Source organism: Variovorax sp. W2I14, from assembly GCF_050435205.1.
Taxonomy (GTDB): Bacteria; Pseudomonadota; Gammaproteobacteria; order Burkholderiales; family Burkholderiaceae_C; genus Variovorax; species Variovorax paradoxus_C.
Genome location: NZ_JBNDJX010000001.1, coordinates 4,581,454 through 4,696,796, shown reverse-complemented (window position 1 = coordinate 4,696,796; position 115,343 = coordinate 4,581,454). Strand labels below are relative to the sequence as shown.

91 protein-coding genes (2 of these 91 only partly in view) are annotated in these 115,343 nt (G+C 68.1%); 60 read left to right on the top strand and 31 right to left on the bottom strand.

The annotated features are described in order from the left end of the window. Positions 1 to 2,762, bottom strand: partial view of a type VI secretion system Vgr family protein gene (locus QF040_RS21995; RefSeq protein ID WP_429612808.1) — the 5' portion only. 73 nt of this gene lie to the left of the window's left edge; only the first 2,762 of its 2,835 coding nucleotides appear in the window; it begins with the start codon at positions 2,760 to 2,762; the stop codon falls past the left edge of the window. Between the two features lie 409 nt (positions 2,763 to 3,171). Between QF040_RS21995 and QF040_RS21990 the strand changes: the two genes are divergently transcribed. The 3 genes from QF040_RS21990 to QF040_RS21980 are packed head-to-tail and all read left to right on the top strand — an operon-like array spanning position 3,172 to position 12,500. Continuing rightward, the gene (locus QF040_RS21990) at positions 3,172 to 5,220 is read left to right on the top strand and encodes a CHAT domain-containing protein (protein WP_429612807.1); all 2,049 of its coding nucleotides are present in this window, start codon (positions 3,172 to 3,174) and stop codon (positions 5,218 to 5,220) included. A 3-nt stretch (positions 5,221 to 5,223) separates the two neighbouring features. Then, entirely contained in the window at positions 5,224 to 7,014 is a 1,791-nt protein-coding gene (locus tag QF040_RS21985; protein ID WP_429612806.1) for a ShlB/FhaC/HecB family hemolysin secretion/activation protein, read from the top strand. A 2-nt stretch (positions 7,015 to 7,016) separates the two neighbouring features. After that, a complete protein-coding gene (locus QF040_RS21980; protein ID WP_429612805.1) occupies positions 7,017 to 12,500 on the top strand; it encodes a filamentous hemagglutinin N-terminal domain-containing protein in 5,484 nt (1,827 codons plus the stop codon). Between the two features lie 245 nt (positions 12,501 to 12,745). On the opposite strand, the gene QF040_RS21975 is transcribed toward QF040_RS21980, so the two are convergent. The 3 genes from QF040_RS21975 to QF040_RS21965 all read right to left on the bottom strand — a co-directional run bounded on the left by QF040_RS21975 (position 12,746) and on the right by QF040_RS21965 (position 15,311). Then, on the bottom strand, positions 12,746 to 13,615 hold the full coding sequence (locus QF040_RS21975; protein WP_429612804.1) for an FkbM family methyltransferase: 870 nt from the start codon (positions 13,613 to 13,615) through the stop codon (positions 12,746 to 12,748). A gap of 5 nt (positions 13,616 to 13,620) precedes the next feature. Continuing rightward, positions 13,621 to 14,406, bottom strand: a complete 786-nt coding sequence (locus QF040_RS21970; protein ID WP_429612803.1) for a hypothetical protein — start codon at positions 14,404 to 14,406, stop codon at positions 13,621 to 13,623. A 272-nt stretch (positions 14,407 to 14,678) separates the two neighbouring features. Beyond that, positions 14,679 to 15,311, bottom strand: a complete 633-nt coding sequence (locus QF040_RS21965; RefSeq protein WP_429612802.1) for a cysteine hydrolase family protein — start codon at positions 15,309 to 15,311, stop codon at positions 14,679 to 14,681. Positions 15,312 to 15,405: 94 nt separating this feature from the next. Here QF040_RS21965 and QF040_RS21960 point away from each other — a divergent pair, with 94 nt between their 5' ends. Further along, positions 15,406 to 16,392: a GlxA family transcriptional regulator gene (locus QF040_RS21960; RefSeq protein ID WP_429612801.1), complete on the top strand. Its 987-nt coding sequence runs from the start codon at positions 15,406 to 15,408 to the stop codon at positions 16,390 to 16,392. Between the two features lie 162 nt (positions 16,393 to 16,554). Here QF040_RS21960 and QF040_RS21955 read toward each other — a convergent pair whose 3' ends face one another. Beyond that, complete coding sequence (locus QF040_RS21955; RefSeq protein WP_429612800.1) at positions 16,555 to 18,510, bottom strand: ATP-binding protein; 1,956 nt, start codon at positions 18,508 to 18,510, stop codon at positions 16,555 to 16,557. Then, positions 18,507 to 19,586, bottom strand: coding sequence for an ABC transporter substrate binding protein (locus QF040_RS21950; protein ID WP_429612799.1), 1,080 nt, complete (start codon positions 19,584 to 19,586; stop codon positions 18,507 to 18,509). The genes QF040_RS21955 and QF040_RS21950 overlap by 4 nt, the downstream gene beginning before the upstream one ends. Before the next feature lie 430 nt (positions 19,587 to 20,016). Between QF040_RS21950 and QF040_RS21945 the strand changes: the two genes are divergently transcribed. After that, the gene (locus tag QF040_RS21945; RefSeq protein ID WP_429612798.1) at positions 20,017 to 20,358 is read left to right on the top strand and encodes a hypothetical protein; all 342 of its coding nucleotides are present in this window, start codon (positions 20,017 to 20,019) and stop codon (positions 20,356 to 20,358) included. A 92-nt stretch (positions 20,359 to 20,450) separates the two neighbouring features. Here QF040_RS21945 and QF040_RS21940 read toward each other — a convergent pair whose 3' ends face one another. Together QF040_RS21940 and QF040_RS21935 are read right to left on the bottom strand one after the other, a co-directional pair. Further along, positions 20,451 to 20,906 (bottom strand): DMP19 family protein, encoded by a 456-nt coding sequence (locus QF040_RS21940; RefSeq protein ID WP_429612797.1) that lies wholly within the window; start codon positions 20,904 to 20,906, stop codon positions 20,451 to 20,453. Positions 20,907 to 20,998: 92 nt separating this feature from the next. Further along, a complete protein-coding gene (locus tag QF040_RS21935; protein ID WP_429612796.1) occupies positions 20,999 to 22,891 on the bottom strand; it encodes an ATP-binding protein in 1,893 nt (630 codons plus the stop codon). Positions 22,892 to 23,039: 148 nt separating this feature from the next. Here QF040_RS21935 and phnD (QF040_RS21930) point away from each other — a divergent pair, with 148 nt between their 5' ends. The 33 genes from phnD (QF040_RS21930) to QF040_RS21770 all read left to right on the top strand — a co-directional run bounded on the left by phnD (QF040_RS21930) (position 23,040) and on the right by QF040_RS21770 (position 68,968). Then, positions 23,040 to 24,098, top strand: a complete 1,059-nt coding sequence (gene phnD / locus QF040_RS21930; RefSeq protein ID WP_429612795.1) for a phosphate/phosphite/phosphonate ABC transporter substrate-binding protein — start codon at positions 23,040 to 23,042, stop codon at positions 24,096 to 24,098. A gap of 61 nt (positions 24,099 to 24,159) precedes the next feature. Further along, positions 24,160 to 25,185, top strand: coding sequence for a phosphate/phosphite/phosphonate ABC transporter substrate-binding protein (gene phnD, locus QF040_RS21925; protein WP_429612794.1), 1,026 nt, complete (start codon positions 24,160 to 24,162; stop codon positions 25,183 to 25,185). A 143-nt stretch (positions 25,186 to 25,328) separates the two neighbouring features. After that, entirely contained in the window at positions 25,329 to 26,660 is a 1,332-nt protein-coding gene (gene tssK / locus QF040_RS21920) for a type VI secretion system baseplate subunit TssK (protein ID WP_429612793.1), read from the top strand. Positions 26,661 to 26,801: 141 nt separating this feature from the next. Continuing rightward, a complete protein-coding gene (locus QF040_RS21915; RefSeq protein WP_429612792.1) occupies positions 26,802 to 28,172 on the top strand; it encodes a DotU family type VI secretion system protein in 1,371 nt (456 codons plus the stop codon). Further along, positions 28,169 to 31,768, top strand: a complete 3,600-nt coding sequence (tssM, locus tag QF040_RS21910) for a type VI secretion system membrane subunit TssM (protein ID WP_429612791.1) — start codon at positions 28,169 to 28,171, stop codon at positions 31,766 to 31,768. The genes QF040_RS21915 and tssM overlap by 4 nt, the downstream gene beginning before the upstream one ends. Continuing rightward, positions 31,765 to 32,409, top strand: a complete 645-nt coding sequence (gene tagF, locus QF040_RS21905) for a type VI secretion system-associated protein TagF (RefSeq protein ID WP_429612790.1) — start codon at positions 31,765 to 31,767, stop codon at positions 32,407 to 32,409. The genes tssM and tagF overlap by 4 nt, the downstream gene beginning before the upstream one ends. An 820-nt stretch (positions 32,410 to 33,229) precedes the next feature. Then, positions 33,230 to 35,167: a protein kinase domain-containing protein gene (locus QF040_RS21900; RefSeq protein WP_429612789.1), complete on the top strand. Its 1,938-nt coding sequence runs from the start codon at positions 33,230 to 33,232 to the stop codon at positions 35,165 to 35,167. A 60-nt stretch (positions 35,168 to 35,227) separates the two neighbouring features. After that, positions 35,228 to 36,811, top strand: a complete 1,584-nt coding sequence (gene mltA / locus QF040_RS21895; RefSeq protein WP_429612788.1) for a murein transglycosylase A — start codon at positions 35,228 to 35,230, stop codon at positions 36,809 to 36,811. Positions 36,812 to 36,831: 20 nt separating this feature from the next. Continuing rightward, positions 36,832 to 37,581 (top strand): hypothetical protein, encoded by a 750-nt coding sequence (locus QF040_RS21890; protein ID WP_429612787.1) that lies wholly within the window; start codon positions 36,832 to 36,834, stop codon positions 37,579 to 37,581. A gap of 28 nt (positions 37,582 to 37,609) precedes the next feature. After that, a complete protein-coding gene (locus QF040_RS21885) occupies positions 37,610 to 38,773 on the top strand; it encodes a hypothetical protein (protein WP_429612786.1) in 1,164 nt (387 codons plus the stop codon). Positions 38,774 to 38,913: 140 nt separating this feature from the next. Then, positions 38,914 to 40,872: a caspase family protein gene (locus tag QF040_RS21880; RefSeq protein ID WP_429612785.1), complete on the top strand. Its 1,959-nt coding sequence runs from the start codon at positions 38,914 to 38,916 to the stop codon at positions 40,870 to 40,872. 48 nt (positions 40,873 to 40,920) lie between these two features. Then, the gene (locus QF040_RS21875) at positions 40,921 to 41,478 is read left to right on the top strand and encodes a hypothetical protein (protein WP_429612784.1); all 558 of its coding nucleotides are present in this window, start codon (positions 40,921 to 40,923) and stop codon (positions 41,476 to 41,478) included. A gap of 1 nt (position 41,479) precedes the next feature. Then, on the top strand, positions 41,480 to 42,334 hold the full coding sequence (locus QF040_RS21870) for a type VI secretion system accessory protein TagJ (RefSeq protein ID WP_429612783.1): 855 nt from the start codon (positions 41,480 to 41,482) through the stop codon (positions 42,332 to 42,334). 1 nt (position 42,335) lies between these two features. Next, a complete protein-coding gene (tssE, locus tag QF040_RS21865) occupies positions 42,336 to 42,851 on the top strand; it encodes a type VI secretion system baseplate subunit TssE (RefSeq protein ID WP_429612782.1) in 516 nt (171 codons plus the stop codon). 8 nt (positions 42,852 to 42,859) lie between these two features. Beyond that, entirely contained in the window at positions 42,860 to 44,752 is a 1,893-nt protein-coding gene (tssF, locus tag QF040_RS21860) for a type VI secretion system baseplate subunit TssF (protein ID WP_429612781.1), read from the top strand. Continuing rightward, positions 44,716 to 45,798, top strand: coding sequence for a type VI secretion system baseplate subunit TssG (gene tssG, locus QF040_RS21855; RefSeq protein ID WP_429612780.1), 1,083 nt, complete (start codon positions 44,716 to 44,718; stop codon positions 45,796 to 45,798). Before tssF ends, tssG begins: the two co-directional genes overlap by 37 nt. Further along, positions 45,795 to 47,129 (top strand): tetratricopeptide repeat protein, encoded by a 1,335-nt coding sequence (locus tag QF040_RS21850; RefSeq protein WP_429612779.1) that lies wholly within the window; start codon positions 45,795 to 45,797, stop codon positions 47,127 to 47,129. The genes tssG and QF040_RS21850 overlap by 4 nt, the downstream gene beginning before the upstream one ends. A gap of 69 nt (positions 47,130 to 47,198) precedes the next feature. Then, the gene (gene tssH, locus QF040_RS21845; RefSeq protein WP_429612778.1) at positions 47,199 to 49,979 is read left to right on the top strand and encodes a type VI secretion system ATPase TssH; all 2,781 of its coding nucleotides are present in this window, start codon (positions 47,199 to 47,201) and stop codon (positions 49,977 to 49,979) included. Between the two features lie 51 nt (positions 49,980 to 50,030). After that, positions 50,031 to 52,850, top strand: a complete 2,820-nt coding sequence (locus QF040_RS21840) for a type VI secretion system Vgr family protein (protein ID WP_429612777.1) — start codon at positions 50,031 to 50,033, stop codon at positions 52,848 to 52,850. Between the two features lie 27 nt (positions 52,851 to 52,877). Continuing rightward, positions 52,878 to 55,475, top strand: a complete 2,598-nt coding sequence (locus QF040_RS21835) for a DUF2169 family type VI secretion system accessory protein (protein WP_429612776.1) — start codon at positions 52,878 to 52,880, stop codon at positions 55,473 to 55,475. A 10-nt stretch (positions 55,476 to 55,485) separates the two neighbouring features. After that, positions 55,486 to 56,538 carry a pentapeptide repeat-containing protein gene (locus tag QF040_RS21830; protein WP_429612775.1) on the top strand — a complete coding sequence of 351 codons (1,053 nt, stop codon included), beginning with the start codon at positions 55,486 to 55,488 and terminating at the stop codon, positions 56,536 to 56,538. A 43-nt stretch (positions 56,539 to 56,581) separates the two neighbouring features. Next, the gene (locus tag QF040_RS21825) at positions 56,582 to 57,265 is read left to right on the top strand and encodes a DUF3540 domain-containing protein (protein ID WP_429612774.1); all 684 of its coding nucleotides are present in this window, start codon (positions 56,582 to 56,584) and stop codon (positions 57,263 to 57,265) included. 9 nt (positions 57,266 to 57,274) lie between these two features. Further along, on the top strand, positions 57,275 to 57,670 hold the full coding sequence (locus QF040_RS21820) for a DUF4150 domain-containing protein (RefSeq protein WP_429612773.1): 396 nt from the start codon (positions 57,275 to 57,277) through the stop codon (positions 57,668 to 57,670). Between the two features lie 84 nt (positions 57,671 to 57,754). Further along, positions 57,755 to 60,133 (top strand): type VI secretion system Vgr family protein, encoded by a 2,379-nt coding sequence (locus tag QF040_RS21815; RefSeq protein WP_429612772.1) that lies wholly within the window; start codon positions 57,755 to 57,757, stop codon positions 60,131 to 60,133. A gap of 20 nt (positions 60,134 to 60,153) precedes the next feature. Further along, positions 60,154 to 60,639, top strand: a complete 486-nt coding sequence (locus tag QF040_RS21810; protein ID WP_429612771.1) for a DUF6484 domain-containing protein — start codon at positions 60,154 to 60,156, stop codon at positions 60,637 to 60,639. Between the two features lie 14 nt (positions 60,640 to 60,653). Beyond that, on the top strand, positions 60,654 to 61,766 hold the full coding sequence (locus QF040_RS21805) for a DUF2169 family type VI secretion system accessory protein (protein WP_429612770.1): 1,113 nt from the start codon (positions 60,654 to 60,656) through the stop codon (positions 61,764 to 61,766). After that, a complete protein-coding gene (locus tag QF040_RS21800) occupies positions 61,763 to 62,809 on the top strand; it encodes a hypothetical protein (RefSeq protein ID WP_307646912.1) in 1,047 nt (348 codons plus the stop codon). Before QF040_RS21805 ends, QF040_RS21800 begins: the two co-directional genes overlap by 4 nt. Next, positions 62,806 to 63,801 (top strand): PAAR-like domain-containing protein, encoded by a 996-nt coding sequence (locus QF040_RS21795; protein ID WP_429612769.1) that lies wholly within the window; start codon positions 62,806 to 62,808, stop codon positions 63,799 to 63,801. The genes QF040_RS21800 and QF040_RS21795 overlap by 4 nt, the downstream gene beginning before the upstream one ends. Positions 63,802 to 63,813: 12 nt before the next feature. Continuing rightward, the gene (locus QF040_RS21790) at positions 63,814 to 64,722 is read left to right on the top strand and encodes a hypothetical protein (protein ID WP_307646910.1); all 909 of its coding nucleotides are present in this window, start codon (positions 63,814 to 63,816) and stop codon (positions 64,720 to 64,722) included. 16 nt (positions 64,723 to 64,738) lie between these two features. Further along, on the top strand, positions 64,739 to 66,034 hold the full coding sequence (locus QF040_RS21785; RefSeq protein ID WP_307646909.1) for a TIGR02270 family protein: 1,296 nt from the start codon (positions 64,739 to 64,741) through the stop codon (positions 66,032 to 66,034). Further along, on the top strand, positions 66,031 to 66,207 hold the full coding sequence (locus QF040_RS21780) for a hypothetical protein (RefSeq protein WP_429614739.1): 177 nt from the start codon (positions 66,031 to 66,033) through the stop codon (positions 66,205 to 66,207). The genes QF040_RS21785 and QF040_RS21780 overlap by 4 nt, the downstream gene beginning before the upstream one ends. 122 nt (positions 66,208 to 66,329) lie before the next feature. After that, positions 66,330 to 68,057 (top strand): type VI secretion system-associated FHA domain protein TagH, encoded by a 1,728-nt coding sequence (gene tagH, locus QF040_RS21775; RefSeq protein WP_429612768.1) that lies wholly within the window; start codon positions 66,330 to 66,332, stop codon positions 68,055 to 68,057. Positions 68,058 to 68,143: 86 nt separating this feature from the next. Continuing rightward, positions 68,144 to 68,968 carry a PP2C family protein-serine/threonine phosphatase gene (locus QF040_RS21770; protein ID WP_429612767.1) on the top strand — a complete coding sequence of 275 codons (825 nt, stop codon included), beginning with the start codon at positions 68,144 to 68,146 and terminating at the stop codon, positions 68,966 to 68,968. Between the two features lie 36 nt (positions 68,969 to 69,004). On the opposite strand, the gene QF040_RS21765 is transcribed toward QF040_RS21770, so the two are convergent. The 5 genes from QF040_RS21765 to tssA all read right to left on the bottom strand — a co-directional run bounded on the left by QF040_RS21765 (position 69,005) and on the right by tssA (position 73,467). Beyond that, positions 69,005 to 69,457: a hypothetical protein gene (locus QF040_RS21765; protein WP_429612766.1), complete on the bottom strand. Its 453-nt coding sequence runs from the start codon at positions 69,455 to 69,457 to the stop codon at positions 69,005 to 69,007. A gap of 217 nt (positions 69,458 to 69,674) precedes the next feature. After that, entirely contained in the window at positions 69,675 to 70,157 is a 483-nt protein-coding gene (locus QF040_RS21760; protein WP_429612765.1) for an Hcp family type VI secretion system effector, read from the bottom strand. 137 nt (positions 70,158 to 70,294) lie between these two features. Beyond that, complete coding sequence (gene tssC / locus QF040_RS21755) at positions 70,295 to 71,788, bottom strand: type VI secretion system contractile sheath large subunit (protein ID WP_013539052.1); 1,494 nt, start codon at positions 71,786 to 71,788, stop codon at positions 70,295 to 70,297. Positions 71,789 to 71,844: 56 nt separating this feature from the next. Next, complete coding sequence (gene tssB, locus QF040_RS21750; RefSeq protein WP_013539053.1) at positions 71,845 to 72,360, bottom strand: type VI secretion system contractile sheath small subunit; 516 nt, start codon at positions 72,358 to 72,360, stop codon at positions 71,845 to 71,847. A gap of 78 nt (positions 72,361 to 72,438) precedes the next feature. Beyond that, positions 72,439 to 73,467: a type VI secretion system protein TssA gene (tssA, locus tag QF040_RS21745; protein WP_429612764.1), complete on the bottom strand. Its 1,029-nt coding sequence runs from the start codon at positions 73,465 to 73,467 to the stop codon at positions 72,439 to 72,441. A gap of 71 nt (positions 73,468 to 73,538) precedes the next feature. Here tssA and tssJ point away from each other — a divergent pair, with 71 nt between their 5' ends. Beyond that, the gene (tssJ, locus tag QF040_RS21740; RefSeq protein ID WP_429612763.1) at positions 73,539 to 74,060 is read left to right on the top strand and encodes a type VI secretion system lipoprotein TssJ; all 522 of its coding nucleotides are present in this window, start codon (positions 73,539 to 73,541) and stop codon (positions 74,058 to 74,060) included. A gap of 17 nt (positions 74,061 to 74,077) precedes the next feature. Here tssJ and QF040_RS21735 read toward each other — a convergent pair whose 3' ends face one another. Both QF040_RS21735 and QF040_RS21730 read right to left on the bottom strand, forming a co-directional pair. Then, on the bottom strand, positions 74,078 to 75,229 hold the full coding sequence (locus QF040_RS21735; protein ID WP_429612762.1) for a type VI secretion system protein: 1,152 nt from the start codon (positions 75,227 to 75,229) through the stop codon (positions 74,078 to 74,080). Beyond that, entirely contained in the window at positions 75,226 to 76,551 is a 1,326-nt protein-coding gene (locus QF040_RS21730) for a DotU family type IV/VI secretion system protein (protein ID WP_429612761.1), read from the bottom strand. The genes QF040_RS21735 and QF040_RS21730 overlap by 4 nt, the downstream gene beginning before the upstream one ends. Before the next feature lie 242 nt (positions 76,552 to 76,793). Between QF040_RS21730 and QF040_RS21725 the strand changes: the two genes are divergently transcribed. Beyond that, positions 76,794 to 77,486, top strand: coding sequence for a response regulator (locus tag QF040_RS21725; protein ID WP_429612760.1), 693 nt, complete (start codon positions 76,794 to 76,796; stop codon positions 77,484 to 77,486). 169 nt (positions 77,487 to 77,655) lie between these two features. Here QF040_RS21725 and QF040_RS21720 read toward each other — a convergent pair whose 3' ends face one another. Genes QF040_RS21720 through QF040_RS21690 form a run of 7 tightly spaced genes read right to left on the bottom strand, consistent with a single transcriptional unit; the run spans position 77,656 to position 83,471 of the window. After that, positions 77,656 to 78,969: an MSMEG_0569 family flavin-dependent oxidoreductase gene (locus tag QF040_RS21720; RefSeq protein WP_429612759.1), complete on the bottom strand. Its 1,314-nt coding sequence runs from the start codon at positions 78,967 to 78,969 to the stop codon at positions 77,656 to 77,658. Positions 78,970 to 79,019: 50 nt separating this feature from the next. Next, complete coding sequence (locus QF040_RS21715) at positions 79,020 to 79,304, bottom strand: MSMEG_0570 family nitrogen starvation response protein (protein WP_429612758.1); 285 nt, start codon at positions 79,302 to 79,304, stop codon at positions 79,020 to 79,022. Beyond that, on the bottom strand, positions 79,295 to 80,308 hold the full coding sequence (locus QF040_RS21710) for a sll0787 family AIR synthase-like protein (protein ID WP_429612757.1): 1,014 nt from the start codon (positions 80,306 to 80,308) through the stop codon (positions 79,295 to 79,297). The genes QF040_RS21715 and QF040_RS21710 overlap by 10 nt, the downstream gene beginning before the upstream one ends. Next, positions 80,305 to 80,865 carry an MSMEG_0567/Sll0786 family nitrogen starvation N-acetyltransferase gene (locus QF040_RS21705; protein WP_429612756.1) on the bottom strand — a complete coding sequence of 187 codons (561 nt, stop codon included), beginning with the start codon at positions 80,863 to 80,865 and terminating at the stop codon, positions 80,305 to 80,307. Before QF040_RS21705 ends, QF040_RS21710 begins: the two co-directional genes overlap by 4 nt. A gap of 2 nt (positions 80,866 to 80,867) precedes the next feature. Next, the gene (locus tag QF040_RS21700; RefSeq protein WP_429614682.1) at positions 80,868 to 81,950 is read right to left on the bottom strand and encodes an MSMEG_0568 family radical SAM protein; all 1,083 of its coding nucleotides are present in this window, start codon (positions 81,948 to 81,950) and stop codon (positions 80,868 to 80,870) included. After that, positions 81,913 to 82,974, bottom strand: coding sequence for a Nit6803 family nitrilase (locus QF040_RS21695; RefSeq protein ID WP_429612755.1), 1,062 nt, complete (start codon positions 82,972 to 82,974; stop codon positions 81,913 to 81,915). The genes QF040_RS21700 and QF040_RS21695 overlap by 38 nt, the downstream gene beginning before the upstream one ends. 14 nt (positions 82,975 to 82,988) lie before the next feature. Further along, positions 82,989 to 83,471, bottom strand: coding sequence for an MSMEG_0572/Sll0783 family nitrogen starvation response protein (locus QF040_RS21690; protein WP_013539065.1), 483 nt, complete (start codon positions 83,469 to 83,471; stop codon positions 82,989 to 82,991). 345 nt (positions 83,472 to 83,816) lie between these two features. Between QF040_RS21690 and QF040_RS21685 the strand changes: the two genes are divergently transcribed. After that, positions 83,817 to 85,220 (top strand): PLP-dependent aminotransferase family protein, encoded by a 1,404-nt coding sequence (locus tag QF040_RS21685; protein WP_429612754.1) that lies wholly within the window; start codon positions 83,817 to 83,819, stop codon positions 85,218 to 85,220. On the opposite strand, the gene QF040_RS21680 is transcribed toward QF040_RS21685, so the two are convergent. The 8 genes from QF040_RS21680 to QF040_RS21645 all read right to left on the bottom strand — a co-directional run bounded on the left by QF040_RS21680 (position 85,201) and on the right by QF040_RS21645 (position 94,062). After that, positions 85,201 to 86,442, bottom strand: coding sequence for an NUDIX hydrolase (locus QF040_RS21680; protein WP_429612753.1), 1,242 nt, complete (start codon positions 86,440 to 86,442; stop codon positions 85,201 to 85,203). The two genes, QF040_RS21685 and QF040_RS21680, sit on opposite strands and share 20 nt — an antisense overlap. Positions 86,443 to 86,504: 62 nt before the next feature. After that, the gene (locus tag QF040_RS21675) at positions 86,505 to 87,482 is read right to left on the bottom strand and encodes a Bug family tripartite tricarboxylate transporter substrate binding protein (RefSeq protein WP_429612752.1); all 978 of its coding nucleotides are present in this window, start codon (positions 87,480 to 87,482) and stop codon (positions 86,505 to 86,507) included. Positions 87,483 to 87,622: 140 nt separating this feature from the next. Then, a complete protein-coding gene (locus tag QF040_RS21670; protein WP_013539069.1) occupies positions 87,623 to 88,306 on the bottom strand; it encodes a response regulator transcription factor in 684 nt (227 codons plus the stop codon). Continuing rightward, positions 88,303 to 89,952 carry a sensor histidine kinase gene (locus tag QF040_RS21665; protein ID WP_429612751.1) on the bottom strand — a complete coding sequence of 550 codons (1,650 nt, stop codon included), beginning with the start codon at positions 89,950 to 89,952 and terminating at the stop codon, positions 88,303 to 88,305. Before QF040_RS21665 ends, QF040_RS21670 begins: the two co-directional genes overlap by 4 nt. A 113-nt stretch (positions 89,953 to 90,065) precedes the next feature. Continuing rightward, positions 90,066 to 90,560, bottom strand: coding sequence for an Lrp/AsnC family transcriptional regulator (locus QF040_RS21660; RefSeq protein WP_013539071.1), 495 nt, complete (start codon positions 90,558 to 90,560; stop codon positions 90,066 to 90,068). Positions 90,561 to 90,637: 77 nt separating this feature from the next. Continuing rightward, positions 90,638 to 92,041 carry an aspartate aminotransferase family protein gene (locus tag QF040_RS21655; protein ID WP_429612750.1) on the bottom strand — a complete coding sequence of 468 codons (1,404 nt, stop codon included), beginning with the start codon at positions 92,039 to 92,041 and terminating at the stop codon, positions 90,638 to 90,640. Positions 92,042 to 92,236: 195 nt separating this feature from the next. Then, on the bottom strand, positions 92,237 to 93,172 hold the full coding sequence (locus tag QF040_RS21650) for a 2-hydroxyacid dehydrogenase (protein WP_429612749.1): 936 nt from the start codon (positions 93,170 to 93,172) through the stop codon (positions 92,237 to 92,239). 11 nt (positions 93,173 to 93,183) lie between these two features. Further along, positions 93,184 to 94,062, bottom strand: coding sequence for a GNAT family N-acetyltransferase (locus QF040_RS21645; RefSeq protein WP_429612748.1), 879 nt, complete (start codon positions 94,060 to 94,062; stop codon positions 93,184 to 93,186). 571 nt (positions 94,063 to 94,633) lie between these two features. On the opposite strand from QF040_RS21645, the gene QF040_RS21640 reads away from it, so the two are divergent. From QF040_RS21640 to QF040_RS21550, 19 genes are all read left to right on the top strand, one after another. Beyond that, complete coding sequence (locus QF040_RS21640; RefSeq protein ID WP_306881823.1) at positions 94,634 to 95,299, top strand: haloacid dehalogenase type II; 666 nt, start codon at positions 94,634 to 94,636, stop codon at positions 95,297 to 95,299. A 31-nt stretch (positions 95,300 to 95,330) separates the two neighbouring features. Further along, positions 95,331 to 96,623, top strand: coding sequence for an NAD(P)/FAD-dependent oxidoreductase (locus QF040_RS21635; protein ID WP_429612747.1), 1,293 nt, complete (start codon positions 95,331 to 95,333; stop codon positions 96,621 to 96,623). A gap of 70 nt (positions 96,624 to 96,693) precedes the next feature. Further along, complete coding sequence (locus tag QF040_RS21630; protein WP_429612746.1) at positions 96,694 to 98,316, top strand: ABC transporter substrate-binding protein; 1,623 nt, start codon at positions 96,694 to 96,696, stop codon at positions 98,314 to 98,316. Positions 98,317 to 98,350: 34 nt separating this feature from the next. Beyond that, a complete protein-coding gene (locus QF040_RS21625) occupies positions 98,351 to 99,307 on the top strand; it encodes an ABC transporter permease (RefSeq protein ID WP_429612745.1) in 957 nt (318 codons plus the stop codon). A 10-nt stretch (positions 99,308 to 99,317) separates the two neighbouring features. After that, complete coding sequence (locus QF040_RS21620) at positions 99,318 to 100,232, top strand: ABC transporter permease (protein ID WP_429612744.1); 915 nt, start codon at positions 99,318 to 99,320, stop codon at positions 100,230 to 100,232. Further along, entirely contained in the window at positions 100,232 to 101,890 is a 1,659-nt protein-coding gene (locus QF040_RS21615) for an ABC transporter ATP-binding protein (protein ID WP_429612743.1), read from the top strand. Before QF040_RS21620 ends, QF040_RS21615 begins: the two co-directional genes overlap by 1 nt. An 11-nt stretch (positions 101,891 to 101,901) precedes the next feature. Continuing rightward, a complete protein-coding gene (locus QF040_RS21610) occupies positions 101,902 to 102,990 on the top strand; it encodes a tartrate dehydrogenase (RefSeq protein ID WP_429612742.1) in 1,089 nt (362 codons plus the stop codon). 38 nt (positions 102,991 to 103,028) lie between these two features. Beyond that, a complete protein-coding gene (locus QF040_RS21605) occupies positions 103,029 to 104,507 on the top strand; it encodes an NAD-dependent succinate-semialdehyde dehydrogenase (protein WP_429612741.1) in 1,479 nt (492 codons plus the stop codon). Positions 104,508 to 104,735: 228 nt separating this feature from the next. Then, the gene (locus QF040_RS21600) at positions 104,736 to 105,089 is read left to right on the top strand and encodes a cupin domain-containing protein (RefSeq protein ID WP_429612740.1); all 354 of its coding nucleotides are present in this window, start codon (positions 104,736 to 104,738) and stop codon (positions 105,087 to 105,089) included. Positions 105,090 to 105,122: 33 nt separating this feature from the next. Further along, positions 105,123 to 106,541 carry an aldehyde dehydrogenase family protein gene (locus tag QF040_RS21595; RefSeq protein WP_429612739.1) on the top strand — a complete coding sequence of 473 codons (1,419 nt, stop codon included), beginning with the start codon at positions 105,123 to 105,125 and terminating at the stop codon, positions 106,539 to 106,541. A gap of 95 nt (positions 106,542 to 106,636) precedes the next feature. Next, complete coding sequence (locus QF040_RS21590; protein ID WP_307512394.1) at positions 106,637 to 107,962, top strand: NAD(P)/FAD-dependent oxidoreductase; 1,326 nt, start codon at positions 106,637 to 106,639, stop codon at positions 107,960 to 107,962. 8 nt (positions 107,963 to 107,970) lie between these two features. Next, positions 107,971 to 108,888 (top strand): GNAT family N-acetyltransferase, encoded by a 918-nt coding sequence (locus QF040_RS21585; RefSeq protein ID WP_429612738.1) that lies wholly within the window; start codon positions 107,971 to 107,973, stop codon positions 108,886 to 108,888. Positions 108,889 to 108,938: 50 nt separating this feature from the next. Beyond that, entirely contained in the window at positions 108,939 to 110,216 is a 1,278-nt protein-coding gene (locus QF040_RS21580) for an NAD(P)/FAD-dependent oxidoreductase (RefSeq protein WP_429612737.1), read from the top strand. A 278-nt stretch (positions 110,217 to 110,494) separates the two neighbouring features. Further along, entirely contained in the window at positions 110,495 to 111,160 is a 666-nt protein-coding gene (locus tag QF040_RS21575; RefSeq protein WP_429614681.1) for a haloacid dehalogenase type II, read from the top strand. Then, the gene (locus QF040_RS21570; RefSeq protein ID WP_429612736.1) at positions 111,160 to 112,263 is read left to right on the top strand and encodes a phosphotransferase; all 1,104 of its coding nucleotides are present in this window, start codon (positions 111,160 to 111,162) and stop codon (positions 112,261 to 112,263) included. The genes QF040_RS21575 and QF040_RS21570 overlap by 1 nt, the downstream gene beginning before the upstream one ends. After that, on the top strand, positions 112,260 to 113,618 hold the full coding sequence (locus QF040_RS21565; protein ID WP_429612735.1) for an aspartate aminotransferase family protein: 1,359 nt from the start codon (positions 112,260 to 112,262) through the stop codon (positions 113,616 to 113,618). Before QF040_RS21570 ends, QF040_RS21565 begins: the two co-directional genes overlap by 4 nt. Before the next feature lie 15 nt (positions 113,619 to 113,633). Beyond that, the gene (locus QF040_RS21560; protein WP_013539092.1) at positions 113,634 to 114,134 is read left to right on the top strand and encodes an Lrp/AsnC family transcriptional regulator; all 501 of its coding nucleotides are present in this window, start codon (positions 113,634 to 113,636) and stop codon (positions 114,132 to 114,134) included. A 45-nt stretch (positions 114,135 to 114,179) separates the two neighbouring features. After that, positions 114,180 to 114,356, top strand: coding sequence for a hypothetical protein (locus QF040_RS21555; protein ID WP_429612734.1), 177 nt, complete (start codon positions 114,180 to 114,182; stop codon positions 114,354 to 114,356). 45 nt (positions 114,357 to 114,401) lie between these two features. Further along, positions 114,402 to 115,094 carry a phosphoglycolate phosphatase gene (locus tag QF040_RS21550; RefSeq protein WP_429612733.1) on the top strand — a complete coding sequence of 231 codons (693 nt, stop codon included), beginning with the start codon at positions 114,402 to 114,404 and terminating at the stop codon, positions 115,092 to 115,094. A 10-nt stretch (positions 115,095 to 115,104) separates the two neighbouring features. Here QF040_RS21550 and QF040_RS21545 read toward each other — a convergent pair whose 3' ends face one another. After that, positions 115,105 to 115,343, bottom strand: the 3' end of a protein-coding gene (locus tag QF040_RS21545) for a chalcone isomerase family protein (protein WP_429612732.1). The gene runs 364 nt beyond the window's last position; the window shows 239 of its 603 coding nt (coding positions 365–603); the start codon falls outside the window, past its right edge; the stop codon is at positions 115,105 to 115,107.

Genomic DNA, 115,343 nt, shown 5'->3' with positions numbered 1-115,343 from the left:
CGATAGCCGGAGGCTGCAAGCCTGTCGTCGTTGGATTTCAGCTGTGCCTTGACGGGCAATTCGTATTCGTTGCCATTGGCGAGCCGGACCTTGTAGGAGGTTGTGTCGCTCTGATGGTCTTCAATGAGTACTTGCCCATCGGCGTCGGTGACGCCGTCGGCCACATTCGCGCCGTCCCTGTACAAGGTGTAAGGTTCGAAGCCGAGCGGTCGGCCGTCTTGCGCGTGTGAACGCAGCACAAAACTCAGCGTCCCCTTTTTCTTGAGGTCCAAGCTCGATGTGCCGCTTACCGCCCGGGTCGGTGTGTTCTTCGGACCGACCATGCTGTGCACGGCGGCGTGCTCCACATGCTTTCCAGAGGTGGCATCTTCAATGCCGGCAGCATTCAGGCGAATGGTGCTTCCGCCACCGTTGAGCACGAGTTCCTCCTTGGCGGTGATGGTGATCCTGTTGGCGACCTGGACGATATCGAGCTTGGCCAGGATGTTGATGCTTTCCTTGAGCGCCTTGATGTCGATGTTGCCGCCGAATGCGAACAGTCTCATCCCTGCCTGGTAGGCAAAGAGTCGAACCGCCTGCTTGGCGCTGACCAGAAAGCTCTTGGCTGCTGAGATGCTGGTGTGGCCTCCGCTGGTCAGTGCGTTGTGTTCCGCGCTGGCGATATGGGTCGACTGCGACGTGGTGGTTTCGATGCCTGCGGGGCTCGCCAACACGAGATGCGGCTCGGCCAGTTCGGGGAAGCGGTCTTCGCCTGCCGGTGCGGTGCCCTTGATCGCGTCGTTCTGTGCCTTGAGCGACTGAATGACTTCATCCTGATCGCCCGTGGAATGCGCCTCGGCCTGCAGCGCCGAGCCGGACAAGCCGTCGTGCTGCTCGTGGGCCGCTGTCAGCCGCGCCGCTGTTTCGTCTATGGCCGTGATGTGAGCCCTGGCATTGGCTCGCCCCTCGGTGGTGATCAAAAGACCCTGGGCGGCACGAATGGCGCCATGACCATCGGTGCGCAGTTCCAAGCCTTCGCCTCGATGGTCCTTGCGCCCCGCGTTGTCCTCGATGCGCGTGATGTGCCCCAGGCTCAGTTGGCTGTGCTGGTGGTCGCTCTTGATCTGGACCTGGATTTTCCCCTTCGTGTCGTCCATCGCAATGTGATTGCTGCGCCCCGCCGAGCTGTTGCCCCCGTCGTCGGTCAGCTCCCGGCTCCTGTAGCCCGACAGCGCACTGTGGTGCGGCAACGCCCACGGTGGCTCGTTCGCCTGGTTGTACGCACGCCCCGTGCAGATCGGCAAGTCCGGATCCCCGCCGACAAAGTCGACGATGACCTCCTGGCCGATGCGCGGGACGTGGATGCTGCCCTGTTGGTTGCCCGCTCCGTGCAGGTTCACGCGTATCCAGCAGGAGCTGTGCTGGTCCTCGTTTCCGATGCGGTCCCAGGGAAACTGCACCTTGATGCGGCCCCACTTGTCGGTCCAGATGTTCTGGCCAGGAGGGCCGACCACCCGCGCGGTCTGGGGGCCGTGCGTGAGCGGCTTGGGTCGTGTGGGCACGGGGCGCAACGGCTCGGCCATCGGGTGCGCGGTGAAGTCGACCTCCACTTTCCATTGCTGCTTACGACCGGGAGACGCGTCGCCGATCTGGCTGTCCTGCGCGACGTCTTCGATCAGGAAGCGGGTGTCCAGGAGCAGGTATTCGGTATTGGCTTTCTGGCGCGGGTGCTTGGTCAATTGAAAGGAGCAGCCGGGCACCATGCCGCGCAAATTACCGCTGGCCCGCGCCCTGGCGCCATGGGTTCGCAACGCCTCCATGCGCAAGAGCGCCAACTGGTGGCCTTCGCCATGGGGATCGTTCGCCTCGGCACTGCCGGCCCTGGGTTGTGCATAGTGGCTGCCGGCGGCGCTGCTTTCATGCCACTGGTAGACCTCACCGTCGGCTTGTCCGGTGGAGCGCGGGTCTTTGCGGCTCTGGCCTAGATCGGCCCTGGGGCGCATGTAGTCGTACTCGCGGCTGGCGTACCTGCCGCTGGTCAGGTGGTGGTGCGGAACGAAGCTGCTGACGTATTCGGCATCGACCTTCCAGCCCGGCGCGTGGTACTCGACCTGCTGGTATGCAGCGCTGTCGTTCTTCCGGTAGGCCCCCATGTTGTCGATGAGAACCAGGCGGTGCTTGCCTTCACTGTGCTGGAAGAAGTAGCTGATTCCCCAGGATTGCGTCAGGCGCTCGAAGAATTCAAAATCGCTCTCGTTGAACTGAACCTGGTAATCCCGCGTCGGGTAGGTCTCGATCAGGCGCTTGTCCACGGGAAAGTCGTAGCTGGCAAGCAACTCGTCCAGGATCTGAATCACGGCCTTGTTCTGATAGATCCTGCAGTCGGTGGTGAGGGTGGCCAGGTGCAGCCAGGGACGCAGCGTGAGCTTGTATTGCACATGGCGCCCCTCTTCGCCCCAGACTTCCGCGTCGGTGATGAGCGCGTTGATCTGGCGCACGCCTGCGCCGATGTGGTCGACGGACTGTCCGGCAACGCCGGGAACAAACTGGCCCGCACCGTCGAGTTGGATCGAGCAAGTGATCTCGCGACCGATGAAGCTGTCCAGATCGAAGTCCATCGCGCCGCTGGCGCCAAGGTTCAGGGCATCGGGCGTCTTCAAGAGCAACTCGTACGCGAACAAGCTGTTGAGCCCTTCGTTTCCTGACAGCCGAACCGCTTCCAGCGTCGGCTGTCCGAGCAGGACAGGAATTGCAGGAGACTGAATCGAGAGCGTGCGCTGCATCGCGATCTTTCATGAGGGAAATGAGATCGCGCAGTTTGCGAGAGCGCATCCGCTCACATTGCGAACAATCGTCACCCATCCATGAATCCAGCGCATGCCGCCACATTTGCCGAGCGATATGTGAAGGAGTCGGCAAGTACCTGAAAACAGATACCCGATTGCCCGTAGTCCTTTTGCGCTAGACCGTATTGCGAATAGCCGCGAAAGGTACCCCCTCCTAGACTTTCCCCACGAGGCCTGAACGGCGCGCACTTCCGCGGCGTCGAGCATCTGTTACTGCAACCCAGCAGCAGGTGCACCGGCCGCGTGCGGGGGTCCAATGGCGTGGTTTTCTAGATGGGGATGGGAGCGCCCTGCACGTTGTCGTGCGGGAATCGCAGGCGCGCTCGGTCTGGCCGGCATTCTTCTCTTGGGCTTTGGCCCCCCGGTCTCGGCGCAGCCGAATGCCGAAGCCGCGGCCAGCAAGGCCGAGCAGGCGCGGCTGGCCGATACCGACACCTTGCTGGCACTGACCAGCGAAGGCGCCGTGCTCTACGGGCAGGACGCGGTCAAGCTCTCGGGCTATCAATACTGCAGCCAGGCCGTCGCATTGGCGGAGGCGGGCGAATTCCGCCAGAGCATCCGCGCCGCGAGCAAGGCGCTGCACCTGGCCAACGCCACGCGCGATCCGAACCTCATGGCGATGGCCAACCGCGACCTGGCGATCGTCTACAGCTACTCGGGCCAGCTCGAAAAAGCCGAGGAGTTCGCACGCGAAGCGCTCAAGCATCCGGCGCGCGATCCCAAGCTGGTGGTCGGCCCGGTGCAGAAGGTGATCGGCGACGTGCGCACGCGCCGCGGCGATTTCGCCGGCGCGGTGCTCAGCTACGACGAAGCGCTCGCCAACAGCTCGCCGCGCTATGCGCCGCTGGTGCAGGCCTCGCTGGTCAACGCGCTCATCGAATCGGGTGACGCCGTGCGGGCGCGCGAAGTGCTCGGCACCATGCCGCCGCCCAAGGACGCACCGCTCACCGCGCAACTCGACCGCACGCGCGCCCGCCTGCTGCTGGCCGAGAACAAGCCGGCCGAGGCGCGCGACATGTACCGCGCGCTCACCGCGCGGCAGGTCGGGGCCGATACCGAGTACTACCGCCTCTGGGCCTGGGACGGTGTGGCGCGCAGCGAGATCGCGCTGGGCCAGAAGCAGGCCGCGGCCGAGGCCGTGGGCCAGGCGCTGGGCGGCGTGGACAAGGTGCGCGCCAGGTTCCGCAGCGAAGAATTCAAGATGGGCCTGTTCTCCGACCTGCAGTCGGTGTTCGAGCGCGGCGTGTCGGTCTACAGCGATGCGGGCGATGCGCGCGCGGCCTTCGAGGTCAGCGAGCACAGCCGCTCGCGCGCGCTGCTCGATGCGGTGCGCGGGCGCGCGAAGGTCAGCGAGCAGGCTTCCAACACCGTCGACCTCGCCACGCTGCAGCGCACGCTGGCGGCCGACGAGCGCGTGGTGCAGTTCCATTCGCTGCCCGACCGGCTGGTGGTGTGGGTGGTGAGCCCGAGCGCGATTCAAGAGAAGACGGTGGCCGTGAAGCGCGAGGAGCTCAACGAGCTGGTCGAGACCTTCCGCAACTCCATCGTGCGCGGACGCCGCACCGCCATCACCAACGCCGACAAGCTCGGCGCCGCGCTGCTCGGGCCGCTCGGCCTCGCGCCGGGGCAGCGCCTCGTCATCGTGCCGCACGGCCCGCTGCACTACCTGCCGTTCCAGGCGCTGCGGCTGGACGGCCGCTACGTCATCGAGACGCACCCGGTGTCGGTCGCGCCGTCGATGAGCATCGCGGTGCAGCTCGCGCAGCGCACGCCGCGCGTGAACGCATCGCTCACGGCCTTCGGCAATCCGCGCATCGAGGACAAGTACGACCTGCCCGGCGCCGAGACCGAGGTGAAGCAGCTCGCGCAGCTCTTCCCGCGCAACACCGTGTTCATGGGCGCGGCCGCCACCAAGACGCAGTTCCGCGACGTGGCCGCGCGCTCGCCGCTGATGCACGTGGCCGCGCACGCCGAGGCCGATGCGGTCGATCCGCTGTACTCGCGCATCCTCCTGGCCAACGAAGGCGGCAAGCAGAACTTCCTCGAGGCGCACGAGATCCTGGGCATGCCGATGGACGGCACCGCATTGGTCACGCTCTCGGCCTGCGAATCGGGGCTCGGGCGCATCGCGCAGGGCGACGAGGTTCTTGGCTTCACGCGCTCGTTCCTTTCGGCCGGCAGCTCCAGCCTGATCGCCTCGCTGTGGCCGGTGTCGGACGACGCCACCGCGGTGCTCATGGGCACGCTCTACGGCGAACTCTCCAAGGGCCGCGACCTGCAGAAGGCCATGCAGGCCGGACAACTCGCCGTGCTGAAGGACCCCAAGATGTCTCATCCCTTCTTCTGGGCGCCGTTCAACCTGATCGGCAACTGGCGCTTGACCGTCGGGAGCTGATCCATGCGCAACGCCATGAACAGCAGCAACCGCTCCACCGCCCTCGCTCCACGCAGTGCACTGCGCCCCATCGCCTGGACCACCGGCGCCCTGGTGTCGGCCGTCCTCTTCATGGCGGCGGACCGCGCGCATGCCGAGAAAGTGGCGCAGGCCGAACAGCGAGCCGCACCGGTCAACGGTGCCGGCGATGCTACCGAACTGCTCCCCACCAAAGACCCGTGCGGCACCTGCGACCGTCCGCTCGCGCAAGCGACCGGCACCGTCGCACCGCAAAGCCTGCCCGCACCGCCGCGCCCCGCCGGCACGACGTTCAAGCTCAACGACCTGCGACTGAACGGCGTGAAGGCGCTGACCAACGCAGAGCTGCGGTCGATCACCGCACCCTACATCGGCCGCGACGTCACGCTGGGCGATCTCGAAGGACTCGCGCAGGCGATCACCGCGCGCTACAAGGAGCGCGGCTACTTTCTCGCGCAGGCCATCGTTCCGGTGCAGACGGTGCGCGACGGCATCGTCGAGATCAGCGTGATCGAAGGGCGCCTGGGCAAGGTCGACGTGGTCGTCGCGCCCGATGCGCCGCTCAGCGAGGCGCGCGTGCGCGGCTTCCTCGCGCCGCTGCAGCCCGGCGAAGCGGTCAGCGCGCAAGGCTACGAGCGCGCGATGTTGCTCCTGTCCGACCAACCGGGCGTGAAGGTGTCGTCGGGCCTGCAGGAAGGCACGTCGCCCGGCACCACCGACCTCTCGGTCGAAGTGGCCGCCGCGCCGCGCTGGGCCTTCACGGCCGAAGCCGACAACCACGGCACCAAGGAATCGGGGCGCTACCGCGTCGGCGGCACCGCGCGCTGGCTCAGCCCCTTCGGCATCGGCGACAACCTCGACATGCGCCTGATGGTGTCCGACAGCAACGACCTGCAGTTCGGCCGCATCGCGTACGAGGCGCCCATCGGCACCAGCGGGTTGCGTGCGGGCGTGGGCCTCGCGCGCGTCAACTACGAGCTCGGCGGCCAGTTCGCCGACTACGAGGCGCGCGGCCGCGCCAACGTGCTCGACTTCTCGCTCAACTACCCGCTGATCCGCCAGCGCCAGCAGAACCTGTTCCTGCGCCTGGGCGCCGACATCAAGGACCTGACCGACGAGGTCGGCATCGCCAACACCACTTCGCGCAAGCGCGTGCACGGCCTCAGCATGGGCTGGACCTGGGAGCGCCGTGACGAAGTGCTCGGCGGCGGCTACTGGGCGAGCACCGGCACGCTCTACCACGGCAACCTGTCGATCCGCGATCCGGAAAGCCGGCTGGCCGACCAGAGCCTCGGCGGCCACAACACCGAAGGCGGCTTCACCAAGATGACCTTCCAGCTCTCGCGGCTGCAGGCCATCGTGCCGCGCCACTCGCTGTACCTCTCGGTCGGCGGCCAATGGGCGAGCAAGAACCTCGACGGCTCCGAAAAGCTCGCGCTCGGCGGCGCGCGCGCGGTGCGTGCGTACCCCTCGGGCGAACTGCTGGTGGACCAGGGCGTGATCGGCACGGCCGAGTGGCGCTGGTCGTTCAACGAAGAGCTCACGCCCTTCCTCTTCTACGACGCCGCACGCGGAAAGATCGTGCGCAACCCCACGGTCTTCGACGGCCCCAACAGCCACAGCCTGCGCGGCTACGGCGTGGGCGTGAGCTGGTCGCGGCCGGGCAATTTCTCGATCAACGCCACGCTCGCCTGGCGCGCCGGCACGCCGCCGGCGCAGACCGACGGCGGTGGGCGCAATCCGCGCCTCTACGTGCAGCTCATCAAGGCGTTCTGACCATGAAGCAACGCAGCAATCCTTCCCGCCAACGGCCCCGCCACCATCGCGGCCTGCAACTGCGCCCCCTGGCGATCGCGCTCCTGTGCGCCGGCCTCTCGCCGGCCATCGCGCAGGTGCTGCCCACGGGCTTTCTTCCCATCGCCGGCGGCGTCACGATGAGCCAGAACGGCGCCGTGATGAACATCAACCAGCCGTTCGCGCGCGGCATTGCCAGTTGGCAGACGTTCTCGATCGGCGCGGGCGGCACCGTCAACATCGTGCAGCAGAGCGCCAGCAGCGTGCTGCTCAATCGCGTCACCGGCAACGAGCTCTCGACCATCGCGGGCACGCTCAACGCCAACGGGCGCGTCATATTGGTCAATCCCAACGGCGTGATGTTCAGCCAGGGCGCGACGGTGAACGTGGGCGGCCTCATCGCCTCCGCGCTGGCGCTGACGACCAGCGACAAGAGCTTCATGGACGGCGCCACCAAGCTCACCTTCGAGCGCGCCGATCTCAACTCGGCCGAGGTGCGCAACCTCGGCAGCATCACGGCCACCGGCGGCGGGCCGGTGGTGTTGATGGGTGCGGCGGTCGGCAACGGCAGCACCGGCGCCATCACCGCGGACAACGGCACGGTCGCGCTGGCCTCGGGCCGCAGGATCACGCTCGATCTCGTGGGCGACGGGCTCACCAACCTCGTGATCGCGCCCGATGCCATGGCCACCCATGCGGCCGTCAGCAACAGCGGCACGATCCAGGCCGACGGCGGACGCGTGGCGCTCGTCGGCAGTTCGGTCACCGCGGGCGAACTGGTGGTCAACCAGACCGGCACGGTGCGCGCGCGCAGCATCGGCACGCGCAACGGCGAGATCATCCTCGGCGGCGGGCGGGACAACCAGGTCGCGATGACCGGCGGCACGCTCGACGCCACCGGCGATGCGGCCAACGAGCGCGGCGGCAGCATCCGCATCGCGGCGGGGCAGGTGCAACTGCAGGCCAACGACAAAGGCCAGCAGGCGGTGGTCGATGCGAGCGGGCTGGCCGGCGGCGGCACGGTCGCGGTGCGCGGTTACGACGTGGCGCTGTCGTCGGGCTCGGTGCTGCGCGCCAGCGCCACCGGCGAAGGCGCGGGCGCGGGCGGCGCCATCGACGTGGGCACGGCAACGGGCCAGGTCCTGGTGGACGGGCTCACCGCGCCCGAGCGCATTTCGCATGCGCAGGTGTTCGGCGAACTGAGCGCGCGCGGCACCGGCAGCGGCGCTGGCGGGGCGATCACGACCTCGGGCGATTTCCTGCGCATCAACCCGTCGAAGGTGGATGCCGGCGGCGGCACGCAAGGCGGCGCCAACGGAAAGTGGACGGTGACCGCCGCATCCGACCTCAACGTCGTTTCGGCCGCCGACATTCCGGCCTACGACAGCACCTACCCGCCGTTGTCGATCACCAACGTGAGCGCGGAAGGCATCGGCGGCGCGCTCGGCCGCGGCACCGATGTGACGCTCTCCAGCAGCAGCATCGGCGACAACGCGGGCGTGCGCTTCGCCGCGGATGCCAAGGTCATCAAGTCCGAAGGCGGCACCGCCACGCTCAGGGTCGATTCGGCCGGCAGCATCGTGATGGCCACGGGCTCGGCCATCGATGCCCGCACCGGCGCGCTGCACGTCGACTTCAACGCCGACTCGACCGGCCGCGTCGCGCAGAACGCGGCACAGATCAACAGCGGCTCCGGGCCGGTCACCGAACTCGATTACGCAGGCTCGATTCGCCTCGACGGCGCCACCATCAACGCCAACGGCGGCTCGGTGCGCTTCTTCGGCCAGAGCGACGCGGCCAACGGCCGCGCCATCGGCGGGTCGGCCTCGCACACCGACGAGCCCGCCGATTCGTGGCGCGACGGCGTCTACCTGAACGCAAGCTCCGTCACCACGAGCGGCAGCGGCCAGGTCTCGATGCGCGGCCAGGGCCGAAGCTGGGTCTCCGACCCATCGGGCACCGGCGGCTTCTATGTGGGAAGCGGCGGCGTGGTCGTGACGAACGACAGCGCCGTGCAGGCCGGCACCGGCGGTGTCACGCTCGACGGCGTGGCGGGCTTCGGGGCGAGCGGCGTGGCGGTGCAGGACGGCGCCAAGGTCGTCGCCACCGGCGACATCGCGCTCACCGGACGCGGCGCCGCATGGAACGACACCTTGCCCGCCGCCGGCGCGGGTTCGAGCACCGCGGTGCTCATCGACGCCGCCTCGATCGCGAGCGATCGCAACGTGCGCATCGACGGCACCGGCGCCGACCTCGACGGGTTTCGCACCAGCAAGGTGTTTGCGGCACAGAACGACTTTGCCGGCAGCAGCCAGGGTGTCTCGATCTACGGCAGCGTCACGGCGGGCGCGGGCCAGCGCATCGACGTGAACGGACGCGCCGGCAACCAGAGCTTCACCTCGACGCTCGACGACAGCGGCAACATCGTGGTGACCCCGTTCGGCCAGGTCTACGGCGTCGTCGTGCGGGCCAACGAAGCGCTGCCGAATCCGCTGCGCACCTCGGGCGGCACCATCGCCATCGACGGGCAGGGCACCGACGTGTCGCTGCGCATGGAGACCTTCGGCTCGGGCTCCTTCGCGCTCGCCGCGGCACCAGAGCCGGGCGCGCTAGCGGCCCCACCCCAGCCCGCGCTGCTCTCGGTGATGAGCGAGACCGGCAAGGGCGGCAACATCTCGGTGCGGGGCCGCAACATCGTCATCGACGGCGCGGAGCAGTTCGGCGACGTGCCGCTCGTCGGGCGCCTGGATGCCAGCGGCGCCACCGGCGGCGGCAGCATCGACATCGCCGCCACCGGCGTGATCGCCGTGGGCGCCAACGCCAGCCTGGAAGCCAACGCCACCGGCTCGGGCAACGGCGGCAGCGTGAAGGTGGTCGCGGGCGACAGCCTGCGCGCCTACGGCAACCTCTCGGCGCGCGGCGGCGCAACGGGCGGCAACGGCGGCTTCATCGAGACCTCGGCCGCGCAGTTCGACCTGGCCGGCATTCGCGCCGACGCCTCGGCGCCGGTGGGCAGCGCGGGCTCGTGGCTGATCGATCCGTTCGACGTCGACATCGTGAGCGGCGTCGCCACCGGCTCCCTGACCGGCAACCCGTTCGATCCGATCGCCACCTCGACCATCCAAGACGGCGACATCAATGCCGCGCTCAATGCCGGCACCAGCGTGACGATCGGCACCGGCAGCACCGGCTCGCCTTTGCTCGGCGACATCCACATGTCGAACGCGAAGGGCGCGGTCAACATCAACTACAGCACCAACAAGGGTCCGGTGACCTTCCAGCTCGATGCCAACCGCAGCGTGCGCGGCGACGCGGGCACGGTGATCCAGTCCACCGGGGGCGGCGCGCTGAACGTGGTGTTCAACGCCGACGTCAACAACGGCGGCACGGCCACCGGGGGCGGGCAGATCAGCTACAGCGGCGACATCTACACCAACGGCGGCAACGTCGTGATGAACGGCAGCTGGGCCAACCCCAGCAACCAGGGCGTGAGCGTGCACCTGGACGGCAACGAGATCGACACCCGCGTGGGCCGCAGCGACGCGGGCGCGGGCGGCTCGGTCACGATCGTCGGCAAGAGCATCGGGCTGGGCGGCATCGGCGACGCCGCCGTCGCCGTCGACGGCGTGCACATCTCGACCTCGACCGGCAACGTGAACATCACCGGAACAGCCGAAGGCGCATCGGGCGTGCGCCTGGGCTCGCGCTTCGTCGCGACCGGCATCCCGAACCGGCAGACCGAGATCACGAGCACCACGGGCAACATCACCGTGCTGGGCGTGGGCAACAGCGTCACCAGCGCCGGCACGACGCCGGGGCACGGCGTGATCATCGACCAGTCGGCGCTGCGCTCGATCGACGGCGACATCACGGTGCGCGGGCTGCGCCAGGCCGGCGGCCCCACCGTCGGGGACGGCGTGCGATTGACCACCGGCGCGCAGCTCGTGACCAGCGGCACCGGCGACATCGAACTGAGCGGCCAGTCCGTGGGCAACGGCGCCGGCGTGCGGGTCGGCCCGCAGGCGGCGCTGGGCGGCGCGTTCCCGCCCGTTCTTGCGGACGTCATCGTGTCCGCCGGCGGCAACACCGTGCTGCGGGCCGGCAACGACGGCACCACCGATGCGCTGGTGATCGACGGCAAGGTCAGCGCCGCCAATGTGATCAACCTGCGGCCGGGCGGCGTCGATGCCGCGGGCAACGGCACGGACCAGACGGCCACGCCGATCACCCTCGGCGGCACGGCCGCCACCGGCTTCGCGGTCTCGGCCGCCGAGTTCGGGCGCCTCACGGCCCCCACCATCGTGGCGGGGAGCAACGCGCATGCCGCGAACATCGATGTCGTGGGGCCGCTGACCCTGCCGTCCGCATTGACGCTGCAGAACGGTGGCGGCGGCAACATCCAGCTCGGCGGCGCGATCACGGCGACGCGGCTCGGGCTGCTCAGCGCCGGCAACATCACGCAGGCCGCGGGCGCGCCCATCACCGCCGGCACGCTGATGGCGCGCTCCACCGGCGGCAGCGTGCTGCTCGACACGGCGCCGAACAACGTCAGCGCCGCCACGGTGGGCGGCGGCGCGGCCGGCGCCTTCCGCTATGTCGATGTCGACACCGTGCAGCTCGGGTCGGTGTCCGTCACGGGCTTCGATGCCGCGAGCAATGCACCGCAGGTGCAGTCGGCCACCTCGATGGCGGCCGACACCGTGTTCGTGCGCACGCTCGCCGGCGACCTGCTACTGGGCACCAACGTCAGCAGCACGAGGGGCACCGATCTCGTGGCGGCCTCGCGCTTCCAGAACCTCGGCGCCTACACGATCACCGGCGCGCCGTGGCGCGTGTGGGCCGACACCTGGGTCGGCGAAACGCGCGGCGGCCTCTTCGGCTCGGGCCCGCTGCCCAACCTGTACCACTGCGCGTACCTGGGGTTGTGCACCGTCACCGTGTCGCCGGGCGACAACCACTTCATCTACGCGCAGCAGCCCTTGGCCACGGTGGTGATCGGCAATGCGACCCGTCCCGAGGGCCAGGCCAATCCGCCCTTCACCTACACCGTCGCCGGACTGATCCTGGGCGACACGGCCTCGAGCTTCAGCGGCGCACCCGGCACGTCGGCAACGCCGGACAGCCCACCGGGCCTCTATGCGATCGATGGCAGCTTTGCTTCCGCCGCGGGCTATGCGGTCAACGTGCGGCCGGGCGATCTGACGGTGACGGAGGCGCCGCCGCCTTCAGTCGTGCTCCGGTTGCCCGACTTCCCCAAGCCCGACGTGCTGCGCGAAGTGCCTTCCACCTGGCTCTACGACCGCAACATCGGCCCGCCGCCGATCTGCTTTGCGACCGGCGCGCTCGAAGGCGACCTCGCATCGCAGGGCGGCGATGTGCTGGCGCGCGAATGGTCGCGCGTGCGGTCCCGGCCGAATCTTTCGAGTTGCGTAGACACCGAAAAGCGCAACGGCTGCGCCGATTTCTGACGGCGGCGCTCACGCCTTGTCAATCCACAAGAGCCGTTCGGCTGAGCTTGTCGAAGCCGCGCGCCCACCGCGAACAGCCCTTCGACAAGCTCAGGGCGAGCGGTGTCATGGGCGAATGGCCACCGCATGGTTCGAATTGCCCGACAACCGTTCGGGCTGAGCTTGTCGAAGCCTTGCGCCGACCGCGAACAGCCCTTCGACAAGCTCAGCGTGAACGGTTTTATCTTTTCGAACGCAACCCCGTATCAGCCGCCGCGCGCCGCAAGCAGTTGCAGGTAGCGCTGCTGCGCGCCGGCCTCGACCGCGCGGCGCTCTTCGAGCAGCAGCAGGCAGCGCAGTGCGAGATCGAAGGAGCCGTGGCAGTGGTGTGCCAATAAGGCCAGATGCCGCAGTTGCTCGTCGTCCATCGCCTCGGGGCGGCGGATGTCGCGCATGTAGACCAGGTCGGCCTCCAACAGCTGGCGCAGCGGCCGGCGCGGATCGCCATCCACAACGCAAGGCGCGATCGGCCACTGCTTCACCGCGGCGAAGCAATGCGGCACGAAGCCCTGGCTGCGCAGTTCCTGGTCGATCTCGCCCTGGGTCGGCTGGTCCTTGTAGAGCGTGACGAAGGACACCTCGGTCTGCACCATCACGGCTTGCGCCAGCCTGGCGCGGCCCGCGCGGAACACCGCGAGCTCGCTGCCCTGCACATCGATCTTCAGGAAATCGAGATGCGCGATTTCGGCGATGTCGTCGAGCCGCCGCGTCTGCACCGCGATCCGTTCGCGAACCTCGGCCAGCGGCTGCAGGGCCTCGAAGAGCGCGAGCGATTGCGCATCGGGCGCGAGCAGGCTGGTCATGCCCGGCGCTGCGCAGACATGCAGCGTGTGCATGCCGCCGTCGCCGAGCGCCCACGGCAGGTAGCGCTCGAGCGGGCCCTGCGCCTGTGTCAGTTCATGCAGCGCCGAAAGCTGCGGCTCGAAGCCCGTGACCCGGCACAGCCCGGCTTGCAACATCGCGAGATAGGGCGGGTCGCCGTCGATCGGGTTGGCCCCGACATCGACCACCTCGGTCAGCCGCTGCGGCGCGAGGATGTCGCGCAGGTCCGCGTCTGTGCGCGCGGTCTGCGTCACCGTGTTCACCGGCCTTCGCGCACGGACAGCGCACGGCCGAAGTGGCCTGTGTAGGTGCGCGTGCCCTGGTGCGACAGGTTGGAGCGGGCATCGATGAAGACCTGGCCCCCGATCGACTGCCAGCGGCGGCAGAACGCGAAGTCTTCCGCCAGATAGGCGCCGTTGTCTGGCTCGGCGAGCACGTCGAAGAAGCGGTAGTGCGGAAGGTCGCGTGTCGCGGGATCGGCGGCGCGCTCGGGTGTGTAGCGCAGTTGCGGATAAGCCGCGGCGAGACGCTCGAACACGCTGCGCGCGATCAGCATGAAGCCCGTGGGCGCATCCAGCACCTCGATGAATCCCTCTGCGTCCACCGAGAGGCGAGTGTCGAACGCATTGGCCGGAAAGCTGGCGTGCAGCGCCTCGAAATCCTCGCGCGTGGCGCCGGCCGGCAGCGGCTCGCGAAGCCCGCCCGCGGGCCAGCCGTCGGTCTTGTGCGGGTAGATGCCCGCCACCACGTCGCGCCCCGCGCACAGAAGCCGGAGGGCCGCCTCGGGTTCGAAGCCGATGTCGGCATCGATCCAGAACAGGTGCGTCCAGCGGGTGTCGGCCATGAACTCAGCGACGAGGCGGTTGCGGGCGCGCGTGATGAGACTGTCGCCATCGAGAAAGCGTGTCTGCATCGGGAACCCGTGTGCCCATGCCAGGTTGACCAGGCCCAGGAGGCTGCGCACGTAGAGGCTGGTCATCGTGCCGCCGTAGCTCGGGGTCGCGACGAAAGGGCGGATGTCTTTCAGGGCAGAGAGGTCGGGCATGGCGGGATGTCCTAGAGGGCGGTCTGCACGCATCGTGCGGTCGGCTGCGGGGCCACCATAGCACCCGCGCCGCGCGCACGCCCTCCCGGATTGCCCTCGGCCCGCTCGCTTCAGAAGGTGTGAATGAATTCGGCGTGCCCGAGCAGCCCGCCCAGGCGCGCCCGATCAAGGCGCAAAGCACAGCCATAGCTCGGGCTATGGCGAGCATTTGCAACGCCGAGCGGGTGTGTCTGGGCGGGATGAGCGGGCATGGCGGATTCGTTCACACCTTCTCAGACGCCGCGCGCGCGGCGGTTGGACATGACCACGTTGTCCTTCGCGATGGCTTGGCCTTCCTGCATCGCGGCGATCCACGCGGCGGTCGAGGTCACGGCTGCGAAGTTGCTGTGGAACACGACGCTGAAGACGCGGTGGATCTCTTCCGCCGTGACCTTGCCTGCGTCGTTTGCATACGGCAGTGCGCCGCTTGCGTCGGCGAGGAACTCCACATTCAGGCCGCGGTGCATCGCCTCGAACACCGTCGATGCATCGCAGTTCTGCGTCATGTAGCCGGCCACGCTCAGCGTGTCGATTTCGTGGCGAGCAAGCCAGTCGGCGAAGTCGGTGCCGGTGAACACGCTCGGGAAGGTCTTGGTGATGAGGTGATCGCGCGGACGGTTCGCAACCTCGGGGTGCAATTGGCCGTTGTGGGTGTCGGCCTGGAACACCGGCGCGCCCTTGGGCGCGTGGTGGCGGACCACGACGACGGGCACGCCGGATGCACGGGCGGCGTCCATCGCCTTGGTCACGTTGGGCAGCGTGTCCAGGATGGGCGGGTACTCGATCGGCAGGCCGCCGCCTTCGAAGTATTCGTTCTGCACGTCGATCACGACGAGGGCGCGGCGGGGTGTGGGGGTGTTGCTCATGTCTGGCTCCTTCTCGGTTGGTATGGCTTGATTGTTCGCGCTTTGCCGGTTCGTCGAAAGTGGCCCGATAGCCAATCATCGATAAGATCGGGCCATGGCCCGCACAACCACCATGACCACCGAAACCATCGCCGTCGTCGCCTTCGACGGCATCAGCCCCTTTCACCTGTCCGTGCCTTGCATGGTGTTCGGCGAAGACCGCACCGAGACTGGGGCGCCGCGCTTTCGCATGCGCGTGTGCGCGCCGGAGCCGGGGCCGCTGCGGACCAATGCGGGCTTCGATCTCGTGGTGCCGCATGGGCTGGAGGCGATCCGCCGGGCGCAGATCGTGGTCGTGCCCTCATGGCGTGACGATGGGCGGCCCGCGCCGCCTGCGTTGATCCGCGCGCTGCAGGCCGCGCACCGGCGCGGCGCCACGGTGGTGGGCCTCTGCCTCGGTGCCTTCGTGCTGGCCGAGGCGGGCCTGCTCGATGGCCGGCCTGCCACCACGCACTGGAACCTCGCGGCCACGTTCGCCAGGCAATACCCGAAGGTGAGCCTGCAGCCCGAGGTGCTGTACGTGGACGACGGCGACGTGCTCACCTCCGCCGGCACGGCCGCGGGCATCGACTGCTGCCTGCACCTCCTGCGCGTGCGCTACGGCGCCGAGACGGCCAACCGCGCGGCGCGGCGCATGGTGGTCGCGCCGCACCGGCAGGGCGGGCAGGCGCAGTACATCCAGCAGCCCATGCCCGCGACGGCGGAGCGCGACCGGCTCGCGCCGTTGCTCGAATGGCTGGGCAAGCACCTCGATGTGCCGCACGAACTCGACGAGCTCGCGCGCCGCGCGTTGATGAGCCGCCGCACCTTCACGCGGCGCTTCCGCGAATCGACGGGCACGACGGTGGGGCAGTGGATCCAGAACCAGCGCCTCGCCTTGGCGCAGCGGTTGCTGGAGACGACGGACCATCCGGTCGAGCGCGTGGCCACCGGCGCGGGCTTCGGCTCCGCGGTGTCGCTGCGCAAGCACTTCACCTCGGCGTTCAAGGTGTCGCCGACGGTGTATCGCAGGCAGTTCTCGCGGACCGAAGAAGCGGCTTGAGGCGCCACCACCGTTCGGGCTGAGCGCCGCCGTTCGAGCTGAGCGCCACCCTTCGGGCTGAGCGCCACCGTTCGGGCTGAGCTTGTCGAAGCCTCGCGCGGCGCTTCGACAAGCTCAGCGTGAACGGATCGGGTGGGGATCGTTTCCGAACACAAGCTGGCTTCAAGCCGCGTGTGCATGCCGCCGCGTGGTGAGCAGCGCGCGCAGCTTGGCCGGCGGCACCGGCTTGGTCAGCAGCATCACGCCGCCATGCCGCAGCCGCTGCAGCACCTCCGGCCCTGTCGCGCCCGACACCAGCACCGCGAGCGCATCGGGCTGCAGGCGCTTGGCGGCGTCGATCACGTCGACGCCATCGCCGTCGCCGGCGAGTTGCAGGTCGCACAGCACCGCATCGAAATGGATGTCGCCTGTGCCCATCCGCGCGATGGCCTCGGCGCCGGTGGCCACGCATTCGACCTCGCAGCCCCATTGCTCCAGCAGTGCGCGGCTGCCGTCGAGGATGGCGGGGTCGTCGTCCACCACCAGGCAGCGCAGGCCCGCGAGCGGCGCGGGCGCCACGGGTGCGGGCTCGGGCAGCACGACGTCGGCGGCGCGCGCGGCGGGCAGGGTGAAGGCGAAGGTGCTGCCGGCCTGCAGCGCCGAGCGCACGGTGATGCGGGTGCCCAGCAGCGTCGCGATGCGTGCGCAGATCGCGAGCCCCAGGCCGAAGCCGCGGCGGCGGTCGCGCTCGGTGTTCGCCACCTGGTAGAACTCCTCGAAGATCCGGCCCTGGTGGATCGGCGCGATGCCCACACCGTTGTCGCGAACTTCAATGCGAACGCCGGATGCGATGCGTCGCGCGGCCACCAGCACGGTGCCGCCTTCGGACGCATGGCGCAGCGCATTGGCCACGAGGTTGTTGACGATGCGCTGCAGCATCGCCGCGTCGGTGCGCACCGCCAGGCCCCGGTCGCTCCAGCGCAGCCGCACGCGCGCCTCGATGGCAGCGGCGGCATGCTGCGCATCGAGCTGGTCGAAGAGGGCGGCCAGCGAGATGCGGGTGATGGTCGGCGTGAGCACTTGCGCATCGAGCCGCGAGATTTCCAGCAGGTCGTCCAGCAGCACGCCCATGAACTCTGTGCTCTCCTGCAGCCGCAGCACGGCCGGGCGCTGCGCCGCGCTGGCGGTGGGCAGCAGGCCGTCGATGAAGAGGCCCATCGCATGCAGCGGCTGGCGCAGGTCGTGGCTCGCGGCTGCGAGAAAACGCGCACGCGAAAGCGCCGCCTGCTCGGCCTCGGCCATGCGCTGCAGCGCGACGGCGGTGGCTTCGCGCACCCGCTCCTCGCTCACCTGGCGGTTGTGCTGCAGGCGTTCGGCGAGCCGGTCGATGTCGTGCGCGAGCACCGCCAGTTCGTGCGAGCCGCGGGTGCCGCCCTCGACCACTTCGCAGCGCATGTCGAAGTGGCCCGCCTCCAGCGCGGCGACGGTGCGCGACACGCGCCGCAGCGGCCGCGCCACGGTGCGCGCCATGTGGCGCACCGAGGCCCACGCCGCCAGCAGCGCCACCAGCGCGATGCCGATGCCCGCCATGAGCGAGCGGCTGCGCTCGCGTGCGTAGGCGGTGGTGTCGCGGAAGGTCTGCACCAGGCCGATGGGGGTGTCGCCCGCCGCGGTGGAGCCGGCGGGCGCGAAGGCGCTGGCGCGCGAGGCCTCGCGCAGCGTGACCGGCGAGGTGAACATGCGCAGCTGCGCGAGCGATTCGTTCTTGGGCCCGGCCGTGACGTACACGCCCGCGCTGTTGCTGATCTCCACCCGCATCACCTGCCCGCCGCGCAGCGCGGCATTGGCCACGTTCTGCAGCGCCGGCACGTCGCCCGCGTACAGGCTCAGGTCGGACATGGCCGCCACCTGGCGCGCCACGGCCTCGCCTTCGGCATCGAACTGGGCTTCGAGCGTCTGCAGCCGGTTGTGGGTGAACCAGCCGGTGAGCGCGAGCGCCACCGCCGCGCACGGCACCACGCCCAGGCGGAACAGGTCGCCCTGCAGGTTGCCGCGCACGACCAGCGTGGACGCGGTGCGCGCCTGTGCTGCATCGTCGCCGGCGGGTGCCGGACCTTGCGGGGGCGGCACGGCGCTCATCGCGTGGCCGCGAGACGGTCGGTCAGTTCCCGTTCCTCCGGCAGGCGCAGGCCGAGTCCGCGTGCCACGGTGGCGTTGACGCGCACGGTGGCGGGCGTTGCCGCTTCCACCAGCGGGCTGTTGCTGCTGCCTACGCTGGCCACCTTCTGGCCCAGCAGGCGCGCTTGTTGTGCGAGTTGAGAAGGCGTCGAGACCGCCGCCGCCAAGCCGCCCGAGCGGACCAGCCCCTCGCTGGCACCGAACACCGCGAGGCCCGCGCTCGCGCCCGCGCGCAGCACCGACAGCGTGGCCGCCTGGTTGTCGCCGATCAGGTCGGGCAGCACCATCAATGCGTCGCTCATCGGCACCACGGTGCGCAGCGCGGCGGCAAGCGACCTGGCGTCGGGCGCGTACTCCACGCGCACCTCCCACGCCGGGTTGGCACCCTGCGCGGCGCGCTGCAGTTCGCGCACCAGCGGCTCCGATTCGGGCGTGGCGACGATGCCGATGCGGTGCTTCTGCGGCAGAACGGCATGGATGAGCGCGAGCTGGTCGGCCATCGCCGGATCGCGCAGCAGCACGCCCACGCGGCGGTCGCTGCGTTTCAGGGCGGGGCTCGCGGCCTTCAGGGCCTCGTAGTCGAGCCGGCTCAGCATCGCGATCACCAGCGGCTCTTGTCCGGGACGTTCGACGGCGGCCCGCGCGGCCGCGACGCCCACCGCCATGGTGAGGTTCGCGTCGGCGGCCGAGGGCCGCATGCTGCGTGTGCGAACGCCCGCATTGGCGCGGGGTTCGGTCTCGGCGCTGGCGGTCTCGATGCCCTGCGGCATCTCGCCGGTCGGCGAGAGGCGCACCAACTCGAAGCGGCCACCGGGTTCCTGGCCCGCGCGCAGTTGCTGCACGAATTCCGAATGCGCCGGGTTGTCGTCGCTCATCAGCACGGTGAGGCTGGGCGCCGCGGCTGCGCGGCTGGCCATCGACAGGCCGAGGAGGCCGATCGCCACGCCCGCGGTCAGGCCGAAGGCCAGCGCCGCACGCACGGCGCCGGGCAGCCTTCCGAGGAAGGGATGGAAGAGGTGTTTCGCGACGACGGACATGTGACTGCTTCTGCAGCGAGGGTGCATCACTCAATGTAAGGAGGCGCCCTGTTTCGCGCGATAAGGCGGAGGGGCTATGTCTGTCCCCGCGACCCTGTGTCAGCGTGATGAAGTGCACACCGCAGCGGCCGCACGGCCTATGTCCGATGGCGTAGGGCCGTTGTCAGCCGAGACGGGCCTTGACCTTGCGCCCCAACGGCTCTTGCGGCCCCAGCCCGCTCTCGCGGTGCTTCTGGCCGCCATCGCCGTGCCGGATGGCTGGCGCTGTGCTGTTGTTCTCATCTTGTCCAGCCGACAGCAGCCGATGTCGTTGACGTGCTGCTTGCGCAACTTGATTGCGCAACGCACGATGGGATCGAAGCGGCACACATAAGCTGAATCCGTGGGGCACATGCACGGAAATCACGATGACTCCTCAAGGAAATTGAAGATGAAATGCAAGAACTACGCTGCGATCGTTGCGCTCTTCCTCTTGGCACGGCCCGCTCTTTCAACGGAAATCCCGGAAGCCAGCGGCAAATTTCGGGCCCAGTTGATCAAGGAGAACACCGCCAGCTGCGTTGCAGGCATCGAGGTGAAACCTGAACTGCGAGCGCTGTTCACGCGCAAAACGATCGAGGCGTTTTGCACGTGCCGTCAGCGATACAGAGCGGATGTCATTGCACAAGCCGCGAAGACGGACAAGCGCGGCAAAGCTGTTGAAGACGAAGCGCACGAGTACGCGCAGGCGAAGTGCAATCACATCTTGACCCAGCAGCTTGAGCATGAATGAGCGTCACGTTCGGTGTGGGGCATCGGTCGTAGTTCCGTGTCTGATGCAGTGAGGCTTTGCATCCACGGGGCCCGGGCGGATTGCCCCTGTTTTCATGCGACGGCGACCCATTCGACAAGTTGGGTCTCATAGTGCGTCCCAAGCCTTTCCAAGACTTCAGGCTGTTGTTCGTAGTACTCGGAATCCTGTCGCTCGAATCGGTCTTCGGCTGCGAGGTCCGCATACGCTTGAAGTGACTCGGTTTGTGGGACGGGCGTGTTCGCGAGATCCGCCCAGCAGTCTCGCAGCAGCTCGACCTGCCTGTCTGCCCCGATCGTTCGCAGAGCTTCAAGTGTTTCAGGGACAGAGGCGCTTCCCCGGTTGTGAAAGTACTGAAGGTGCCCACCGTTTTGCACCTCTGCGTCGTAGATGTAGGCCAGCCAAAATGACTTCAAGCCTGGAAGCGTCTGCGCCTCTTTGTGTTCCGCGAGGTACATGATCAAGGCCCAAAGGCGAGCATCCTTGTCATTCGCGAGTTCCGACGATGGGATCGTGGTCAAAGGTGACATGAATATCTCATTGGTGATGGGTGACGCCGGCATTGGATCCTCTGGAACGCAGCCATTCAAGGCAGATGCCCGCCGGCACTGCTTGACTGCGGCTATTCCACGACGTTCAGCAGCGCCGCTGCGCGCTGCGCGTGAATCGATTGGCGCAGCACCCGCGGCGAGACCGGCTTGTAGAGCACCGCGATGCCGGCGCTCGCCACTTCGCGCAGGCGGTCGGGCTTGGTCTCGCCGGTGACCAGAAGGCGCGCCGTGCCGGGGCCGATGCCGTGCGGATGGCGCTCCAGCGCGGCGATCACATCGAGCCCGTTGTCGCCGCCCTGCAGCAGCAGGTCGCTCACCACCACGTCGGGCGGTTGCTCCCAGGTGTCGGCCAGCGCGAGCGCCTCGGCGCGGGTCTGCGCGACCAGCACCTCGGCGCCCCAGTTGGCGAGCACCACGGAGAGCCCTTCGAGGATCGTGCGCTCGTCGTCGATCACCAGGATGCGCAGGTTCGCAAGGCTCGGCTCCCCGTCCTCCATGCCGGCGGCCACCGGCGACGGCGCGGGCGACGGCAGCGCGGCCGGTGCCGAGCGCACCAGCACCCGCACGCAGGTGCCCTTGTGCAGCCGCGAGCTGAGTTCCACCCGCGTGTTCAGCAGTTCGGTCAGCCGCTGCACCGTCGCGAGGCCCAGGCCCATGCCGCGCGCGCCGCGTGCCGCCTGGCGGCCGGCCGGCTCCACCTGATAGAACTCCTCGAACACCCGCGTCTGATGCTGCGCGGCGATGCCCACGCCGGTGTCGACCACGTCGATGCGCACGCCCTTGCCGCGGCGCCGCGCGCCGATGAGCACGCCGCCTTCGAGCGTGTGGCGCAGCGAGTTCGACACCAGGTTGTTCAGGATGCGCGAGAGCATCACGTAGTCGCAGCGCACCCAGAGCTCGGTCTTGCGCGCCACCAGCCGGAGGCCCTGCTGCTCGGCCACCGGGCGGAAGTTGCGGCTGATTTCGTCGAACAGGCGGTCCAGCGGAAAATCGGCCCACTGCGGCTGCAGCACGCCCGCATCGAGCTGCGACAGGTTCAGCAGCTCCGAGAAAAGCCGGTCCAGCGATTCGACGCATTCGCGGATGTGGCCGATGCGCTGCAGCTTCACCGGATCGGTCTCGCCGTTGGCCAGCCCGTCCGAGAAAAGCGTGAGCGCATGCAGCGGCTGGCGCAGGTCGTGGCTCGCGGCGGCCAGGAGGCGCGTCTTGGCCTGGCTCGCCACTTCGAGCAGCGCGTTCTTGCGCGCCAGCTCGGCCGTGGCCTCGTTGATGCGGCTCTGCAGCAGCCGGCGGCTCTCGGCGAGCGCGCGCGCCGCGTGGTTGAAGCCCAGCTGCAGATGCTTCACCTCGGACGTGCCCTCGATCGCCACGCTCGCGTCCTCGCCCGCGCCCAGGCGGTCGACCGCCTTGCCGAGCGCGCGGATCGGCTCGCTGATGCGCCGCGCCGCCCACCAGCCGGCCAGGCCCACGCCCACCAGGCTGATCGCCAGCACCACCGCCACGTTGAGCCACACCGAGCGCCGGGCGTTCTGCACCGCGGAGAGGCTGATCTCGACCATCACCTTGCCGTTGTGGCGACCGTCGTCGGCCACGATCGGCACCACCACCTGCAGGCCTTCGCCGCGCGCGCGGTCGACGGTTTCGGAATTGGCCACGATCTCGCCGTCTTCCGTCCAGATCTGCACCTGCTGCACATGCGGCTGGTAGGTGCCCGACTGCGCCGTGCGCTGCAGGGCGCGCTTGTCCATGCGCGAGAGCGGCGCCTGCGCCACCGTGGCCACCTGCAGCGCCACCGTCTGCGCATTGGCGCGCATCAGTTCGGTGAGGTTGCCCAGGTGCTGGCGCGTCAGCACGGCGATGGCCGTCAGCGTGGCCGCGGTCGCCGGCACCAGCGCCAGCAGGATCAGCTGCTGGGCGAAGGTGAGGCGGGCGAGCCCACGCAGGACGCGGAAGTTCCAGTTCATCGAGGCCGCGAGCTTAGGAGCCCAACGCCAAACATGGAAGACAGGAAAAACATCACAAAATTAACTTGTATTTGCTATTTAATGGCGTCCGCATTGCCCATGTTAGACCCGCTGGTGCACAGCGGCCCTACGCCTTTCGGTCCTGAAAATGCTGGCTTCCCTGCGTCATTTCGCTGTCGTCCCCGCTGCTTTTTCCGCTGCTTTCCGGGCTGCGGCGCTGGCGTTTTTCGTCGGCCTGCCTGTCGTGGCCGCGGCCCAAACCGCCCAGGCGACACCGCTGGACAAGACCCCCGTGCGCTTCGGCATCCTGCCGCTGGGCGGCGCCTTCGAGTCGCGCAGCGACTGGGACCCGCTGCTGGCCGAACTGAGCCGCGCCATCCATCGCCCGGTGAGCGTGCTCTCGGTCAATTCGTACGAGGCGCTGGAGCAGGCGATCCAGCGCGACGAGGTCGACATGGCCTTTCTCTCCGGAAAGATGGCGCTGGACGCCGTGACCCAGCGCCGCATGAAGGTGGTGGCGCAGGTCGTGCGGCACGACGGCCTGCCCGGCTACCGCGCGCTGCTGCTGGCGCGCAAGACGCCGCCGCTCAATACATTGAAGAGCCTGATGGACCAGCCCGAACGCTGGCGCCTCGCGCGCGGCGAGAAGCAGTCGGTGTCGGGTTTCATCGTGCCGCAGCTGCAGCTTTTTCTGCCGAACCACATCGTGATGGAGACCCGCTTTTTGAGCGAGGTCGTCGGCACCCACCAGACCAACGCGCTCGCCGTGGCCAACAGCGAGGCCGACGTGGCCACCAACAACTCGGCCGACTTCGAGCGCTTCAAGCTGCGCTTTCCGGCCGAGGCGCAGCGGCTGCAGGTGCTGTGGGAGTCGGAACTGATTCCCCACGCGCAGATCGTGGTGCGACGCGAATATCCAGCCGAACTGCGCAGCCGCGTGCAGGCTTTCCTGACCGCCTACGGCCGCGGCAAGGGCCCGCGCGGCGACGCCGAACGGCTGGTGCTCAAGTCGCTGCACGACCTGGCCGGCTTCGTGGTCGCCGACAACAGTTCGCTGCAGCCCGCGGCCAAGCTCGCCTATCAATTGGCCAAGCAGAACGCCGTGACGGCCCAGTTCGTGAACGACGCGGCCAGGCAGGCCCGGCTCCAGCGCATAGAGAACGGCTACGCCGAGCAGGTCAGCGTGCTCAGGGACATCGCACCTTGACCGATCGCGCGACAGTCGACCGCCCTGAACAGCAGCACGCCTCAACAAGCCAAGCCGCGACATGCGCCCCGCACTCAAGCACCTGCTGACAGCCACCTTCATTGCAGCCACCGCGCTGCTCCCGCCATCGGCCGCCCTCGCACAGGTCGTGCACGAGAAACCCATCCAGTCCATCCGCTTCGGCGTGCTCCCGCTCGGCGGCACCGTCGAGTCGCGCGCCCTGTGGACGCCCTTCATGGCCGACATGAGCCGCTCCCTCGGCATTCCGGTCAATGCGTACTCGGTGCCGTCGTACGAGGAGCTCGACCGCGCCATCGGCAAGGACGAGATCGACATGGCCTTTCTCTCCGCCAAGATGGCGCTGGACGCCGTGATGCAGCGCCGCATGAAGGTCGTGGCGCAGATTGCGCGCCGGCCCGGCATGCCCGAGCACCGCGCGGTGCTGCTCGCGCGCAAGGCCGGCCCGCTCAACACCCTGGAAGGCATGCTCGCCCAGCCCGAGCGCTGGCGCCTCGCGCGCGGCGACAGCCGTTCGGTCACCGGCTTCGTCGTGCCGCAAAGCCAGTTGTTCCTGCCGAACAACATCGAGATGGAAACCCGCTTTCGCAGCGAGTTCGTCGGTACCCACCAGGCCACCGCGCTCGCCGTGGCCAACGGCGATGCCGACGTGGCCACCAACAACACCACCGACCTCGAGCGCTTCCGCCAGCAGTTCCCCATCGAGGCCGAACGGCTCCAGGTGATCTGGGAGTCCACCCCGCCGCCCGGCGCGCCGATGGTGGTGCGGCGCAACTACCCGCCCGAGTTCCAGGCGAAGCTGCAGAACTTCCTCATCACCTACGGGCAGGGCAAGGGCCCCCACGCCGATGGCGAGCGCGAAGTGCTCAAGAACCTGCGCGCGGCCTACGGCTATGTCGCGGCCGACGACAGCGCGCTGTTGCCCGAGGCGCGGCTGGAGTACGAACTCGGCAAGCAGCGCGCCATGGCCGCCGCCTGGGTGAACGAGGCGGCTCGCGCGCAGCGGCTGCAGCGCATCGAGAAGGCTTATGCGGAGCAGGTGCAGACGCTGCGTGCCGGCGGGCGCTGACACACCGCCGGGACGGCCCGCCTAGTCCCTTCGCCGTAGCTCCAAACCCCTTCGTCTAGGCCATTAGGCGGATTTGCCCGCCGCCCTCCGCGCCGGAAACTTCGTGTTTCTTTCAGGCAACCCTTGCCGTTGACGGAGTGCGGATGAGTTGGCGAACAAAAGTGGTCTGGAGCGAAGGGATGCTGTTGCAGCCTCAGCACCTGCAGCAGAGCGAGCGTCATGCCGACCATGCGAGGCATGTGCTCTTGCGTTCGACCACGCCCTACGCCTGGGGCTTTGCCGAACTCGAGATCGACCAGGCCGCGCTCACGCTGGGCAAGCTCGCGCTGGTGCGCGCGGTCGGCATCTTCGGCGACGGCACGGTGTTCGACATGCCGGCGGTCGATCCGCTGCCCGAGCCCATCGACATTCCTTCCACGATGCGCGACGAGCCGGTGGTGCTCGCGCTGCCGCTGCGCCGCGCCGGTGCGCGCGAGGCCGACGCGGAAGAATATGAAGAGCTGGTGCGTCACCGGGTGCTCGAGTCCGACGTGCCCGATTCCAACACCGCCGGCGAGCGCACCGCGATGCTGCAGCTCGGGCAGCTTCACACGCGCCTCATGCGCGCCAGCGAAGCCACCGACGCCTGGACCACCATGGGCGTCGCCCGCGTGGTCGAGCGCCGCACCGACAACCAGGTGCAGCTCGATCGCGGGATGCTGCCGCCGCTGCTCGACGTGGCCGGCCATGCGGTGATCCGCGCCTGGCTCGACGAACTGCTCGGCCTGCTGCGCCAGCGCGGCGAGGCGCTCGCCGGCCGCATGACGCAGGGTGGCACCGGCGGCGTGGCCGAGATCGCCGACTTCATGCTGCTGCAGGCGGTGAACCGCAACGAGGCCATCTTTGCGCACCTCGCGAAGAGCGCGATGCTGCACCCGCAGCACTTCTTCGAACATGCGCTCGGCCTCGCCGGCGACCTCTCGAGCTTTCGCGATACGCGCCGCGTCGCACGCTTCGGCCCCTATGTTCATGACGACCTCGCGCTGAGCTTCCGTCCGGTGATGGACGACCTGCGCCGCAGCCTCTCGATGGTGTTCGAGCAGTCGGCCATCCGCATCGAGCTGCACGACCGCAAGCACGGCGTGCGCGTGGCGATGGTCACGGACGTGGAGTTGCAGCGCAAGGCGACCTTCGTGCTCGCGGTGAACGCGAACATGCCGAGCGAGGCGCTGCGCGCGCGCTTCCCGACGCAGGTGAAGATCGGCCCGGTCGAGCGCATCCGCGACCTCGTGAACCTGGCACTGCCGGGCGTCACGCTCACGCCGATGCCGGTCGCGCCGCGCCAGATTCCGTTCCACACGGGCGCGAACTACTTCGAGCTCGAAACGCGCAACAGCGACCTGTGGCGCCAGCTCGAGCAATCCGGCGGCATCGCGATGCACATCGCCGGCGATTTCCCCGGCCTCGACCTCGCCTTCTGGGCCATTCGTTCATGAAGCCGCAAGCCGACCTCCACCCCGTTCGCCCTGAGCTTGTCGAAGGGCTGGGCATGGCGCGCAAGGCTTCGACAAGCTCAGCCCGAACGGCTGCTATCACCCAAGTGGCTGTTGCCGCATAGACGGCCCTGAGGTAAACCCATGAGCACACCTCCCGACCCCTTTGCCGCCTTCGAGTCGGAGCGCACGGTCATCAAGCCCAAGCCGCGCACGCCGGCCGGCACGCCGCCGGCCGCGGCGCCCGCGCCGTTCTTCGGCGGCGCCGATCCGACGCCGGCCGTGGAGGTCGGCGAGATCGGGCTGCTCAATCCGCTGGTCTCCGCCGCGGGCAAGCTGCTGGTGCTGATCGGCAAGCTGCGCAACCTCGCGCAGCCGCCCAACGTGCCGGCGCTGCGCGCCTCCACCGCCGATGCGGTGAACCAGTTCGACGCCAGCGCGCGCCGCTCGGGCGTGAGCAACGAATCGGTGCTCGCCGCGCGCTACGTGCTGTGCACCGCGCTCGACGAGGCCGTGGCCAACACGCCGTGGGGCGTGCAGGCCGGCTGGAACAAGCAGAGCCTGCTGGTGCAGTTCCACAACGAGACTTGGGGCGGAGAAAAGGTGTTCCAGCTCCTGGCCAAGCTCGCGCAGGACGTGCCCACGCACCGCCAGTTGCTCGAGCTCATCTACAGCGTGCTCGCGCTCGGCTTCGAAGGCCGCTACCGCGTGGTCGACAACGGCCGCGCGCAACTCGACTCGGTGCGCCAGCGCCTGGCCGACCTGATCGCCAAGGACCGTCCGGCCGTCGAGCCCGAGCTCTCGCCGCACTGGCGCGGCCAGGGCGCGGGCACGGTGCGGCTGCGCGAATCGCTGCCGCTGTGGGTGTTCGCGGCGGGCTTCGCTTTCCTGCTCGCGCTCGCGTGGGTGGGCATGCAGATCATGCTCAACCAGCGCTCCGACACCACCTACGCCGCGGTGTCGGGCCTGCGCGTGCCCAACATCCAGATCGCGCCACCCGCACCACCGGCAAAAACGCCGCGCCTTGCGCGCTTTCTCGAACCTGAAGTGAAGCAGGGCCTGGTCACCGTGACCGACGAGGCCGACCGCAGCGTGGTGCGCCTGCGCGGCGATTCCTTCTTCGGCTCCGGCAGCGCCGAGCCGATGGCCGCGTCGCTCCCGGTGCTGCGCCGCATCGGGCAGGCGCTGGCCGAAGTGAAGGGCGATGTGCTCATCACCGGCCACTCCGACAACCAGCCGATCCGGTCGCTGCGCTATCCATCGAACTGGCACCTGTCTGCTGCGCGCGCCGATGCGGTGAAGGGCGCGCTCACCACGCTGGTCGACCCCGCGCGCATGCGCTCCGACGGCAAGGCCGACGCCGAGCCCGTGGCCGCCAACGACACGCCCGCCAACCGCGCGCGCAACCGGCGCGTGGACATCGTGCTGCTGACCGAGCCCGAGCGCGTCGCTTCTTCCGCCGCGTCGGTCGCACCGGCCCCGGCTGCTGCTCCCGTTCCAGGAGCGACGAAATGATCAAGAAAATCTTCGGCTTCCTGTTCAGCCCGCTGCTGCTGACGCTGCTCGCGCTCATCGTCGTCGGACTCTTGATCTGGTGGATCGGCCCGCTGGTGAAGATCGGTTCGCTCGCGCCGCTCGAAAGCGAGTTGGCGCGCTGGCTGCTGATCGGCGCCATCGTGCTCATCGTGGTGCTGCGCATGGCGTGGCGGCGCTGGCGCGCGCGCCGTGCGAGCCAGCACCTGACCGACGGCCTCATGAAGGCGCCGACCGCCAAGACCGACGCACCGGTCAACGGCGAACAGAAGATCCTGGACACGCGCTTCAGCGAAGCCGTCGCCACCTTGAAGCAGATGCGCCTGCACGCCGCCGGAAAGAAGCCGGGCTGGCGCGACTGGATGTCGATCTCGGGCGGCAGTTATCTGTACGACCTGCCGTGGTACGTCTTCATCGGCGCACCGGGCGCGGGCAAGACGACGGCGCTCGTGAACTCGGGCCTCTCGTTCCCGCTCGCCGAGAAGTTCGGCCCCGGCGCGATCCGCGGCGTGGGCGGCACGCGCAACTGCGACTGGTGGTTCACCGACGAGGCGGTGCTCATCGACACCGCCGGCCGCTACACCACGCAGGACAGCCATCAGACCGAGGACAAGAACGCATGGGAAGGTTTTCTCGGCCTGCTCAAGAAGGCGCGGCCGCGCCGGCCGCTGAACGGCGTGTTCCTCACCGTGAGCGTGGCCGACCTGCTGAGCCAGGGCCCCGAGCAGCGCACGCAACTCGCCGCATCGATTCGCGCGCGTTTGCTCGAACTCGACAGCAAGCTCACCACGCGCCTGCCGGTCTATGTGCTCGTCACCAAGAGCGATTTGCTCTACGGCTTCACCGACTACTTCGACGACCTCGGCAAGGAGCAGCGCGCGCAGGTCTTTGGCTTCACGCTGCCGGCCGACGAGAACGTGCAGACCGAAGAGAAGGGCCTCTCCACCGCCTTCCACCGCGAGTTCGCGCTGCTGCACAACCGCGTGAACGACGGCCTCATTCCGCGCATGCAGCGCGAGACCGACGGCGGGCGCCGCGCGGCGATCTTCGGTTTCCCGGCGCAGTTCGGCTCCATCGGCTCGCTGCTGTCGGACCTGCTCGACCAGGTGTTCACCGGCTCGCGCTTCGCGCAGCCGCCGTGGGTGCGCGGCGTGTACTTCACCAGCGGCACGCAGGAAGGCAGCCCCATCGATCGCGTGATGGGCAGCCTGTCGCGCAGCTTCGGCATCGAGCGCGCGATGCTCGCGCCGCAGAAGTCGAGCGGCCGCAGTTACTTCCTCACATCGCTGCTGCGCGACGTGGTGTTCCCCGAGCAGCGCCTCGCGGGCGCCGACGTGAAGCTGGAGCGCCGCCGCCATCTGATGCGCATGACGGGCGTGGCTGCGATGACGCTGGTCACCGTCGGCCTCATCGCCGGCTGGGGCTACAGCACCTGGCAGAACACGAACTACCTGAAGTCGGTCGAGGCGCGCGCCGTGCCCGCGCAGAAGAGCCTGGCCAACCTGCCGGTGCAGTTGCAGAACCTGGTCGAAGTCGCGCCCGTGATGCAGGGCATACGCGACATCTGGAAGACGCCCGAGAACCGCCAGGGCGACGAGCCGCTCAGCATGACGCTGGGCCTCTACCAGGGCGACAAGCTCGATGCCGCCGCGCGGCTCGCGCACCAGCGCGCGCTCAATGACGTGTTCTTGCCGCAGATCGCCAAGCGCATCGAGGACCAGCTGCGCACCGCGCAGAAGGACAACCTCGAGTACACGTACGAAGCGCTCAAGAGTTACTTGATGCTCTACCAGCCCGAGCACTTCGACCCCGAGGCGCTGAAGGCCTGGATCACGCTCGACTGGGCGCGCAGCCTGGACCGCGGCATTCCCGAAGAGCAGCGCATGGCGCTCGAAGAGCAGCTCGACGTGCTCATCGCCCAAGGCCCGCCACGCTCGCCGCTCAAGATGGACGAGAACCTCGTGCGCAGCGTGCGCGCCGTGCTCGCGAGCTATCCGCTGGAGCAGCGCGTGTTCAGCCGCCTGAAGCGCCAGCGCGCGACCAAGGACATTCCGGGCTTCAGCGTGGCGACGGCCGCCGGCCCCTCGGCGCCGCTCGTGTTCGAGCGCATCAGCGGCAAGCCGCTGACCGAAGGCGTGCCGGGCATGTTCACCTACGACGGTTATCACAAGCGCTTTCAGAACGAAGTGACGGTGCTCACCGGCCTGCTCGCCGCCGAAGACCCATGGGTGCTCGGCCAGGACAAGGGCGCCGCCGACCGCCTGCGCGACGTGGCCGCGCTCGGCGCGCTGACCGACCGCGTGCGCCGCCTGTACCTCGCCGAATACGTGAAGCAATGGGAAGCGCTGCTCGGCGATGTGCGGCTGATTCGCGCCACGGGTCTCGACAAGAACATCGAGGCCGCGCGCATCCTCTCGGGCGTGAGCTCGCCGCTCGCGAACTTCCTGCGCGCCGTGGTGAAGGAGACCACGCTGATCCCCGCCGATCAACCGAAGGACGTGGTGAGCAAGGCCACCGCCACCGTCGCCAGCACCCGCAAGGGCCTGGAGGACCTGTTCGGCGGCGACCCCAACAAGCCGGTCGCGACCGGCAAGCGCATCGAGAGCATCGTGGACGACCGCTTCGAGCCGCTGCGCCGCCTGGTCACCGCCGCGGCGCCCGGCCAGCCCGCGCCGATCGACGATGCCTTGAAGCTCTTCAACGAGGTGTACGTGTACCTCAACGCCGTCGACACGGCCGTGAAGGGCCGCACCTCGCCGCCGCCCGGCGACGTGGCCGGCAAGCTCAAGGCCGATGCCGGCCGCCTTCCCGAGCCGGTGCGTTCGATGGTCGAGAACCTGAGCCAGTCGGGCGCTGCACAGGCGCAGGTGGCCGAGCGCGGCAACCTGAGCCAGGACCTGCGCCCCGTGACCGAGTTCTGCGCGCGTGCCATCGCGGGCCGCTATCCGTTCTCGCCCACCAGCAAGCGCGACGTGCTGCCCGAGGACTTCGGCCAGATGTTCGGCGCCGGTGGCCTGATGGACGACTTCTTCCAGAAGCGGCTCGCTGCATTGGTCGACACCAGCACGCGGCCGTGGCGCTACAAGCCTGTGGCTGAGCGCGGCGCGATCACCACGCAGGCGCTTGCGCAGTTCGAGCGTGCCGCGCGCATCAAGGACATCTTCTTCCGCGCGGGTGGCCGCGGGCCTTCGATGCGGTTGGATTTCAAGCCGGTGGAGATGGATGCGGGCATCACGCAGTTCATCCTCGATGTCGATGGGCAGCTGGTGAAGTACGCGCATGGTCCCGTGGTGCCGATGGCGGTGCAGTGGCCGGGGCCGAAGGGCAGCAACCAGGTGCGCATCCAGGTGAGTCCGCCGTCGACGACTGGCAGTTCGGGCTCGGCGGTCGATGGGCCGTGGGCGCTGTTCCGGGCGCTGGACGATGGGCAGCTTGAAGCCGGTGATGCGCCTGAGAAATTTTTTATCACCTTCCAGATCGGTGCGCGCAAGACGCGGTTCGAGGTGACGACGAACAGCGTGCAGCATCCGATTCGCTTGCGTGAGCTGCGGGAGTTTTCTTGTCCGGAGGGGTTGTGAGTTTGGCCACTTCTTCCTCTTCTTCATCATCTCTCTTTGCCTCGACTGAATTGCCTGGGTGGTTTGGCAAGTTGCCGGGGATGGGGGACTTTGCGCATCGGCGGTTGCCGGAGTCGTTTCGCACGGTGTGGGATCAGTGGTTGCAGCGGGGGCTTGCCCGGCTGCGGGATCGGCATGCGGACTGGACAGCGCATTACCTTGAAGCGCCGATCTGGTGTTTTGCGCTCGGGCCGCAGGTGGCCGGCGAGCGCGCGTGGATCGGGGTGTTGATGCCTTCTGTCGATGGCGTGGGACGGTACTTTCCATTCACCCTTGCTGTTGAACTGGCTGGCGATGTGTCGGATGCGCTTCAGGGTGAGGCGCTGGTTGCTGCGCTGCAGTGGTGGGCTTTGGGGACTCAGGCTGCGCTTGAGGGACTGGACGGGGATCTCGATGCGCTGAGATTCGATGCCGTGCTTGGACGGCTGTTCGTGGCTGCTGCTGCCGGTTCTGTCGATGGCGTCGAGTCGTTGGAAATGCCTGCGGCGGGGGCTTCTTTATGGTTAGGTGATCCGGCTGTTGAGGGTGGGGTTCGGATGCTTGCGACTGGGCTGCCTCGCGATGCGCAGTTCGAAGCCTTGTTCCTCGGGGGTGGGGAATGAATTCCTTGCTTCCTTTTACTTTCCGAGGCCGGGTCTCGCCCCGGCAGGCGACCTACTTTTCTTTGCTTCGCCAAAGAAAGGTAGGCAAAAGAAAGGCGACCCTGCTGTCTGCGACCCTCCGCTGCGCTACGGGCAACCTGCGGTGCTCGCGGTTCGCGGGGTCTCGCAGAACTCGCTTCGCTCAAACAGCTGCGAGCCCTGATCCGCGAAACGCTGCGCTCCTCGGCGCATACAGAAGGGCTTGGGGGACCAGCAGGCCATCGCTTTGCTCGGCTTGCAGTCGGGCCATTGCTTCGCTCGGCCACCGTGCCCCCACCCCGGTCCTCACTCGGGAGGGGAGGGAGAAATGCAAGACATGCGACGCCGGGCCTGATGCATTGCTCCTTCCCCTCCCGGGGGAAGGCTGGGATGGGGGCACGACGGCGCTCGCTACACAGGAGCGCCTCAACGAGCGCCGCGCGCCCCCACCCCAACCCTCCCCCGGAAGGGGAGGGAGCCAATCCAAGCCGAGCGAAGCAAAGGCCTGTGAGGTGTTGAGCCGAGCGCAGCGATGGCGCGTCGGTCCCCAAAGCCCTTCTGTATGCGCCGAGGAGCGGAGCGTTTCGCGGATCAGGGCTCGCCCTTGTTTGAGCGCAGCGAGTTTGGGCGAGACCCCGCGAAACGCGAGCACCGCAGGTTGCCCGAAGCGAAGCGCAGGGTCGCCTTTTCTTTGCTTACGTTCTTTTGGCGAAGCAAAAGAAAGTAAGTCGCCCGCCGGGGCGAGACCCGGCCTCCGCCCCTCGCAGGGGAAGCAAAGCGTTCAAACATCAGGAGCAGGTCAATGACCGACTCCCCAGAAACCCCCACACCGGAAGACGACCGCACAAGGGTCATCTCCAGGCCAACGCCGCAGCAGACAACAGGCACCGGCGACACCGCCGCAACCGTCATCAGCGCCGGTGTGACAAGCCTCTCCAACGTCCCGGTAACAACCCCCGCATCAGCAACCCATGAAGCCGGCCTCCTCCCCGTAGGCAGCCGCCTCGCAGAATTCGAAATCACCCGAGTCATAGGCCAAGGCGGCTTCGGCGTCGTCTACGAAGCCTGGGACCACGACCTCGAACGCGTCGTCGCCATCAAGGAGTACCTCCCGACGTCTCTCTCGACCAGGCAGAACGACGGCACCGTCGTCCCCCTCTCCGAGAGACACAGAGAAACCTTCGACCTCGGCATGCGCAGCTTCATCAACGAAGCCCGTCTCCTCGCCCAGTTCGACCACCCGTCGCTGCTGAAGGTCTACAGGTTCTGGCAGGAGCGCGGCACCACCTACATGGTGATGCCCTTCTACCGGGGCGACACGCTCCGGGAAGCATTGGTCGCCATCCCCGCGGGCGTCGACGAGTCATGGCTCATCCGCATCATGGATGGCGTGACCCAGGCGCTCGGCGTGATGCACAACGCCAACTGCTACCACCGCGACATCGCGCCCGACAACATCATCCTGCTCGAAGGCTCGGGCCGCCCGGTGGTGCTCGACTTCGGCGCCGCGCGCCGCGTGATCACCGACAAGACCCAGGCGATCACCGTCATCCTGAAACCCGGCTACGCGCCCATCGAGCAGTACGCCGAGATGCCCGACATGTCGCAAGGCGCATGGACCGATGTCTACGCCCTCGCGGCCGTGATGCACGTGGCTGTGTGCGGCCGCGCGCCGCCGCCTTCGGTGGCGCGGCTCCTGTCCGACAGCTACGTGCCGCTCGCGGGCAACGACATCCTTCGCCAGCGCTACAGCTTGAAGCTGTTGCAGGCGATCGATGCGGGCCTGGGCGTGCGGCCCGAGCAGCGGCCGCAGTCGATGGCTGACCTGCGCGCGGCGCTCGACCTGGAAGTCGGCCACAGCATCGCGCCGACGCCGCGCACGCAGCCGCCCTCGGGCGCGCGCACGGGTGGCGGGAATAACAACACGGGCTCGAACGCGAATGCCGCCACGGTGATCGCCGGCAAGAAGGCGCCACCGCCACCGGCGCCCGCACCCGGTAGCGGCAGCGGCAACAGCGGCGCGGGCAAGGGCAAGGCCGTTGCCGCCATCGCCTCGATCGCCGTCGTTGCCGCCGTCGCGGGCGGCGGCTGGTGGTGGTACCAGGGCCGCGCGGGCGGAACCGACAAGCAGGACGTCGCCATCGCCACGCCGCCACCGCCGCTGGAGAACGTGACGAAGCCGGACCCTCCGCCGCCTCCGCCACCACCCCCGCCGCCTCCGGCAGCACCGCGCACGCCGCTCGAATCGCTGCAGTCGCTCGCGGCCGGCGCCGCGCCGGGCTTCGAGGTCACGGCCACGGCGAAGAAGCCCGAGGTCAACATCGGCAAGGACAAGCTCGCCTTCGAGGTTCGCAGCAAGCGCGACGGCTTCGTCTACGTGTTTCTCCTGTCCAGCGGCGGCGAGATGTTCCTCTTGTTTCCGAACCTGCTGGACAAGTACAACAAGATCAACGCCAACAGCGCGCTCGCGCTGCCGCGCGCCTCATGGCCGATGGACGCCGGCGGCCCCGCCGGCACGAACCAGTTCGCGGTGCTCGTCAGCGAGCACGAACGCGACTTCAGTGCTTCCGGCGTGCAGAACGACGGCGTGTTTCCGCAGTTCCCGCTGCCGGTGCTCTCGGCGCTCGAAGCCACGCGCGGCACCGGCCCGTCGCCGCTGCTGGGCAAGCCGACCTGCGCGCCCGGCGCCCCGTGCAACGACGTCTATGGCGTCGCGAATTTCAAAATCGTCGAGAAGTAATCGTCTGTAGACGTTGGCCCATCGGCTCGATGGCCGCTTTTTTCGGACAAGGAGACTTTCATGCATACCTCACAGTCGCCACGCTTCACCTCCACGCTGCTTCGCTGGGCCGCGTTCGCGGCCGTCGCATCGCTGGCGGGCTGCGTCAACCCGCCGCCAGCCGCCACCACCACCGACACGACGGCCGCCACCGACACGTCGTCGACCAGCTCGCGCCCGGCCTCGACCGGCGCAAGCGTGGCCGGCCAGGCGCGCACCTTCTCGACGCAACTCGCCACCTACACCGCGGTGAGCTTCGATGCGATGCCGGGCTGGTCGCGCGACGACTTCTCCGAGACCTGGCCCGCGTTCCTCGGCAGCTGCAAGGTGCTCACAGGCCGCGGCGCCGAGTGGAAAGAGGTGTGCGACCGCGCCGGCAAGGTCGACGGCAAGAACCGCAACGCCATCCGCGGCTTCTTCGAGAGCGAGTTCTCGGCCTACCAGATCCGCGACGACGACCGCAAGCCCGATGGCGTGGTCACCGGCTACTTCGAGCCCGAGATCGCGGGCAGCCGCACCTACGGCGCGCCGTTCATCTACCCCGTGTACGGCCAGCCGGAAGACATGCTGTTCGCCGATGCGCGGAAGCTTCCGGCCGGCAGCGGCACGGTGGCCGCGAAGGTCGAGGGCCGCAACGTGGTCGTGCAGACGGGCCTCAGCACGCGCGACATGGGCGCGCCCGGCCTTTACGCGCTGGACCTCTCGGCGATCACCCGCGACACGCTCGACCGCAAGGTGCGCATGCGCATCGAGGGCAAGCAACTGCTGCCGTACTACACGCGCGAAGAGATCGAGACCAAGGGCGCACCCAACGCCAAGGTGCTGGCCTTCGTGAGCAGCGCCACCGCGCTCTACGAGATGCAGATCCAGGGTTCGGGCCGCATCAAGCTGGCCAATGGCGACACGATTCGCGTGGCCTATGCCGAGCAGAACGGCCAGCCGTTCCGTCCCACCATCGCGCAGGCCGCCAACGGCAAGCCGCGCAGCGCGGTGAAGGTGCGCGGCTCGTCGATCGAGCTGCAACTCGATGACGGCGACGACGACGATGTCGGCGGCGTCGACAGCAGCGTCATCCGCACGCGCGGCTTCACGCTCGCACGGCCCACCGCCAGCGGCGCGGTCGTGGTGCCGGGGCGCCGCACGGCCGGCGCGGTCACGGGCTCGGGCATCAAGGACCCGAGCTACGTGTTCTTCAAGGAATCGACCTCGCCCGCGGGCGGACCGGTCGGCGCCTTCGGCGTACCGCTGTCGGCGGGGCGCTCCATTGCGGTCGATCCGCGCAGCACGCCGCTCGGCTATCCGGTGTTCGTCTCGACGCGCACGCCCGGCAGCGGCGCGCCGATGCAGCGCCTGACCATCGCGCAGGACACCGGCGGCGCGATCCGCGGTGCGGTGCGCGCCGACTATTTCTTCGGCAACGGCCAGGCCGCCGCGACCAACGCGCGCCGCATGAAGGAGCGCGGCCAGCTCTGGATTCTTCTGCCGCGCGGCCTCGCCGTGGCACAGGCGGCGGTGTCGTCGGCGATCCGCACGCGCGGCGCCGCGGTAGGCGCGGGCTTGCCGCAGTGCCTGGTGCCGACCGAAGGCCAGTGCGTGGATGACTGACCGCGATTGACCCACGTGCCATGCAGGAAACACTGTCGTCCGCGGAAAGCACTGAACTCGTCCGCCTCTGGCGGCGGCGGCAGACGCTGTCCTCGAACGACATGGGCACCATGTACCGCATCGTTGGCGATGCGCTCGTGGCCTGCAATCCGCCCGAGCTGCAGATCCTGGGCGAAGGGCGGCAGGAACTGGTGGCGCAGTTCATCTATGTGAAGGTGCTGCGGCTCGACGCCGACCCGGACGAGGCCGACGAGCGTGCGAGCCACAGCGCGCCCTCGACCGCCTTCGCGCTCTGCGCGTACTTCCGGCGCTACCTGATCGACTGCACGCGGGCGAGCTCTTTCCGCCGCAAGCTCTCCATTGGCGACCAGATCACCGAGGCGCAACTCGAAGACGAGATCGGTGCCGGCGACGACCTCGACGGCTGCCTCGCCGAACACGGGTTGAGTGCACAGGCGGTGCAACTGGCCGCGCGCGCCTTTATCGCGGAACTGCCCGAGCCCGAGCGCATCCTGCTGTGCGAGGGCTTCGGCAAGGAAGCGGAGGGCGGGCTTTCGGGCATCGCCTCGCGCCACGCGATTGCCTCGTACCACTACCGCGCGGGGCGGCTGGGCCTCGTGCACAAGCGCGAGGGCCTCACCGCCGACTACGCCAAGACCCGGCTGGGCGGCTGGATCCAGCAGACCCTGGGCATCGCCATCGAGACGGAAAACATGGCGGCGATCCTGCAGGTTTTCAAAATCCTCGGTGCTGAAGCGTCTTATGCCTGAAGACATAGCCATTCAGGAACAGACCGCCATGAACACCGAACTCTGGCCCCCGCTCAGCGTGATCCGCAACGCGTTCGAAACCGGCCACGCCGCCGTGCCCGATGCGGCTGTTGCTGCAGCCGCTGGCGTGGCCACGGTGGCCATGCCGGGCAGCACGCCGCACGCCGCGTCGCGGGCCGCATCCGCAGCCACGCCCGCGCTGCAGGACCTGCTGCTCCCTCTCACCGAATTGGCCCGGCGCCGCGAGGCTGTCGCCCAGCGCGGCTTTACCGCACGCTGGGCGCCGGGCCGCCTCTTGAGCGTGCTGCACGAAGGGCGGCTGCTCGGCGTGCTGCTGGACCGCTGCATCCACGGCGATCTCTGGCAGGGCTGGATGGCCGCGGGCGAGGCCGATTGGGCTTCTGCCTTCGACGTGCTGCTCGAACCAGACGACGAGCCCTTCGAGCCGGCCTTCGGCCTCATCCAGGCCTGGAACGTGCTCACGCTCGAGCCCAGCCCGCAACTGTGCGCGCGCGTGCTCGGCGAGGTCTCGGCCACTCGGCTCGCGGCGATCCGCGCGGTGCACGACGAGTGGGCCGCGCAGAAGGTGCTGCCCATCGCGCCCGAGCCCGGCCACATCGCGCTGCGCACCGTGGGCGGCGTGTTCTCGGTGCTCTCGGGCACGCCGCTCGGCGCGCGCGACCCGCGCGCCGACTACCAGGCGCTGTACCGCACGGTCGGTCTGCAACTGGGCTCGGCGCTGACGCCATCGGCCAAGGCTGCACCGGCCGCGCCTGTTCCCCCGCGCGCCCGGCCGCAGGAACGGCCCGAGGGTGGCTGGTGGGGCAGCATCCGCCGCTGGTTCGGCGCCGATGGATGGATGCGCCCGGCGTTCGCGGTGCTCGCGCTGTGCGTGGTGGTGCAGAACGTGGGACTGCTCGGCGGGCGTGGATCGGAAGAGGACGAGGTGCGCTTTCGCAACGTGCCCACCGCGCCGGCTATGACGCAGGCCAATCTGGTCGTGCGCTGGAAAGATGGCGTGCGCGTGGACGAGGCCGACCGCCTGCTGCGCACGATGTCGGCTGAAGTGGTCGGCGGGCCGGGCACGAACGGCGTCTGGCGTTTGCGCGTGGATGATCCGGTCGGCGGGCTGTCGATGCTCGCGGCGTCGCCGCTGGTCGAATCGGCCGGGCCGGTTTCGGAGCGGCCATGAGTCGCGCCGTGCCGCTGTCTTTCTCCCTCCCCTTCCGGGGGAGGGCGGGGGTGGGGGCACGCGGCGTATCCATCGGGCGCTCTGCCTGCCCCCATCCCAGCCTTCCCCCAGAGGGGGAAGGAGCAATACGGGCGCTTTGCTTGCGGCTGTTGTTGTCGTTCGCGCTGCTCGTCTCCGGCGGCACCGCCTCTGCCACGCAACGCGCCCTGCTCGTCGGCGTCTCCGAACTCGTCAACCAGCCGCAGGCCCTGTGGCTGCAGGCACCGCGCAACGACGTGATGCTCATGCGCGATGCGCTGCTCAAGCAAGGCTTCGCGCCCGCCGACATCACCGTGCTCGCCGACGGCGTGAGCGGCTCGGTGCTGCCCGAATCGCAAGCCATCCACGAAGCCCTCGGCCGCCTGCTCGCACAATCGAAGAGCGGCGATTTCGTGCTGCTCTACTTCTCCGGCCACGGCACCCGCCTGCGCGACAGCAACAAGCGCTACCAGGAGCCAGACGGCCTTTCCGAGAACTTCCTCGCGCGCGATGTGCGCGGCACGCTCGGCGCCGACAGCGCCCTGACCGGCGATCTGCGCGATGCCGACTTCGACGCCTGGATCCAGGCCTTTCTCGCGCGCAACGTGTTCGTTGCTTCCGTCTTCGACACCTGCTCGGCGAACTCGATGACGCGCAGCACGAGCGATGCACCGGCCATCGCGGATGGCCCGCCGGGCGACGAGGTGCGCTGGCGGGGCCTGCGCACCGCGCAACTGATCGGCGCGCCCGGCGCCGCGGCGCGCGTCGCCATGACGCGCCCCATCGTCACCGACCCGGTGCCGCGCGCCCGCTACGTCGCGCTCTTCGCTTCGGAGAGCCACCAGATCACGCCCGAGCTGCGCCTGCCGCGCAAGAACCGCAACGCGCGCCCGCAGGGCCTCTTGACCTGGGCCGTGGTGGAGGCGCTCTCGCGCAAGCCCGCCACCTGGCGCGATCTGTTCGATGGCGTGCTGGCCGTCTATCCGCCGGTGATCGACGAACTCGCGCAACGCTTCCCAACGCGCGAACTGCCGTCGCCGGTCGCCGAAGGCAACCTCGACGCGCCGATCTTCGCCAATCGCGCGCAGGCCGTGACGACGCGCCCCGTCTGGCGCGCGCAGCGCTCGGGCGACACGCTCACGCTGCAGGCCGGCCAGCTCGATGGCCTGGTGGTGCAGCAGCCGCTGCGCGTGCTGGCCACGATGGACGACGGCACCGTGCGCAGCGCCGAAGGCACGCTCGCGCAGGCCTTCAACGACAAGGCGCGCATGGCGGTGCCGCCCGCGCTGCGCGAACTGCCCGGCGCCGCGCTCTGGAACATCACCCCGCTCGGCGAACCGGCCGCCGTCGCGCTGCGCGTGCGCGCGGAGCAGGGCTTGCCGCCCGGGCTCAGCCTTGAATACCCCGCGTCCGTCGTCGCAGTGAACGAAGTGGATGGCGCCGATGCGCGCTGGTCCGCCGGCCGGCTCGAAGTGCTCTCGCCGATGCTCGGCGCCGGCGCGAAACCCGCACCGGCCGATGCCGCCGCCGCGCGCCGGCGCCTCGAAGTGCTGGCCCGCCTCAAGTGGCTCAACCAGCTCTACACCATCGCGAGGGACGCGCAGTTCGACGGCTTCGATGCGGTGTTCGAAGTCTGGAGCGGCGACCGGCTCGTGCGCAGCGGCTCCGCGCAGCAGGTCGACGCGAAGCTGCTGCCGTTGCGCAGCGGCGAGCGCGCCGTGCTCAATGTGCGCAACACCAGCGCGCGCTCGGTGGACCTCGTCATCGTCGGCATCGATCCGCAGGGCGGTGCGCGGCAGGTCTACCCCGAGGACCCGGGCGAGACCAACCGCTTCAAGCGCGGCACGCGCGAGGCGCCCGCCACCAAGCGCTTCGAGCTGCCCTGGTTCAACGCCGAAGGCGGCCGGCTGCTGGTGCTGGCCACGCCCGCGGCGCCCTACAGCGCGCCGCGCCTGTTCGGCACGGGCGCGGGCGATGCGGTCGCCGAAGTGCGGGTGCGCGGCGCGCTGCAACCCGAGAGCGAGCGGCAGACCTTCGCCGCGATGGTTCATTGGGCGGACGAAGTTTCGACCGCCAAGTAACGACGGCACACCGCCGACCTGTCACCGAATTTTTCTCAGGAGATCGACATGAGCTGGACCTACGATGGAAAACTGGACCCCGACGAGGCCCTGCGCCTGCTCGACTACCTGTCGGGCGAATCGGGCAACGACTTCTCGATGATGATCGAGAGCAAGGGCTCGCCGATCGAGGGCGAGTCGGTGCGCACCTACGAAGACGGCAAGCAGCGCATGGACATCGGCGGCTACTCGTACAAGTCCGACGTGGTCATCCCGCCCGGCTCCAGCAAGGGCAAGCTGCGCAACTACTCCTTCATCGTGATCCGCGACTGCGATGCGGCCACGGCCTCCATCGCGAGCCTGCTCAAGAGCCAGGACGCGGACCTCAAGGTGACGGTGTCGGTCTTCAAGGCCGGCGGCGACAGCTCGAAGGACCTGCAGTCGCACCTGGAATTCGTGCTCGAAGGCGCGCGCGTGAACTGCCACGCCATCGTGACCGGCGGCACGCCCAAGCGGCCCTGCGACATCATCTTCTTCGACTACACGAAGCTGGAGATCCGCTCGGCGCCGCAGCAGAAGACTGGCGCGCGCGGGGCCGTGCGCACCTGCATCTTCACGGGGAACTGACATGGCCACCACCTCCGCCGAACTCATCAAGTCCGCCGACCCGGTGGCCGCGCTCAAGGCGTTGAGCGACGAGGTGCGCGCCAAGCCCTCCGACAGCAAGCACCGCGTCTTCATGGCGCAGCTGCTCTGCGTGCTGGGGCAGTGGGAGCGCGCGCTCAACCAGCTCACCGTCGCGGCCGAGCTCGATGCGCTCGCCGTCCCGATGAAGCAGGTGTATGGCGATGCCGTGCGCTGCGAGGGCCTGCGCGCCGAGGTGTTCGCCGGCACGCGCACGCCGATGATCTTCGGCCAGCCCGACGAATGGCTGGCGCTGCTCATCGAGTCGCTGCTGCGGCAGGGGCGCGGTGAGTCCGAACTGGCCGAGGACCTTCGCCAGCGCGCCTTCGACGGCGCGCCCGCCATCGCGGGCACCATCGACGGCACGCCCTTTGAATGGCTGGCCGATGCCGACATGCGCCTCGGCCCGGTGCTCGAAGCCTTCGTCAACGGCAAGTACTACTGGATTCCGTATGCGCGGCTCGCGCACATCAAGATCGAGCCGCCCGAGGACCTGCGCGACTGCGTCTGGATGCCCGCGCACCTGCAGTTCGAGAACGGCGGCGAAACCTTGGCGCTCATTCCCACGCGCTACGAAGGCTCCGAGAAGAGCGAAGACGGCGAACTGCAGCTCGCGCGCAAGACCGAGTGGCGCGAACTGCGCCCCGAGGTGTGGGCCGGCACCGGCCAGCGCGTGCTCGGCAGCGATGCCGGCGAATACGCGTTGATGGATGTGCGCGAGATCCTCTTCAACCCGGTCGCTTCCGCCGAAGCAGAAGCAACACCCTCGCAGGAAGGCACCGAAAGCGGAGGCGGCTGAAATGGGCGATCTCACCGCCCAGGAGCGCCTGCAGCCCTCGCTGCTCGACCGCCTGGTCGACAACGCGCCGACCGAAAAACGCGAGGGCGACGAGAAGCGCACGCTCACCAAGCAGGCGCTGCGCGCGGCCGTGCTGCGCGACCTGAGCTGGCTTTTCAACGCCACGGGTTTCGGGCTTGCGATGGACGACAAGCAGTACCCGAATGCGGCGCGCTCCGTCATCAACTACGGATTGCCTATGCTGTCTGGCCAGTTCACCTCGTCGGTGCAGCGTGTCAGCATGGAACAGGCTTTGAAGAACGCAATCCTGCAGTTCGAGCCGCGCATTTTGTCCCGCACTCTCGAAGTGGAACTCGTCATGGAAGGCTCGGCAATGGACTCGCACAACAGCATCGGGCTGCAGATCCGCGGCATGCTGTGGGCGCAACCCGTGCCGCTCGAGTTCCTGATGCGAAGCCGAGTTGATTTGGAAGAAGGCCGCATAGAGATCGTGGACATGGCGCAAAACCCAAGGTAAGTCCTGACATGGACCCTCGGCTGCTGAACCTGTACGAACAGGAACTGCGCTACTTCCGTGAAAGCTCTTCGGAGTTCGCGCGCGCGTTTCCGAAGATCGCGCACCGGCTGGGCATCGAGGGCCAGGAGGTTGCCGATCCGTATGTCGAGCGGCTGATCGAGGCGACGGCATTCCTGTCGGCACGCGTCAACCTCAAGCTCGATGCCGAGTACCCGCGCTTCACGGGGCATCTGCTCGACATCGTCTATCCGAACTTTCTCGCACCGACGCCCGCGATGGCGGTGGTGTCCTTTGCGCCCGACCTCGACGATGCCAATCTCGCGACCGGCCCGAAGCTGCCGCGCGGCGCCGGCCTGCGTGCACGGCAGGCCGTGGGGCAGAACACGCACTGCGAATTCCGCACATCGAGTGCGCTGCGCATCTGGCCGATGGAGGTGCAGCGCGCGCAGTACTTCACCTACGCACCCGACCTGCCGCTGGCCACACACCCGCAATCGCGCGCCATCCGCGGCGGCCTGCGCATCGCGCTGCGCACGACGGCCGGGCTCAAGTTCAACCAGATTGCGCTAGATGACCTGGTGCTGCATCTGGGCGGTGCCGAAGACGTCGCGTGGCAGCTGCAGGAATGCGCGCTGGGCCAGCCGATCGGCGTGATGGTGCGGCCGCTGTCGCCCACGGGCGCATTGCAGGGCGCGGCGCAGAGCCTGCCGGCCAGCGCGATCCAGCCGGTCGGCTTCGAGGACGACGAGGCGCTGCTGCCGGTCACGGCCACGGGCTTCTCGGGCTTTCGTTTGCTGCAGGAGTACTTCGCGTTTCCGCAGCGCTTCCAGTTTTTGCGCATCGCCGGATTGCAGGCGCTGATTGCGACGATGCCGGTCACAGAGATCGAACTCGTGCTGCTGTTCTCGCGCGGCGATGCGGCACTCGAAAAACTGGTGACCGCCGAGAACGTGCAGCTGCACTGCGTGCCGGTGGTCAACCTGTTCAACAAGCGGCTCGATCGCGTGCCGCTCACCGAAGGCGTGAGCCAGTTCCACCTGGTGCCCGACCGCACGCGGCCGCAGGACTTCGAGGTGCACACCGTCACCGAGGTGATCGGCCACGGCGCGCCCGGTGCCGATGCCGCGGCGGCGGAGCAGCCGTTCCGGCCGTTCTACTCGGCCTTCCACGGCACGCGGCACAACCACCCCGCGTACTTCACGACCACGCGCGAGCCGCGCATGCTGTCGGTGCGGCAGCGCACCGAGGGGCATCGCAGCAGCCACATCGGCTCCGAGGTCTACATGCAGATCGTCGATCCGCAGCAGGCGCCGTACGCGGCCACGCTGCGGCAACTGGCGGTGACCGCGCTGTGCACCAACCGCGACCTGCCGCTCCTGATGCCGCTCGGCCGCGACAACGATTTCGATTGCGTCGACTCTTTCCCGGTGCAGCGCGTGCGCATGGTGCGCGGGCCTTCGCGGCCGGTGTCGCCGGTGGTGAGCCAGGGGCTGGGCTGGCGGGTGGTCGATCACCTCGCGCTCAACTACCTTTCGATTTCCGACAGCACGCCGGAGCAGGGCGCCGCGGCGCTGCGCGAAACGCTGATGCTCTACGCCACGCATGCCGACGAGATGCGCCAGGGCCAGGTGCGCGGGCTCCTGTCGGTGAAGAGCAAGCCGGTGGCGCGCCGCCTGCCGCTCAAGGGGCCGATCGCGTTCGGGCGCGGACTCGAAGTGACGCTGGAGGTCGACAAGGACGCGTTCCACGGCCACAGCGTGTTTCTCTTCGGCGCCGTGATGTCGCGCTTTCTCGCGCGCCATGTGGAGGTGAATCACTTCGTCGAGACCGTGCTGCGTGTGGCGGGCAAGGGCGAGACCATGCGATGGAGGCCGCTGTGCGGGACCCGGCAGATTCTGTAGCCACGCGCGTCGATAACGCGCTGCGCGGATGGTCGGCAGAGCCGTGGTCGTTCGATTACTTCGCGGTGATGCGCCGGCTCGAATCGGTGGCCGCGACCACGCCGCGCTGGGGCCGCGCCTTGCTGCCGAGCGCCGAGCCGGTGCGCGTGGGGCAGGAGCCTTCGCTCTCGTTCGCACCCGCGAGCTTCAGCCGCTTCGAGCCCGCGACCGCGTATTCGCCGCCGCGCCTGCGCCAGCACTTCTTCAGCTACGTCGGCCCCAACGGCCCGCTGCCGGTTCACCTGAGCGACTTCATCCGCGAGCGCAGCCTGAACCATGGCGACCCCACGTGGCTTGCGTTTCTCGACAGCTTCCTTCATCGCTTCTCGCTGCACTTCTACCGCGCGTGGGCGCAGGCGCGGCCGGCGGTGGCGCTCGACCGGCCGGGCGAAGACCGCTTCAGGCTGCAGGTCGGCGCGTTCGTCGGCATGGGCACGCCGGGGCGCATCGGGCGCGACGAGGTGCACGACGATGCGCGCCTGCATTTCTCGGGCTGGCTCGCGCGGCGCGTGCACAACGCGGAGAGCGTGGAGTCGGTGCTGCGCAGCTACTTCGGCGTGCCGGTGACGCTGGAGCGGTGGGTCGGCCACTGGATGCGTGTGCCATCCGACGAGGTCACGCGGCTCGGGCGCGGCGAGAGTTCGCGTTCGATGGGCATGGGCGCGATGCTCGGCACCCGCGCGTGGGACCGGCAGCACCGCGTGCGCCTGCACATGGGCCCGCTCACGCTGGACCAGTACCGCATGTTCCTGCCCATCGGCACCGCGCGGCCGGTGCTGCAGCGCTGGATGCAGCAACTGCTGGGCGACGAACTCGAATGGGACGCCGAGCTGGTGCTCGAGAAGGCCGAGGTGCCGGTCACGCGCCTCGGACAGAAGAACGGCAACGCGCCGCGCCTGGGCTGGGCCTCGTGGCTCGGCCAGCGCACGCGTGCGAAGGACGCGGCGGACGTGCGCATCGGCAACAGCTCGATGACCGTCCGGGCCGCTGCAGGAGCTGCCGCATGACCGCGACGACGCTCGGATATGCAGGCACGGCGGCGCACGCGACCGCGCTGATGCAAGCGGCGGACCTGACGAAAGCGGGGAACCTCGACGCGGCCGACGAACTGCTCGCCCGCATTCTGGAAGCGGCGCCCGACGATCCCGATGCCCTGCACTACCAGGGCTTGCTGCGCCATGCGCAGGGACGCGACGGCGAGAGCATCGCGTTGATCGGGCGGTCGCTCACGCTGCAACCCGCGCAAGGCGGCGCCTGGAACAACCTGGGCAATCTGCTGGTCGAGGCCGGCCGCGTCGGCGATGCGATGCGTGCCTATGAAAACAGCGTGTCCTTCGCCAGCGGCGACGAAGCTGCCGACGCGCTGAGCAATATCGCGATGCTCGAACGCGGCAAGGGCCACTGGCAGGCCGCCGAGCGCGCCAGCCGCAGTGCGATCGAACTGCGGCCGACGTCCAGCGAGGCCTGGTACAACCTGTCGATCGCGCTGATGGAGCAGGGGCGCATCGAGGAGAGCGTCATCGCCAACAGCCGTGCGGTGCTGCTGCAGCCGCGCAACATGAGCGCGCGCTCCAAGGTGATTCGCGCGCTGGAGCTGCTCCGCGAGAACGAGCAGGCCATCCGCATGTACCGGGAGTGGCTGGCCGAAGATCCAGGCAATCCCGTGGTCGCGCATCTGCTGGCCGCCTGCGAGGGGCATGCGCCCGCGCGCGCCAGCGACGGCTATGTGGAGACGTTGTTCGACAGCTACGCCGGCAGCTTCGACGCCAGCCTGGAGAAGCTGCACTACCGCGCACCCGAACTGGTGGCGCGCGCGGTGCGAGACATGTTCGGCCCACCCGCCGCGCGCATTGCCGTGGTCGATGCCGGCTGCGGCACCGGGCTCTGCGCTCCGCTGCTGCGGCCCTGGGCCTCGCACCTGGCCGGCTGCGACCTGTCGGTCGGCATGCTGCAGCGCGCGGAGCAGCGCGGCGGCTACGACGTGTTGCACAAGGCCGAACTCACCCACTACCTGCACACCCAGCCCGGCTGCTTCGACCTCGTGGCATCGGCCGACACGCTGTGCTATTTCGGCGACCTGCACGAAGTGCTGGCGGCCGCCGCGCGTGCGCTGCGCCCCGAAGGCGGCGTGGCGTTCACGGTCGAAGCCATGGACGGCGGACCGAACGACTTCAGGCTCGAAGGCAGCGGCCGCTACCGCCATGCGGCCGCGCATGTAGAGGCCTGTCTTGCGGCCGCCGGTTTCGACGCCATTCGCATCGAGCCGATCGTTCCGCGCCGCGAAGCGGGGCGGAACGTGCAGGGGTGGCTGGCCAGCGCAAGGCTTTTTGCGCCATGAAGCCGGGCACGGACCGCCGAACTTCAAATTGCCCGAGATGAATCGTCTTCAACAGATACGGAGTCTTCCATGAGTGAAATCAGTCGCACCGCCCTCTTCGGCAAGCTCAATTCGCTGGCCTACAAGGCCATCGAAGGCGCCACGGTGTTCTGCAAGATGCGGGGCAATCCGTATGTGGAACTGGAGCACTGGTTCGCCCAGTTGCTGCAGGCGCAGGACTCCGACCTGCACCGCGTGATCCAGCACTACGGCCTCGATGTGTCGGTGATCGCCAAGGACATGACGGCCGCGCTCGACCGACTGCCGCGCGGCGCCACCGCGATCAGCGATTTTTCGCCGCACATCGAGAACGCCATCGAACGCGCCTGGACCTACGCCACGCTGCAGTTCGGCGAGGCGCAGGTGCGCACCGGCTACATCCTGGTGGGCATGTTGAAGACGCAGAGCCTGCGCAACCCGCTCTTCAACTTGTCCAAGCAGTTCGAGAAGATCAAGGTCGAGGACCTCGCCGACAACTTCCCCAAGGTGTGCGACGCCTCGCCCGAATCGCAGATGCGCGCGCAGGACGGCACCGGCATGGGCAGCGGCGCTCCCGGCGAAGACTCGGGCGCGATGGCGCCGGCCGCCATGGGCAAGGGCGATGCGCTGAAAAAATTTGCTGTCGACCTCACGGAGAAAGCCAAGAAGGGAGAGATGGATCCGGTGACCGGGCGGGACGAGGAAATCCGCCAGATCGTCGACATCCTCATGCGCCGCCGCCAGAACAATCCGCTGCTCACCGGCGAGGCCGGCGTCGGCAAGACCGCGGTGGTGGAAGGTTTTGCGCAGCGCCTCGCGCGCGGCGACGTGCCGCCGCAACTGAAGGACGTGAAGCTGCTCACGCTCGACATCGGCCTCTTGCAAGCAGGCGCGAGCATGAAGGGCGAGTTCGAGCAACGCTTACGCCAAGTGATCGACGAGGTGCAGAGTTCGCCGACGCCGATCATCCTGTTCATCGACGAGATCCACACGCTCGTGGGCGCGGGCGGCGCAGCCGGCACCGGCGACGCGGCCAACCTGCTCAAGCCGGCGCTCGCGCGCGGCAACCTGCGCACCATCGGCGCGACCACCTGGGCCGAGTACAAGAAGTACATCGAGAAAGACCCGGCGCTCACCCGCCGCTTCCAGGTCGTGCAGGTGCCCGAGCCCGACGAGGTGAAGGCGATATTGATGCTGCGTGGCGTGGCCAGCGTGCTCGAGAAGCACCACCGCGTGCAGCTGCTCGACGAGGCCATCGAGGCCGCAGTCAAGCTCTCGCACCGCTACATTCCCGCGCGCCAGTTGCCTGACAAGGCGGTGAGCCTGCTCGATACGGCGTGTGCCCGCGTGGCCGTGTCGCAGCATGCGACGCCGCCCGAGGTGGAAGACTGCATGCGCCGCATCGAGGGCCTGACGGTCGAGCAGGAAATCATCGGCCGCGAAGCCACCATCGGCATCGATGTGACCAAGCGCTCGGCGCAGGTGGAGGCGCTGCTGGTCGAGTCGAAGCTGCAGCTCGAAGCGTTGAATGCGCGTTGGCAGGAAGAGAAGGGGCTGGTCGACCGGTTGCTGGAGCTGCGCAGCAAATTGCGCGCGGGCAACAAGCCGGTGGACAAGGAGGCTGGTGCCACAGCCACCCCCGTTCGCACTGAGCCTGTCGAAGTGCCAGGCGCGGCTTCGACAAGCTCAGCCCGAACGGATGGAGATGCATCGAGCGGATCGGACGCTGCCCCCGCGCACGACCGTGCCGCGCTGCTCGCCGAGCTGCACGAACTGCAGGCCAGGATTCATTCGGTGCAGGGCGAATCGCCGCTCATCCTGCCTTCGGTCGACGAACAGGCCGTGGCCTCGGTGGTCGCGGACTGGACCGGCATTCCGGTCGGCCGCATGGTCAAGAACGAAGTCGAAGCGGTGCTCAAGCTCGCCGACACGCTGAACCAGCGCGTCATCGGCCAGAAGCACGGCCTGGAGATGATCGCGCGCCGCATCCAGACCTCGCGTGCGCGGCTGGACAACCCGCAGAAACCCATCGGCGTGTTCATGCTGTGCGGCACCTCGGGCGTGGGCAAGACCGAGACCGCGCTTGCGCTGGCCGAGGCGCTCTATGGCGGCGAGCAGAACATCATCACGATCAACATGAGCGAGTTCCAGGAGGCGCACACCGTCTCCACGCTCAAGGGCGCGCCGCCCGGCTACGTCGGTTATGGCGAGGGCGGCATCCTGACCGAGGCGGTGCGCCGCCGTCCCTACAGCGTGGTGCTGCTCGACGAAGTGGAAAAGGCCCATCCCGACGTGCACGAGATCTTCTTCCAGGTCTTCGACAAGGGCTGGATGGAAGACGGCGAGGGCCGGATGATCGATTTCAAGAACACGATCATCCTGCTCACCACCAACGCCGGCAGCGAGCTCGTGATGAGCATGTGCCGCGACCCCGAGTTGCTGCCCGATTCGAACGCGCTGGCCGATGCGCTGAAGGCGCCGCTCATGAAGGTGTTCCCGCCCGCGCTGCTGGGCCGCATCGTCACCATTCCCTACTACCCGCTGTCGCCGGACATGATGAAGAAGATCGTGCGGCTGCAGCTGGGCCGCATCAAGAAGCGCGTGGAGACCAACCACGGCGTGCCCTTCGAATACACCGAGGCGGTGATCGAGCAGGTGGTCGCGCGCTGCCAGGACCCGGAGTCGGGCGGCCGCGTGATCGACGCGATCCTGACCAACACGGTGCTGCCCACCATTTCGGTCGAGTACCTGCAACGCCTGGCATCCGGTGGAGAGATCCGCCGCGTCGCGCTGGACGTGAAGGATGCCGACTTCACCTACGCGTTCGACTGAGCTGCTCCATCTTCAAGAGACCGAGCCGCCTTCATCCTTCAAGAGTAAAAAATGGCCGACCACGAGTTCCGCATCGAGACCGATTCACCCGCCAAGGACGATTTGATGTTCTGGCGCATCGTGGGTCACGAGGCGCTCGCGCGGCCCTCGGCGTACGAGCTCACGGTGCTCTCGAAGAACAAGGCGCTCGATGCCAAGGACATCCTGGGCCGTGCGTTCGACGTGGTCATCGAGTTCCAGGACAAGGATGGCGGCAAGCACGAGCGCCACTGCCAGGGCCATGCGGTGCGCTTCGTGCGCGCGGGGCATGTGGGGCGGCATTTCGAATACCGCATCACGCTGCGCTCGTGGTTCTGGCTGCTCACCAAGCGCACCAACTCGCGCATCCTGCAGGACAAGAAAATCCTGGAGGTGCTCGACGCGGTGTTCGAAGACAGCCCGATCAAGCGCTTCAAGAAGACCAAGGCCGGCAACGTCATCGGCACCCACACGCCCCGGCGCTACTGCGTGCAGCACCAGGAGAACGACTACCAGTTCCTCTCGCGCCTGCTGGAGGACGAGGGCATCTACTACTGGTTCGATGCGCACGATGCGCCCGGCACCATGCACCTGTCGGACGCGAGCGACCTTGCGCACGAGAAGCTGCCGGTGGACGGCACGCTGCGCTACATGCCCAGCGATGCGAGCGAGGCGCGGCACAACGAGATCTCGCGCTGGATCAGCTCGCGCCAGTTCGACACCGGCAAGCAGGCCTCGCGCGACAGCGACTTCAAGGCGATCAAGAAGAAGCTGGGCGCCACCATCGACGTGAAGGACGACCATGAGCTGGCCGACTTCGAGGAGTTCGAATTTCCGGGCGGGTACTTCAAGGGCGACGAGGCCGAGAACCGCACCAAGCTGCGCGGCGACGAACTCAACGCGCGCCGCGACCGCCACTGGGCACTGACCACCTGGCCCGACGTGACGGCCGGGCGCAGCTTCAAGTTCGAAGGCGATCCCGACGGCACGCGCAACGGCGACTACGTGATCGCGGCCTGCACCTTCATGGCGAGCCACCCCGGCTACGAAAGCGTGAGCGCGAGCGCGGCAGTGCCCCAGCAGGTGCACACGGCACTGGCCGATGTGCTGCGCGACGACGCGGTGAACGCCGACACGCTCGAAGTGCTGCAAGACCTGATCGCCGGCACGCCGATGCTCAACACCTCGCAGCCGGGCACCAGCGCATTCTTGATCACCGCGATCCCGCTGGAGCGCGCCTACCGGCCGCCGCGCCTCACGCCGCGCGTGACCATGCCCGGGCCGCAGACGGCCATCGTGGTCGGCCCCGCTGGCGACGAGCTGCACGTGGACGACCACGGCCGCGTGAAGGTGCACTTCCACTGGGACCGCTACGACGAGAGCAACGAGAAGTCGACCTGCTGGGTGCGCGTGTCGCAGCCGTGGGGCGGCAAGGGCTGGGGCGGGTATTTCATTCCGCGCATCGGCCAGGAGGTGATCGTCGACTTTTTGAATGGCGATCCGGACCGGCCGGTGATCGTCGGCCGCGTCTACAACGACGACCAGCCCATTCCGTACAAGTCGCCCACGCAGAGCGGCTTCAAGACCCGCTCCACGCCCGGCGGCGGTCCCGCGAACTACAACGAGATCATGTTCGAGGACAAGAAGGGCGAGGAGAACATCAACATCCATGCCGAGCTGGACATGAGCCGCAGCGTGGAGCGGGACGATTCGACGAAGGTGGACCGCGACCAGTCGGTGGTCGTGAAACGCGACCAGACCACCACCGTGGTGCGGGACCGCAAGCTGACGGTGGAGAACAACGACACCACCGAAATCCAGCAGTTCCAGAAACTCACCGTCGGCAAGAACCAGGACAACCATGTGGTTGGCTTCCAGACCACCAAGGTCGACGCCGACCACGCGCTGCTGGTGAAGGGCCATCACAAGATCCATGCCGACGGCAACCGCACCGATTCCACCGGCGGCAACGAGACCCGTTCGGTCACCGGCACCCAGACCATCACGGTTCAGGGCGGAGTGAAGTACAAGGCGCCGACGATGCTGTTCGAGGCGGGTCACATGGAGTTCAAGGTGACCGGTGGCAACTCGATGAAGATCGATGCCAACGCCGCGCCGTATGCCGCGGCGTTCCAGAAGTACACGCTGGTGAGCAACACCGAACTCAACATGGTGGCCATCGGCAACATCAATACCGTGTCGGTGGGCTCCAACACCACGGTGCTCGGTCCCAACACGAGTGGCTACGTCGGCAACAACACCGACTTCAATCTCGGCGTCACCCGCTCGACCTTCATGGGACTGAGCATGGACAACGCGCTGGGCATCGCGATGTCGAACTTCCTGGGCCTGAAGATCGACAACACGCTGGCCGTCAGCATGGAATCGGTGGCCGGCCTCAAGATCGAGCGCGACGGCACGTCGGTGCGGCAGGCGCCGTTGCATTCGATCATGCCTGGTGCCGGTGCCGGCGCGGGAACGGCCGCAACGGGCGCGATGGCGACCGCCGGCACGGTGGGCGCGGTGGCCGGACTCGGGTACGGCCTCGTTTCCATGTTCAGCGGCGGTGTGTCGTTTGCTGAGCAATACAGAGACGCGAGGAAGCTGCTGAACGAGGTGCTGTCGAGCAGTGACATCGACAAGATTCCCGGAATGCGCGGAAGGCTGGAGCGCATGCGCAACCTGGTGGGCACCAACGTCAATGACGGGCTGCTGACGATCGGAACGGTCGGTGGGGCTGGTGCGGTGATCGCGCTGCTGGGCATGATCCCCGGCGTCAATGCCGTCGGCAGCGAGCGAGGCGCCAGCGGATTGCTCAGCCGCGATGAGGCGACCGGCAATCCCAACGGTTGAGTCCGCAAGCTAGCGCAAGAGGCCCTAATGCAAGTCGTCAAACCCCAGGCTGTCTGCCTGAGCACGCGTCCCATCGAGTACCGCAAGCGGTTCGGTCTCTGCGTGACGGCCATGCTGCACGTTCCCTTCACGCAAGCCCAGGGCGGTACGCTGTGGGGCGAGCAGTCGGCCTGGAACTTCATCGGACGCGAAATGCCGGTGCCCCTGGTCGACGAAGGCGTGGCCAAGCTCACGCCCGAATTCCTGGTGCATGGCAAGGCCTTTCCTCCGCCCGACCGACCCAACGCCTGCGCCGTGCGCGCGCGCCTGGGCAGCCGCAGCAAGACCTTGCTGGTCTTCGGCGACCGCCGCTGGGACGGCGCGAAGGCAAGCGCTCCGCTTGATTTCGACGCGATGCCGATCGATTGGGCGCATGCCTACGGTGGTGCCGCAGTGCCGGCCAATCCCGACGGCCTTGGCGCGGCGGCCGAGGGCGGCGTGCATCGGCTGCCCAACATCGAGCGACCCGACCAGCCCCTGCGCGATCCGGCCCAGAGCGTGGCGCCTGCCGGCTTCGGCCTGCGCGGACCGATGCACCCGGAGCGGGCACGTTTTCGCGGCACTTACGACGCGAGCTATCTCAAGGAGCACGCGCCGGGCTTCGCGCCCGATCTGGACTGGCGCTATTTCAATCTCGCACCGGAGGACCAATGGTTCGACGCGCCCCTGCGTGGCGATGAGTCCTTCCAGCTCGATCACATGCATCCGGCGAAGCCGTCGATCGAGGGCCGTCTACCCGGTTTGCGGGCGCGCGTGTTCGCCGACTACCGTGCCGCGAATGCCCTTGAGCCGCGCCTGCGCGAGGTGCCGTTGCGCCTGACGACGGTCTGGTTCTTTCCGCACGCGGAGCGTGCGCTGCTGCTGTTCCAGGGATTGGCCGAAGTGGGCACCGACGACGGGTCCGACATATATGGGCTGCTCGGCGCGGTGGAACGTATCGATCAGCCTCGGCCCGATGCCCACTACCTCGATGCGCTTGCACGGCGGGCCGATCCGCGCTGGGGCGGCGTCGAATGCCTGGACGACAGCGACCTGCTGCCTGCGGGCATCGATGTGGCTGACCCCGAAGCCGAGCGCGCCGCCGAAGCCTTCGCGAGCCAGGGCCTGCAGGCCGAGGCGCAGTACCGGCGGGCCGAGATCGACGTGGCATTGGCGCGCGAGGAACTGCGCGGCAGCGGCCGCGACCCGGATGCGATGGGTGTCGTCATGCCGCCTCGCGAAAAGCCATCCGCACCGGCGCAGCGCGTAGCCCATCTGAAGGAGAAGATCCGCGAGGCCGAGCAACAGCAGTTGTCGGCCATCGACGACGCACTGGATGCGCTCGAGAAAGCGGTGGCAATGCGCAAGGAGCACAAGGCAATGGAGCCGGTGCAACACCGCGGCCCGCCGCTCTTCAATGCCGATGCGGCACTGGAGCGTCTGAAAGCTGCGAATGCCGGCGCCACCGGCGCGTTCGATCTGTCGGCCGTACACGGCAAGTTGCTGCAACAGGAAGCGATGGAGCGGCTGGGCTACCTGCAGGGCGCACACGAGCAACCGCCAGCGCCTGCCATGCAGGCGGCACAGGCCGAGACCTTGCGAAAAGGCATGAAGGAGGCGTTGGCCGGGGGGCTGCGCTTCTTCGGCGGGATGGATTTCACGGGAGCCGACTTTTCGAGCCTCGATCTGCGCGGCGTCAATTTCGCAGGCGCTTGGCTCGAGAGCGTGGACTTCAGGCAGGCCAATGTCTCGGAGGCGAACTTCACGGCGGCCGTGATGGCGCATGCGAATCTGGACGGTGCAATCGGTGTCCGGGCCGTGCTCAAGGGAGCGAACCTCGGCCGCACGCACTGGAAGGGCGCCGTATTCGACGATGCCGATTTCAGCGAGGCGCAGTTGAGTCATGCGGACCTGGGCGGCCTGGCACTCAGGCGCGCGCGGCTCAAGGGTGCGATGCTGATCGGCACGCGCTGGGCCGGGGCCGATGCCCACGGGCTGCATGCGCCGGAGCAGCTTTTCTACCGGCTGTCGTTGCCGGGTCTTGCACTCGCCGAAGCTGAACTCGCGGGCTGCCAGTTCGTCGAGTGCGATCTCACGGGCGTCGATTTGCGCGATGCCGACCTCGCTGGCGCCAACATGCTCACCTGCAAGTTGGCCGGTGCGAAGTTCGGCGGAGCGCGCGGTCCGGGCATGGTGTTCGCACAGAAGTGCGACTTGAGCGAAGCGGATTTCTCCAAAGCGCAGATGCAGGGTGCCAACTTCGGCGCCGCGGACATGTCGCGCGCACGCATGGTCGGCAGCGTGCTGGATGGCGCCAACCTGTGCGAGGCGAACCTGACCGACAGCGACTGGCGGCTGGCCTCGGCCAAGGGCGCCTTGCTGCGCCGCACCGGCCTGCAGCGCGCGAAGCTGGCCGGCGTCAATTTCACCGACGCGATCCTGCAGCACGCAGACTTGCGCGGCTGCGACTTGCGCAACAGCAACCTGTTCGCGGCCGACCTGTCGCGCGCGCGGCTCGACGGCGACGTGCGCCTCGAAGGCGCGTTACTCAAGCGCACCCGCACCTGGCCGCGGCTGACGCCCGGACAGCAGGCCATGGGGGCGTGAGGGCGACATGATGAACGCAACGACACTGGCCTTGGCAGTGCTGCTCGGCGAGTCGGTGCCCGATCTGGACCTCTCGGGCGGCCACTTTGCGCGAGCCCGGCTGGCCGGTGGGCTGTTCGACCGGGTGAACTTCGCCAAGGCCGATCTGCGCAACGCCGATCTGCGCGAGGCCGTTTTCAACCAGTGCGACCTGCGCGGTGCGCTGATGGGCGGGGCGCAGCTTCAGCGCGCTGTGTTCAACCAGTGCCTGATGGACCACGTCGATCTGCGCGAGGCGGCCCTGCATGCGGCCGTGCTCTGCGAATGCGAGGCGCCGCATGCAAACCTGTCGGATGCCGACCTGAGCATGCTGGTGTGCACCAAGACCCGTCTCGATCACTCGATGCTGCGAGGCGCGCTGCTCGACGCCAGCGTGCTGACCGAGAGCAGCCTGGTCGATGTGGGCGCTGAATCGACGCGCTGGGTGCATGCGACGGTGGCCGGTTGCGATCTGCGACATGTCGCCTGGCGGGAGGCGAGCATGCTGCGCGTCGCGTTCTCCACCACGCGGCTGGCTGGCGTGTCCTTCGACGGCGTGGCGCTCGAGAGCTGCCAGTTCGCCGGGGCCGACCTGCGAGCCGCGGTTTTCAGCGGTGCGCCGCTGCGCCAGTGCAACTTTCAGGGGGCCACCCTCGACGAAGCCCGCTTCGACCGCATCGACGCGCCGCTCGCATTGTTTTGCGAGGTTCAAGGCAAGGGCGTGGATTTTTCCGGCGCCCGGCTGGCGCAGGCGCTGTTTACCGGCGCGAAGTTGCCGGAGGCGAACTTCAGCGGCGCCAACCTGTACCAGACCCATTTCGCCGGCGCCGTGCTCGAGCGCGCGCGCTTCAATGGCGCGGATCTCACCTATGCCGACCTGCGCCATGCGCGCCTGCACCAGAGCGACCTGCGTGGTGCGACCCTGCTGCGCGCATGCCTGCACCGCGCATTGACCGAAGAAGCGCAGATCGACGACCGCGCGCGCGCGATCGAAACCGACCCCCAGCTCGCGGAAGCCGAGGACTGGCGCCCGCTGCCGGCATGACACGCCATCGAAGCGACGCTCTTTTATCAATGGAACGACTCTCATGAAAACCACTGCCCACCCTGCCGTCCGCCGGAATGCCGCCGCGTCGCGCCGCGCACCGACGGCCTGTTCCGCAACTGCCGCGGCATCGGCCGATAAGTGCTGGACCGCGTTGCTCGAGGCGGGAAGCGACGGCCGGGTGTGCGTCCGCCAGGACGGCACGGCGCTGGAGGTGCGCACGGCCGCGAGCTGCCTGCTCGTTCCCGCGGCGGGCGACACGGTGCTGTGCTTCGGCACCGCGCGTGACGGCATCTGGGTGCTGTCGGTCCTTGAGCGATGCGCCGGGGCGCGGGAGCGGGTGCTCCTGTGCAGCGGCGACACCAGGCTCGTGGTCGAGGGCGGCAAGCTCGCGCTGGAAGCCGAGGACCTGCACCTGAAGTCGGAGCGCCTGGGTGTGCGCGCCGCGGCCGCGACTCTGTCGCTCGGCTCGACGGAGTTCGTCGGCGAGCGCGTGCGTGTCGTCGCCGGCACGGTCAAGCTGGTGGGCAGCATGCTCAGCACGGTGATGGACCGCATCAACCACTTCAGCCAGAACTACCTGCGCACGACCAGGGGGCTGGACCGCGTGGATGCCGATCACATCGAATGCGATGCGAAGCAACTCCTGCACCTGCGCGGCGAGCACGCGCTGATCAACGGCGCCAAGCTCGTGAAGACACGCGGCGCGCAGATCCATTTCGGCTGAGACAGCGTCATGTTCGCCAACTGCCAGATGATGGGAACGGACATGGGTTTCCCCGATGTCTGCATCACACCTGCCGCACCATCGCCGATTCCGGTTCCCTATCCGAACATCGCGATGGGCCCGATGGCCATTCCGAACTGTCCGACGATCCTTTTCATGGGAACGCCGGCTCACAACCTCGGCACGACCATTCCCATGACCAACGGTGACAACGCGGGCGTGCTTCTCGGCGTGGCGTCCGGAACGGTGATGGGGCCGAGCCGGCATCTGACGGGTGCCTTCACCGTGTTGCTGAATGCCATGCCCGCAACGCGCCTGACCAGCACCAGCCTGCAGAACAGCACCAATTGCCCTGGCGTTCGCACTGTGCCTAGCCAGACGCTGGTGCTGTTGTTGGCGCCCTGAGGCGCTGCCACGACGGCAGGCCCGGCGCCTGCCGCAAGAAGTCAGTGAACGAAGAGAACGGGAGAGGGCCTCGAGCCGAAGCACATGGCTGATCACGAGTTCCGTATCGAAAGCGATTCGCCCGCCAACGGCGAACTGATGTTCTGGCGCATCGTCGGCCACGAGGCGCTCGCGCGCCCGTCCACCTACGAACTCACCGTGCTCTCGAAGAACCGCGCGCTCGACGCCAAGGACATCCTGGGCCGCGCGTTCGACGTGGTCATCGAGTTCCAGGACAAGGATGGCGGCGTGCACCAGCGTCACTGCCAGGGCCATGCGGTGCGCTTCGAGCGCACCGGCCACGTGGGGCGGAACTTCGAATACCGCATCGGGCTGCGCTCGTGGTTCTGGTTGCTCTGCAAGCGCATCAACTCGCGCATCCTGCAGGACAAGAAGGTGCTCGAGGTGCTCGATGCGGTGTTCGAGGACAGCCCCATCAAGCGCTTCAAGAAGACGCAGACCAGCAACGTGATCGGTACGCACAACCCGCGGCGCTATTGCGTGCAGCACCAGGAGAGCGACTACCAGTTTCTATCGCGCCTGTTGGAAGACGAAGGTATCTATTACTGGTTCGATGCGCACGACGCGCCCGGCACCATGCACCTGTCGGACGCGAGCGACATCGCGCACGACAAGCTGCCCGTCGAGGGCACGCTGCGCCACGTGGCGAGCGACACCACCCAGGCGCGCCACAACGAGATCTCGCGCTGGGTGAGCGCGCGGCAGTTCGACACCGGCACCTACGCATCGCAGGACAGCAACTTCAAGGCGATCAAGAAGAAGCTGGAGGCCGCGGGCGGCGCGCCCGACAAGCACGAGCTGGCCGAGTTCGAGGCCTTCGAGTTCGCGGGTGGCTACTTCTCGGGCGGCGACGCGGACGACAAGGGCAAGCTGCGCGGCGAAGAGATCGTCGCGCGCCGCCAGCGTCACTGGGCGCTCACCACCTGGCCCGACGTGACCGCGGGGCGCAGCTTCAGCTTCGAGGGCGACCCCGATGGCGCGCGCGACGGCGACTACGTCATCGCGGCCTGCACCTTCGCGGCGAGCCATCCGGGCTACGAGAGCATTCCCCACAGCACGCCGCGCATGCCTATCGAGCAGGCGCTGCGCGAAGCGCTCGACGACGACGCGGTGAACGCCGAGGCGCGGCCCGCGCTCGAAGCGCTGATCGCCAGTGCGCCCGCGCTGCGCACCGACCCGCAGGGAACGAGCGCTTTTCTCATCACCGCACTGCCTATCGACGTGCCGTTCCGCCCGCCGCGCCTCACGCCCCGCGTGGTAATGCCGGGGCCGCAGTCGGCCATCGTGGTGGGGCCGGCCGGAGAGGAGATCCATGCCGACGACTTCGGCCGCGTGAAGGTGCACTTTCACTGGGACCGCTACGACAAGAGCGACGAGAAATCGACCTGCTGGGTGCGCGTGTCGCAGCCGTGGGCGGGCAAGGGCTGGGGTGGTTACTTCATTCCGCGCATCGGGCAGGAGGTGATCGTCGACTTCCTGAACGGCGACCCCGACCGGCCGATCATCGTGGGCCGCGTCTACAACGACGACCAGCCGATCCCGTTCGGCTCGCACACGCAGAGCGGCTTTCGCACGCGCTCCACGCCCAAGGGCAGCGCCTCGAACTGCAACGAGTTCCGCTTCGAGGACAAGAAGGGCTCCGAGCAGGTGTACCTGCACGCCGAGAAGAACCAGGACATCGAGGTCGAGAACGACGAGACCCACTGGGTGGGCCACGACCGCACCAAGACCATCGACCACGACGAGACCACGCACGTCAAGCACGACCGCACCGAGACGGTGGACAACAACGAGACCATCACCGTGCACGGCCAGCGCACGGAAACGGTGGACAAGAACGAGACCATCACCGTCCACATGAACCGCACGGAGACGGTGGACCTGAACGAGACGATCTCCATCGGGCAGAACCGCTCGATCACCGTGGGCGCGAGTGAAACGGCGACGGTGGCGCTGCAGCGCACGCACACGGTGGGCATCAACGAAACCATCACCGTGGGCGCGGCGCAGGAGATCACCGTGGGCGCGATGCAGGCGGTGACGGTGGGGGCGAGCCAGACGATCAACGTGGGCGCGAACCAGTCGAGCAGCATCGGGGCGAACCGGTCGGTGGATGTGGGGGCGGCGCTCTCGACGAACGTGGGCGCCGACGAGTCGCGCAGCGTGAGCGGGGGGCGCTCCACCAGCGTGGGGAAGGACGATGCGCTCTCGGTCGGCAAGAACCTCGTCATCAGCGCGGGCGACTCGATTTCGATCACGACCGGCAGCGCGAGCATCACGATGAAGAAGGACGGGACCATCGTCATCAAGGGCAAGGACATCACGATCGACGCCTCGGGAAAGATCAACGCGAAGGCGAGCAGCGACATCGTGATGAAGGGGTCGAAGATTTTGCAGAACTGATTTCCACAAGCGAGGACACGATGAGCAAACGAGAGTCGATCGACGAGTTGCTGGCTGCACGGCTGGAGCCGTTGCCCGGCTTGCCTGCCGTGGTGCTGGGAGAGCTGGTGGCGCTTGCGGACGAGGGCTGCACGCCGCTGGTGCTCTTCGCGGGCCGGCCGTCCGGTGCGGCCGTGCGCGCACGCACGGTGGTGGATTTGCACGGTGCCCACATCGGTCACCAAGTGACGCTGGCCTTCGAGGCGGGCGATGCGGCACGGCCCATCGTGACGGGCGTGCTCCGCGAGGCGCAGGGGTGGCCGCTCGCGGAGCTGCCGGGGCAGGTCGAGGTCTCGCAGGACGGGCGGCGCATGGTCGTCGGCGCCCGCGAGCAGTTGGTCATGCGCTGCGGCAGGGCGAGCATCACGCTCACCAAGGCCGGCAAGATACTGATCCGGGGGGCGTATGTCGCGAGCATCTCGAGCGGGGTCAATCGCATCAAGGGCGGATCGGTCCAGTTGAACTGAGAGGCTGAGAGGCAATGGAACTGATCAACGCCACCCGCATGGTCACCGGCTACACGATGGGCGTGGAGCCCAGCGGCAGGGAGTTGCTCGTCGTGGTGATCAAGGGCACTTTCGTGCTGCCGAGGCCCGGGGAAGCGGTGCGCCTGCACGACGAGCAGGTGCCGCTGCTCATGGCGGACACATTCAACGGTGCGCCGGGCTTCAGCGCGCCATTGCACGAGGCTGACTTCGCGCCCCGCAAACACCAATGCGATGTGCTGCTTGCCGGCAGCGCTCACGCGCCCGACGGCCGCCCGGTCACGCGCGCCCGCGTCGGGCTGCATGTCGGGCCGATGCACAAGAGCTTCGACGTGGTCGGCCATCGCGTCTGGGAAGCCGGGCTCGGTGCGGTTCGCGCGAGCCTGCCCTTGCCGTTCGAGACGATGAGCCTGAGCTACGGGTGCGCGTTCGGCGGGATCGACGAATCCTCCGAAGACCCCGCCGAGCACAGCGCCTATGGGCCCAATCCCGTGGGTCGCGGCTACCGCAAGCGGCTCAAGGCGTCGTGGGTCGACGGCACCCCGCTGCCCAACACCGAGGAGTCGGGCATCCTGGTGGATGCCCCCGACGGCGCCTTTCGTCCGATGGCCTACGGGCCGGTCGGTCGCGGTTGGCCGCAGCGCGCCTGCCATGCCGGCACCTACGACCAGGCATGGCTGGACCACGGGTTTCCGTTTCCACCGGAGGACTTCGACGAACGCTACTACCAGGCGGCGCCGCTCGACCAGCAGATTCCGATTCCCGAAGCTGCGCTCGAAGTGCGTCTGGAGAACCTCACGCCCGACGGGCTGCGTCATTTCGCGCTGCCCTTTTTCGAAGCGCCCATCCATGTCTTTCCGAAGAACAACGCAAGGCGCGAAGACCTGGTCGCCCGGCTCGACACCATCGTCTTCGAGCCCGACCAGGAGCGCTTCACCATGCAGTGGCGCGTCGCGCGGCCGCTGCGCGACAACATGTTCGAGGTGTCGCAGGTGCTCGTCGGCCGCAAGGGCGAGGACTGGTGGCAGGCGCGCGACGAGATGACTTTTCCGATCCGCGTCGTGAGCGCCCCGGCCGATGCCGATGCGGACCTGGAGGCGTTCGAATGACCGGCGTGGCTGTGGCCGGCGTAGGTCTCGTCACCAGCCTCGGCCTGGACGCAGAATCGACCTGCGCTGCACTGCGCGCGAGCGTCACCAACCCGTCGATCACCCGGTTCCGCGGGCGCGACGGCCAGTGGATCAATGCGCACCAGGTCGAGCTCGATGCGCCCTGGGTCGGTATTTCCAAGCTCGTGCAGATGGCCTTGATGGCCGCCGACGAGTGCCTTGCGGGCGCGCGGGACGCGTCAGCGGGCGATGCACTTCCGGTTCTGCTTTGCACGGCCGAGCAGCAGCGCCCCGGACGACTGGAAGACCTTGACGACGCGCTGTTCGATGGCATCCGGTCGGGACTTGGCGTGCGCGTGGACGAACACCACTCGGCCATCTTTCCGCTCGGACGCGTGGCGGCGCTGGCGGCGCTGGAGCGGGCGAGACGGTTGATCGCCGAGCAGGGGTGCGGGCAGGTGCTGATCGTCGCGGCCGACGGGCTGCTCTCCTGGCCCGCACTGAAACACTATGTGGACCTCGACCGTGTGCTGCGTGAGGACAACTCCAACGGCTTCATGCCCGGCGAAGGCGCCGGGGCGTTGCTGATTGCCGCGGCGCATGCCGGTGACACGCTGCGCTGCACCGGCATCGGCGCCGGCATCGAGCCGGCGCCCGTGTTGAGCGGTACGCCGCTGCGCGGCGACGGGCTCACCGCCGCCATCGCGCAGGCGATGCGAGAGGCGGGGCTGCTGGCGGATGACGTCGATTTCATCGTGGCCGATATCTCCGGCGAGCAGTATTTCTTCAAGGAGGCGGCGCTGGCGCGCTCACGCGCGCTGCGCGGGCATGTGCGAACGCTGGATCTGTGGCATCCGGCGGAGGGCATCGGCGAGGCGGGGGCGCTGGCTGGTGTTGCCGCGATCGCCGCCGCATGGACCGCAATGCGCAAGGGCTACGCGTGCGGGCCTCGGGTGCTGGTCCACGGCTCGAACGATGCGTCTTACCGCTTCGCTGCGGTGCTCTGCCGCCCGGACCCCCAGGCCGTGGAGGAGATGTCTTGAGCAACGAGGTCTATGCCAACAACATGGAGGTGTCGTGCAAGGCGGCGGCGGGCAAGTCGATCTGCGCCTTTCCCGATGTCTGCTTCACGCCGCCGCAGACGCCCGCCACGCCGCCGGGGGTACCCATTCCCTACCCGAACACCGGGCTCGCATCGGACTGCACCAACGGATCCACCAGCGTGAAGATCTCGGGCAAGGAGGTGATGCTGAAGAACAAGAGCTATTTCAAGAAGAGCACCGGCGACGAGGCGGGCTGTGCGCCCAAGAAGGGCATCATCAACAGCAAGATCACCGGCAAGGTCTACTTCAATGCCTGGTCGATGGATGTGAACGTCGAGGGCGAAAACGTCGTGCGCAATCTCGACCTGACCACGCACAACCACGGCAGCACGGCCAACGAGGCGGTTCCGTGGCCCTACCAGGACGCGATCGCGATGAATGTGAAAGGCCATCCGTGCAAGGCCATGGCCAAGGACATCAAGGACAACTGTTCGGGTGCCAACGACTACGGGCGCGACTGCTGCAAGGCGCGCAAATGCATGCTGGCGCCGTACTCGCCGAACACCTGCTGCAACGCGCCCAGCACCTCCAAGCAGATGACGCCGCACCACCCGCTGCCTTCGAAGGAGTTCGTGGCCCACGCGGGGCGCGGCAAGCCGGACCCGGCCACCAACTACGTGTCGAACAAGGCGCCGTGCGTTTGCCTGAAGGGCACCTCGCATGCCAAGCACACCGAGCACGGCAAGGTCGGCTGCAACTACACGGTCGAGAAGAACAAGTGGTTCAAGGACCCGGCCAACAAGGGCAAGAAATACACGCTGAAAGAAGGCATCAAGACCGCGGCCAAGTCGGCCCAGGGAAAGATCAATTCCGGGGATTCCAAGGGCTGCGACGAGAAATGCATGGCACGCCAACTGGCCCTCGGACACAGCCGCATGAAGCTCACGGTGAAGACCAACGACCCGCTGCCGCGATCCAGGCAGCACGCCTGAAAGGACCCGCTCATGAACCCGTTTCCCAAGGTGCTCAAGCGCCAGGACTACATCCAGGAAGGCGCCAACCCGGCGCTCGGCGTGGTGCTGCTGGGCTGCACCGTCGGCGATGACTACGACAACCCCGACAACCGCGTGCTGGTCGTGCGCGATGCCGCCGTCGCTGCGTTTTCCTTCGGAGGGGATGAACTCGTCTCCATCGATGCGGGTGCCGGTGGCACGGGCTACGCACTCGGCGAGAACGGCACGCTGATCAGCTTCGACTGGCTCGGCGGCACCACCGATGCGGCGCTTGCGCAGTCGCTGCAGCGATTTTCCAATCCCGCCGTGGAGGACCTCGGGCCCTTGCGGCGATTGCGGCTGCTTGGCGCGGACGTCGTCTGCGCGGGTTCGGTGGGGCAGGCCTATCTGTTCGCCGGCGGGCGCTTCGCGGCGCTGCCGCAACTCACGGTCGAAGGCGAGGACGTGACCATCGAAGACCTTGCGGGCACTTCCGCCTCCGATTTCATGGTCGTCACTTCCGACGGCTACGGCGCGCGTTTCGATGGCCGTGCCTGGCACAAGCTGGACTTGCCGGGCAATTCGAGCCTGAACACGGTGTGCCGGCTGCCGGACGGGCGCTTCGCCATCGGCGGCGACAACGACACGCTGCTGATCGGCGCCGCCGACCAGTGGCAGGCCCTGGCAACGGACGACATGGAGCGTGACTACTGGGGCATCGCCGCAGAGGGTGAGGCGATCTATCTGGCACACGTCGATGGCATCGACACGTATGACGGTGCATCGCTCCAGCCGCTGGCAATTGCCAAGCGGCAGAAGAACGAGTTCGTCGTGCTGCGCTCCGGTCCCGACGGCGTGTGGTCGCTGGCCGGACGCAGCGTGGGATTGATCGCCGCCGGTCGGTGGCAGGTCATGGTCTAGCCGCGAACGCCGCGTCATGTCCGTTGCCGAGCATCCAGCCGCCGTCGTGCGGCCACGCCGGACCCCGGTGCCGCTGGTGGTGCAGCAGCACGTGGAGGAGGCCGTTCAACTGCGGCGCGTGCGCTCGGTGCTGGTGCGCGCGGCGCACGTGAGGCTGCCTCGCCTCGCGCGCCTCGATGAACGCATTGCGGCGCACCTCGATGGCATCGGCGTCGCGGGCGCGCTGGGCGCGGCCTTGTGCCTGCAGGTGCTGGAGCGTCCGGGCGTGGCCGAGTTCTTCGCTGTCACGGTGCGCGCCATCGAAGACCGCGACACGGAACGGCTCTCCAGGCTGCTGGCCGCGGCTGCCGCACTGCCCGACGGGCGGGCAGGACTTCTGTCGGCGTTCGGTTGGGTCGAGGCGGCCGCGCTGCGAGGACTGGTGCAACCGCTGCTCGATGCTCACGATCCCTGGTGGCGCGAAGTGGGGCTGGTCGCTTGCGACCAGCACGGCGTGGACCCGGGAGACACGCTCGCCGATGCGCTGACCGACGACGATGCCGGCCTCAGGCAACGCGCGCTGCGCATGGTGGGCCGGCGCGGTCGCATGGATCTGCGCAGTGCCTGTATCGCGGCGATGGGAGATGCGAACGCTTCGTGTGCCTTCGAAGCCGCGCGTGCCGCCTTGCTGACAGGCGACCGCGGCGCATCGATGGCCGTGCTCGAAGCCATGGCGACCGGAGGCGGACTTCGCGCGCAGGAGGCGCTGTCGATCGTGTTGAAGATCGCGCCCCTCGAGCGTGGCCTGGCCATGCTGGCGGGGTTTGCGAAAGACCGCGCACATGCCAGAACACTGGTTCGCGGCGCTGGCGAGCTGGGCGATCCGCATGGCATCGCATGGCTCATCGAGCAGATGCACGACCCGAAACTGGCCCGGCTTGCGGGCGAATCCTTCAGCCTCGTCACCGGGCTCGACCTGGCCTTTCTGGACCTCGAGTGCGATGGGCCCGATGGCCTGGTGACCGGCCCTGACGACGATCCCGACAACCCCGACGTGGCGATGGACGAGGACGACAGCCTACCCTGGCCCGACCCCGGGAAGATCGGGGCATGGTGGCAGGTCAACGGCCATCGGTTCCCCGCGGGCCGGCGCTTCTTCATGGGCGAACCGCCGGGAGAAGGGCATTGCCTTCGCGTGGTGCGCGAAGGGAGCCAGCGCCAGCGTGCGGCGGCTTCGCTGCACCTGAGCCTGATGAAGCCCGGCACCCCGTTGTTTCCCACCGCGGCACCGGCCTGGCGGCAACAGCGATGGCTCGATGGCATGGGGGCGTGAAGCGTATGGCCGCGAAGCATGTTCTTGCCGCACTGGCGCTCGCCTTCCTCGTCGCCGCGGCGCTGCGCTGGTCGCGCAACGCCCGGCGCGTCGATGCCGCCACCCGCACCTGGCTCCTCATCGCCCTCATCTTCACCGCCATCGCAGCCTGGCTGCAATGGCATACCTCTTAAGGCGAGATTGCCAACCCGCCCCCCGGAATGAATACTCCTTCTGAGTTTTTTCGCCCGCGCACGCCCTGCGCGCCCGGGCTGTGTCCGGACATAGAAGGGCCTAGAGCCTCGGGGGCCGATTCATGATCCATATCGCTGTCATCACCCGGCAAGGCGCTCCGGCGGGGCAGCCCATCGCCGCCGATTTCGGGCCCAACGGGGGCACCATCGGCCGGGCCGACACGAACACGCTGGTGCTCGACGATCCGGACCGCACGGTCTCGCGCGTGCATGCCCAGGTGCTGTGCCGCGACGGCCAGTACTTCGTGATCGACCGGGGCAGCAACCCGATGCAGTGCAACGGCGTGTCGCTGGGCTCGGGCAAGGAAGCGCCGCTCACCGACGGCACGCGGCTGGTCGTCGGCAGCTTCGAGCTCAGCGTGCGCGCGACGGCCGCCGCGCCGCCGCCGCTGGCGATTCCCAACACCATCATGTCCGCGCCGGCCGGTGCCGCTGCTGCCGCGAGCACGGGCGACGATCCCTTCGCGGATCTGCTCGCGGGCCTCGGCTCGCCGCCGGCGCCCGCACCGGTCGCGTCCAGTGCAGCCAAGGCTGCCGCACCCGCCAGCGCCGATTCGCTGCTCTTCCCCGACCCGATGGCCACCGGCTCCCGCAATGCGCAGGCCGCACAGGTAGATCCGTTCGCCAACCTGCTCGGGCCCACGCCGAGTTCCGCGCCGGCCGCGGGCCTTGGCGCGCTCGACGATTTCTCGGACCTCGGCGCGCCGCCCGCGCATGGCAAGGCATCGGGTATCGACGAGCTCTTCGGTGGCATGAACAGCGGCGGTGGCATCGGCGGCGATCCGCTCGCGCTGTCGCCGCTGGCCGATCCGCTGCTGCAGCCGAACACGGCCTCGTCCGCGGACCCGCTGGCCGCGTTGCAGAGCGCGGCACCGTCCACGCCGACGCCGCGCTCCGACCACTTGCCGATCGACCAGTTCGGCTTCACGCCGCCGAAGGCTGTGACGCCTCCGCCTCCGCCTCCGCCGCCACCTCCTCCGCCACCTCCGCCACCACCTGCGCCCGCGCCGGCGGCCGCAGCGCCTGCGGAAGTGCTGCCGCAGTTCGACGACATCACGGGCCAGCCGATCCGCATCAGCGGCCCCGAGGTGGGCAGCAGGCCATTGGAGCCGCTGCCTCCGCTGCCGTCGCCACCGCCGCCGCCGGTTCAACGCGCCTCCGCACCGGCCGCGCCGCGCGCCGAGCGCACGGCCTCCGACGACGAGCTGCTCGCCGCCTTTCTGCGCGGCCTCGCCAGCACGCACCAGCCGCCCGAGATGCTCACGCCCGGCCTCATGGAGCGCATCGGCTCGATGCTGCGCAGCGCCACCGAGGGCACGCTGCAGCTCTTGCTCACGCGCCAGGAGTTCAAGCGCGAGGTGCGCGCCGAGGTCACGATGATCGCGGCGCAGGCCAACAACCCGTTGAAGTTCTCGCCCACGGTGGAAGTGGCACTCGCGCACCTGCTCGGGCCGGGCGTGCGCGGCTTCATGCCGCCGGAGGCCGCGATGCGCGATGCATTCAACGACCTGCGCGCCCACCAGTTCGGCGTGATGGTGGGCATGCGCGCGGCGCTGGCGCACGTCATCACGCGCTTCGAGCCCGAAGAGCTCGAGAAGAAGATCAGCGCGAAGTCGGCGCTCGACGCCATCTTCGCGGCCAACCGCAAGGCCAAGCTCTGGGACCAGTTCGTCGCGCTCTACGGCGGCATCGCGAGCGAGGCGGAAGACGATTTCCACAACCTCTTCGGCAAGGCGTTTCTCGAAGCCTACGAAGAGCAGATGGCGCGCCTGAAGTCCGACGGACAGTGACGACTTAGAAGAACAAAAAGCAGCAGAACGACGACCTCGGTCGAAGCCATCACCACAACAACACCAGCCATCGCGAGGCACCCCGCTTGGAAATCGAAATCGTCACGTTGTCCCGACAGGGCGGCCGCACCTACAACGAGGACGTCCACGGCCACTGGCATGACGAGCGCTACGTCGCCTGCCTGGTGGCGGACGGCGCGGGCGGTCATGGCGGTGGCGATGTGGCGGCAGCCACGGCGCGCAGCAGCGTGCTGGGCGGCTTCTCGGCGGCGCCGGGGCTGGACGAGATCACGCTGCGCACGCTGGTCGAGCAGGCCAATCGCGACGTGGTCGCGCGCCAGGCCGAGGGCGGCAAGCTCGCGGGCATGCGCTCCACGGTCGTCTTCGCGGCGATCGATCTCGAGAACCAGGCGCTCGCCTGGGTGCACAGCGGCGACAGCCGCGCGTACCTTTTTCGCGGCGGGGCCATCGTGGCGCGCACCACCGATCACAGCCTGGTGCAGCAGATGGTCGCCGGCGGCATGCTCGACGAGGAGGGCGCGCGCCTGCATCCGCAGCGCAACATGCTGCTCTCGGCGCTGGGCTCGATCGAGGAGGCGCCCGACATCGCGGTGTCCGACCGCATGCGCCTGATGCCGGGCGATGTGCTGCTGTTGTGCAGCGACGGCGTGTGGGAGCCGCTGGGCGACGAGTGCCTGGTCGACACGCTGCATGCCTCGCGCACGCCCAGCCAGTGGACCGAACAGCTCGACACGCAGATCAAGGCGCGCGCCAAGCCGGGCCACGACAACTACACCGCGCTCACGCTCTGGGTGATTCCCGAGGAAGAGGACGATGCGACGCGCCTGCTGCCGGTCGAGGAGCTCGCGCAGCCCGGGAGTGCCGGGGCTGGCAGGCAAGACGAAAGCTAGAAATCGGGAACCGGCCGACAGGGCCGGCCATCAACTTCAGAGGTCGACGTTGATGTGCAGGATCAGCTCTTCCTCGTCGGTCTTGTCGAAGACCGTGGTCACGAAATCCTCGATGACCTGCGCCATGTAGATCACGACCTGGTCGCCCAGCTTGGCCGTCTGCCCGCGCAGCGCATTGAGGAACTCGCTCTGGATCTGGCTCGAATTCTTGCTGGAATCGAAGAAGTACTTGAGCTTGATGTCGCCTTCGAGGAAGAGGGTGAAGTCCAGGCTGTAGGAGCAGATCGTGCCGAACCGCGCATCGGCGATTTTCTTGAACTGCTCCTCGATTTGCGTGAGCGTTCCGTTCCGGGCGGTCTGCTGGGTCTTGTTCGCGAAGTTGTCCGCGAGCGCGACGGCCTTGAGCGCGATCAGGCTGCCTTCGGTCCACGCCGATCGCGACTGCTTGAAGCCATAACTGCCGCGGGCTTTGAGTTCGAATCCGATCATCTCGGTCTCCTGGTCTGACGGCGGCAGCCGCTGCCGCTGCGGCAGGCGCGCGGGCGCCGTGCCGAGCGCATGGGCTCGATGCCGTCGAGGGTTGTTTGTTTGTTGTCGGGTGCCGTGGCGTGTGCCGCGGCCCTCCCCGTTGGCCAGGCGTCGGTGCCTGGAGGCGGGCTTCGCACCCGGCGCGGATGCCGGGGGAAGCTCTACGCCGCGGTCTGTGTCAGACCTTCTTGTTGGCCGCGATGTCCCAGCCCGTTTCCTTGGTGCCGTCGCCGGAACCGTCGGCCTTCTGGGGCGTGTACTCGTACTTGAACTTCGAGAAGTTCAGCGTCAGGGTCTCGGTCAGGCGGTCTTCGCCGCCGCTGCCGCCGGTCTGGATGCTGCTCACCAGGATGTCTTCCATCGTGAGCTTGACGTATTCGAGCGGCGTGGCGCCGGCCTTGCGCACCACCAGCGTGCCCTTCTTGATGTGCTGGCCATTGCAGCAATCCAGGAGCAGCAGGTGCGAGGAAGAGTCGACGTACTTGGTGATCGAGATGTCCTGCACGCTCACCTTGCCGGCGCCCGAGCCGCCGCCCACGTGGCCGGTGCCGGACTGGCTGGCACCCCAGCTCCAGGCGAGAACGTCGATTTCCTTCTTGTGCGAATCGTCCTTGGATTCGCCGTCGACGCCTTCGAGCTTCAAAAACATGTCTGCAGCCATGATGCTTACCTTTCAGTTGTGTGTGAGTCAGGGAAAAAGGGCTTCCGTGCGGTGCCTAAGCGTTGGTGCCCGGGAGCTATCAGGAGAACGAGCGGAGGGCCGTTTTTTCAAAGACCCTCCGAAGGCATATGCCTTCGTTACTTGCCGCCCTTGGCCGAGGGCAGCTTGGACACCAGCCGCAGCGACACGGTGAGGCCTTCGAGCTGGTAGTGCGGACGCAGGAAGAACTTGGAGGTGTAGTAGCCGGGGTTGCCCTCGACCTCTTCCACCACCACCTCGGCCGCGGCCAGGGGCTTGCGGGCCTTGGTCTCCTCGGACGAGTTGACCGGATCGCCGTCCACGTAATTCATGATCCATTTGTTGAGCCAGCGCTGCATGTCGTCGCGCTCCTTGAAGCTGCCGACCTTGTCGCGCACGATGCACTTCAGGTAGTGCGCAAAGCGGTTGCAGGCAAAGAGGTAGGGCAGGCGCGCTGCGAGGTTGGCGTTGGCCGTGGCATCCGGGTCGTCGTACTCGGCCGGCTTGTGCAGCGACTGCGCGCCGATGAAGGCCGCGAAGTCGGAGTTCTTGCGGTGAATCAGCGAGAGCAGGCCGGCCTTGGAGAGCTCGGCCTCGCGCCGGTCGCTGATGGCGATTTCGGTGGGGCACTTCTGGTCCACGCCGCCGTCGTCGCTCGGGAAGGTGTGCAGCGGCAGGTTTTCCACCGCGCCGCCCGACTCGATGCCGCGGATGCGCGATCCCCAGCCGTAGAGCTTGTACGAGCGGTTGATGTTGGTCGCCATCGCATACGCGGCATTGGCCCAGGCGTACTTGCTGTGGTCGGCGCCGGCGGTGTCTTCCTCGAAGTCGAACTCCTCCACCGGGTTGGTGTTGGCGCCGTAGGGCGTGCGCGCAAGAAAGCGCGGCATGCACAGGCCCAGGTACTTGGCGTCGTCTGAATCCCGCAGCGAGCGCCAGCCGGCGTACTCGGGCGTGAGGAAAATCTTGGTCAGGTCGCGCGGGTTCGCGAGCTCCTGCCACGACTCCATCTGCATCAGGTTGGGGCTCGCGCCGGTGATGAAGGGCGCATGCGCCGACGCCGCGATCTTGGACATTTCGCCGAGCAGCTCGATGTCGGGCGGGCTCTGGTCGAAGTGGTAGTCGCCCACCAGCGCGCCGAAGGGCTCGCCGCCGAACTGGCCGTATTCCTGTTCGTAGATCTTCTTGAACATCGGGCTCTGGTCCCAGGCCGCGCCCTTGAACTTCTTCAGGCTCTTGGCGAGGTCCGTCTTCGAGATGTCCATCACCCGGATCTTCAGGTGCTCGTCGGTCTCGGTGTTGTTCACCATGTAGTGCAGGCCGCGCCACGCACTCTCGAGCTTCTGGTAGTCGGGGTGGTGAATGATCTTGTTGACCTGCTCGGTCAGCTTGGCGTCGATCGCGGCGATCATGGCCTGGATCGACTTGGTCACGTCCTTGCCGATGACGGTGCTGTTGCTCAGCGCCTGCTGCGCGAGCGTGAGCACGGCGGCTTCGACGGCGCTCTTGGCTTCGTCGCTGCGCGGCTTGAATTCCTTTTGAAGGAGCGACGAAAAGTCGCTGCCCGCATAGGCAACGTCCTTGAGTGCGCTCTGCTCGAGTGCTTCGGCCATGGTGGTTTCTCCTCGTGTACCGGTAGGTCAGGCGTTGGGGCGTTTGTGTGTGGGTATCAGGCGGCCGGCTTGCTGCCGTCCTCGGGCTTGGCGGTAGCCGCCAGCGACTGCAGGAGGGCCGGGTCTTCCAGCACCTTGGCCAGCAGTTCCTCGGCGCCGTTCTTGCCGTCCATGTAGGTCACCAGGTTCGACAGCTGCGTGCGTGCTTCGAGCAGCTTGTTGAGCGCGCCGACCTTCTTGGCGACGGCCGCGGGCGAAAAGTCTTCCATGTTCTCGAAGGTGAGTTCCACCTTGAGTTCGCCTTCGCCAGTGAGCGAGTTCTCCACCGCGAATGCGGCGCGCGGCTTCATGGCCTTCATGCGCGAGTCGAAGTTGTCGACGTCGATCTCCAGGAACTTGCGGTCGGCCACGGGCGCGAGCGGATCGGTGGGCTTGCCCGACAGGTCGGCCAGCACGCCCATCACGAAGGGAAGCTGGATCTTCTTTTCGGCGCCGTAGAGTTCGACGTCGTATTCGATCTGCACGCGTGGCGCCCGGTTGCGGGCGATGAATTTCTGACTGCTCTTGGCCATGGCGATGCTCCTTGCGGGGGTAAATGGGGCGGTTGGATCAACAGGAAAAAAGAAAAACGAAAAGGAAGGATGCGGCGGCTACTCGGACGAACGCTTGCCGGTCACGTTCTCGATCGTGTCCAGCGCGCCGGGCGCGAGGTTGGCCATGATTTCGAGAAAGCTCACGCCGATGAGCTTCTTGGCGCGGTCGATCAGGAGCGGCGCGGGGTTGCCGGGCTCGGTCTGTTCGAGAAAACGGATCACGCGGTCCAGCGTCTGCAGTGCGTCCTGGCGGCTCTGGATCTCGCCGCGCGCGGCGGCAGCACGTGGTGCGCCGCCGGCTTGGGCGCCGTCGCCTTCAGCGCCTTCGGCCACGGCTTCATCGGGTGCGCCGATGGCCGCGCTGCAGGCCTTCTGCAGCATGCGGCCGATGCTGCGCAGCGGCGCCAGGTCGATCACGTCGGCACGGCCGGTGCGCTCGACCAAGAGCGCCTGCAGCTTCTCGACCAGGCCGGGCACGCCGATGGCCGCCTGGATCAGTTCGGGCCGTTCGGCATGCAGCGCTTCGAGGCCGCCCTGGATCTGCGCCGGCGAATAGGTGGCGTCGCCGCCCACCGCGTTCAATGCGTTGTTGGCCACCGCGATGTCGCGCACGCGGATCGCGCCCACGCCGGGCGCCACGCCCACCTGCGCGTCGTACAGGTCCTTCAGCACCATCGCCTCGTCGCCCAGCGGTGCCAGCGCGTTCAGGCGCATGGTCGGGTCGTTGTCATCGTCGGCATCGAGCTTTGGATGTATGCCTTCCCAGAATTTGTCGAGCAGGCCGGTGAGCAGCTCGAGCCCGGCGACGAAGCCGGTGATGCCCTGCAGGCGCGTCGATGCGCGCAGCAGCAGCACCGCAGGGCGCACGTCCTTGCTGCGGCGCAGGAGCGCATCGGACTGCTCGGCCACCTGGCGCCACTCCGGCTCCACCGCCGGGATGACGGTGTCGCCGAACTGTTGTTCGGGCTTGCCCTGCGCGGACGTGGTGAGCGCGGTGAAGTCCGCGTCGTACTCCAGATCGTCCCCGCATGGCGATGCCTCGCCAATGGGCGTGAGCAGTGCTTCGACAAGTTCGTGAGTCAGCATGTTGCCTGTTCGAGTTCGCTGGTGATAATCAAAGATGCGTCAGGACCGGTCAATGCAACGAAGGGAATAGCATGCGCACGCTGGGTACACACCATTCGTCCTATGAAGGCTTCTTCGCTGCGGCATCGCGGCGCCGTGTGGCGGGTCTCGGGCTCGCAATTGCGGGTCTCGTGGGCCTCGGTCTCGCTGGCTGCGCGAGCAAGCCGGTGGTCACGCCGGTGAGCATCACGCTCGTGGCCGGCGCCGATGCCAACCCCGATGCGCGCGGCCGCGCATCGCCGCTCACGGTGCGCGTGTATGCGCTCAAGTCGCCCGGTCCCTTCGAGGGCGCCGACTTCTTCTCGCTGTTCGAGAAGGACCAGGCCACGCTCGGCGCCGAGCTCGTGCAGCGCGAAGAAATGCTGCTGCGCCCCGGCGAAACCAAGAAGCTCGACCTCACGCTGCCGGCTGATGCCAAGTCCATCGCGGTGATGGCGGCCTTCCGCGACCTCGACCGCGCGCGCTGGCGCGAAGTGGTGCCGGTGACCACGGGCAAGCCGCAGACGCTCACCGTCAACTTCGGCGCGCGCCAGATCCGTATCGACGCCAAGTAAGGTCGGCGCACCTTGCTTCATGGCGCACCCGTCGCTGTGTTCGACGACGGACGTCCCGGCCGCACCAGGGGCTGATCGGCCGGCAGAAACCGCTCGAACAGATCGGTCACGAAGGCCCCGCCAGTTGCATCCGATGCGGCGGCCGTGAAGTAGAGGCCGCGCCAGCGTGGCGCACGAGAGCCCTTGCCGTGGCTCTCGAACAAGACCTCCGCCAGCTCGCGCAATGCGGGCTGCAATCCCTGCACCGCTTCCACGAACCCATGAATCGAAAGCCGCGCCGCGGCCCCGTGCTGCTCGCGCAGCAGCGCCATGCGAAGGCTCTGCAGTTGCGCGGCGATCGGGTCGAACAGCGCATCGAGCCGGTCGCCGGCCGGTGCGATGGGCGCGGCGAACGGGTCCGGCAGGCGATGGCCCAGCGCCTGCGCCAGCACCTCGGGCGGCAGCGTGCCGCGCAGGGTCGCGTAGCCCGTCAGATGCTCCAGGCCGGTGACGACGAGGTACATGGGCAACTGCAGGCGCAGGGTGTCGCCCGCCTCGTCGATCAGCCTGCGCATCTTCGCGGCAAGGGGGCGCAGGCTGTCGGCATCGGCCTGCAGCAGCTCGCTCGCGGAGAAGCACGCGACCACGCCGTTGAGCGGCAGGCGGTCGCGCCGCTCGGCCAGCGCCAGCAGCGCCTGCAGCCACAGGGCGCGCGTGCGCGGTGCGCCGGCGGCTTCGCCGACCGCCGCGGGTTGCACCTCGATGGCGGTCAGCGCACCGGTCAGCCACCAGCGCCAGCAGGGATCGTCGTCGGGGGCGCTGTCGGGGTCGCTGTAGTGCCGCGCGAGGCGCTTGCCCTGCGCGGTGGCCAGCAGCCCCGGCAGGTCGGCCGCCGCATCGCCGAAGAACAGGAACCACGGCACCGGCGCAGCCGGGTCGTGCAACGACCGCGTGGGCCGCGGCGCCTGCTGCCGCAGCGCCTGGCGCGCCTCTGCCATCGATTCCCGCAGCGCCCCGACGGCCGCCTCGTCCGTGGGCGCATCGAGCGTCTCGATGCGGCGCAGCAAGGCACGCCGCCGCGCACCGCGGCCTGCGTCGTGCACCATCGCGCACAGCAGCCCGAAGCCCAGCAGGCACAGCGCGAGCAGCATCCAGAAGAAGTGCGTGGGCGAGGAGAGCAGCGCGGTCATCGCGAGACCGTTTCGAGGAACACGAAATCGGCGATGAGGCGCTCGCTGTTCTTGCTGGCCGCGAGCGCTTCGCGCAGCCGCAGCAGGTAGGCCGAGGCCAGCTCGAACGGCGGGCGGTCCGAGGTCTCGGTGAACGGCATCGGCGCCGAGAGCACCGTGATCAGGACGCTGCCGAACGGCGGGCTCACGAGCCAGCTCGAGGGGATGTCGCGGCCCAGCTCCAGCGTGGCGCCGGTGTGCAGCGTCGTGGGCGCCTGCCCGGCATTGAGGTGCATGACCGAGCCGTCGGCGGTGTAGTAGTCGACCCAGATGTAGCTGTCGTGCCGCGGCGCCACCACCTGCACGCGCACGTTGTCGCCTTCGCGCAGTTGCTGGTTGTGGGCCGTGGGCACTTCCAGTTTCAGGCCGTGGCTCTTTTCCTTGTTGCGCGCCTGGTAGGGCTTCAGGATGGCGAACACCTCGCAGTGCGGCCAGACACGCAGGCCCACCTCGAAGCGCGGCGAGGTCACGCCCGCCATGGTGCTCACTTCGCGCGCCACGCGCGGCACGTCGTCTGGCAGCGAGACGAAGCCGCTCACCTGCGTGTGGCCGTCCTTGTCGACCGAGGCCGAGAGGTCGGCGCAGGCATAGCCCTGCAGGTGCGCGTCGATCCGCTGCGTCAATGCGGTCTGCGTCGTTGTGGGCCCGGAGGTCATGAGCCACAGCAGGTACACGAGGGGCAGCAGCAGGGCCAGTGCGGCGCTCGCGCGCAGCAGTGCGCGGTCGCGCCGGTGGGTGTCGTTGGGGCCGCGCGGATCGGCCACGCCATAGGGCTGGGGCGTGATGCGGTCCTGCGCGAGGCTGCCGAGCGGCAACGGCCGCAGGCGCAACTGGCGCCCGTGCAGGTCCTTGAGCTTGCCCAGCTCGCCCTGGTCGCCCTCCTCGAAGTAGTACTGGCCCTTGAAGCCGTGCGCGAGCGCGTGCCAGTAGACCTCGCGCACCTCGTCGTCCTGCGCGGCCAGCGCGGAGAGGTGATGGAAGAACTCGCTGTGCGCGTTGTTGGAGTTGAAGAGCTGCACCTGCAGCGGCGCGGCGCCGGCCTCCGCGCCGGGGTGGCGCGCGAGGATCTCGTCGATCCACGCCACCATCGCGAACACGGCGGATTCGACCTGCGCCGCCGGTGTGCCGGATGCCTCGGCCCGGGCGCGTGTCGCGTCGAGCAGGCGGCGTGCCTGTTGCTGCGCTGCGTCATGCGAGAGTGCGGGCCGGCCGGCCGCAAGGGAGGCGTCCAGCGCGAGGCCGAACGAGAGAAAGGGGGAGAAACAGTCGAGCAGCCGGGGCATGGAGGTGCCCGCTCAATACTGCATTGCGAAGGATGCCTTGCACCGGCGTCTGCATCGATGGCACATGCCCATGTCCCCGGTTCCTTCGAGTGGAAGTTCATTCTCCAAAGGGGTCCCGGCGGGCGCCATACCGCTTGGGGTCTATGCCGTTGGTGGGGCCGGGCGGCCTTGCTGCGCGGGGCAATCGCCGTTATCTTCAGCAATCGCTGACTTCCACGCAGCTGGAACAACGGAACCAAGCCATGAAAATCCTGATCGCCGACGACCACCGGCTCGTCATCGAGGCGGTCAAAGCCAAGTTGTCGGAGCTCGAGCCCGGCATCGAATTCGTCCTGGCGATGAGCGTCGACGAATTGCTTGCAGGCGCGAACGACGACCTCGACCTGGCCGTGATCGATCTCAACATGCCCGGCGCCGACGGCCAGGCGCACATCGACGAAATCCGCCGCCGCCATCCGGCCGTGCCGGTGATCGTGCTGTCGGGCTACGAAGACCCGGCCATCATGCGCAGCGCGCTCGAACGCGGTGTGCTCGGATTCATTCCCAAGGCCTACTCACCCGAAGTCATGCTCTCGGCCGTGCGCCTGGTGCTGGCGGGCGGCGTGTACGTGCCGCCGATGATGCTCACGGCGCTGCCGCCGGGCATCGTGGCCGGCGTGGCCCCGCAGGGCGGTGGTGCCGAGGTGCTGACGCGCGGCGGCGGTGGCGCTGGCCAGACGCTGGAGCACCTGCGCAGCGTGCTGACCGAGCGGCAGGTCGAGGTGCTGCAACTGCTCTCGCAGGGCAAGCCGAACAAGCTGATCGGGCGCAGCCTGGGCATCAGCGAAGGCACGGTGAAGATTCATCTGGCCGCGATCTTCCGGGCGCTGAATGTGCGCAACCGGACCGAAGCTGTGGTGGCTGCGCAGGCTTTGACTGAGGCGCAGCAGGCCTGAACTCCGGTTTGTTCGGGGCGGCGTGCGCAGGCCACCGGGTACTCCCCTCCGCGAATGTCCCCCGGCCTGCGGCCTCCTCCTTGATTTCGCTGCGGGGAGCACCCGGTGCCCCGCGCACCGGGGCACGCTCTGGGTGAACCGCCGTCAACGACTGCTCTGAGCTGCGCGTCTAGGCTGCTCGCAGCGCGGGCGCCGAGGGTGCCTCCATCTCGCTTCCGCGCAACCCCGTCTTTCTCTCTTCGATCGCCTCGGCGAGAAACTCCGCGTCGCGCGCCACGCCCGAGAAGCGGCCCGATCCCCAGGTGTGCAGCCACGGCAGGCCAAGGAAATACAGGCCCGGCTCGTTGGTCACGCCGCGCTGGTGCACCGGTGCGCCTCGGCCGTTGAAGACCGGCGCGTCCACCCAGGCGAAGTCGGGCGAGAAGCCGATGCACCAGACCACGCTCGTGATGCCCGCCGCCGCGAGGTCGAGCCGCGTGCGCTCTTCCGCCGGCTCCCACACGGGCGTGTAGACCGAGGGCGGCGGCGCCTCGAGGCCTTGCGCGGCGATGAACTTGTCGATCGATGCGTTGATGCGGTTGTAGGTGGCGTCGGCGCTGTCGAGGTTCTCGCGCAGGTTGGGCTGCAGCTCGAAGCTGCCGCCGTCGAAGCCGCTCAGGAGGCCATAGAGTTCCATGCCTTCGCGCGCGAAGCGGCGCAGGTCGATGTCGCGTCCGCCGTCGCGGCCGGTCACGTAGTGGTTGGTGTTGTCGCGCACGCCTTCGCGCAGCGGATGCTCGGTGACGGGCATGTCGTAGTACTTCATGTCGGCGAGCCAGTCGACCACTTCACGGCCGCGGTAGAAGCGCGCGCAGCGCGGCGCGTTGCCGGTGGCCAGGTGGACCTTGCGGCCGGCCAGGTGCAGGTCTTCGGCGATCTGCGCGCCCGACTGGCCGCAGCCCACCACGAGCACCGCGCCCTCGGGCAGTTGCGCCGGGTTGCGGTACTGCGCCGAGTGGTACTGCGCGACGGTGGCCGGCAGCTTCTCGGCCAGGCGCGGCACGATCGGGCGGTGGTAGCCGCCCGAGGCGACGACCACCTGGTCGGCGGTGTAGAGGCCGGTGTCGGTCTGCACCATGAAGCGGTCTCTCTCACCGGTGCCGGGGACGCGCGAGACGCGTTCCACGGTGACACCTTCGATGGCCGGCGCCTTCACGTGCGCGACGAAGCCGGCGAGCCAGTCGTTGATCTGGTCCTTGACCATGAAGCCGTGCGGATCGCTGCCGAGGTAACCCCAGCCCGGCAACTGGCACTGCCAGTTGGGCGTGACGAGGCAGAACGAATCCCAGCGCTGGGTGCGCCAGCTGTGCACGAGGCTGCGCTTCTCGATCACGAGGTGATCGATGCCGCGCTGCTGCAGGCAATGGCTCAGCGACAGGCCGGCCTGGCCGCCGCCGACGATGACGACGCTGTAGTGGCTGCGTCCGCCGTAGGGATAGGACATGGGGGTCTTCTTTCTTTCTCTCTGGATGTGGATGGCTTCGTTCGACAGCGTCAGTCGACGGCGACGACGGTGACCTCGGCGTCGGCGATGCCGGTGAAGCAGGCGGCGATGCGTTCGATCTCGGCGAGCTGGTCCATGGCCTGCGAACACGCGAAGCCGTACCTGGCGCGCACGCGTTCGGAGGCCATGCCCAGTGCCTGGCGCGTGCGCTGCAGGAATTCTTCGAGGGCGTAGCGTTCGCCCGGCGCAAAGAACTCCTGCACCACGGACGAGGGCGAGTAGCAGCGCGTTTCGCTGGCGTCGGGCCAGCGCACGTGGAAGTGCATCACGGGCATGCGAGTGCCTCCTGCTGCTGCTGATGTGGCCGGATGAAGGCGTCGCTGCCGAAGTCCCAGAGCAGGGCTTCTTCGCCGCTTGCTCGCAGCCGCACCTGCCGCGTTGAATCGACCTCGCCGACCACCGCGCAGGCGATGTCGCGCGCGGCGAAGCGGCTCAGCACCTCCGCCACCTGCGCCGGCTTCACGCTGAGCATGAAGCCATAGCTCGGGAAGGCCGAGAGCCAGCGCATCAGCGGCGCACCGCCCGGCCGCGGCAGTGCATCGATGTCGATGCGCGCGCCGACACCGGAGCACTCCAGCAGCATCATGGCCGTGCCGACGGCGCCGGCCATGCTGATGTCCTTCCCTGCGCAACAGAGGCCATCCTCGGCCAGCACGGGCAGCACTTCGAGGTCGGCACGCAGCCGCGCGGCCGGTGCGGTGGTCGATGCGTTCCAGTACGGAAAGGGCTCCTCGTACGCACCGCGAAGATCGGCCGCCATCACCAGCAGGTCGCCGGGTTTCGCATCGAAGCTGGTGAGCAGCTTGCGCGCATGGCCGAGGATCGCGACCGCGAGCTGCGGACGCTCGCTGCGGTTGTTGCTGTGTCCGCCGACGATGGGCACGCCATAGCGCACGGCCGCCTCCGCGAGGCCGCGCAGCACATCGTCGGCCGGGTTCATGCCGGTGCTCCAGAGCGCATCGACAACCGCAGTCGGACGCCCGCCCATCGCGTAGATGTCGCTCACGTTGACCATCACGCCGCAGTAGCCGGCGAACCAGGGCATGCGCACGATGAAGTCTTCGACCAGTCCCTCGATGGCGAACAGCAGATAGCCGCCATGGCCGTCGGGGATGGCGGCGCAGTCGTCGCCGATGGGCACGGCCTGCGCGAGTGCGGCGTGGCCGCCGGGCAGCGACCGGCCGAGTGCGGAGACCACGTCGCTGATGTCGCGCTTGTGGGCGAAGCCGCGCGTGGCGCGCAGGGACTCTGCGATCTCGTGGACGTCGATGCGCGTCATGCCAGCACCTTGGCGCGCGTGACGAAGCCGCTCACCGGGTCGTGGCAAGGCGCATACCAGCCGAGGTCGGCTTGCATGCGCGCATGCGGGCGGCCGTGCACGGCGGTTTCTTCCAGCTGCTGCCAGCCGAGCTTGCGGAACAGCGGCACGTTCTGCATCTGCACCTGCGCGAAGAAGGCGGCGCAGCCCAGCGCGTTGGCGCGCGAGACGGCCAGCCGGATCAGCGTCACGCCCAGATGCCCCTGGCTGCGAAACGCAGGGTGCACCGCGAGGCGGGAACCCCACCATTCGCCCTCCGCCTCGCCGCGATGGATGCGCACCGTGCCCACCACCTGCTCGGGCATGCCGCCGTTGCACGACATCGCGACCAGCAGTTGCGAGTGGTCGTCCGTCGCGTCGCGGTCATCGCGCGCGAAGATGCCCTGCTCGATGCAGAACACCGCGCGGCGCAGCGCCATCGCCTCGTCGCGCTCCCACTGCTGCGCGGCCTCGCGCACGAGGTATTCGACGGGCGCGTAGTGCAGGTCGAGTTCGCTCATGTCATCGATGCACAGCATGGTCAGATTTCGCTTTCTTTTTCGTAGATCGACAGCGACGAGCACGCGCCGCATTTGCCGCAGCCGGCCTTGATGTCGGCCGAGCGCAGGCCCGCGGCCACGACGCGTTCGCCCAGCGGCGCGAGCAGCGACTTCATGAACTCGGGCGAGGGCGCGGGATGGTCTTCGAGCGGCGTGCCGCTGATCGGCACGAAGGGCACGACGAAGGGGTACACGCCGCGCGCGAGCAATTGGTCGCAGGTGTCGAGGATCGCTTCGCGCGTATCGCCGAGCCCGGCCAGGATGTAGGTGCTGACCTGTCCGCGCCCGAACACGCCGACCGCCGCCTCGAACGCGCTCATGTAGCGCGAGACCGGCACGCTCGCCTTGCCCGGCATGATCCGGTCGCGCACCTCGGGCGTCACCACCTCCAGGTGCATGCCGAGCGTGTCGATGCCGGCGGCCTTCATGCGATGGAACCACTGGTCGTCGTCGGGCGGCTCGCACTGGCCCTGGATCGGGATGTCGACTGCGGCCTTGATCGCGAAGGCGCTCTCGCAGAGGACGGCCGCGCCGCGGTCGGTGGCGTTGGGCGTGCCGGTGGTCATCACCATGTGCTTGACGCCATCGAGCAGCACGGCCGCGCGCGCCACTTCGGCGAGCTGCTCTGGCGTCTTGCGGGCGATGGTGCGGCCGGCCGCGAGCGACTGGCCGATCGCGCAGAACTTGCAGCTCTTCTTGCGGCTCTCGTAGCGGATGCAGGTCTGCAGCACCGTGGTGGCGAGCACATCGCTGCCGTGCAGCGTGGCGATGTGCGAGTAGGGCACGCCGTCGAAGGTCTGCATCGCGTAGAAGCGCGGCTGCTTCGGGAAGCTGATGCTGGCGATGGGAATGGCGCCGCGCATCACGCGGCTCATGCCCTGCGCGTCGGGTGCTTCGGCGGTAAAGGGCGAGTGCCAGGCGGTGGAGGTGTGGACCGGCACCATGATCGTGTGGCCGTCCACCGTCACCGCCTTGTGGTCCGAAGGGCCCGCGCCGCCGCGGCGGCTCGCAACGCCGGCCGAAGGATCAACCAGCCGCAACCCGAAGGACTGGAGCTCGGTCATCAACTGCCGGCTGTCTTGCTGTTGCTGCTGCGTCGTCGTGGTGGTCATGGTCGGGGCTCCGTGAGGCAAGGGGTTGGGGTTGCGTGAGATGCATCGGCACCGTGGTCTGCGCCGGACGGTCGTTGATGGCGAGCGACAGCAGCTCGGGCCGTGCGTAGTGGCCGACCGAATCCATCATTCGCTTGCGCTTGGCGATGAGTGCCATGTCCATGTCGGCGATCACCATGCCTTCGCCCTCCGTGAGCGGCGGCGCGAGGTGCTTGCCCTCGGGCGAGACGATGGCCGTGTGGCAGCCGCCGCGCAGCGCCTTCTGCAGATTCGTGTCGGGCGTGACCGAGCGGATCTGCTCGTCGGTGAGCCAGCCGGTGGCGTTGACCACGAAGCAGCCCGATTCGAGCGCGTGATGGCGGATGGTCACTTCCATCTGCTCCGCGAAGATCGGCCCGACCAGCGAGCCGGGGAACTGCGCGCAGTGGATCTCTTCATGCTGCGCCATCAGCGCATAGCGCGCGAGCGGGTTGTAGTGCTCCCAGCAGGCAAGCGCGCCGACGCGGCCGATGGCGGTGTCCACCACCTTCAGGCCCGCGCCGTCGCCCATGCCCCAGACCATGCGCTCGTGATAGGTCGGCGTGATCTTCCGGCGCTTGAGCGCGAGCGTGCCGTCGGCATCGAACACGAGTTGCGTGTTGTAGAGGCTGCCGTGGTCGCGTTCGTTCACGCCGAGTACCACGACCATGTTGCGCGCGCGGGCCCGCTCGGCCACGGCCTGCGTGACCGGGCCGGGCACGACCACCGCGCGATCCACCAGTTGCAGGTGCGGCGCGCCCTGCAGCACCGGCGGCAGCACGAAGCTGAAGTAGGGGTAGTAGGGCACGAAGGTCTCGGGAAAGACCGCGAGCTGCGCGCCCTTGGATGCGGCCTCGTCGATGGCGCTGCACACCCGGTCGAGCGTGCCGTCGGGGCGCTCGAAGTCGGGCGCGATCTGGATCGCCGCGGCACGCACGATGCGGGGTGTGGAAGCCATCGCCGGGCCCTGCCTTACAGGGTCCAGGTGTCGAGGATGACGGCGCCGGCCTTCTTGTGCAGCAGCACGAGGTCGAGCACGTCGAGCGGGTTGATCGGCGTGATGCCCTCGATGAGCGCGCCTTCGCCGTGGCCGTAGAGCGCCTGCAGCGCGAAGCGGCAGGCATACACCTTGCCGCCTTCTTCCATGAACTTGCTGATCTGCTTGTTGAAGTTCTGGTGGCCCGGAAAGGCCTCGTCGCCCAGCGTCGGAAAGCCGCGCTGCACGCCCAGCGTGACGCCGGGGCCGTAGAGCAGCACCGAGGTCTCGTAGCCCTTGCGGCGCAGGCGCGTTGCCTGCAGCAGGTTCACGAAACCGATGGAGCCTTCGAAGGCGACGGTGTGGAAGGTGACGAGCGCCTTCTCGCCAGGGTCGGCCTTGACGTCTTCGAACACCTTCTCTTCGTAGTCGACGAGGAACTCGCCTTTCTCGTTGCGCGGGCGGGTGACTTTGGGCATGGGGGACTCCGGTTGGGTGGTTGGACACGCAGGTCTTGCGTGCCTTTTCCTTCGCAGGCGATGTGCCAGCGCGCGGGCGGGTGCGTGCGATCAATGCGCGATCAATGCGCAGTGGCGCGGGCCGCGTGCGGATAAAAATTTTTGGAGTGGCCGCAAAGAGGCATGAGGTGGCCGGCCGGCAGCCGGGTTCTGCACCGCGACGACGCATTCGCCATGCGATCAATGCACCCGATCAAGGGGGTTGATCGCACCTGATCGAAGCATCGGACCCCTCTGGAGCGGGCGCGATTCATGCGTGTTGATCGGTGGCCCGATGCAATCAATGGATGCAATCAACTCCGCACGATGACCACGATCACCGCCCATTGGAAGAAGCAGCTGCGCAACAGCGAGCGGCCCGCCTACCTGCTGCTGGCCGAGCTGATCGCCGACGACATCAAGACCGGCCGGCTGGGCGTGCGCGATCGCCTGCCCACGCTGCGCGAACTCGCGGCCGACCTCGACCTGAACTACACGACGGTGGCGCGCGGCTATGCCGAGGCGCGCAAGCGCGGGCTCATCGATTCGCGCGCGGGCACCGGAACCTTCATCCGCTCGGGCAGCCCGAGCCTGCGCCTGCGCGGCGGCAGCGGCGCCGAGATGACGATGAACATGCCGCCCGAGCCGGACGACGAACACCTGATGGCGCGGCTGCACGAGAGCGCGAGCCGCGCCTTCGCCGAGATCGACTTCCACGACCTGCTGCGCTACCAGGATTTCGGCGGCACCGCGCACGATCGCGAAGTGGCGATGCAATGGCTGCGCCCGTTCGTGCCGCATGCGAGCGTGGACCGCATCCTCGTGTGCCCCGGCATCCACGGCGTGCTCACCGCGCTGTTCTCGCAGCTCGCGCGGCCGGGCGAACTGATCTGCGTGGAGTCGCTGACCTACCCGGGCGTGAAGGCCATCGCGGCGCAGCTCGGAGTGCAGTTGCACGCGCTGCAACTGGACGACGACGGCCCGATCGCCGATGCCTTCGAGCACGCCTGCAAGACGCTCAAGCCCAAGGCGCTGTACTGCAACCCGACGCTCCTGAATCCGACCGCCGGCACCGTGTCGCGCGCGCGGCGCGAAGCGCTTGCCGACGTGGCGCTGCGCTACGCCATTCCGATCATCGAGGACGACGCCTACGGCATGCTGCCGCGCCAGACGCCCGCCACCATCGCCACGCTCGCGCCCGCGCTCACCTACTACGTGAGCGGGTTCTCCAAATGCTTCGGTGCGGGGCTGCGCAGCGCCTACGTGTGCTCACCGACGGTGGTGCAGTCGCAGCGTCTCGCGGGCGCGATGCGCGCCACCACCGTGATGGCCTCGCCGATCACCAATGCGCTCACGACGCTGTGGGTGGAAGACGGCACGACCGAGGCGATGCTGCAGGCAGTGCGCGCCGAATCGGTGGCGCGGCAACTGCTCGCGATGCGCCATCTGGGCGACAGCGGGCTGCAGGCGCACCCCGAAGGCTTTCATGCCTGGCTGCCGCTCACACCGGGGTGGAGCCCGGTGGAGTTCGCGTCTTACCTGCGCACGCAGAACGTGGGCGTGGTGGCGAGCGCGGCGTTCTCGACCGATGGCGATCCGCCGGATGCGGTGCGCATCTGCCTGGGCGGCCCGATGTCGCGGGAGCAGTGCGATCAGGCGCTGCGGCTCATCGCGGACACATTGGCGCATCCGCTGCATCCGCACGCGACGCTCAGGACGGGCGGTGGATGAAGCCTTGTGACGGGGCGATCCATTCGATGGCGTCGTTCTTCCCGGTCGTCACCACGTCGGGGCCCGTGAAAAGCATGCGCTCTTCGACCAGCAGGAACGACGGCGCAACGTCGCCGCTCTTCAATATCTGAAGTGTGGCGCCGCCGAGGTCCAGCGAGCCATCGGGCCAATCGCTTTGTGCCGTGACGGTCCAGCGCACCGGACCGGGCGCGACGGCGCGAAGGGCGTCGTCCAGGATCGCGGGGCCGATCAATGCCCAGCCTTCCGATCCGCCGACGAGATAGCTGTTGTCGCCGGCGTTTCCCACCACGCGGATCACCCTATCGGACAGCCGGGTGACGAGGCCCGCTTCGAGCGCATAGCGCGCATCGCCGCGGCCCTCGGGATCGAGGCGGCCGATCTCGTCATACGCGGGCTCCTCGATGTTCACCGCCCGGCGGCCTTCGGGGCCGTCCGCGAGCCTCGGCATGTTCAGCGGAATCTCGCGCAGCTGCCGCGCATGCGCCATGAATTCATCGGCGCGCTGAAACGCATCGAGCTGCTGCAGCACGCGCCGCGTCACGTTCATCAGCTTCAAGCCGCGTGCCGGGTCCAGTGCGTCGGCTGGGCGCAGCCACATGTGTTCGACGGTCTCGCGGCCGTCCGGCTGCACCTCTTGCCCGGCCGGCATCAGCGCGACGAAGAAGCGGGTGTCGAAGCGGCGCGGCATGCCGGGTGGCGTGAGCCAGTGGCCGAAGTAAACGACGCGGTCGCCGGCGAGGCACCAGCCGCGCTGCCTGCACATGGCGAGCAGCGCATCGGTGCCTTGCTCGGCGGCATCGCGCATCGTGGCGAGTTCGCCGGAGGGCAAGTCGACCAGCCGCACCGGCTGGTTTGCCGCATCGTTCGCGAAGAGAAGGCCGGCCTCTTCGAAGCACTCGCGGATCGCGGCCGCGTAGAAGTCGAGCCCGCCTTCGGGCACCGCGAGGCGCGCGCTGGCTGCGGTGTCGTCGAGGCCCGCGCACAGCGCATGCAGGTGGCGGTCGTGCGCATCGAGCACGCCGCCCGGGAAAACGCTGGCGCCGCTGTTCTGGTCATTGGCCTTCTCGGCCCGGCGCAGCATCAGGGCTTCGAGGCCTTCGCTGCCGTCGCGCAGGACGACCAGCGTGGCGGCGGTGCGGATGGGGCGGGGCGTGGGAGTGGGAATGGAAATGGGAGCAGGGGCGGGCGTCGTGGCGGTCATAGCGGCGCTATTGTGAACGCGTGAATGCGCGGACGCAGCCGCCGCGAACCAGCCCGGCGTGTCTACTCCAGCGAGATGCTGTTGTCCTTGACCACCTTGGCCCAGCGCTTCGACTCGGCCTCGATGACCTGCGAGAAATCCGCCGGCGAGCCGCCCACCGGCACCAGCCCGAATTCGCTCAGGTACTGGCGGTACTCGCCCGACTCGGCGATGCGGCGCGACACCGCACCCAGCTGGTCGATGACCGATTGCGGCGTTCCCTTGAGCGCAAAGACGCCGTGCCATGAATCGCCTTCGAAGCCGGGAAAACTCTCCGCCACGGTCGGCACCTGGGCCAGCGAGTCGAGCCTGCGGACACTGGACACGGCCAGGGGCCGGACCTTGCCTGCCCTGATGTAGGGCAGCACGTCCGCGATGGGCGAGAACGCCACGTCCACCCTGCCGCCGATCAGGTCGGTCAGGCCGCCGTCGCGATAGGGAATGTGGTTGAGCGCCAGCCCCGCGCTGTTGGCGAAATAGGCCATCGACATGTGGGGCACGGTGCCCATGCCGTAGGACGCGTAGCTCACCTGGCCGGGCTTCGCCTTGGCCGCCTTGATGAGGTCGGCCAGTGTCTTGTGGGGCGACTCCGTCGGCACCGAAACCACGAGCGGGATGGACAGCATGCGCGTGACCGGCACCAGGTCCTGCGGCTGGTAGGGCAGCTTCCTGTACGCGAAGGGATTGATCGTGACCGTGCCGCTCGCGGTGTAGAGCAGCGTGTAGCCGTCCGCGGGCGAAGCGACGGCGGCCTGCGTGCCGACGATGGTCGACGCGCCGGCCCGGTTTTCCACGATCACCGGCTGCTGCAGTTGCTTGCTCACCCGGTCGCCCCAATAGCGCGCCATCACATCGGGCGCGGTGCCGGCGGGGAACGGCACCACCAGCCGGATGGCCTTGGTGGGGTAGCGGTCCTGTGCGTGCGCAGAAGTGACGGCGATCAGGCCGAGCAGGGCGGCGGCCATGGCCGATCGCAGGCGAGTGGCTGGGGTGCGGTGCATGCTTGTCTCCGTTGTAGTTCGATGCGAGCGATTGCATCGTCTATCCCCAACGGCGCCAAGCTTGGACGCGGGAAACACTTTTCCAGTGCGCGGGGGTCGCGCGGGAGCAGGCATGCACCTGTGCCGCCAACTGCCCTCGTTCAGGCCGGGGTGGGGTCCAGCCGATAGCCCAGGCCGCGGACCGTCTGCAACAACGCCACGGGATGGCCGTCGTCGATCTTGCCGCGCAGGCGCCGCACATAGACATCCACGATGTTGGTCAGCGGATCTTCGTTGGTGCCCCAGACGTTGGAGAGGATGCGTTCGCGGCTGTAGACCCGGCCGGGCGCGGTCATCAGCAGTTCGAGGAACGCGAGCTCCTTGGCGGTCAGCGCCACGGGCTTGCCGGCCCGCGTCACCGACATGCGCTCGCGGTCGAGCACAAGGTCCGCCACCTGCAGCGTGGTGGCGCGGGGCCGCATTTCGCGGCCGCGGCGCAGCAGCGCCTCGATGCGCGCGAGCAGCTCCTCGAAGGCAAAGGGCTTGGTGAGATAGTCGTCCGCGCCCAGGCGCAAGCCGCTCACCTTGTCCTGCGTATTGCTGAGCGCCGTGAGCATCAGCACGGGCACATGGTGGCCCTCGGCGCGCAAGGTCTGGCACAGCTCGAGGCCGCTCAGGCCGGGAAGCATCAGGTCGAGCAGCAGCAGCGACAGGTCGCTGCCGCGCGCCAGAGCCAGGCCCTCGGGTCCGGTGCGGGCCAGCTGCACGCGGTAGCCCTCGGCACCGAGGCCCCGCTGCAGAAAGTCGGCGACGCGCGCGTCGTCTTCGACCACCAGGATGTTCATGTTTGTTGTGTCTGGAAGGAGAAATGGCACGGCAGCTCGACCCATACGGTCGTGCCCTGGAGCGGAATGCTCTCGAGCCGGATGCTGCCGTGGTGTGCATGGACGATGGCCTGCGCAATGGACAGACCGATGCCGGTTCCGTCGGCGCGATGCACGCGCGCCCGGCGGCCGCGCACGAACCGGTCGAACACCTTCGGCAACTCGTCCGCATCGATGCCGATGCCCTCGTCGACCACGCGCACGCGCACACGCACGCGGCTGCGTTCCTCTTCGTCTTCGCGAACGAGTTGCCAGCTCACCCGCACGGTGCCGTCCTGGCGCGAGTAGCGCACCGCGTTGTCGAGCACGATCACGAGGGCCTGCCGCAAGCGGTCGGCATCGGCTTGCAGCACGACCGGGGGCGTGTCGACATCGATGGCTTCGAGCAGCACGCGAACCTCATGGCGTGCACCCAGCGCGCTGGCCATGTCGGTGACATCGCCAAGAAGCTCCGGCAGATCGACTTCGCCGAACCGCATCGCCAACTGATCGGCCTCGGCCCGGGCGACCAGCAGCAGGTCGTCGATCACGCCGGTCAGTTGCTTCACGCCGCCCACGATGCGCGTCAGCGTCTCCCGGTATTCCATCGGCGGCTTTTCCGCGCCGCGCAAGGCGATCTCGGCTTCGCCGCGAATCGCCGTGGCGGGCGTACGAAGCTCATGGCTCAGGTCGGCCAGCAGTTGGCGGCGGCGCTGGTCGACTTGCTGCAGCGTCTCGTGCGCGGCGCTCAGTTCGCTGGTGCGTTCCAGCACGGCCTCTTCGAGGCGTCGGCGCGCGGCGTCGGCGTCCTGCCGGTGGCGCTGCAGTTCGGCCGCCATCGAGTTGAAGTGCTCGGCGACATGATCGAACTCGTCGTGCGAGCCGAGGGCGATGCGGTGGTCGAGCGATCCGGCACGCAGCGCCTGCGTGCCCGCGAGCAGGCGATCCAGCGGACGCTGCAGCCGGCGCTTGAGGTAGAGCGCAAGCACGATGGCTGCCGCGAGCGTGATGACTGCCAGGCCGATGGACTGCTGGCGCAGCTGGTCCAGCCCGCGTTCCGTGGCGGCGCGGGCCACGGGCACCACGTTGCGCTGCCGCTCGATGGCGCCGTTGATCAGTTCGCGAAGATCGCGGCCGCGCGCCTTGTCGAACACTTCGTTGAGTTCCTGCCAGACGCTGGCGAACTCGGCGCCCCGCTCCAGCGGCGCGAGCTTCACCAGCCGGGCCCTGACCGCTGCGATGTTGTCGTCGAGCAGGTCGCTGACCGCGGCGAGCTGATCGATCTCGGGCGGGATCGGCGTGCCCTCGCGCGCCGAAATCTCGCCCCAGAGCGCCAGGTCGCGCCGGGCGAGTTGCCGCAGGGCTTCGGTGCTGGCCTGCATGCGCGCCAACTGGCTGTCGCGCACCTCCGGCGAGGCGTTCGCGTCCATCAGTTGCTGGGAGGCCCACACGCGCAGCCTTTGCTTGCTGGCCGACAGTTCCAGCAGTTCCGAAAGGATGTCGCTGGCCAGGCGGCTGTGCTGCGCGTAGTCGTTGACCCGGTTCGATCCCCAATAGACGAAGCCGGCTTGAACGCAGACCAGTGCAACGAGAACGGCGAATGCGAGGGACAGGCGGAGGCGGAACATGGCGAACTTTAACGGCACCAGGTCGACCGGCAGATGAACATCAGATGAAGCCGCGGCCGCCGCTCATCGCCGTGCGTTCCGGTCCTCCAGCCAGATGTCTGGCCCGGCAGCGTTCAGTGCTCGTGAGGAAAAAGCCGCTCGATCGGGCAGTGCGTCTTGATGAACGGCGACTTGATGACGATGTAGCTGAAGTACTTCGAGATGCCGATGTTGCGTTCGAGCAGGCCCTCGATCACTTCCTGGTAGTGGTTCACGCCGCGGGTGAGAAAGCGCAGCAGGTAGTCGTAGCCGCCGCTGACCAGGTGGCATTCGAGCACCTCGTCGACCTCGCGGATCGCGGCCTCGAAGCGCACGAAGTCTTCGCGGTGATGGTCCTGCAGCGTGACCTCGGTGAAAACCGTGAGCGTGTCGCCGAGCTTCTCGAGCCGCAGGTGCGCGCCGTAGCCGGCGATGTAGCCGGCCTGCTCCAGCCGCTTGACGCGGATGAGGCAGGGGCTGGGCGACAGTCCGACCGCGTCCGCCAGGTCGACGTTGGTCATGCGCCCGTTCTTCTGCAACTGGGCCAGGATGCGCAGGTCGAGTCGGTCGATCTTGAAAGCTTCTGACATGGCGGAGCCCGATTACAGGAAAGGTCCGATTCTGCGTTGTCGGCCGGTGATCCGGGCGGCTTTGCGCGCCTTCCTGTTCAGGCCGCCAGCGCGGCGCGAACGTCGGGTGCCTCGAGCACTTCGTCGAGCGTCTTCTTCAGCCGGGCGAAGAGCTGCGCGAACTCGTCCTCGGTGAAGGTGAGCGCGGGCGCAAAGCCGAGGATGTGGTCGCCGAAGGAGCGGAACACCAGGCCGTTGCGGTAGCCGGCGGCAAAGATGCGGTCGGACAACCCCAGCGCCGCATCGAAGCCGCGCTTGCTGGCCTTGTCGCTCACCAGCTCCAGTGCGCCCAGCAGGCCGCGGTGGCGCGCATCGCCCACCAGCGGGTGCGTGCGCAGCGCATCGAGCCCGGCCGCGAAATGCGCGGCGCCGCGCTGGCCGTTGGCGAGCACGCCGCCTTCCTCGTAGAGCCGCAGCACCTCGAGCGCAACCGCGGCGCCCACCGGGTGTGCCGAATAGGTCGCGCCATGGCCGATGGACGCACCGGCGGGCGCGCCGTCGGCGATGCCGGCGTAGACCTTCTCGGACATCATGGTGGCGCCCATCGGCACATAGCCGGCGGTCAGTCCCTTGGCCATGGTCATGAGGTCGGGCTCCACGCCCTCGGCCTCGCAGGCGAACATCGGGCCGGTGCGGCCGAAGCCGGTGATGACTTCGTCCACGACGAAGAGGATGTCGAGCTCGCGCGCGGCCTCGCGCATGGCCTTCAGCCAGCCCACGGGCGGCACGATGACACCGCCCGAGCCCTGGATGGGTTCGCAGAAGAAGGCCGCCACGTTGTCCGCGCCCAGCTCGGCCACCTTGGCGCGCAAGGCCGCGACCGACGCGGCGATCAGCGCTTGCGGGTCGCCGCCATCGGCACGGCGGTAGGCGTAGGGCGACGCGATGTAGTGCTGCGTGGGCAGCGGCAGGTCGAAGCCGCGATGGAAGGCCGGCAGCGCGGTGAGGCCCGCGCCGGTGGACGACGAGCCGTGGTAGCCGCGCTCCAGCGAAATGAACTGCTTCTTGGAAGGCCGGCCGGTCGCGTTGTAGTACTGCACGATGAAGCGCACGGCCGCATCGACCGCCTCGGAGCCGCCCAGCGTCAGGTAGACGCGGGTGAGCGACGCGGGCGTGATCTGCACCAGCTTCTCGGCGAGACGGATGGCCGGCTCGCTGCTGAAGTGAAAGTAGCCGGTGGCATACGGCAGCCGGCGCATCTGCTCGGCAGCGGCCTGCACCACGCTCTCTTGCCCGTAGCCCACGTTCACGCACCAGAGGCCGGCGAAGGCGTCGAGCAGCTCGTGGCCGTTGCCGTCGGTCAACCAGGCGCCGCGGCCCGAGGCCAGCACGGTGGGGCCGCGCTGCTCGTGCACGCGCCAGGGCGAGACGGGGTGGATGAGGTGGGCGCGGTCGATCGCGTCGAGCGCGGCGTGGTGAGGCAATGCGGTGGGGTGCGTCATGGCGGTGTGTGTGAAGGCGAGAGCAAAGGAGGCTGTCGATGCCCTCAGCTTAGGCCGCGCATCGCGCGAGGTGGTGCTGCTTTGGGGGTGCTCCGCGAAGCAGGCTGCGGTTGTGTGCGGCGTCGGCAGCAGATCGTGCGGTCGGTCTTTTCGGCGTCTCGATGGGCGCTTCGATGGGGCGCTTCGATCGACGACTCAATACCCGCGCGCGCGATCGACCAAACCGACCATCGGCTCGCCGGCTTCGAAGCGCGCGACGTTGTCGAGCAGCGCCTCTGCGGCGCTCAGCGGCTGCGTCATGCTGGCAATGTGCGGCGTGAGCCGGATGCGCGGATGGCGCCAGAAGGCATGCTCCGGCGGCAGCGGCTCGGGGTCGGTCACATCGAGCACCGCATCGCCGATCTGCCCGCTGGCAAGGGCTGCGAGCAAGTGCGCGTCCACCAGTTGCGGACCGCGCCCCACGTGCACCAGGCCCGCGCCCGCGGGCAGCAGCGAGAACAGCCGCGCATCGAGAAAACCGCGTGTCGAGTCGGTCAGCGGCAGCAGGCACACGAGGATGTCGGTGCGCGCCAGAAAGGCCGGCAGCTCGTCGGCACCGGCATGGCATTGCACGCCGTCGACCGCATGCCGTGAGCGGCTCCATCCCGCGCAGTCGAAGCCCAGTGCGACGAGCTGCGCCAGCGCGGCCTGCCCGAGCGAGCCCAGGCCGAGCACGCCGATGCGCCGCTCGCCGGCGGGCAGCACGGGCAGCGGCTTCCACACGCCTTCGTCCTGCTGGCGCTGGTACTGCGGCATGTTGCGATGCAGGCCGAGCACCGCATGCGTCACGTACTCGACCATGCCGCGCACGATGCCGGGCTCGACCATGCGCACCACCGGCAACGCGGGCGGCAGCACAGCGAAGTCGAACTGGTCGACGCCCGCGCCCGAGGAAAACAGCACCTGCAGGTTCGGGAAGCGCTCCGCCATGTCGGGCGGCGGCTCCCAGGCCGCAAGAAAGCGCACCTGCGCCGGATCGCCGACGTCGGGCCAGATGCGAAAGTCGACATCGGGCCGGCGGCGGGCGAACACCTCGGCCCACTGGCGACCGCGCACGGGGTCGGACTTGTAGAGGAAGGTCGTGGTGCCCATCGGTTTCCCCTTCAGCCCACGGCCTGCGTGACGAGCGCGAACAGCGTCGGCCCGGCCGGCGGCACGGCGAGCGGCGCGCCGCGCACCATCGTCGTGGGCGCATCCACGCGCAGCAGGCCGATGCTTTCGAGCCATTCGGCCAGCCCGCTGTCGAAGTCGATGTCGATGCGCGTGAACTGGCCGGCATTCACGCCCGCAAGGTGCGCGATCAATGCCTTCGCGCCGTCCGCATCGGGGGCCACCACCGGACCGATGACATGGCCGCGCCCGAAGCGCCGCAGCATCGCGAAGCCGACGGGCTCGTTCTCGCGATCGAGCACCACGCAGGCATCGGCGCTTTGCAGCAGGTCGGCGATCAGCGCATTGCGCGGCATGCCGCGCGATGCCGCGTCGAGTGCCTGCAGCGCAGGCAGTTCGTTCAGGCCCGCGGGCCGAAGGCGCCAGCCCGGCTGCAACGCGACCAGCGGCGGCGACAACGCAATGCCCTGGTGCTGGCGCATCTCGCCGGTGCGCACGAAGCCCAGGCGCTCATAGAGTCCGCGCCCTTCGGCCGTCGCATGCAGCAGCACGGTGCGGTCTTCCAGGCCGTCGAGCAGCGCGGTCATCAGCCGGTGCCCGATGCGGCGGCCCTGGCAAGCGGGGGAGACGATCACCAATCCGATGGTCGCGTGGGCGGGCCCCCAGAGCCAGCGCTGGCCGGTCGCGACGATCTGGCCGTCGCGCTCGGCTGCGATTCCCTCGGCATGCGCGAACGTCTGCGCCCAGTCCGCCGGGCGATGCGGCCAGCGCAATTCGGCGGACAGTGCATGCACATGCGGCAGGTCGGCGGGCGTCATCGGTCTGAACACCACGCCGTCCATGGCGGGTGCATTCGGAATCGGATCGGGCATCGGAAAACTCTCTCTGTTGCGGTGGATTGCGCGTCCATCTTGGACGACAACGCAGCTGTGCACCAGAGCGAAACGGGCATCCACCGCAACTCGCAAGCTTCGCCTGCCGCATGCCCCGCTTTTGCAATTGCCTGCGGTGGCGCACCCGGCATACGCACACAAATGCTGCGGCAACCTGCCTAGCATCGGTCGCCATTCCCTTATGTATCGCCGCTCCTCATGCCAATGCCACACCCATGCCACGCAATGCCTCTGTCCACGCACATCCCGGTGGGCTGCTTCAGCAGTGCCAACGGCATCGGCAGGGCCTGGGATGCGAGCCAGCCGACGCGAGGCAGCGCTTCAAAAGCGTGCCGACCGGCTGTGCAGCGGCACATCAAGGTGCATGGCGGCACGCATCGAGGGCAGACCGCACGGCATGCCGTCGCCGCCCCCGCAAACCGCAGCTTCGTTGCGGCGGACATCGTTTTTCCACACATCCGTCACGCGACTGCGTGCTGCAATCACTTCGTAATGAGCTTGTCGCAATTCCCATCCATGTCCCAACTTTTTTGATCAAGGATTCGAGACCATGACCTTCCGTCCCAAATACGTGACCTTCGACTGCTACGGCACTCTCACCCGGTTCCGCATGAAGGAGATGGCCGCCGACCTCTTCGCCGACCGCATTCCGGCCGAGCGCATGGAAGAGTTCCATGCCGACTTCACCGCCTATCGCTTCGACGAGGTGCTGGGCGACTGGAAGCCCTACGAGGTGGTGCTGAAGAACGCGGTGCGGCGCCTGTGCAAGAAATGGAAGATCCAGTACTTCGACCTGGACGCGCAGAAGATCTACGACGCGGTGCCCACCTGGAGCCCGCACGATGACGTGGCGGCCGGCCTGGCAAAGGTCGCCAAGGAGATTCCGCTGGTGATCCTGTCGAACGCGTCCGACGACCAGATCCAGAAGAACGTCGCGATGCTCGGCGCGCCCTTCCACCGTGTCTACACCGCGCAGCAGGCGCAGGCCTACAAGCCGCGCCTGCAAGCCTTCGAGTACATGCTCGACTCGCTGGGCTGCAACCCGGAGGACGTGCTGCACGTGTCGTCCAGCCTGCGCTACGACCTGATGTCGGCGGACGACCTGGGCATCGTCAACAAGGTGTTCGTGAACCGCGGCCACGGCCCGGGCAACCCGGCCTATCGCTACACGGAAATCCAGGACATCGGCGGCCTTCCCGGCGTCGTCGGTCTCTGATCGCTCCGCGGCCCGCACGCCTCATCACGCCATGAAGCTCGACTCCTACTGGACCGATTCGGCGCCGGCCTTTGTCCCCGCGGCGTGCGCGCTGCCAGGGCAGGTCGACGTCGCGATCGTCGGCGGTGGCTTCACCGGCCTCTCGGCGGCGCTGGCATTCGCCCGGCGCGGTGCCCGCGTCGCGGTGCTGGAGGCCGGCGCGCGCGTGGCGGCGGAAGCGTCGGGCCGCAACGGCGGGCACGTCAACAACGGGCTGGCCGTGGACTATGCCGATGTGGCGGCCAAGGTCGGCGTTGAAAAAGCCCGCGCCTGGTACCACGCCTACGACGCCGCGGTGGACGCCGTGGCGCGGCTGGTGCGCGACGAGGAGATCGACTGCGACTTCATGCGGCACGGCAAGCTCAAGCTCGCCACGCGCGCCAGCCAGATGGACGCGCTCGAGCGCAGCGCGCAGCGGCTGGTCGGCGACGGCGTGGACACCGAGGTCGAAATCCTCGATGCGGCGCGGGTGCGCGGCGAGGTGCAGAGCGATCGCTTCCACGGCGGCCTGCTCTACAAGCGCAGCGGCCAGATGCACATGGGCCGCTTCGCCCACGGCCTGGCCACGGCCGCGCAGCGCCACGGCGCGCAGATTCATACAAGCACCGCCGTCGAACGCATCGAGCGCCTGGGCCAGGGCCATGCGCACAGGCTGCACACGGCGCGCGGCAGCGTCACCGCGCAGCAGGTGCTGCTGGCCACCGGCGCCTCGCGCCATGGCGGCTACGGCAGCTTCGGCTGGCTGCGCCGGCGCATCGTGCCGATCGGCAGCTTCATCGTGGTGACCGAGCCGCTGGGCGCCGAGCGCGCACACGCGCTGCTGGCGGCGCGGCGCACCTACACGACGGTCGCGAACATCCATCACTACTTCCGCCTCACGGCCGATCACCGGCTGGTGTTCGGCGGACGCGCGCGCTTCGCGATCTCCAGCCCGCAGTCGGATGCCGCGAGCGGCGAGATCCTGCGCGCGGGGCTGGCCGAGACCTTTCCCCAGTTGGGCGCGGTGCGCCTGGACTACTGCTGGGGTGGCCTCGTCGACATCACGCAGGACCGCCTGCCCCATGCCGGCGAGCGCAACGGCCTCTACTACGCCATGGGCTACAGCGGCCACGGCACGCAGATGTCGGTCCACATGGGCGAGCGCATGGCCGCCGTGATGAATGGCGACGCCGACGCCAACCCCTGGCGGGACCGTGCATGGCCCGCCATCCCCGGCCACTTCGGTGCGCCCTGGTTCCTGCCGGCGGTGGGCATGTACTACCGGCTCAAGGACAGACTGGCCTGAGCGCCCGCTGCCGATCTGCATTTCCCCCTTTCGATTTCTTCCACCCCACGGCCTCCCAGGAGTACCCACCATGAGCGACAGCAACAAAAAGAGCCTCGAACATCTCGTCGGCCCCGGCGAAAGCCTTCGCGTGATGGATTCGCTGAAACGCGGCGCCTCGCGGCGCGACATCCTCGCGATGCTGATGGCCGGCGGCATGCAGGCCACGCTGGCCGGCAGCCTCGCGGGCATGGCGGTGTCGGCCCATGCGCAGACGCCGCGGCGCGGCGGGCGCATTCGGGTGGCGGGCGCCACGGCCGCGGCAACCGACACGCTCGATCCGGCCAAGCAGTCGAACCAGACCGACTACTCGCGGTGCAACATGGTCTACAACGGCTTGACCTCGCTGGACGGCAGCCTCACGCCGCAACCCGCGCTGGCCGAATCGTTCACCACCAAGGACGCCAAGACCTGGGTGTTCACGCTGCGCAAGGGCGTGACTTTCCACGACGGCAAGGCCCTCTCGCCCGCTGACGTGGTGTTTTCGGTGATGCGCCACAAGGACCCGGCCACCGCGTCCAAGGCCAAGGTGCTCGCCGACCAGATCGAGAGCGTCAAGGCGACCGGCGCCAACGAGGTGACCTTCGTGCTCACGGCGCCGAACGCCGACCTGCCGGTGATCCTGGGCACCTCGCACTTCCAGATCGTCAAGGAGGGCACCACCGATTTCAACGCAGGCATCGGCACCGGCCCCTACAAGCTGAAGGAGTTCAAGCCCGGTATCCGCTCGCTGGTGGTGCGCAACGACGCCTACTGGAAACCGGGCAAGCCGTACCTGGACGAGATCGAGTTCGTGGGCATCGGCGACGAGAGCGCGCGCGTCAACGCCTTGCTGTCGGGCGGCATGGACCTGGTGGGCTCGGTCAACCCGCGCTCGGTGGACCGCGTGAAGGGAACGCCGGGCTTCGGCATCTTCGTCACGCAGTCGGGCCAGTACTCCGACCTGGTGATGCGCAAGGACGTGGGCCCCGGCGCCAACCCGGACTTCGTGCTCGGCATGAAGCACCTGTTCGACCGCGAGCAGATGAAGAAGACCATCGCGCTCGACTACGCGGTGATCGGCAACGACCAACCGATCGACCCGACCAACCGCTTCCACTTCGCCGGCCTGCCGCAGCGTTCCTTCGACCTGGACAAGGCGAAGTTCCACCTGCAGAAGTCGGGCATCACCGGCAAGGTGCCGATGGTGGCATCGCCCGCGGCGCTGTATTCGGTCGAGATGTCCCTGTTGCTGCAGCAGACCGCGCAGCGCGCCGGCCTGGAGCTCGATATCAAGCGCATGCCGGCCGACGGCTACTGGTCGAATCACTGGCTCAACAGCCACGTCGGTTTCGGCAACGTCAATCCGCGCCCGAGCGCCGACGTGCTGCTCACGCAGTTCTTCCAGTCGGGCGCGGCATGGAACGAGTCGCGCTGGAAGAGCGAGAAGTTCGACCAGCTGCTGCTCGCCTCGCGCGCCGAGACCGACCTGGCCAAGCGCAAGCAGATGTATGCCGACATGCAGACCATGATCCACCAGGACGCCGGCATCGGCATCCCGCTGTTCCTTGCGAGCATCGACGGCCACAGCGCCAAGCTCAAGGGCCTGTCGCCGATTCCGCTGGGCGGGCTCATGGGCTACAACTTCGCCGAGAACGTGTGGCTCGAGGCATGACGCGCGCAGGCCATCGCTCCATGGGGTGTTCGCCATGAACCGCGTGATCCTCAAGCTCCTCGGCCAGCGCATTGCGCTCGCGCTGCTGTCGCTGCTGGCGGTGTCGGTGGTCGTGTTCTCGATCACCGCGGTCCTGCCCGGCGATGCGGCGCAGGAGCAGCTCGGCCAGGACGCCACGCCCGAAGCGGTGGCGGCGCTCCGCGCCCAGATGGGCCTGAACGTGCCGGCGCCCGAGCGCTATGCGAAGTGGCTCTTCGGCATGCTGAAGGGCGACCCCGGCCTCTCGGCCACGACGCAGATGCCGGTGGCCGACCTGGTCGCCAGCCGCCTGCCCAACTCGCTGCTGCTGGCGGCCGTCACCGCGCTGTTCTCGGTGCCGATCGCGCTGACGCTGGGCATCGCCTCGGCGGTGTGGCGAGGCTCCTGGTTCGACCGGGCCGCCTCGACGAGCGCGGTGGCGGTGGTGTCGGTGCCCGAGTTCCTGGTCGCGACGCTCGCGGTGCTGGTGTTCGCGGTCAAGCTGCGATGGCTGCCGGCGCTTTCGTTCGTGAACGACATCGAGTCGCTGGGCCAGCTGCTGCGCGCCTTCGCCATGCCGGTGCTGGTGCTGTGCTGCGTGATCGTGGCGCAGATGATGCGCATGACGCGCGCCGCGGTCATCGACCAGCTCGAGGCGCCCTACATCGAGATGGTGCGCCTGAAGGGCGCCTCGCCGATGCGCATGGTGCTCGCGCACGCGCTGCCCAATGCGGTGGGGCCGATTGCCAACGCGGTGGCACTGAGCCTGTCGTACCTGCTGGGCGGCGTGATCATCGTGGAGACGATCTTCAACTACCCGGGCATCGCCAAGCTGATGGTCGACGGCGTCTCGCAGCGCGACATGCCGCTGGTGCAGACCTGCGCCATGATCTTCTGCTGCGCCTACCTGATCCTGGTGACGACGGCCGACATCTTCGGCATCCTCGCCAACCCGCGGCTGCGGCACCGCTGAAGGGAACACCATGGAAACCTCCACCACTTCAGCCGCCGCAAGCGCCGCGGTGCCCCCGATGCCCGCGGTGCCGGTGCCGCAGGAACGCCGGGGCCGCATGCTGCCTTGGCTCGGCGGCTTCGGCGTCTCGGGCCTGCTGGGCCTCGCGGTGCTCGTGTTCTGGCTGCTCGCGGCGCTGCTCGGTCCGTGGATGCTCTCGCACGGCACGGCCGCGATGGGCACCTCCAACGTCTTCGAGCCGATCAGCGCGGCGCATTGGCTCGGCACCGACTACCTCGGCCGCGACATGCTGGCGCTCATCATCGAGGGCGCGCGCTACACGATCGGCGTCGCGCTGCTGGCCACGCTGCTGGCCAGCGGAACCGGCACGACGCTTGCGCTGCTGGCCGCCGCCAGCGGCCGCTGGACCGATTCGGTGCTCAGCCGCGGCCTGGACACACTGACCGCCATCCCGAGCAAGATGTTCGCGCTCATCATGGTGGCGGGCTTCGGTTCGTCGGTGGCGATGCTGGTGGTCACCGCGGCCATCATCTACGTGCCCGGCGCCTACCGCATGGCGCGCTCGCTGGCCGTGAACATCAACGCGCTCGACTATGTGACCGTGGCGCGCACGCGCGGCGAAGGCACGCTCTACATCATGCTGCGCGAGATCCTGCCCAACATCCTCGGCCCGATGCTGGCCGACCTGGGCCTGCGCTTCGTCTATGTGGTGCTGCTGCTGGCGAGCCTGAGCTTCCTGGGCCTGGGCATCCAGCCGCCGGCGGCCGACTGGGGCTCGCTGGTGCGCGAGAACATCGGCGCGCTGGCCATGGGCGGCGCCTCGGTGATCGTGCCGGCGCTGGCCATCGCGAGCCTGACCATCGCGGTCAATCTGGTCATCGACAACCTGCCCGGCCGAGCCGCGCGCGAACGGGGGAAGCTCTGATGGGTGCCTCACTCACTGTCAAGGGCCTGTGCATCTGCGCGGGCACCAGCACGCTGGTCGACAACCTGAGCTTCTCGGTGCAGCCGGGCGAAGTGCTCGCGCTCATCGGCGAATCGGGCTCGGGCAAGACCACCACCGCGCTCGCGCTCATGGGCCATGCGCGCGACGGCTGCCGCATCTCGGGCGGCAGCGTGCGCATCGGCGACACCGACATGCTGGCGCTCGACGCCCGTGCGCAGCGCGCATTGCGCGGCCGCACGGTCGCCTACATCGCGCAGAGCGCGGCCGCATCGTTCAACCCGTCGCGAACGATCATGGACCAGGTGGTCGAGCCCACCGTGATCCACGGCCTGTGCAAGCGCGCCGAGGCCGAGGCCAAGGCGGTGCAGCTCTTCCGCGAACTCGCGCTGCCCGATCCGGAAGGCATCGGCGCGCGCTATCCGCACCAGGTGTCGGGCGGCCAGCTGCAGCGGCTGATGGCAGCGATGGCGCTCATCGGCGACCCCGACCTCGTGATCCTCGACGAGCCGACCACCGCGCTGGATGTGACCACGCAGATCGAGGTGCTGCGCGCCTTCCGCCGCGTGGTGCGCGAGCGCCGCGCCACCGCGGTGTACGTGAGCCACGACCTCGCGGTGGTGGCGCAGATGGCCGACCACATCCTGGTGCTGCGCAACGGCGGCATGCGCGAGCTGAACGCGACCGCGCAGATCCTCGCCGCGCCGGCCGACGACTACACCAGGAGCCTGCTGGCAGCGGCCCGGCCGGTGGTGCGCGCGTCGGCCAAGGCCGCGAACGACGATCCCGAGTTGCTGCTGGAAGTGCGCCAGCTCTCGGCCGGCTACGGACCGGTGGATGCGCAGGGGCGGCCGGCCAAGCCGATCCTGGAGAACATCGATCTCAAGCTCTACCGCGGCCAGGCCATCGGCGTGATCGGCGAATCGGGCTCGGGCAAGACCACGCTCGCGCGCGCCGTGGCGGGCCTGCTCAAGCCCAGCCACGGCAGCGTGCTGTTCCATGGCCGCGAACTGAAACCGACGCTGCAGCAGCGCGAGCGCGACGAGCTGCGCCGCATCCAGATCGTGTTCCAGATGGCCGACACGGCGCTCAATCCGTCGCAGACCATCGAGCGCATCCTGGCGCGGCCACTGCAGTTCTACAAAGGCCTGCGCGGCGAGCCGCTGCGCAAGCGCATCTGCGAGCTGCTCGACCTGGTGAAGCTGCCGCAGACCGTGGCCGGGCGCCTGCCGGGCGGCCTGTCGGGCGGGCAGAAGCAGCGCGTGAACCTGGCGCGCGCGCTGGCGGCCGATCCGGACCTCATCCTCTGCGACGAGGTGACCTCGGCGCTCGACACGGTGGTCGGCGCGGCGGTGCTCGACCTCATGGCGGAGCTGCGGCGCGAGCTGGGCGTGTCGTACCTCTTCATCAGCCACGACCTGCACACGGTGCGCGCGGTGTGCGACGAGATCGTGGTGATGCAGCACGGCAAGAAGCTCGCGCAGGTGGCGCGCGCCGACTACGACCGCGGGCCGCACCACCCCTACTACGAACTGCTCGCGCGCTCCGTTCCCGAGCTGCGCTGCGGATGGCTCGACGAGATGGACCGCGCCGTGACCGCGACTGCCACCTCCGCCGCCGCCACCATCGCCACACCATGACAAGGACCGAGATGACACCGACTTTTCGCGTTGCGCTGATCGCCGGCGACGGCATCGGCAAGGAAGTGATGCCCGAAGGCCTGCGCGTGGTGCTGGCCGCCGCGGAGCGCTTCGGCTTCGAACTCGATTGCCGCACCTTCGACTGGGCCAGCGCGGACTACTACGCCGCACACGGCCAGATGATGCCGGACGACTGGAAGGCGCAGCTCAAGGGCGTCGATGCGCTGTACTTCGGCGCCGTCGGCTGGCCCGCGACCGTGCCGGACCATGTGTCGCTCTGGGGATCGCTCTTGAAGTTCCGCCGCGAGTTCGACCAGTACATCAACCTGCGCCCGGTGCGCCTGTTCGAAGGCGTGCCCTGTCCGCTGGCCGGCCGCAAGCCCGGCGACATCGACTACCTCGTGGTGCGCGAGAACACCGAGGGCGAATACACCTCGCTCGGCGGCGTGATGTACGAAGGCACAGACCGCGAGATCGTGATCCAGGAGTCGGTGTTCTCGCGCCACGGCACCGACCGCGTGCTGCGCTACGCCTATGAGCTGGCCAACAGCCGCAAGCGCAAGCATCTCACGGTGGCCACCAAGAGCAACGGCATCGCGATCAGCATGCCCTGGTGGGACGGCCGCGCCGATGCCATCGGCAGCGAATACGCCGATGTGACGGTCGACAAGCAGCACATCGACATCCTGTCGGCGCGCTTCGTGCTGCAGCCCACGCGCTTCGATGTGGTGGTGGCGAGCAATCTGTTCGGCGACATCCTCTCGGACCTCGGGCCGGCGACCACCGGCACCATCGGCCTCGCGCCCTCGGCCAACCTCAATCCGGAGCGCAGGTTTCCGTCGCTCTTCGAGCCGGTGCACGGTTCGGCGCCCGACATCTACGGCCAGAACATCGCCAACCCGATCGCGATGATCTGGTCGGGCGCGCTGATGCTGGACTTTCTCACGCAAGGCCAGGGCGCCGGCCGCGCGGCGCACGACGCCATCCTCGGCGCGATCGAGGCGGTGCTGCGCGAAGGGCCGCGCACGCGCGACCTGGGCGGCACGGCTTCCACGACGGAACTGGGCATCGCCATTGCCGAACGCGTAGCCGCGGCCTGACGCGCAACCTGCAGACATCCCTCACCAACTTTTCGACCATGCCACTCACTCTCCAACGCCAGGACCTGCTGCCGGGCCTTCACCTCATCGGCGCCGAATGGCGCGACGCCAGCGATGCACGCCGCCTCGATGTGACCGACCCCGCCACCGACAGCGTCTTCGCGAGCGTGCCCGACGGCACGGCCGCCGATGCGCGCGCCGCGGTCGATGCGGCGCATGCGGCCTTCCCTGCCTGGCGCGCCGTGCCGGCCAAGCAGCGCGCGCGGATCCTCAAGCGCTGGAACGACCTGATGCTCCTGCACCAGGAAGACCTGGGCCGCCTGATCTCGCGCGAACAGGGCAAGCCGCTGGCCGAGGGCCGCGGTGAAGTGGCCTATGCGGCCAGCTATGTCGAGTGGTTCGCCGAAGAGGCCACGCGCGCCAACGGCGAGGTGATTCCCGCACCGGTGAGCGGCCGCCGCATGCTCGCGCTGAAGGAGCCCGTGGGCGTGGTCGCCGCGATCACGCCGTGGAATTTTCCGGCCGCGATGATCGCGCGCAAGATCGCCCCCGCGCTCGCTGCGGGCTGCACCGTGGTCTGCAAGCCGGCCGAAGACACGCCGCTGACGTCGCTCGCGCTCGTGAAGCTGGCCCAGGAAGCGGGCGTGCCGGCCGGCGTGCTCAACATCGTCACCGCCTCGCGCGAACGCACGCCCGAGGTGGTCGATGTGTGGCTGGCCGATGCGCGCGTGCGCAAGATCAGCTTCACCGGCTCGACACCCGTGGGCAAGCACCTCGCGCGCGCCTCGGCCGATACGTTGAAGAAGTTGTCGCTCGAACTCGGCGGCAACGCGCCCTTCATCGTGTTCGAAGACGCCGACATCGATGCCGCGGTGGAAGGCCTGATGGCCGCCAAGTTCCGCAACGGCGGCCAGACCTGCGTGTGCCCGAACCGTGTGTTCGTGCAGGCCAGGGTGCACGACGCCTTCGTCGACAAGCTGGCGGCGCGCGTCGGCGCGCTTCAGGTCGGCCCGGCCACCGAAGCCGATTCGCAGATCGGGCCGATGATCAACGCGCGCGCAGTAGACAAGATGGAGCGCCACGTGCGCGATGCCGTGTCCCGCGGCGCGCGCATCGCGGTCGGCGGCGAGCGGTTGCGTTCGGCGCGCTGCGACGGCCCCAACTACTACGCGCCGACCGTGCTGGTGAATGCCGACGCCAGCATGGAATGCAGCTGCGAGGAGACCTTCGGGCCGGTGGTTCCGGTCACGCGCTTCGAGACCGAGGCCGAGGTGATTGCCGCCGCCAACGACACGCCCTTCGGCCTCGCCTCCTACTTCTATTCGACCGACGCGCGCCGCATCTGGCGCGTGACCGAGGCGCTCGAATCGGGCATCGTCGGCGTCAACGAAGGCGCACTGGCCGCCGAGGCGGCGCCCTTCGGCGGCGTGAAGGAATCGGGCTACGGGCGCGAAGGCTCGGTGCATGGCCTGGACGACTACATGCACATCAAGTACGTGTGCCAGGGGCAGCTTTAACGGCGCATCGTTTCGCCCTGGTTGCGTCGAGAAAACCCAACCGTGGGCTACCGAACCAGCCGGTGGACCGCACCTCCTTCTCGACGCGCCAACGGCCACCGCACGATCCATCAGCGCACGCCCGCAAAGACATATTTCCCGCTGTTATCGACCGATGGTTCAGCATCAACGCAGCCGGAATTTTTCTAGCATTGGTTCACCATCCAACCAACGCGAACAGGGTTCCACATGTCCAAGCTTCTTGTCCCATTCAACCTCGACCAGCTCGGCGAACCGCGTGAATACCGGCCGCCGGCGGAACGCGTCATCGAGGGCGATGTCGTATGCCGCAACTGGGACGTCGACAGTGCGAAAGACGGCAAGGTCCGCGCGGGTGTGTTCGAGTCGACCGTTGGCGTCAATCACTCCATCAAGGGAGAAACGTGGGAGTTCTGCCTGATCCTTTCGGGCGTGGTGGAGATCACGGAGCAGGGCCAGCCCCCGTCGACCTACAAGGCCGGCGACTGCTTCATCATGAAGCCGGGCTATGTCGGCACGTGGCGCACCATCGAAACCGTCCGCAAGGTGTGGGTCATGGCTTGACCGGAAAGCGCCGTGATGACAACTGAACCACTCATGAACGACGCCCGCTTCTACATCGATGGGTGCTGGCAAGGCCGCACCGATGTCGCGAGCATTGCGGTCGTCGATCCGTTTACCGAACAGATCATCGGGCACGTTGCAGCGGGCTCGTCGACGGATGTGGACCTGGCTGTCGCCGCGGCCCGGCGCGCTTTCGAGACGTTCTCACGCAGCACCGTGGACGAGCGGCTTGCGCTGCTGCGGCGAATCCTGGCGCTGCTGGAAGAACGCGCGGAGTTGTTCGCGCAAGCCATCGTGGCGGAGATGGGTGCGCCCATCGGATTCGCCAGGGCCGCCCATGTGCCCTTCGGCATCGCGCATGTTCGCGCGCAGATGGAAGTGCTTCAGCGCTACAAGTTTTTTTCCCTGGATGGCAGCACCGCCATTTCGAAAGAGCCGATCGGCGTGTGTGCACTGATCACGCCATGGAACTGGCCGCTCTATCAGATCACCGCCAAGGTCGCGCCGGCGATCGCCGCGGGCTGCACGGTCGTCCTGAAGCCCAGTGAGTTGTCGCCCTACAGTGCGCAGCTTTTCGCGCAGGTAATGCACGACGCCGGCACGCCGGCCGGCGTCTTCAACCTGGTCGGGGGCAGGGGAGAGGTGGTCGGTGCGGCGCTGGCCGCGCACCCCGATGTCGACATGATCTCCATCACCGGCTCGACGCGCGCCGGTGTGCTCGTGGCCCAGGCCGCTGCGGTGACGGTGAAACGCGTCGTGCAGGAACTGGGCGGCAAGTCGCCGAACCTGTTTCTGGACGACGCCGATTTCGAACAAGGCGTGGCCAAGGGCGTGCTGGCGGGAATGCGCAACGCGGGCCAATCGTGCAGCGCGCCGACACGGATGCTGGTGCCCGCGTCGCGGCTGGCCGAGGTGGAAGCATTGGCACGAGCGGCGGTGGCGGGCATCGCGGTGGGCGATCCGCACGACGAAAAGACGTCGATGGGTCCGATTGCAAACGCCGCGCAGTTTGCGAGGGTGCAAGAGATGATCGCCAGCGGAATCGAAGAGGGCGCCAAGCTCGTCTGCGGCGGTCCGGGCCGGCCCGCCGGCTTGACGCATGGCTACTTTGCACAGCCGACCGTGTTCTCCAACGTGACGCCCGACATGAGGGTGGCGCGGGAAGAAATATTCGGCCCCGTGCTGGTCATCATTCCGTATCGGGACGAGCAAGAGGCCATTGCGATTGCGAACGACACGGTCTATGGCCTCGGCGCCAGCGTGCAGTCCGGCGACCGGGAGCGAGCGCAGCGCGTAGCCAGGCAAATTCGCGCCGGCCAGGTGCACATCAACTATCCGGCGTGGAACAGCCATGCGCCGTTCGGCGGATACAAGCGGTCGGGCAATGGCCGCGAATACGGCGTCCATGGGCTCGAGGAGTACCTCGAAACCAAGGCCATCCTCGGCTATTGACCTTGCTTCCAAGAAACGAGGAAGCGAGGAAGCGGCGTCACGCGAAACCAAACCTGTCCTCCAGTTTTCACTGAACTTTCACCGGTATCACAAGCATGCCCGCACCTCTAGTTTCCGTCGAGTCCAGTCCAGAACTGCCGACGCACGCCGACGTTGTCGTGATCGGCGGCGGCATCATCGGCGTCTTTGCCGCGTACTACATGGCCAAGCGCGGGATGAAGGTCGCGCTCGTCGAAAAAGGACGTGTCGGCGCCGAGCAATCGAGCCGCAACTGGGGTTGGTGCCGTCAGCAGAACCGCGACGCCCGCGAGTTGCCGATGGCCACGAAGAGCCTGGACCTGTGGGAGCAGTTCGCCGCGGAAACCGGCGAGGTCACGGGGTTCCAGAGATGCGGGTTGCTGTACCTCAGCAACAGCGAGAAGGAGCTGGACGGTTGGGCGCGCTGGGGAGAATTTGCGCGCACCGTCGATGTGAAAACCCACATGCTGACGGCCGACGAGGCGGCTCGACACGGCCGGGCCAGCGGCAAGCCCTGGAAGGGCGGCGTCTTCTCGCCGACCGACGGCACCGCGGACCCTTCGCGAGCGGCCCCCGCCGTGGCGCGGGCCCTGATGAAGCTCGGCGGCACGATTCACCAGGGCTGCGCGGCGCGAGGTATCGAGACCGAAGGCGGGCGCCTGTCGGCCGTGGTCACCGAGCGCGGAACCATCCGCACCAAGGTCGCGGTGCTCGCCGGCGGCGCCTGGGCATCGTCGTTCTGCCGCCAATACGGCATCCGGTTTCCGCAGGCATCGATCCGCCAGACGATGCTGTCGGTTGCCACGGGCAGCAAGGAGATTCCGCCTGCGCTCCACACGACCGGCGTTTCCATGACGCGGCGCATGAACGGCGGATACGCGATCGCCATCAGCGGTCGTGGTCGCGTGGATCCGACGCTGCAGCTCTTGCGTTTTGCACCGCAGTTCCTGCCGATGTTCCAGCGGCGATGGCGCAATCTCGCGCCCGGCGGACTCGAAGGCGTCCGCTCGGGCCATGAAGCCTGGTCCCGCTGGCGGCTCGACAAGCCGACGCCGATGGAGCGGATGCGCGTGCTCGATCCGAAGGCGGACGCATCGGCTGTTCGCCTCACGTACAAGCGCGCCGTCGAACTGATGCCGACGCTGAAGGGGAGTTCGGTCACCGCATCCTGGGCCGGCTATGTGGACAGCACGCCCGACGGTGTGCCGGGCATCGGCGAGATCACGAACCTGCCCGGGCTCGTGCTGGCGGCAGGGTTCAGCGGCCATGGCTTCGGTATCGGTCCAGGGGCCGGGCACCTGATCGCCGACATCGTCAGCGGTGCAGAACCCCTTGTCGACCCGCGCCCGTATCACCCGGACCGATTCCTGTCTTCGGCCTGGGGCAAGGTTTCGGATTTCTAGACCACGCCATGACGCTCGACCCCTCTCGTGGGCTGCACCCACCAGCGCACAAGACGACGCCGCACCTGATCGCGCTGCGCGCCGATCATTTGCCGGACGCGGTCGAACAATCGGCCGCACTGGGATGGCCGTACCGGGAAGCCGACTGGCGCTTCGCCTTCGATCTCGGCAGCGGCTTCGCGGCGGAAGTCGACGGCCGCCTGGTCGCCACGGCGCTGTGGTGGCCCTATGGACAGACCCATGCCTCGATGGGCATGGTCATCGTCGATCCGGGCATGCAGGGCCGCGGCCTCGGGCGGGCCTTGATGGAAAAGCTGCTCGACGAGGCGCGCGATCGCACGGTGTTCCTGAACGCCACCCAGGAAGGCCTTCCGCTCTATACACAGCTCGGATTCGTCGCGCGCGGGCAGGTGTTTCAGCATCAGGCCGTACTGCCCGCGGAAACCGTTCTTGCCACGACGCCGGCGAGCGTGCGCCCCCTGCGAGCCGCAGACGACGAGAGCGTGCGCCGCTTGGACCTGGCCGCCACGGGGATGGACCGGACTGCATTGCTGAATGCGCTGTTCGCGGCCGGGACGACGATGGTCGTCGATCACGGTGCCGGTGTGTCGGCCTACGCCTGCGCCAGGGAATTCGGGCGTGGCGTGGTGATCGGCCCGGTGGTCGCATCGGGCGTAGACAGTGCGGCGGACGCGATGGATCTCATCGCCGCACTGGCTGGCCGAACCCGCGGCCGGTTCCTTCGCATCGACGTGACCGGGAGCAGCGGTCTCTCTGCTTGGCTGAGCGACATGGGGCTGCCCTGCGTCGGCCATGCGGTGCCCATGGTGCGCGACATCCAGGCTCGGGTCATCGGTGCAAATGCAGAAGCAGATGCGGATGCGGACGCGCGCCTGTTCGCCCTTTCCAACCAGTCGTTCGGCTGACGCCGCGACCCACCTCGCAAATTCGTCCCGGAGACGATGAAAGTTTGTCCATGAAGCTGATGCCCTACTGGCTCGATACCGCGCCCAGGTTCACCGCCGCACAGACCGAAGCGCCCAGCGGCGACGTCGATGTGGCGGTGGTCGGTGCAGGCTTTACCGGGTTGTCCGCGGCCATCGCGCTCGCCAAGAAGGGTGCGAGCGTTGCGGTGTTCGACGCCAGCACCGTGGGCAGTGCCGCGTCCGGCCGCAACGGCGGCATGTGCAACAACGGCTTCGCACAGGACTACGTCGCGTTGTCGGGCGGGCTCGGACGAGAGCGCGCCAACATGCTCTATCGCGCCTTCGACGCGGGTGTGTGCAAGGTGGAATCGCTGATCGCGGAGGAAGGCATCGACTGCGACTTCAAGCGCGTCGGCAAGCTCAAGCTCGCTGCCAAGCCGGAGCACTACGACAAGCTGGCCCGCGCGCAGGCACTGATGGAGAAGGAGTGCGATCCGGACACCCACATGGTCACGCGGGCGGACCTGCGCAGCGAGATCGGGTCGGATCGGTATTTCGGCGGCATGGTCTTCGGCAAGAGCGCCGGCATGCACGTGGGCCGCTATGGCCACGGGCTTGCCGTCGCGGCAGCCAGGCGCGGCGTGCGCATCTACGAGAACGCGCCAGTCGTCGGCCTGCAGCGCCAGGGCGGTTCGGTGCATCAGGTCGAAACCCCCAACGGCAGCGTTCGCGCCAAGCAGGTGCTGCTCGCGACCGGAACGTCGGCCATAGGGCCGTTGGCATGGTTCCGCCGCCGCATCGTGCCCGTGGGGGCATTCATCATCGTGACCGAGCCGCTGTCGGTCGAAGTGCTCGACCGGCTCACGCCGCGGCGCCGAATGACGACGGACACGAAGAACTTCGTCAACTACTTCCGCGTCACGCCGGACAACCGCCTGCTGTTCGGCGGCCGCGCGCGTTTTGCGGCATCCAACCCCGCGTCGGACATGAAGAGCGGTGCCATCCTGCAACGGTCGCTCGTGGAAGTTTTCCCCGAGCTGAAAGACACCCGCATCGACTACTGCTGGGGCGGCATGGTCGACATGACACGCGACCGCCTGCCGCGCGCCGGCGAGCGCAACGGCCTTTTCTATTCCATGGGCTACAGCGGGCATGGAACGCACATGTCGACCTACATGGGCGCGGTCATGGCGGAAGTGCTGGATGGCCGCGCCGACCTGAACCCCTGGCGTGATTTCGACTGGCCTGCGATTCCGGGCCATTTCGGCAAGCCATGGTTTCTTCCCATCGTCGGGGCGTATTACCGCTTTCAGGATCTGGTGCGCTGAGCGGATTCGGCGACGCGAACAGGCGTCGGCGAGATTCAAGATGGCGACAGCAGGTTTGCGCGAGGCGCGCCCATCGGCGTGTCTTGCGTGGCAAAGCGAATGATGGTTCTGCCGCCAAGTCAGCGTTCGGTACGCGGCAACCCGAAGAACAGCGCCGCCAAAAATGCCAGGCCGCTCGCGCATTGACCAAGAATCTGCTCGGTATCCACAGCGATATGGCATCTCCTGCAGAGGGGGCAAACCTAGACTTGTTTCCTCTCAACGCAGCAGGTCTACCGATGATCTTCAAACCCAAATTCATCAGCTTCGATTGCTATGGCACGCTCATCAATTTCGAGATGGGCCCGACGGCAAAGGTCTTGTTCAAGGACCGCGTTCCAGCCGACCGGATGCCGGCATTCCTGGACAGTTTCAAGGCCTACCGCCTCGACGAGGTGCTGGGCGACTGGAAGCCTTTTTTCGACGTGGTGCAAAACGCCATCCAGCGCACCTGCAAGGCGCACGGCATCGAATGCCTGGCATCGGATGCAGTCGCCTTGTACGCCGCGGTGCCGACCTGGCAGCCGCATCCGAACGTGATCGAAGTGCTGGAGGCGATTGCGCCGCATGTGCCGCTGGTGATTTTGTCGAATTCGATGGTCGACCTCATTCCCCACAGCATCGCGCACCTCAAGGCGCCTTTCCACGCGGTCTACACCGCCGAGGAAGCGCGCGCCTACAAGCCGCGCATGCAAGCCTTCGAGCACATGTTCGACCGACTGGGATGCGGGCCCGACCGCATGATGCATGTCTCCTCGAGCTTCCGGTACGACCTGATGACGGCGTCCGATCTCGGCTTCATGGCCAAGGCCTTCATCGACCGGGGCCATGAGCCCCCGTCGACCGAATACGGCGTGAACCGCCTGACAGACGTTCGCCAGCTTCCCGCACTGCTCGGACTCTGATGGCCAGCCTCGACTCCTCCCCTGGCCGCCAGGGAGCGGTGCCCGAAGATCGCCCGGGCGAGGCCGCCGAACTGGGCACCGCAGTGCCCGACCTGGCGCCGGCCGAGGTCCAGGCGCTGGTGGCGCATCTCTACGGCATGGATGTCGGCGTGAAGGCACTGGCCGGCGAGCGCGACCAGAACTGCGCGCTGGAATCCTCGGACGGCGCGCGCTACGTGTTCAAGATCAGCAACCCTTCGGAGCCGGTGTCGCTGGTCGATTTCCAGATCGCCGCCATCGAGCACATCGCGCGCACCTCGCCCGGCCAGCCGGTCCCCCGCGTCGTGCGAATGCTCGATGGACGTGCGCGCGGCACCGTGGCGCTCGCCGACGGCACCCCCACCACCGTGCGCATGCTCACCTACCTGGAGGGCGTCCAGATCCGCGAGACGCCGCGCACCGCCGCCCAGCGCATGGCGATGGGCAAGGGCCTCGCCGAACTGAACCTTGCCTTGCGGGACTTCACGCATCCCGCGGCCACGCACGATCTGCTGTGGAACGTGTCGGCAGCACACCGGCTGACCGTGCAGCTCGACAGCCTGGCCGAAGAACCGCGGCGTGCGCTGGCCCGGTCGTTCATGGCGCGCTTCACCGCGCATGTGCTGCCTCGCCTCGCATCGCTCCGGGCGCAGGTGATCCACAACGACTACCACCTCTACAACGTGCTGGTCGCGCCCGATGACCCGGCGCGCATCACCGGCATCATCGATTTCGGCGACATGCTCCATGCGCCGCTGGTGGGCGAGGTGGCGACGGCTGCCGCCTTCCACATGACCGGCAGCGCGGATCCGTTCGAAGGGCCGGCGCAGTTCGTCGGCGCCTACCAGTCCGTGCTGCCGCTGACCGCGCCGGAGCAGGAAGTCGTGGCCGACCTCATGGCGACGCGCCATCTCATCACTGCGTTGATCTCGGAGTGGCGCGCCCTGCGCTATCCCGAAAACCGCGCCTACATCCTGCGGCACAACCCCGCGGCCTGGGAGGGGCTGGCGCAGATGGCAGACCTCTCCCGCCACGAAGCGCGCGACCGCTTGCTGACCCCCACACGAACCGGAACCTCCTCATGAAAACCACTGCCGACTTCAACATGGTCAACGCCTACATTCCCGGCCGCGCCAACGTCGGGCCCGCCACCGAGGCGATGATCGAGCGGCGCAATGCGCTGCTCGGCCCGGCCTACCGGCTGATGTATGAACACCCGCTGCACATCGTGCGCGGCGACGGCGTCTGGTTGATGGACCCGGAAGGCCGCCGCTACCTCGACGTCTACAACAACGTCACCTCGCTCGGCCACTGCCACCCCGCGGTGACCGAGGCGATCTGCCGCCAGGTGCAGACGCTCGCGACCAACACGCGGTACCTGCACGACACCATCCTCGCGCTGGCCGAACGCCTGATCGCCAGCGTGCCCGGCACGGACCTGGCCCACCTGATGCTCACCTGCACCGGCAGCGAGGCCAATGACCTGGCCTACCGCATCGCCAAGGTGCGCACGGGCGGCACGGGTGTGATCGTGACCGACACGGCCTATCACGGCATCACCGACGCGGTGTCGCAGTTCTCGCCATCGCTCGGCGTGACGGTCGCCCTCGGCCCGCACGTTCGGCTGGTGCCGGCGCCGCGCCTGTACCACGCCGAAGGCGCCGACCTGGGAGAGCGCTTCACGCGCGACGTGGAGGCAGCGATTGCCGACCTGCAGCGGCACGGCATCAAGCCGGCAGCCCTGATCGTCGATTCGCTTTTCACCAGCGACGGCATCCTGCCCGAGCCCGCGGGCTTCCTGAAGGGAGCGGTCGAGGCGATCAAGCGCGCCGGTGGCCTCTTCATTGCCGACGAGGTGCAGCCAGGCTTCGGCCGGACCGGCGAGCACATGTGCGGCTTCCAGCGCCATGGCGTCGTTCCCGACATCGTCACGCTGGGTAAGCCGATGGGCAACGGCCAGCCGATCGCGGGGCTTCTTGCGACCGCCGACGCGCTGGCGGAATTCGGCAAGCACTCGCGCTACTTCAACACCTTCGCCGGCAACACGGTCTCTTGCGCGGCCGCGCTGGCGGTGCTGGAGACCATCGAACGGGAGCGGCTGTTGCCGCACGCCGCCCAGGTCGGCAAGTTGCTGCGCGACGGCATCGCCGGCCTCGCCGCAAGGCACGAGGCCATCGGCGACGTGCGCGGCGCGGGGCTCTTCGTGGGCGTTGAACTCGTATCGGACCGCGCGACACGCGCGCCGGATCGCGGCCTCACCAGCCGGGTGGTCAACCTGATGCGCGACAAGGGCGTGCTGCTCAGTGCCTGCGCGCAGGGGCACAACGTGCTCAAGATCCGCCCGCCGCTGGTGCTGTCGGCGGAGCAGGCGGGCATGGTGATCGAAGCGCTCGACGCCTCGCTCGCCGAGGCGCAGCGCACGCCGCAAGCGTCGGCTTGAACGTACGATGGCGCGATGAGATCCGCAGTTTCCTTCGACCGGTTCGACCTCAAGATCCTTGTGCATCTTCAGCGCGAGGGGCGCTGCTCGAACGTCGACCTGGCCGAGTCTGTGGGCCTGAGCCCGAGCCCGTGCCTGCTGCGCACCAAGCGGCTGCAGGAGACCGGGCTGATCCGCGGCTACGGCGCCGACATCGCGCTGGAAAAGCTGGGCGACCACGTCATCGTGTTCTCGGAGGTCACCATCGGCAGTCACCGCCCGCACGATTTCCGCAAGTTCGAGGAGGCCGCCGCGAAGTACGAGGAAATCGTCGAGTGCTACAACGTCAGCGGCGGCTACGACTACCTGCTGAAGATCGTGGCGCCGGGCATCGGCTACTTCCAGGCGGTGATGGACAAGATGCTGGAAGAAGACATCGGCATCGAACGCTTCGCCAGCCGGATCGTCCTTCGCCACTCGATGGGACGGCGTGGATATCCGCTGGGCATCATCGCGACGCAAAAGCGGTGGGAGTGAGGTTGTGGGTCTCACGCCCGATGCGAGGAGTGGCAGGATCGCACCGTGCGCCTCTTCATCGCTGGGCTCGACGTTGTTCAGCTTGCCGGATCTTTGCTTCACATCACGGTCTGGGGCAGTGTCCTGTTTGATATCGGCGGCGTTTTGAATGGGGAGGCGTGCAGTTGGAACAGTGCGCATCCCGACCATGATTTCACTCGCTTGCCCTGCGGTTCTTTTTGAGGCCAGTAAAGTACCGGGCAACTTTTTGAACTCTGCTTGTCTGCTTTGAACTCCACCAGCCTCGACCTCATTCATTTCGATGCCGCCATCGTCGACCTCGACGGCACCATGGTCGACACGCTTGGCGATTTCGCCGAATCCCTGAACCGCATGCTGCGCGACCTCGACCTGCCGCCGGTGGCGCCCGCCGCCATCGAACGGATGGTGGGCAAGGGGTCCGAGCACCTGATTCACTCGGCGCTCGTGCATGTGATGACGCCAGCCGGGGCGGTCGATATCCAGGCCAGGGCACAGGCGCTCTTCGAGCGCGCCTGGGACCGCTACCAGCACCACTACCTGGCGATCAACGGCCAGCACTCGGCGCTGTACCCGGGGGTGATCGCGGGGCTGGAGGCGTTGCGCGCGCGGGGCTTGCGGCTGGCCTGCCTCACCAACAAGCCGACCTCGTTCGCCAGACCGCTGCTGGCCGCGAAAGGTCTGGATGGCTTTTTCGAGCTGGTGTTCGGCGGCGATGCCTTCGAGCGCAAGAAGCCCGATCCGCTGCCGCTGTTGAAGACCTGCGAGGCGCTGGGCACGGTGCCGGCGCGCACGTTGATGGTCGGCGACTCGAGCAACGATGCGCGCGCCGCAAGGGCCGCCGGTTGCCCGGTCGTGCTCGTGACCTACGGCTACAACCACGGCGAGCCGGTGCGCGGCGTGGATGCGGACGGCTTCGTGGATTCGCTGGCCGATCTCTAGCCTCCGGCGGCTAGGAGGTCTTGCCGAGCAGTGCGTCCTTCAGCTTCCAGTCCGCGGGGCTCGGGCCGAGCCAGATGCGCAGCAGCGCGTTGAAGAAGGCCGGCTCCTTCACCGGATCGGGCTGCGGCACGCCGCGCACCGTGATCACCGTGCCGGTGCCGGGCAGCCAGTCGATGGTGAAGGTGTCGCCGGTCTTCAACTGCTTCTGGTCCGCGAACATCTGGCCCATGCGCAGCAGGCCCGGAATGA

Bases quoted from the DNA above. Each gene is read 5' to 3' on its own strand.
- QF040_RS21710 (WP_429612757.1), bottom strand. From the start codon at position 80,308: ATGACGCGCATCGACGTCCACGAGATCGCAGAGTCCCTGCGCGCCACG.
- QF040_RS21670 (WP_013539069.1), bottom strand. From the start codon at position 88,306: ATGAACATCCTGGTGGTCGAAGACGACGCGCGCGTCGCCGACTTTCTG.
- QF040_RS21825 (WP_429612774.1), top strand. From the start codon at position 56,582: ATGAAAACCACTGCCCACCCTGCCGTCCGCCGGAATGCCGCCGCGTCG.
- tssM (WP_429612791.1), top strand. From the start codon at position 28,169: ATGATCAAGAAAATCTTCGGCTTCCTGTTCAGCCCGCTGCTGCTGACG.
- QF040_RS21890 (WP_429612787.1), top strand. From the start codon at position 36,832: ATGCAGGAAACACTGTCGTCCGCGGAAAGCACTGAACTCGTCCGCCTC.
- QF040_RS21660 (WP_013539071.1), bottom strand. From the start codon at position 90,560: ATGTCAGAAGCTTTCAAGATCGACCGACTCGACCTGCGCATCCTGGCC.
- QF040_RS21915 (WP_429612792.1), top strand. From the start codon at position 26,802: ATGAGCACACCTCCCGACCCCTTTGCCGCCTTCGAGTCGGAGCGCACG.
- QF040_RS21835 (WP_429612776.1), top strand. From the start codon at position 52,878: ATGCAAGTCGTCAAACCCCAGGCTGTCTGCCTGAGCACGCGTCCCATC.
- tssJ (WP_429612763.1), top strand. From the start codon at position 73,539: ATGCGCACGCTGGGTACACACCATTCGTCCTATGAAGGCTTCTTCGCT.
- QF040_RS21875 (WP_429612784.1), top strand. From the start codon at position 40,921: ATGAGCTGGACCTACGATGGAAAACTGGACCCCGACGAGGCCCTGCGC.
- QF040_RS21840 (WP_429612777.1), top strand. From the start codon at position 50,031: ATGGCCGACCACGAGTTCCGCATCGAGACCGATTCACCCGCCAAGGAC.
- tssB (WP_013539053.1), bottom strand. From the start codon at position 72,360: ATGGCCAAGAGCAGTCAGAAATTCATCGCCCGCAACCGGGCGCCACGC.
- QF040_RS21980 (WP_429612805.1), top strand. From the start codon at position 7,017: ATGAAGCAACGCAGCAATCCTTCCCGCCAACGGCCCCGCCACCATCGC.
- QF040_RS21635 (WP_429612747.1), top strand. From the start codon at position 95,331: ATGAAGCTCGACTCCTACTGGACCGATTCGGCGCCGGCCTTTGTCCCC.
- QF040_RS21730 (WP_429612761.1), bottom strand. From the start codon at position 76,551: ATGCCCCGGCTGCTCGACTGTTTCTCCCCCTTTCTCTCGTTCGGCCTC.
- QF040_RS21600 (WP_429612740.1), top strand. From the start codon at position 104,736: ATGTCCAAGCTTCTTGTCCCATTCAACCTCGACCAGCTCGGCGAACCG.
- QF040_RS21800 (WP_307646912.1), top strand. From the start codon at position 61,763: ATGACCGGCGTGGCTGTGGCCGGCGTAGGTCTCGTCACCAGCCTCGGC.
- tssA (WP_429612764.1), bottom strand. From the start codon at position 73,467: ATGCTGACTCACGAACTTGTCGAAGCACTGCTCACGCCCATTGGCGAG.
- QF040_RS21720 (WP_429612759.1), bottom strand. From the start codon at position 78,969: ATGTCCTATCCCTACGGCGGACGCAGCCACTACAGCGTCGTCATCGTC.
- tssE (WP_429612782.1), top strand. From the start codon at position 42,336: ATGGGCGATCTCACCGCCCAGGAGCGCCTGCAGCCCTCGCTGCTCGAC.
- QF040_RS21815 (WP_429612772.1), top strand. From the start codon at position 57,755: ATGGCTGATCACGAGTTCCGTATCGAAAGCGATTCGCCCGCCAACGGC.
- QF040_RS21575 (WP_429614681.1), top strand. From the start codon at position 110,495: ATGATCTTCAAACCCAAATTCATCAGCTTCGATTGCTATGGCACGCTC.
- phnD (WP_429612795.1), top strand. From the start codon at position 23,040: ATGCTGGCTTCCCTGCGTCATTTCGCTGTCGTCCCCGCTGCTTTTTCC.
- QF040_RS21615 (WP_429612743.1), top strand. From the start codon at position 100,232: ATGGGTGCCTCACTCACTGTCAAGGGCCTGTGCATCTGCGCGGGCACC.
- QF040_RS21850 (WP_429612779.1), top strand. From the start codon at position 45,795: ATGACCGCGACGACGCTCGGATATGCAGGCACGGCGGCGCACGCGACC.
- QF040_RS21610 (WP_429612742.1), top strand. From the start codon at position 101,902: ATGACACCGACTTTTCGCGTTGCGCTGATCGCCGGCGACGGCATCGGC.
- tssC (WP_013539052.1), bottom strand. From the start codon at position 71,788: ATGGCCGAAGCACTCGAGCAGAGCGCACTCAAGGACGTTGCCTATGCG.
- QF040_RS21620 (WP_429612744.1), top strand. From the start codon at position 99,318: ATGGAAACCTCCACCACTTCAGCCGCCGCAAGCGCCGCGGTGCCCCCG.
- QF040_RS21605 (WP_429612741.1), top strand. From the start codon at position 103,029: ATGCCACTCACTCTCCAACGCCAGGACCTGCTGCCGGGCCTTCACCTC.
- QF040_RS21560 (WP_013539092.1), top strand. From the start codon at position 113,634: ATGAGATCCGCAGTTTCCTTCGACCGGTTCGACCTCAAGATCCTTGTG.
- QF040_RS21725 (WP_429612760.1), top strand. From the start codon at position 76,794: ATGAAAATCCTGATCGCCGACGACCACCGGCTCGTCATCGAGGCGGTC.
- QF040_RS21680 (WP_429612753.1), bottom strand. From the start codon at position 86,442: ATGACCGCCACGACGCCCGCCCCTGCTCCCATTTCCATTCCCACTCCC.
- tagH (WP_429612768.1), top strand. From the start codon at position 66,330: ATGATCCATATCGCTGTCATCACCCGGCAAGGCGCTCCGGCGGGGCAG.
- QF040_RS21985 (WP_429612806.1), top strand. From the start codon at position 5,224: ATGCGCAACGCCATGAACAGCAGCAACCGCTCCACCGCCCTCGCTCCA.
- QF040_RS21650 (WP_429612749.1), bottom strand. From the start codon at position 93,172: ATGGGCACCACGACCTTCCTCTACAAGTCCGACCCCGTGCGCGGTCGC.
- QF040_RS21950 (WP_429612799.1), bottom strand. From the start codon at position 19,586: ATGTCCGTCGTCGCGAAACACCTCTTCCATCCCTTCCTCGGAAGGCTG.
- mltA (WP_429612788.1), top strand. From the start codon at position 35,228: ATGCATACCTCACAGTCGCCACGCTTCACCTCCACGCTGCTTCGCTGG.
- QF040_RS21685 (WP_429612754.1), top strand. From the start codon at position 83,817: ATGACCACGATCACCGCCCATTGGAAGAAGCAGCTGCGCAACAGCGAG.
- QF040_RS21570 (WP_429612736.1), top strand. From the start codon at position 111,160: ATGGCCAGCCTCGACTCCTCCCCTGGCCGCCAGGGAGCGGTGCCCGAA.
- QF040_RS21645 (WP_429612748.1), bottom strand. From the start codon at position 94,062: ATGCCCGATCCGATTCCGAATGCACCCGCCATGGACGGCGTGGTGTTC.
- QF040_RS21945 (WP_429612798.1), top strand. From the start codon at position 20,017: ATGAAATGCAAGAACTACGCTGCGATCGTTGCGCTCTTCCTCTTGGCA.
- QF040_RS21700 (WP_429614682.1), bottom strand. From the start codon at position 81,950: ATGACCGAGCTCCAGTCCTTCGGGTTGCGGCTGGTTGATCCTTCGGCC.
- QF040_RS21630 (WP_429612746.1), top strand. From the start codon at position 96,694: ATGAGCGACAGCAACAAAAAGAGCCTCGAACATCTCGTCGGCCCCGGC.
- QF040_RS21885 (WP_429612786.1), top strand. From the start codon at position 37,610: ATGAACACCGAACTCTGGCCCCCGCTCAGCGTGATCCGCAACGCGTTC.
- QF040_RS21565 (WP_429612735.1), top strand. From the start codon at position 112,260: ATGAAAACCACTGCCGACTTCAACATGGTCAACGCCTACATTCCCGGC.
- QF040_RS21870 (WP_429612783.1), top strand. From the start codon at position 41,480: ATGGCCACCACCTCCGCCGAACTCATCAAGTCCGCCGACCCGGTGGCC.
- QF040_RS21695 (WP_429612755.1), bottom strand. From the start codon at position 82,974: ATGGCTTCCACACCCCGCATCGTGCGTGCCGCGGCGATCCAGATCGCG.
- QF040_RS21675 (WP_429612752.1), bottom strand. From the start codon at position 87,482: ATGCACCGCACCCCAGCCACTCGCCTGCGATCGGCCATGGCCGCCGCC.
- QF040_RS21590 (WP_307512394.1), top strand. From the start codon at position 106,637: ATGCCCGCACCTCTAGTTTCCGTCGAGTCCAGTCCAGAACTGCCGACG.
- QF040_RS21830 (WP_429612775.1), top strand. From the start codon at position 55,486: ATGAACGCAACGACACTGGCCTTGGCAGTGCTGCTCGGCGAGTCGGTG.
- QF040_RS21820 (WP_429612773.1), top strand. From the start codon at position 57,275: ATGTTCGCCAACTGCCAGATGATGGGAACGGACATGGGTTTCCCCGAT.
- tssG (WP_429612780.1), top strand. From the start codon at position 44,716: ATGGAGGCCGCTGTGCGGGACCCGGCAGATTCTGTAGCCACGCGCGTC.
- QF040_RS21805 (WP_429612770.1), top strand. From the start codon at position 60,654: ATGGAACTGATCAACGCCACCCGCATGGTCACCGGCTACACGATGGGC.
- QF040_RS21655 (WP_429612750.1), bottom strand. From the start codon at position 92,041: ATGACGCACCCCACCGCATTGCCTCACCACGCCGCGCTCGACGCGATC.
- QF040_RS21715 (WP_429612758.1), bottom strand. From the start codon at position 79,304: ATGCCCGTGATGCACTTCCACGTGCGCTGGCCCGACGCCAGCGAAACG.
- QF040_RS21970 (WP_429612803.1), bottom strand. From the start codon at position 14,406: ATGCCCGACCTCTCTGCCCTGAAAGACATCCGCCCTTTCGTCGCGACC.
- QF040_RS21705 (WP_429612756.1), bottom strand. From the start codon at position 80,865: ATGCTGTGCATCGATGACATGAGCGAACTCGACCTGCACTACGCGCCC.
- QF040_RS21955 (WP_429612800.1), bottom strand. From the start codon at position 18,510: ATGAGCGCCGTGCCGCCCCCGCAAGGTCCGGCACCCGCCGGCGACGAT.
- QF040_RS21935 (WP_429612796.1), bottom strand. From the start codon at position 22,891: ATGAACTGGAACTTCCGCGTCCTGCGTGGGCTCGCCCGCCTCACCTTC.
- QF040_RS21900 (WP_429612789.1), top strand. From the start codon at position 33,230: ATGACCGACTCCCCAGAAACCCCCACACCGGAAGACGACCGCACAAGG.
- QF040_RS21585 (WP_429612738.1), top strand. From the start codon at position 107,971: ATGACGCTCGACCCCTCTCGTGGGCTGCACCCACCAGCGCACAAGACG.
- QF040_RS21595 (WP_429612739.1), top strand. From the start codon at position 105,123: ATGAACGACGCCCGCTTCTACATCGATGGGTGCTGGCAAGGCCGCACC.
- tssH (WP_429612778.1), top strand. From the start codon at position 47,199: ATGAGTGAAATCAGTCGCACCGCCCTCTTCGGCAAGCTCAATTCGCTG.
- QF040_RS21735 (WP_429612762.1), bottom strand. From the start codon at position 75,229: ATGACCGCGCTGCTCTCCTCGCCCACGCACTTCTTCTGGATGCTGCTC.
- QF040_RS21640 (WP_306881823.1), top strand. From the start codon at position 94,634: ATGACCTTCCGTCCCAAATACGTGACCTTCGACTGCTACGGCACTCTC.
- QF040_RS21665 (WP_429612751.1), bottom strand. From the start codon at position 89,952: ATGTTCCGCCTCCGCCTGTCCCTCGCATTCGCCGTTCTCGTTGCACTG.
- QF040_RS21790 (WP_307646910.1), top strand. From the start codon at position 63,814: ATGAACCCGTTTCCCAAGGTGCTCAAGCGCCAGGACTACATCCAGGAA.
- QF040_RS21760 (WP_429612765.1), bottom strand. From the start codon at position 70,157: ATGGCTGCAGACATGTTTTTGAAGCTCGAAGGCGTCGACGGCGAATCC.
- QF040_RS21625 (WP_429612745.1), top strand. From the start codon at position 98,351: ATGAACCGCGTGATCCTCAAGCTCCTCGGCCAGCGCATTGCGCTCGCG.
- QF040_RS21785 (WP_307646909.1), top strand. From the start codon at position 64,739: ATGTCCGTTGCCGAGCATCCAGCCGCCGTCGTGCGGCCACGCCGGACC.
- QF040_RS21765 (WP_429612766.1), bottom strand. From the start codon at position 69,457: ATGATCGGATTCGAACTCAAAGCCCGCGGCAGTTATGGCTTCAAGCAG.
- phnD (WP_429612794.1), top strand. From the start codon at position 24,160: ATGCGCCCCGCACTCAAGCACCTGCTGACAGCCACCTTCATTGCAGCC.
- tssK (WP_429612793.1), top strand. From the start codon at position 25,329: ATGAGTTGGCGAACAAAAGTGGTCTGGAGCGAAGGGATGCTGTTGCAG.
- QF040_RS21940 (WP_429612797.1), bottom strand. From the start codon at position 20,906: ATGTCACCTTTGACCACGATCCCATCGTCGGAACTCGCGAATGACAAG.
- QF040_RS21810 (WP_429612771.1), top strand. From the start codon at position 60,154: ATGAGCAAACGAGAGTCGATCGACGAGTTGCTGGCTGCACGGCTGGAG.
- QF040_RS21690 (WP_013539065.1), bottom strand. From the start codon at position 83,471: ATGCCCAAAGTCACCCGCCCGCGCAACGAGAAAGGCGAGTTCCTCGTC.
- QF040_RS21965 (WP_429612802.1), bottom strand. From the start codon at position 15,311: ATGAGCAACACCCCCACACCCCGCCGCGCCCTCGTCGTGATCGACGTG.
- tssF (WP_429612781.1), top strand. From the start codon at position 42,860: ATGGACCCTCGGCTGCTGAACCTGTACGAACAGGAACTGCGCTACTTC.
- QF040_RS21960 (WP_429612801.1), top strand. From the start codon at position 15,406: ATGGCCCGCACAACCACCATGACCACCGAAACCATCGCCGTCGTCGCC.
- QF040_RS21580 (WP_429612737.1), top strand. From the start codon at position 108,939: ATGAAGCTGATGCCCTACTGGCTCGATACCGCGCCCAGGTTCACCGCC.